The 113,031-nt window shown below is 60.0% G+C and carries 110 protein-coding genes, 1 tRNA gene and 1 pseudogene (2 of these 112 only partly in view); 54 read left to right on the top strand and 58 right to left on the bottom strand.

The window, feature by feature from the left end:
• Positions 1–528 carry the 3' portion of a tryptophan 2,3-dioxygenase gene (gene kynA, locus OEG84_RS06770; protein ID WP_267653026.1) on the top strand. Its footprint begins 315 nt before the window's first position, so the window shows 528 of its 843 coding nt (coding positions 316–843); its start codon lies off the left edge, out of view; it ends in the stop codon at positions 526–528.
• A 7-nt stretch (positions 529–535) separates the two neighbouring features.
• Here the strand turns inward: kynA and OEG84_RS06765 are convergent, their stop codons facing one another.
• Positions 536–820: a hypothetical protein gene (locus tag OEG84_RS06765; protein ID WP_267653025.1), complete on the bottom strand. Its 285-nt coding sequence runs from the start codon at positions 818–820 to the stop codon at positions 536–538.
• A 21-nt stretch (positions 821–841) separates the two neighbouring features.
• On the opposite strand from OEG84_RS06765, the gene OEG84_RS06760 reads away from it, so the two are divergent.
• The 6 genes from OEG84_RS06760 to OEG84_RS06735 all read left to right on the top strand — a co-directional run bounded on the left by OEG84_RS06760 (position 842) and on the right by OEG84_RS06735 (position 6,662).
• Complete coding sequence (locus OEG84_RS06760) at positions 842–1,927, top strand: cupin domain-containing protein (protein ID WP_267653024.1); 1,086 nt, start codon at positions 842–844, stop codon at positions 1,925–1,927.
• Between the two features lie 71 nt (positions 1,928–1,998).
• A complete protein-coding gene (locus OEG84_RS06755; RefSeq protein ID WP_267653023.1) occupies positions 1,999–3,204 on the top strand; it encodes an ABC transporter substrate-binding protein in 1,206 nt (401 codons plus the stop codon).
• A gap of 137 nt (positions 3,205–3,341) precedes the next feature.
• Positions 3,342–4,115, top strand: a complete 774-nt coding sequence (locus OEG84_RS06750) for an ABC transporter ATP-binding protein (protein WP_267653022.1) — start codon at positions 3,342–3,344, stop codon at positions 4,113–4,115.
• On the top strand, positions 4,112–4,831 hold the full coding sequence (locus OEG84_RS06745; RefSeq protein ID WP_267653021.1) for an ABC transporter ATP-binding protein: 720 nt from the start codon (positions 4,112–4,114) through the stop codon (positions 4,829–4,831). Before OEG84_RS06750 ends, OEG84_RS06745 begins: the two co-directional genes overlap by 4 nt.
• Positions 4,828–5,718 carry a branched-chain amino acid ABC transporter permease gene (locus tag OEG84_RS06740; protein WP_267653020.1) on the top strand — a complete coding sequence of 297 codons (891 nt, stop codon included), beginning with the start codon at positions 4,828–4,830 and terminating at the stop codon, positions 5,716–5,718. The genes OEG84_RS06745 and OEG84_RS06740 overlap by 4 nt, the downstream gene beginning before the upstream one ends.
• The gene (locus tag OEG84_RS06735; RefSeq protein WP_267653018.1) at positions 5,718–6,662 is read left to right on the top strand and encodes a branched-chain amino acid ABC transporter permease; all 945 of its coding nucleotides are present in this window, start codon (positions 5,718–5,720) and stop codon (positions 6,660–6,662) included. Before OEG84_RS06740 ends, OEG84_RS06735 begins: the two co-directional genes overlap by 1 nt.
• Before the next feature lie 38 nt (positions 6,663–6,700).
• On the opposite strand, the gene OEG84_RS06730 is transcribed toward OEG84_RS06735, so the two are convergent.
• From OEG84_RS06730 to OEG84_RS06720, 3 genes are all read right to left on the bottom strand, one after another.
• Entirely contained in the window at positions 6,701–7,126 is a 426-nt protein-coding gene (locus OEG84_RS06730) for an acyl-CoA thioesterase (protein ID WP_267653017.1), read from the bottom strand.
• Between the two features lie 215 nt (positions 7,127–7,341).
• Complete coding sequence (locus tag OEG84_RS06725) at positions 7,342–7,752, bottom strand: host attachment family protein (RefSeq protein WP_267653016.1); 411 nt, start codon at positions 7,750–7,752, stop codon at positions 7,342–7,344.
• A 98-nt stretch (positions 7,753–7,850) separates the two neighbouring features.
• The gene (locus OEG84_RS06720; protein WP_267653015.1) at positions 7,851–8,411 is read right to left on the bottom strand and encodes a type 1 glutamine amidotransferase domain-containing protein; all 561 of its coding nucleotides are present in this window, start codon (positions 8,409–8,411) and stop codon (positions 7,851–7,853) included.
• Between the two features lie 245 nt (positions 8,412–8,656).
• Here OEG84_RS06720 and dusA point away from each other — a divergent pair, with 245 nt between their 5' ends.
• The 4 genes from dusA to OEG84_RS06700 all read left to right on the top strand — a co-directional run bounded on the left by dusA (position 8,657) and on the right by OEG84_RS06700 (position 12,027).
• Complete coding sequence (gene dusA / locus OEG84_RS06715) at positions 8,657–9,664, top strand: tRNA dihydrouridine(20/20a) synthase DusA (protein ID WP_267656108.1); 1,008 nt, start codon at positions 8,657–8,659, stop codon at positions 9,662–9,664.
• A 189-nt stretch (positions 9,665–9,853) separates the two neighbouring features.
• A complete protein-coding gene (locus tag OEG84_RS06710; RefSeq protein ID WP_267653014.1) occupies positions 9,854–10,615 on the top strand; it encodes an amino acid ABC transporter substrate-binding protein in 762 nt (253 codons plus the stop codon).
• 9 nt (positions 10,616–10,624) lie between these two features.
• The gene (locus OEG84_RS06705; protein WP_267653013.1) at positions 10,625–11,299 is read left to right on the top strand and encodes an amino acid ABC transporter permease; all 675 of its coding nucleotides are present in this window, start codon (positions 10,625–10,627) and stop codon (positions 11,297–11,299) included.
• Positions 11,296–12,027: an amino acid ABC transporter ATP-binding protein gene (locus OEG84_RS06700; protein WP_267653012.1), complete on the top strand. Its 732-nt coding sequence runs from the start codon at positions 11,296–11,298 to the stop codon at positions 12,025–12,027. Before OEG84_RS06705 ends, OEG84_RS06700 begins: the two co-directional genes overlap by 4 nt.
• 188 nt (positions 12,028–12,215) lie before the next feature.
• Here OEG84_RS06700 and OEG84_RS06695 read toward each other — a convergent pair whose 3' ends face one another.
• Positions 12,216–12,647, bottom strand: coding sequence for a hypothetical protein (locus OEG84_RS06695; RefSeq protein ID WP_267653011.1), 432 nt, complete (start codon positions 12,645–12,647; stop codon positions 12,216–12,218).
• A 217-nt stretch (positions 12,648–12,864) separates the two neighbouring features.
• On the opposite strand from OEG84_RS06695, the gene OEG84_RS06690 reads away from it, so the two are divergent.
• Positions 12,865–13,497 (top strand): MarC family protein, encoded by a 633-nt coding sequence (locus OEG84_RS06690; RefSeq protein WP_267653010.1) that lies wholly within the window; start codon positions 12,865–12,867, stop codon positions 13,495–13,497.
• 207 nt (positions 13,498–13,704) lie between these two features.
• Here the strand turns inward: OEG84_RS06690 and OEG84_RS06685 are convergent, their stop codons facing one another.
• The 3 genes from OEG84_RS06685 to OEG84_RS06675 form a co-directional block, all read right to left on the bottom strand.
• Positions 13,705–13,971, bottom strand: a complete 267-nt coding sequence (locus OEG84_RS06685) for a DUF7218 family protein (protein ID WP_267653009.1) — start codon at positions 13,969–13,971, stop codon at positions 13,705–13,707.
• Between the two features lie 49 nt (positions 13,972–14,020).
• Complete coding sequence (locus tag OEG84_RS06680) at positions 14,021–14,281, bottom strand: hypothetical protein (protein WP_267653008.1); 261 nt, start codon at positions 14,279–14,281, stop codon at positions 14,021–14,023.
• A gap of 135 nt (positions 14,282–14,416) precedes the next feature.
• Entirely contained in the window at positions 14,417–14,794 is a 378-nt protein-coding gene (locus OEG84_RS06675) for an acyl-CoA thioesterase (protein ID WP_267653007.1), read from the bottom strand.
• A 190-nt stretch (positions 14,795–14,984) separates the two neighbouring features.
• Between OEG84_RS06675 and OEG84_RS06670 the strand changes: the two genes are divergently transcribed.
• Positions 14,985–16,064, top strand: a complete 1,080-nt coding sequence (locus tag OEG84_RS06670) for an extensin-like domain-containing protein (RefSeq protein WP_267653006.1) — start codon at positions 14,985–14,987, stop codon at positions 16,062–16,064.
• Positions 16,065–16,218: 154 nt separating this feature from the next.
• Positions 16,219–17,037, top strand: coding sequence for a sulfite exporter TauE/SafE family protein (locus OEG84_RS06665; RefSeq protein ID WP_267653005.1), 819 nt, complete (start codon positions 16,219–16,221; stop codon positions 17,035–17,037).
• A gap of 138 nt (positions 17,038–17,175) precedes the next feature.
• Here the strand turns inward: OEG84_RS06665 and OEG84_RS06660 are convergent, their stop codons facing one another.
• The 4 genes from OEG84_RS06660 to OEG84_RS06645 all read right to left on the bottom strand — a co-directional run bounded on the left by OEG84_RS06660 (position 17,176) and on the right by OEG84_RS06645 (position 21,366).
• Positions 17,176–19,485 (bottom strand): DUF1217 domain-containing protein, encoded by a 2,310-nt coding sequence (locus OEG84_RS06660; protein ID WP_267653004.1) that lies wholly within the window; start codon positions 19,483–19,485, stop codon positions 17,176–17,178.
• Between the two features lie 125 nt (positions 19,486–19,610).
• Positions 19,611–20,300, bottom strand: coding sequence for a TIGR02281 family clan AA aspartic protease (locus OEG84_RS06655; protein ID WP_267653003.1), 690 nt, complete (start codon positions 20,298–20,300; stop codon positions 19,611–19,613).
• 5 nt (positions 20,301–20,305) lie between these two features.
• Positions 20,306–20,527, bottom strand: coding sequence for a DUF1289 domain-containing protein (locus tag OEG84_RS06650; protein WP_267656107.1), 222 nt, complete (start codon positions 20,525–20,527; stop codon positions 20,306–20,308).
• A 56-nt stretch (positions 20,528–20,583) separates the two neighbouring features.
• Complete coding sequence (locus OEG84_RS06645) at positions 20,584–21,366, bottom strand: adenosylcobinamide-GDP ribazoletransferase (RefSeq protein WP_267653002.1); 783 nt, start codon at positions 21,364–21,366, stop codon at positions 20,584–20,586.
• Positions 21,367–21,489: 123 nt separating this feature from the next.
• Here OEG84_RS06645 and cobT point away from each other — a divergent pair, with 123 nt between their 5' ends.
• Complete coding sequence (gene cobT / locus OEG84_RS06640) at positions 21,490–22,506, top strand: nicotinate-nucleotide--dimethylbenzimidazole phosphoribosyltransferase (protein WP_267653001.1); 1,017 nt, start codon at positions 21,490–21,492, stop codon at positions 22,504–22,506.
• A 48-nt stretch (positions 22,507–22,554) separates the two neighbouring features.
• Here the strand turns inward: cobT and OEG84_RS06635 are convergent, their stop codons facing one another.
• Positions 22,555–24,072, bottom strand: a complete 1,518-nt coding sequence (locus OEG84_RS06635) for a sensor histidine kinase (protein WP_267653000.1) — start codon at positions 24,070–24,072, stop codon at positions 22,555–22,557.
• A gap of 146 nt (positions 24,073–24,218) precedes the next feature.
• Here OEG84_RS06635 and OEG84_RS06630 point away from each other — a divergent pair, with 146 nt between their 5' ends.
• The 5 genes from OEG84_RS06630 to OEG84_RS06610 all read left to right on the top strand — a co-directional run bounded on the left by OEG84_RS06630 (position 24,219) and on the right by OEG84_RS06610 (position 27,255).
• A complete protein-coding gene (locus OEG84_RS06630; RefSeq protein WP_267652999.1) occupies positions 24,219–24,815 on the top strand; it encodes a thermonuclease family protein in 597 nt (198 codons plus the stop codon).
• A 30-nt stretch (positions 24,816–24,845) separates the two neighbouring features.
• Entirely contained in the window at positions 24,846–25,457 is a 612-nt protein-coding gene (locus OEG84_RS06625; protein WP_267652998.1) for a glutathione S-transferase, read from the top strand.
• A complete protein-coding gene (locus OEG84_RS06620) occupies positions 25,454–26,119 on the top strand; it encodes a uracil-DNA glycosylase family protein (protein ID WP_267652997.1) in 666 nt (221 codons plus the stop codon). The genes OEG84_RS06625 and OEG84_RS06620 overlap by 4 nt, the downstream gene beginning before the upstream one ends.
• Before the next feature lie 101 nt (positions 26,120–26,220).
• Positions 26,221–26,700, top strand: coding sequence for an Lrp/AsnC family transcriptional regulator (locus OEG84_RS06615; protein WP_267652996.1), 480 nt, complete (start codon positions 26,221–26,223; stop codon positions 26,698–26,700).
• Between the two features lie 99 nt (positions 26,701–26,799).
• Entirely contained in the window at positions 26,800–27,255 is a 456-nt protein-coding gene (locus tag OEG84_RS06610; protein WP_267652995.1) for a DUF302 domain-containing protein, read from the top strand.
• Between the two features lie 41 nt (positions 27,256–27,296).
• On the opposite strand, the pseudogene OEG84_RS06605 reads toward OEG84_RS06610, so the two are convergent.
• Positions 27,297–28,018 (bottom strand): annotated as a pseudogene (locus tag OEG84_RS06605) (DNA alkylation repair protein).
• Between the two features lies 1 nt (position 28,019).
• Positions 28,020–28,889 carry an NAD(P)-dependent oxidoreductase gene (locus tag OEG84_RS06600; protein ID WP_267652994.1) on the bottom strand — a complete coding sequence of 290 codons (870 nt, stop codon included), beginning with the start codon at positions 28,887–28,889 and terminating at the stop codon, positions 28,020–28,022.
• Positions 28,890–28,984: 95 nt separating this feature from the next.
• Here OEG84_RS06600 and OEG84_RS06595 point away from each other — a divergent pair, with 95 nt between their 5' ends.
• Both OEG84_RS06595 and OEG84_RS06590 read left to right on the top strand, forming a co-directional pair.
• A complete protein-coding gene (locus OEG84_RS06595; protein ID WP_267652993.1) occupies positions 28,985–31,447 on the top strand; it encodes a penicillin acylase family protein in 2,463 nt (820 codons plus the stop codon).
• 183 nt (positions 31,448–31,630) lie between these two features.
• Positions 31,631–32,452: an aldo/keto reductase gene (locus OEG84_RS06590; protein ID WP_345781582.1), complete on the top strand. Its 822-nt coding sequence runs from the start codon at positions 31,631–31,633 to the stop codon at positions 32,450–32,452.
• Positions 32,453–32,562: 110 nt separating this feature from the next.
• Here the strand turns inward: OEG84_RS06590 and OEG84_RS06585 are convergent, their stop codons facing one another.
• From OEG84_RS06585 to OEG84_RS06555, 7 genes are all read right to left on the bottom strand, one after another.
• A complete protein-coding gene (locus OEG84_RS06585; protein WP_267652991.1) occupies positions 32,563–33,693 on the bottom strand; it encodes a TauD/TfdA family dioxygenase in 1,131 nt (376 codons plus the stop codon).
• A 208-nt stretch (positions 33,694–33,901) separates the two neighbouring features.
• Positions 33,902–34,714 (bottom strand): class I SAM-dependent DNA methyltransferase, encoded by an 813-nt coding sequence (locus OEG84_RS06580; RefSeq protein ID WP_267652990.1) that lies wholly within the window; start codon positions 34,712–34,714, stop codon positions 33,902–33,904.
• A gap of 96 nt (positions 34,715–34,810) precedes the next feature.
• Positions 34,811–35,641 (bottom strand): ABC transporter permease, encoded by an 831-nt coding sequence (locus tag OEG84_RS06575; RefSeq protein ID WP_267652989.1) that lies wholly within the window; start codon positions 35,639–35,641, stop codon positions 34,811–34,813.
• Entirely contained in the window at positions 35,638–36,438 is an 801-nt protein-coding gene (locus OEG84_RS06570; RefSeq protein ID WP_267652988.1) for an ABC transporter permease, read from the bottom strand. The genes OEG84_RS06575 and OEG84_RS06570 overlap by 4 nt, the downstream gene beginning before the upstream one ends.
• Positions 36,439–36,543: 105 nt before the next feature.
• A complete protein-coding gene (locus OEG84_RS06565) occupies positions 36,544–37,338 on the bottom strand; it encodes an ABC transporter substrate-binding protein (RefSeq protein WP_267652987.1) in 795 nt (264 codons plus the stop codon).
• Positions 37,339–37,498: 160 nt separating this feature from the next.
• Entirely contained in the window at positions 37,499–37,705 is a 207-nt protein-coding gene (locus OEG84_RS06560) for a hypothetical protein (RefSeq protein WP_267652986.1), read from the bottom strand.
• 18 nt (positions 37,706–37,723) lie between these two features.
• Positions 37,724–38,956: a multidrug effflux MFS transporter gene (locus tag OEG84_RS06555; protein ID WP_267652985.1), complete on the bottom strand. Its 1,233-nt coding sequence runs from the start codon at positions 38,954–38,956 to the stop codon at positions 37,724–37,726.
• A 210-nt stretch (positions 38,957–39,166) separates the two neighbouring features.
• Here OEG84_RS06555 and OEG84_RS06550 point away from each other — a divergent pair, with 210 nt between their 5' ends.
• The gene (locus OEG84_RS06550; RefSeq protein ID WP_267652984.1) at positions 39,167–39,376 is read left to right on the top strand and encodes a hypothetical protein; all 210 of its coding nucleotides are present in this window, start codon (positions 39,167–39,169) and stop codon (positions 39,374–39,376) included.
• Positions 39,377–39,405: 29 nt separating this feature from the next.
• Here the strand turns inward: OEG84_RS06550 and OEG84_RS06545 are convergent, their stop codons facing one another.
• The 3 genes from OEG84_RS06545 to moaA all read right to left on the bottom strand — a co-directional run bounded on the left by OEG84_RS06545 (position 39,406) and on the right by moaA (position 42,563).
• A complete protein-coding gene (locus tag OEG84_RS06545; protein ID WP_267652983.1) occupies positions 39,406–40,317 on the bottom strand; it encodes a DMT family transporter in 912 nt (303 codons plus the stop codon).
• Positions 40,318–40,426: 109 nt separating this feature from the next.
• Positions 40,427–41,524: an NAD(P)/FAD-dependent oxidoreductase gene (locus OEG84_RS06540; protein ID WP_267652981.1), complete on the bottom strand. Its 1,098-nt coding sequence runs from the start codon at positions 41,522–41,524 to the stop codon at positions 40,427–40,429.
• A gap of 19 nt (positions 41,525–41,543) precedes the next feature.
• A complete protein-coding gene (gene moaA, locus OEG84_RS06535; protein ID WP_267652980.1) occupies positions 41,544–42,563 on the bottom strand; it encodes a GTP 3',8-cyclase MoaA in 1,020 nt (339 codons plus the stop codon).
• A gap of 160 nt (positions 42,564–42,723) precedes the next feature.
• On the opposite strand from moaA, the gene OEG84_RS06530 reads away from it, so the two are divergent.
• Positions 42,724–43,092 carry a gamma-butyrobetaine hydroxylase family protein gene (locus tag OEG84_RS06530; RefSeq protein ID WP_267652979.1) on the top strand — a complete coding sequence of 123 codons (369 nt, stop codon included), beginning with the start codon at positions 42,724–42,726 and terminating at the stop codon, positions 43,090–43,092.
• Positions 43,093–43,106: 14 nt separating this feature from the next.
• Here the strand turns inward: OEG84_RS06530 and OEG84_RS06525 are convergent, their stop codons facing one another.
• A complete protein-coding gene (locus OEG84_RS06525; protein WP_267652978.1) occupies positions 43,107–43,631 on the bottom strand; it encodes a MarR family winged helix-turn-helix transcriptional regulator in 525 nt (174 codons plus the stop codon).
• A 45-nt stretch (positions 43,632–43,676) separates the two neighbouring features.
• On the opposite strand from OEG84_RS06525, the gene OEG84_RS06520 reads away from it, so the two are divergent.
• A complete protein-coding gene (locus tag OEG84_RS06520) occupies positions 43,677–44,663 on the top strand; it encodes an alpha/beta hydrolase (RefSeq protein WP_267652977.1) in 987 nt (328 codons plus the stop codon).
• A gap of 117 nt (positions 44,664–44,780) precedes the next feature.
• Here the strand turns inward: OEG84_RS06520 and OEG84_RS06515 are convergent, their stop codons facing one another.
• From OEG84_RS06515 to OEG84_RS06505, 3 genes are all read right to left on the bottom strand, one after another.
• Positions 44,781–45,401 (bottom strand): L,D-transpeptidase, encoded by a 621-nt coding sequence (locus OEG84_RS06515; RefSeq protein WP_267652976.1) that lies wholly within the window; start codon positions 45,399–45,401, stop codon positions 44,781–44,783.
• 207 nt (positions 45,402–45,608) lie between these two features.
• A complete protein-coding gene (locus tag OEG84_RS06510) occupies positions 45,609–46,679 on the bottom strand; it encodes a GGDEF domain-containing protein (RefSeq protein WP_425602827.1) in 1,071 nt (356 codons plus the stop codon).
• 154 nt (positions 46,680–46,833) lie between these two features.
• The gene (locus OEG84_RS06505; protein ID WP_267652974.1) at positions 46,834–48,441 is read right to left on the bottom strand and encodes a fumarate hydratase; all 1,608 of its coding nucleotides are present in this window, start codon (positions 48,439–48,441) and stop codon (positions 46,834–46,836) included.
• 67 nt (positions 48,442–48,508) lie between these two features.
• On the opposite strand from OEG84_RS06505, the gene OEG84_RS06500 reads away from it, so the two are divergent.
• Together OEG84_RS06500 and OEG84_RS06495 are read left to right on the top strand one after the other, a co-directional pair.
• Positions 48,509–48,751: a hypothetical protein gene (locus OEG84_RS06500; RefSeq protein WP_267652973.1), complete on the top strand. Its 243-nt coding sequence runs from the start codon at positions 48,509–48,511 to the stop codon at positions 48,749–48,751.
• On the top strand, positions 48,748–50,628 hold the full coding sequence (locus tag OEG84_RS06495) for a L,D-transpeptidase family protein (protein ID WP_267652972.1): 1,881 nt from the start codon (positions 48,748–48,750) through the stop codon (positions 50,626–50,628). The genes OEG84_RS06500 and OEG84_RS06495 overlap by 4 nt, the downstream gene beginning before the upstream one ends.
• 69 nt (positions 50,629–50,697) lie before the next feature.
• Here the strand turns inward: OEG84_RS06495 and OEG84_RS06490 are convergent, their stop codons facing one another.
• Positions 50,698–51,441, bottom strand: coding sequence for a helix-turn-helix domain-containing protein (locus tag OEG84_RS06490; protein ID WP_267652971.1), 744 nt, complete (start codon positions 51,439–51,441; stop codon positions 50,698–50,700).
• Positions 51,442–51,722: 281 nt separating this feature from the next.
• On the opposite strand from OEG84_RS06490, the gene OEG84_RS06485 reads away from it, so the two are divergent.
• The 8 genes from OEG84_RS06485 to OEG84_RS06450 all read left to right on the top strand — a co-directional run bounded on the left by OEG84_RS06485 (position 51,723) and on the right by OEG84_RS06450 (position 63,573).
• Complete coding sequence (locus OEG84_RS06485) at positions 51,723–54,446, top strand: nitrate/nitrite transporter (protein WP_267652970.1); 2,724 nt, start codon at positions 51,723–51,725, stop codon at positions 54,444–54,446.
• 19 nt (positions 54,447–54,465) lie between these two features.
• Entirely contained in the window at positions 54,466–58,212 is a 3,747-nt protein-coding gene (locus OEG84_RS06480; protein WP_267652969.1) for a nitrate reductase subunit alpha, read from the top strand.
• Positions 58,209–59,732 carry a nitrate reductase subunit beta gene (narH, locus tag OEG84_RS06475; RefSeq protein WP_267652968.1) on the top strand — a complete coding sequence of 508 codons (1,524 nt, stop codon included), beginning with the start codon at positions 58,209–58,211 and terminating at the stop codon, positions 59,730–59,732. The genes OEG84_RS06480 and narH overlap by 4 nt, the downstream gene beginning before the upstream one ends.
• Entirely contained in the window at positions 59,729–60,421 is a 693-nt protein-coding gene (narJ, locus tag OEG84_RS06470; protein ID WP_267652967.1) for a nitrate reductase molybdenum cofactor assembly chaperone, read from the top strand. Before narH ends, narJ begins: the two co-directional genes overlap by 4 nt.
• An 18-nt stretch (positions 60,422–60,439) precedes the next feature.
• Positions 60,440–61,141: a respiratory nitrate reductase subunit gamma gene (gene narI, locus OEG84_RS06465; RefSeq protein WP_267652966.1), complete on the top strand. Its 702-nt coding sequence runs from the start codon at positions 60,440–60,442 to the stop codon at positions 61,139–61,141.
• Positions 61,138–61,932, top strand: coding sequence for a peptidylprolyl isomerase (locus OEG84_RS06460; protein WP_267652965.1), 795 nt, complete (start codon positions 61,138–61,140; stop codon positions 61,930–61,932). Before narI ends, OEG84_RS06460 begins: the two co-directional genes overlap by 4 nt.
• A gap of 79 nt (positions 61,933–62,011) precedes the next feature.
• Positions 62,012–62,530 carry a DUF2478 domain-containing protein gene (locus OEG84_RS06455; protein ID WP_267652964.1) on the top strand — a complete coding sequence of 173 codons (519 nt, stop codon included), beginning with the start codon at positions 62,012–62,014 and terminating at the stop codon, positions 62,528–62,530.
• Positions 62,531–62,640: 110 nt separating this feature from the next.
• A complete protein-coding gene (locus OEG84_RS06450; RefSeq protein WP_267652963.1) occupies positions 62,641–63,573 on the top strand; it encodes an L-lactate dehydrogenase in 933 nt (310 codons plus the stop codon).
• 7 nt (positions 63,574–63,580) lie between these two features.
• On the opposite strand, the gene OEG84_RS06445 is transcribed toward OEG84_RS06450, so the two are convergent.
• The 10 genes from OEG84_RS06445 to OEG84_RS06400 all read right to left on the bottom strand — a co-directional run bounded on the left by OEG84_RS06445 (position 63,581) and on the right by OEG84_RS06400 (position 74,755).
• The gene (locus tag OEG84_RS06445) at positions 63,581–64,528 is read right to left on the bottom strand and encodes a 1-phosphofructokinase family hexose kinase (RefSeq protein WP_267652962.1); all 948 of its coding nucleotides are present in this window, start codon (positions 64,526–64,528) and stop codon (positions 63,581–63,583) included.
• Between the two features lie 10 nt (positions 64,529–64,538).
• Complete coding sequence (gene ppsA / locus OEG84_RS06440) at positions 64,539–66,977, bottom strand: phosphoenolpyruvate synthase (protein WP_267652961.1); 2,439 nt, start codon at positions 66,975–66,977, stop codon at positions 64,539–64,541.
• Between the two features lie 181 nt (positions 66,978–67,158).
• On the bottom strand, positions 67,159–68,082 hold the full coding sequence (locus tag OEG84_RS06435) for an HAD-IIA family hydrolase (RefSeq protein WP_267652960.1): 924 nt from the start codon (positions 68,080–68,082) through the stop codon (positions 67,159–67,161).
• A complete protein-coding gene (gene phnE, locus OEG84_RS06430) occupies positions 68,079–68,897 on the bottom strand; it encodes a phosphonate ABC transporter, permease protein PhnE (RefSeq protein WP_267652959.1) in 819 nt (272 codons plus the stop codon). Before phnE (OEG84_RS06430) ends, OEG84_RS06435 begins: the two co-directional genes overlap by 4 nt.
• Positions 68,897–69,712, bottom strand: a complete 816-nt coding sequence (gene phnE / locus OEG84_RS06425; protein WP_267652958.1) for a phosphonate ABC transporter, permease protein PhnE — start codon at positions 69,710–69,712, stop codon at positions 68,897–68,899. The genes phnE (OEG84_RS06430) and phnE (OEG84_RS06425) overlap by 1 nt, the downstream gene beginning before the upstream one ends.
• Positions 69,709–70,509 carry a phosphonate ABC transporter ATP-binding protein gene (gene phnC, locus OEG84_RS06420; protein WP_267652957.1) on the bottom strand — a complete coding sequence of 267 codons (801 nt, stop codon included), beginning with the start codon at positions 70,507–70,509 and terminating at the stop codon, positions 69,709–69,711. Before phnC ends, phnE (OEG84_RS06425) begins: the two co-directional genes overlap by 4 nt.
• A 64-nt stretch (positions 70,510–70,573) precedes the next feature.
• Positions 70,574–71,551 carry a phosphate/phosphite/phosphonate ABC transporter substrate-binding protein gene (gene phnD, locus OEG84_RS06415; protein ID WP_267652956.1) on the bottom strand — a complete coding sequence of 326 codons (978 nt, stop codon included), beginning with the start codon at positions 71,549–71,551 and terminating at the stop codon, positions 70,574–70,576.
• A gap of 267 nt (positions 71,552–71,818) precedes the next feature.
• Positions 71,819–72,577, bottom strand: a complete 759-nt coding sequence (locus OEG84_RS06410) for an ATP-binding cassette domain-containing protein (protein WP_425602899.1) — start codon at positions 72,575–72,577, stop codon at positions 71,819–71,821.
• A 31-nt stretch (positions 72,578–72,608) separates the two neighbouring features.
• Complete coding sequence (locus OEG84_RS06405) at positions 72,609–73,730, bottom strand: ABC transporter permease (RefSeq protein WP_267652954.1); 1,122 nt, start codon at positions 73,728–73,730, stop codon at positions 72,609–72,611.
• A 77-nt stretch (positions 73,731–73,807) separates the two neighbouring features.
• A complete protein-coding gene (locus tag OEG84_RS06400; protein WP_267656106.1) occupies positions 73,808–74,755 on the bottom strand; it encodes a sugar ABC transporter substrate-binding protein in 948 nt (315 codons plus the stop codon).
• A gap of 202 nt (positions 74,756–74,957) precedes the next feature.
• On the opposite strand from OEG84_RS06400, the gene OEG84_RS06395 reads away from it, so the two are divergent.
• Positions 74,958–75,956 carry a LacI family DNA-binding transcriptional regulator gene (locus OEG84_RS06395; RefSeq protein WP_267652953.1) on the top strand — a complete coding sequence of 333 codons (999 nt, stop codon included), beginning with the start codon at positions 74,958–74,960 and terminating at the stop codon, positions 75,954–75,956.
• A 44-nt stretch (positions 75,957–76,000) separates the two neighbouring features.
• Here the strand turns inward: OEG84_RS06395 and OEG84_RS06390 are convergent, their stop codons facing one another.
• Positions 76,001–76,756 (bottom strand): globin domain-containing protein, encoded by a 756-nt coding sequence (locus OEG84_RS06390; protein ID WP_267652952.1) that lies wholly within the window; start codon positions 76,754–76,756, stop codon positions 76,001–76,003.
• Positions 76,757–76,956: 200 nt separating this feature from the next.
• On the opposite strand from OEG84_RS06390, the gene OEG84_RS06385 reads away from it, so the two are divergent.
• From OEG84_RS06385 to OEG84_RS06375, 3 genes are all read left to right on the top strand, one after another.
• Positions 76,957–77,940 carry a cation diffusion facilitator family transporter gene (locus tag OEG84_RS06385; protein ID WP_267652951.1) on the top strand — a complete coding sequence of 328 codons (984 nt, stop codon included), beginning with the start codon at positions 76,957–76,959 and terminating at the stop codon, positions 77,938–77,940.
• 190 nt (positions 77,941–78,130) lie between these two features.
• A complete protein-coding gene (locus tag OEG84_RS06380) occupies positions 78,131–79,030 on the top strand; it encodes an MBL fold metallo-hydrolase (RefSeq protein ID WP_267652950.1) in 900 nt (299 codons plus the stop codon).
• 12 nt (positions 79,031–79,042) lie between these two features.
• A complete protein-coding gene (locus OEG84_RS06375; RefSeq protein WP_267652949.1) occupies positions 79,043–79,426 on the top strand; it encodes a rhodanese-like domain-containing protein in 384 nt (127 codons plus the stop codon).
• 65 nt (positions 79,427–79,491) lie between these two features.
• Here OEG84_RS06375 and OEG84_RS06370 read toward each other — a convergent pair whose 3' ends face one another.
• Positions 79,492–80,301, bottom strand: coding sequence for a DUF2182 domain-containing protein (locus OEG84_RS06370; protein ID WP_267652948.1), 810 nt, complete (start codon positions 80,299–80,301; stop codon positions 79,492–79,494).
• Positions 80,298–80,900 carry a DUF1326 domain-containing protein gene (locus OEG84_RS06365; protein WP_267652947.1) on the bottom strand — a complete coding sequence of 201 codons (603 nt, stop codon included), beginning with the start codon at positions 80,898–80,900 and terminating at the stop codon, positions 80,298–80,300. Before OEG84_RS06365 ends, OEG84_RS06370 begins: the two co-directional genes overlap by 4 nt.
• A 200-nt stretch (positions 80,901–81,100) precedes the next feature.
• Here OEG84_RS06365 and OEG84_RS06360 point away from each other — a divergent pair, with 200 nt between their 5' ends.
• On the top strand, positions 81,101–82,651 hold the full coding sequence (locus tag OEG84_RS06360; RefSeq protein ID WP_267656105.1) for a winged helix-turn-helix domain-containing tetratricopeptide repeat protein: 1,551 nt from the start codon (positions 81,101–81,103) through the stop codon (positions 82,649–82,651).
• Positions 82,652–82,839: 188 nt separating this feature from the next.
• Here OEG84_RS06360 and OEG84_RS06355 read toward each other — a convergent pair whose 3' ends face one another.
• The gene (locus tag OEG84_RS06355; RefSeq protein WP_324288253.1) at positions 82,840–82,941 is read right to left on the bottom strand and encodes a BA14K family protein; all 102 of its coding nucleotides are present in this window, start codon (positions 82,939–82,941) and stop codon (positions 82,840–82,842) included.
• On the opposite strand from OEG84_RS06355, the gene OEG84_RS06350 reads away from it, so the two are divergent.
• A complete protein-coding gene (locus OEG84_RS06350) occupies positions 82,942–83,250 on the top strand; it encodes a hypothetical protein (protein ID WP_267656310.1) in 309 nt (102 codons plus the stop codon).
• Between the two features lie 369 nt (positions 83,251–83,619).
• Here the strand turns inward: OEG84_RS06350 and OEG84_RS06345 are convergent, their stop codons facing one another.
• From OEG84_RS06345 to OEG84_RS06335, 3 genes are all read right to left on the bottom strand, one after another.
• Complete coding sequence (locus OEG84_RS06345) at positions 83,620–84,777, bottom strand: Gfo/Idh/MocA family protein (RefSeq protein WP_267652946.1); 1,158 nt, start codon at positions 84,775–84,777, stop codon at positions 83,620–83,622.
• A gap of 10 nt (positions 84,778–84,787) precedes the next feature.
• Positions 84,788–85,678: a TIM barrel protein gene (locus OEG84_RS06340; protein WP_267652945.1), complete on the bottom strand. Its 891-nt coding sequence runs from the start codon at positions 85,676–85,678 to the stop codon at positions 84,788–84,790.
• Positions 85,679–85,759: 81 nt separating this feature from the next.
• Complete coding sequence (locus OEG84_RS06335) at positions 85,760–86,872, bottom strand: Gfo/Idh/MocA family protein (RefSeq protein WP_267652943.1); 1,113 nt, start codon at positions 86,870–86,872, stop codon at positions 85,760–85,762.
• Positions 86,873–87,009: 137 nt separating this feature from the next.
• Here OEG84_RS06335 and iolD point away from each other — a divergent pair, with 137 nt between their 5' ends.
• Genes iolD through iolG form a run of 6 tightly spaced genes read left to right on the top strand, consistent with a single transcriptional unit; the run spans position 87,010 to position 93,397 of the window.
• Entirely contained in the window at positions 87,010–88,875 is a 1,866-nt protein-coding gene (gene iolD, locus OEG84_RS06330) for a 3D-(3,5/4)-trihydroxycyclohexane-1,2-dione acylhydrolase (decyclizing) (protein WP_267652942.1), read from the top strand.
• Position 88,876: 1 nt separating this feature from the next.
• Positions 88,877–89,716 carry a phytanoyl-CoA dioxygenase family protein gene (locus tag OEG84_RS06325; RefSeq protein ID WP_267652941.1) on the top strand — a complete coding sequence of 280 codons (840 nt, stop codon included), beginning with the start codon at positions 88,877–88,879 and terminating at the stop codon, positions 89,714–89,716.
• A complete protein-coding gene (gene iolC / locus OEG84_RS06320; RefSeq protein ID WP_267652939.1) occupies positions 89,713–90,693 on the top strand; it encodes a 5-dehydro-2-deoxygluconokinase in 981 nt (326 codons plus the stop codon). Before OEG84_RS06325 ends, iolC begins: the two co-directional genes overlap by 4 nt.
• Before the next feature lie 28 nt (positions 90,694–90,721).
• Positions 90,722–91,564: a 5-deoxy-glucuronate isomerase gene (locus OEG84_RS06315; RefSeq protein ID WP_267652937.1), complete on the top strand. Its 843-nt coding sequence runs from the start codon at positions 90,722–90,724 to the stop codon at positions 91,562–91,564.
• Entirely contained in the window at positions 91,561–92,403 is an 843-nt protein-coding gene (locus OEG84_RS06310; protein ID WP_267652936.1) for a class II fructose-bisphosphate aldolase, read from the top strand. The genes OEG84_RS06315 and OEG84_RS06310 overlap by 4 nt, the downstream gene beginning before the upstream one ends.
• Positions 92,404–92,407: 4 nt before the next feature.
• Positions 92,408–93,397, top strand: coding sequence for an inositol 2-dehydrogenase (gene iolG / locus OEG84_RS06305; protein WP_267652935.1), 990 nt, complete (start codon positions 92,408–92,410; stop codon positions 93,395–93,397).
• A 101-nt stretch (positions 93,398–93,498) separates the two neighbouring features.
• Here iolG and OEG84_RS06300 read toward each other — a convergent pair whose 3' ends face one another.
• The 7 genes from OEG84_RS06300 to OEG84_RS06270 form a co-directional block, all read right to left on the bottom strand.
• The gene (locus tag OEG84_RS06300; protein ID WP_267652934.1) at positions 93,499–94,059 is read right to left on the bottom strand and encodes a hypothetical protein; all 561 of its coding nucleotides are present in this window, start codon (positions 94,057–94,059) and stop codon (positions 93,499–93,501) included.
• 320 nt (positions 94,060–94,379) lie between these two features.
• Positions 94,380–96,014: an MFS transporter gene (locus OEG84_RS06295; RefSeq protein WP_267652933.1), complete on the bottom strand. Its 1,635-nt coding sequence runs from the start codon at positions 96,012–96,014 to the stop codon at positions 94,380–94,382.
• Between the two features lie 277 nt (positions 96,015–96,291).
• Positions 96,292–96,504: a hypothetical protein gene (locus OEG84_RS06290; protein ID WP_267652932.1), complete on the bottom strand. Its 213-nt coding sequence runs from the start codon at positions 96,502–96,504 to the stop codon at positions 96,292–96,294.
• The gene (locus OEG84_RS06285) at positions 96,501–97,166 is read right to left on the bottom strand and encodes an acyl-homoserine-lactone synthase (protein WP_267652931.1); all 666 of its coding nucleotides are present in this window, start codon (positions 97,164–97,166) and stop codon (positions 96,501–96,503) included. Before OEG84_RS06285 ends, OEG84_RS06290 begins: the two co-directional genes overlap by 4 nt.
• Positions 97,167–97,216: 50 nt before the next feature.
• Positions 97,217–97,972, bottom strand: coding sequence for a LuxR family transcriptional regulator (locus tag OEG84_RS06280; protein ID WP_267652930.1), 756 nt, complete (start codon positions 97,970–97,972; stop codon positions 97,217–97,219).
• Between the two features lie 457 nt (positions 97,973–98,429).
• Positions 98,430–101,552: an efflux RND transporter permease subunit gene (locus OEG84_RS06275; protein ID WP_267652929.1), complete on the bottom strand. Its 3,123-nt coding sequence runs from the start codon at positions 101,550–101,552 to the stop codon at positions 98,430–98,432.
• Between the two features lie 16 nt (positions 101,553–101,568).
• Complete coding sequence (locus OEG84_RS06270) at positions 101,569–102,699, bottom strand: efflux RND transporter periplasmic adaptor subunit (protein ID WP_267652928.1); 1,131 nt, start codon at positions 102,697–102,699, stop codon at positions 101,569–101,571.
• Between the two features lie 150 nt (positions 102,700–102,849).
• Here OEG84_RS06270 and OEG84_RS06265 point away from each other — a divergent pair, with 150 nt between their 5' ends.
• Complete coding sequence (locus OEG84_RS06265; protein WP_267652926.1) at positions 102,850–103,500, top strand: TetR/AcrR family transcriptional regulator; 651 nt, start codon at positions 102,850–102,852, stop codon at positions 103,498–103,500.
• 303 nt (positions 103,501–103,803) lie between these two features.
• Here OEG84_RS06265 and OEG84_RS06260 read toward each other — a convergent pair whose 3' ends face one another.
• Positions 103,804–104,265, bottom strand: a complete 462-nt coding sequence (locus OEG84_RS06260; RefSeq protein ID WP_267652925.1) for a hypothetical protein — start codon at positions 104,263–104,265, stop codon at positions 103,804–103,806.
• 212 nt (positions 104,266–104,477) lie between these two features.
• Positions 104,478–104,552 (bottom strand) — tRNA-Val (locus OEG84_RS06255).
• 440 nt (positions 104,553–104,992) lie between these two features.
• Here OEG84_RS06255 and OEG84_RS06250 point away from each other — a divergent pair.
• Together OEG84_RS06250 and OEG84_RS06245 are read left to right on the top strand one after the other, a co-directional pair.
• On the top strand, positions 104,993–105,766 hold the full coding sequence (locus OEG84_RS06250) for a substrate-binding domain-containing protein (RefSeq protein ID WP_267652924.1): 774 nt from the start codon (positions 104,993–104,995) through the stop codon (positions 105,764–105,766).
• A gap of 26 nt (positions 105,767–105,792) precedes the next feature.
• On the top strand, positions 105,793–108,039 hold the full coding sequence (locus OEG84_RS06245) for a putative bifunctional diguanylate cyclase/phosphodiesterase (RefSeq protein ID WP_267652923.1): 2,247 nt from the start codon (positions 105,793–105,795) through the stop codon (positions 108,037–108,039).
• Positions 108,040–108,096: 57 nt separating this feature from the next.
• Here OEG84_RS06245 and OEG84_RS06240 read toward each other — a convergent pair whose 3' ends face one another.
• Positions 108,097–108,786, bottom strand: a complete 690-nt coding sequence (locus tag OEG84_RS06240; protein WP_267652922.1) for an HAD family hydrolase — start codon at positions 108,784–108,786, stop codon at positions 108,097–108,099.
• 361 nt (positions 108,787–109,147) lie between these two features.
• Here OEG84_RS06240 and rpiA point away from each other — a divergent pair, with 361 nt between their 5' ends.
• The 4 genes from rpiA (at position 109,148) to OEG84_RS06220 (ending at position 112,789) form a co-directional block, all read left to right on the top strand.
• The gene (gene rpiA, locus OEG84_RS06235; protein ID WP_267652921.1) at positions 109,148–109,846 is read left to right on the top strand and encodes a ribose-5-phosphate isomerase RpiA; all 699 of its coding nucleotides are present in this window, start codon (positions 109,148–109,150) and stop codon (positions 109,844–109,846) included.
• Positions 109,847–109,864: 18 nt separating this feature from the next.
• Positions 109,865–110,395, top strand: a complete 531-nt coding sequence (locus OEG84_RS06230) for a DUF2059 domain-containing protein (protein ID WP_267652920.1) — start codon at positions 109,865–109,867, stop codon at positions 110,393–110,395.
• Between the two features lie 226 nt (positions 110,396–110,621).
• Entirely contained in the window at positions 110,622–112,010 is a 1,389-nt protein-coding gene (gor, locus tag OEG84_RS06225; RefSeq protein ID WP_267652919.1) for a glutathione-disulfide reductase, read from the top strand.
• Between the two features lie 17 nt (positions 112,011–112,027).
• On the top strand, positions 112,028–112,789 hold the full coding sequence (locus OEG84_RS06220; RefSeq protein ID WP_267652917.1) for a hypothetical protein: 762 nt from the start codon (positions 112,028–112,030) through the stop codon (positions 112,787–112,789).
• A gap of 64 nt (positions 112,790–112,853) precedes the next feature.
• On the opposite strand, the gene trxC is transcribed toward OEG84_RS06220, so the two are convergent.
• Positions 112,854–113,031, bottom strand: the final stretch of a protein-coding gene (trxC, locus tag OEG84_RS06215; protein ID WP_267652916.1) for a thioredoxin TrxC. 263 nt of this gene lie beyond the right edge of the window; 178 of the gene's 441 nt are visible here — the last part of the coding sequence; its start codon lies off the right edge, out of view; its stop codon occupies positions 112,854–112,856.

Below are 113,031 nucleotides of genomic sequence, written 5' to 3'. Positions count from 1 at the left end.
ATGACGCCGAGCGACTATACCCATTTTCGCAGCAAGCTGGGTCAGTCCTCGGGGTTTCAGTCCTGGCAGTATCGGGTGATTGAATATGCGCTCGGCAACCGTAACCACGCGATGATGAAGCCGCATGCTCATGTCCCGGGGACACTGGCCAAGCTGGAAGCCGAACTCAATCAGCCGAGCCTTTACGACGAGGCGATACGGCTTGCCAAGCGTCACGGCATCGACATGCCGGAAGAGGTGTTGGGTCGCGATGTGCGCCATACCCACCAGCTTCATGATGGCGTGACTGCCGGCTGGAAGGTTGTCTACGAGGCCCCGGAGCAATATTGGGCGCTCTACGAGGTGGCCGAGAAGCTGGTCGATCTGGAGGACTATTTTCGCCGCTGGCGGTTCAATCATGTGACCACGGTGGAACGGGTGATCGGGCTCAAGCGCGGCACCGGTGGCACCGGCGGCACCAGCTATCTCAGGCGCATGCTCGATGTCGAGCTGTTTCCGGAATTGTGGCGGGTGCGCACAGAGTTGTAGGATGGCGTCAGCGACGCTTCGGGTTGCGGATTGAGGCCGTTGGAAAGGTGTGTCCTGGCACCGGTTCAATACCAGGTAAAAAGTTACGAAGCATCGCGAGGGATCGATGTTTTAGCCTTGAAATATATAGCCGGATCGATAATCTCGCCGCCTTGAGCCGGACGGGTGTTGTCGCAAACAGCAACTCTGCAAGGCAGGAAACATTGGCCTCTTCGATATCGGCGCCCCGAGTTTTTCTGCTCTGCTCGGGGAAATGCTGGGTTGGTTCGGCGAGACGCGAATGGTTGGACAAGCACGATCGGGAGAGATGCCAGTGGATGTACGCGCCGAAATCAGGTTACCCACCAACGAGCTGCGGGATGATCTTCCTTTCTATACCAAGACGCTGAAAATGCGTCTGGACATGATCTATCCGGCCGATGACCCGGAAGTAGCCGTGCTGTCGGGGCACGGGCTGCGCCTGCGGATCCAGAAGGGCGCGTCCGAAGCACCGGGTACGCTGCGCATCCTGACCGATGATCCGGACGGATTTGCCGAGGGAAAACGCGAACTGGTCGCGCCCAACGGCACCCGCATCGAAATTGACGAGCTCAACCCGCCCGTGGTCATGCCCGAAACCAAGCACGCCTTCGTGGTGCGGCGGTTGGCTGACCAAGCGCCGTGGGTGATCGGTCGTGCCGGAATGGAGTATCGCGACCTGGTGCCATCACGGCTGGGCGGCGCGATGATCGCCTCGCATATCCGCGTGCCTGACGGGCCGGTGCCTGACATGGTGCATTTCCACAAGGTCGGGTTCCAGCTGATTTTCTGCATCAGCGGCTGGGTCGATGTGCTTTATGAGGACCAGGGCGGAACCCGCCGACTGCGTGCCGGCGATTGCTTCATTCAGCCGCCAACCATCCGACACAAGGTGCTGCACGCCGCCGACGGCATCGAGGTGATCGAAATCGGCGTACCCGCAGACCATGTCACCGAGATCGATCATGATATGGAGCTGCCGACGCAGGTCGAACGACCTGATCGGGAGTGGGACGGGCAGCGGTTCGTCCACAGTCTCGCCAAGGAAGGCGTCTTCAAGCCGTTTCGGGTCCCGGGCTTCGAGGCGCGTGACACCACGATCAACGAGAACACCAAAGGTGTGGCTTCGGTGATGGTGGCGCGGCCGGTCGGGCAGGGTGATCCGGTCTGGACACGACATGATTGCGACATCCTATTCAATTTCGTGATGAGCGGCTCGATGCTGCTTGAGGGCGAGGGCAAGGAGCCCTATCGGCTTGAAAAAGGCGACGCATTTGTCGTTCCGCCGAAGATGGCGACGCGCTACACTGATCCAAGTGCTGATCTCCAGTTGCTGGAAGTCACGCTGCCCGGACCGTTCAAGACCGAGGTGGTGAAATAGTTCTGAGCGTTTTACAAACTGCCCGCACGCGCTCACTCAGCTTTGGGCATAACAATAAGATGGGAGCAATAATGATGAAAAAAACAACTTATTCACTGGCCGTCGCGGCACTGCTGGCGTCGAGCGCATCAAGCCTCGCCGCAGATACCAAGATTGGCCTCTTGATGGACATCACCGGTCCGATCGCAAGCTTCATTCCGCCGTTGCAGAACGCAGCCAATCTCGCAGTCAAGCATGTCAACGAGGGTGGTGGACTGCTCGACGGTCAGGCTGTTCCGGTCTTTGGCGACACCACGGGATCATCGCAGGGCGCGGTTGACGCCGCCGGCAAGCTGATCAACATTGAGAACGTGCCGATCATCATGGGCGCGCTGATGTCAGGCACAACTATTGCCGCCGCTGAAGCCGCTGCCATTCCGGCTGGCGTTGTCCAGCTCTCGCCGACTGCCACATCACCGGCGATGACCGATATCAAGGACAACGACCTGCTCTTCCGGATCGTTCCGTCCGACAACTTCCAGGGCAAGGTGTTGGCCAAGATGGTGCTCGATGAAGGCATCAAGAAAGTTGCCGTCACCTTCGTCAACAATGATTACGGGGTTGGCATTGGCCAGACCTTCGTTGACGCTTATAAGGCAGCCGGTGGCGAAGTCGTGGCCGAGGTCAAGCACGAGGAGAAGAAGAACTCCTACCGTTCGGAACTCGCAACCCTTTCAAAGGCTGGCGGTGATGCGCTGGTGGTGGTCGCCTATGCCGGCGATTCCGGCGGCAAAATCGTCAAGCAGGCGATCGAAGGCGGCCTGTTCACCAAGTTCATTGGCACTGACGGTCTGCGCGATGAAGCGCTGATCGCCGATATCGGCGCCGAAGCGCTTGCCACCTCATTCTTCTCGGCACCGACCTCGCCGGAGGACAACCCGAACCAGTCCAAGCTGCATGAACTCTACACCGCAGAGTACAGCGAACCGGCTGACAAGCCATTTGTCGACCAGACCTATGACGCCACCTTCATGACCATGCTTGCCGTCGAGCAGGCTGGGTCGGCCGATCGCACCAAGATGGCCGAAGCACTGCGTGCCATCGCCTCGGCTCCAGGCGAAAAAGTTGGTCCTGGTGACTGGGCCAAGGCCAAGGCACTGATCAAGGAAGGCAAGGACATCGATTATGATGGTGCCGGCGGAAACTATGATTTTGACGAGAACGGCGACGTTGCCGGGTTCATCGGCAAGTTCGTGGTGGATGGCACGGTCTACAAGCAGATCGCGGTTGTCGAGTGATCTGACCAAAGCCTGACAAGCCCGGCTCCTCCCTGTTTTGACGGGGAGGAGCTGCAAACTGGCGCGATCCACCTGGCCAAACGTTTGGCGGGGAAGGCATCGGCAGCGGACCGAAAAGGCCGCGATATGGGGACTTCATGATATCAGTCGAACATGTGAAGGTGAGCTACGGCGGCCCCAATGTCGTCGATGACGTCAGTTTTGATATTCCGGCCGGGCGGATCACCGGATTGATCGGCCCCAATGGTGCGGGCAAGACCACCATGTTCAATGCGATTGCCGGTCACGTACCGCTCGCAGGTGGACGGATCAAGCTCGAGGGCAAGGACATTACCTCGCTGAAGCCGCATCAGCGCGCTGCACGCGGGCTGGCGCGCACCTTTCAGATCCCGCACGAGTTCTCGCAGCTTACGGTCATCGAGAATTTCATGGCCGCGGCAGCAACGCCGATTGGCGAGAACGTGTTCAACGTCATTTTCCGGCGCGGCCGTTTTGCCGAGGAAGAGGAAAAGACCTACCGCGCGGCGCGCGACATGGTGGCTTTTCTCGAGATCGATCAGGTCAAGGACGAGAAGGCCGGCAATCTCTCGGGCGGCCAGAAGAAGCTTCTGGAACTCGGTCGGGCGCTGATGCAAAAACCCAAGATCATTCTTCTCGATGAGATCGGCGCCGGCATCAACCGGACGCTGCTGGCCAAGATCTCCGACAAGATCCTGCTGCTCAACAAGGAGCAAGGACTGACCTTCTGCCTGATCGAGCACGATCTCGATTATGTTTCCAAGCTTTGTGACGAAGTTATCGTGATGGCGCAGGGCACGCTTCTGATGCGGGGCGCAGTGGATGAAGTGCGTCAGGATGCGCGCGTCATCGAAGCCTATTTCGGCGGCGGAAAATATGAGGCCCGGCCATGAGTGCGTTGTTATCGGTCCAGAGCCTGGTTGCAGGCTATGGCGGCGTGGCGATTATCGAGGATATCAACCTTGACGTTGCGGAAAACGAGATCTCCGTCATCATCGGGCCCAATGGCGCCGGCAAATCGACCTTGTTGAAAACCATCTTCGCGCTGACCGCCCGTTCTGAAGGGACGATCTCATTTGCCGGGAAGGACATTTCGGGTCTCAAGACCTCCCAGCTCGTGCCGCTCGGGATTTCAATGGTGCCGCAGAGCCGCAATGTGTTTCCGACGCTTACCGTTGATGAAAATCTCGATGTCGGCACCTATGCCGCGCCGCCCAAAGACAAGGAAGCGGTGCGCGAGAATGTGCTGTCGCTGTTTCCCGATTTGAGAGACAAGCTTGGCCAGGCAGCGGGCGAATTGTCCGGTGGACAACGGCAGATGGTGGCAATGGGCCGGGCGCTGATGAGTGAGCCGAAACTGTTGCTGCTGGATGAACCTACAGCCGGATTGTCGCCCGCCTATCTCGAGATCATTTTCGATCTGCTGCTTGATATCCGCAAGCACGGCGTCACCATCCTGATGGTCGAGCAGAACGCCAAGCAGGCCTTGCGGATCGCCGACAACGGCCATGTGCTGGTCAGCGGCAGGAATTTCATATCTGGGTCGGGGGAATCGCTGCTCAATGACGATGCGGTGCGGCGATCTTTCCTCGGAGGTGCTGCGGCATGATTGACTTCATCAATCTCTATCTGGTTCCGGGACTGACCATCGGCAGCATTTATGCACTGGGCGCGGTGGGTATCTCCATGGTCTTCGGTATCCTGCGGTTTGCGCATTTTGCCCATGGCGACCTGATGACCATTGGCGGCTACGGTGTGCTGACGGCGGTCTGGTTCATTCCGGTAAACCCGCTGCTGCTGCTGCCGTTCGGCATTGCATTGGCGATTGTGGCGGCGCTCGCGGTGGACCAGTTCTTCTACAAACCACTGCGCAAGCTTCCGACCATTTATACCGTGATCGCCTCGTTCGGGGTGGCGTTGATATTCCGGTCGCTGGCGCAATTGTTCTGGAGTTCTGGCAACCAGGTGTTTGTCTCGGGTGTCCGCATGCCGGTGGTTCTGTTTGATACGTTCCGTATTTCCGAACTGCATATGCAAGTCATCTCTCTGACCCTGATCATCGCTATTGCGCTGCATTTCTTTCTGACCCGTTCAAAACTTGGCCGGGCCATGCGCGCGGTCTCCGACGAGCCGGAATTGGCGGCTGTGGCCGGGCTTGATACCGAGAGGGTTGTGCGCTGGACCTGGGTGATCGGCGCCTCGCTGGCCGCCACCGCCGGGGTGTTTGCCGGCATGGATACCAGCATGCACCCCAACCTGGGCTGGAACCTGTTGCTGGCGATGTTTGCTGCCGCTGTTCTGGGTGGCATCGGCAAGCCGATGGGCGCCATTGTCGGCGGTCTGATCATCGGCGTTGCCGAGGAGGTTGCTACGTTTCCCTGGCTCACTGATGAGCCGTTGATCTCACCGTCGTACAAATCCGCCGTCGCCTTCTTCATCATGGTGGCATTGCTTCTGTTCCGGCCGCAGGGCCTGTTCAAGGGGAGGTTGCTGTAATGGAAATGACCGGTCTGTTGTTCTATCTGGTTAGCGTGCTGATTGCCGGCGGTATCTATGCCGTGCTCTGTCTCGCCTTGAATGTGCAATGGGGCATGGGCGGGCTGTTTAATGCCGGCATCGCCGGGTTCTTCGCCGTCGGGGCCTACGCCTCGGCGATTGCCACCACCGCTGTGTCGGCCAAGCATCTGGGCGGCTTCGGGCTGCCGATCCCGTTCGGGCTTGCCGCAGCGATGGTCGTGGCAGGGATCACCGGCTGGGCGGTGGCCAAGATCTGTGTCGGGCTGAAAAGCGATTATCTGGCGATGGCCTCGGTCGGCATCGCCGAAATCCTGCGGCTGGTAATTGTCAATGAATCCTGGCTGACCAATGGCAGCCTCGGCATTTCCGGGGTGCCGCGCCCGTTTGGCGATCTGGTGCATGGCCGGTCGGCGGACATTCTTTATCTGGCTGTTGTCTGGACCTGTGTGCTCGGCGTCTACGTCCTGTGCCAGCGGCTTTATGTCAGCCCCTGGGGACGGACCTTGCGGGCAATCCGCGATAATGAGGATTCGGCGCGCGCCGCAGGCAAGGATGTCGACAAGTTCCGCCTGCAAACCTTCGTCATCGGCTGCGCCATCATGGGGCTGGCCGGAGGGCTTTCGGCGCATTACTTCAAGTTCCTGTCGCCCTCGGCTACGGAGCCGCTGCTGGTGACATTTCTGGTCTGGGTGATGCTGATGGCCGGCGGGTCCGGTAACAACAAGGGCGCGATAGCCGGTGCGCTGGTGATATGGTTCCTGTGGTCGGCAACCGAGATTTTCACCAGCCGCCTGCCACCGGAATGGATCACCCGGTCATCCTATATCCGCATGTTGCTGGTCGGACTGATCCTGCAATTCGTGCTGCAGAAATTCCGTTCCGGTCTGGTGCCGGAAAAATCGCCGAAAATCCGATCTGACTGACAAAGTCAGATCGGTTTCATGGCCAATTTCCGTTGGGCTTATTCCGCAGGTTCTTGCGGCAGGAACGAGGTGAGCTTGGCGCGCACATCGTCGGGCCAGGGCATCGAGGTGTGCTTGTCGAGCCAGCTTGCCGCCAGCACCTGTTTGCCCGACCAGCGCTGTTCGTCGCCGCACAGCACCACATGCTCGACCGTCATCGATGACTTGCCTACCCTGGTGACGGTCAGCTCAAAGGTCAGCTTTTCGCCGAAGAGCGACGGTTTGGAAAAATCGCAGGTCAGGTGCACGGTTGGCGTGCCCCAACGCTCTTTCCAGATGATCTCGTGCCAGGGATAGCCGATCGCCGACCAGAACTCCTCGATCACCCCGTTGAGCAAGTTGAGGTAGGCCGGATAGTAGGCCGTTCCTGAAATATCGCAGTCGCCGAAATGAAGCATGCGGTTGGTGGTGTAGCTGACAGTCATGATCCCCCCGAAAGTGAAAGCTTGCAGGACGAGGTTTCGCATGAGGGGCGAAAAGTGGCAACTGCGGGTGGTCGCAAGTCATTGGCTGGATAGCCCGGCCTGGAAAGGCGAGGGTTCAATCTGTCGGTCACACAGGGATTTTACCGAGGGGCATTGCTGTCGGGCCGATCATAAGGATCGGCCCGAAGCTGCATCCGGTAAAATGGTTTCCCGTTCTAAAGGCTCGCCAATATCGACTTTTCGATCTGGTCCGTGGGACTGTTGACCAGGGTCTTGGGCAGTTCCAGCATGATCTTGTCGCGCACGCTGACATGCAGGCTGGGACGAATTTCGCCAAGGCTGTCGGGATCAAGCACCAGCACCAGATGTTCGAATTTGTGCGCCTGGACCAAATCATAGAGATGGTTGGCAAGAATTTTGGCAAACGTCGCTTCCATAGATTCCTTGGCGGAGGTATCCGGCGGCTGTTTTCCGGCAGGGCCCTGGTCGGCCAGATTGCCCGGTTCGAGGTCTCCGGCGTGAGCGAGCTTGAGCTCGCCGCCCTTGGCGGAATTGCGGTAGAAATTGGCGCCTTCGCCAGTACCCACCACGATCAGCGTGTTGTGCGGAATAGATTTATTGGTCATCGGATTCTCCTCGAGAAGTCGTGCGGCAGGGCTTAAGCGTCTGGCGGCCTGAGAGCGGGGGCGGGGTAGCCGCCAAGGCAGACGCCCCCGCCACCTTATCATGCGGCGTCGCGGTGATGTTCGCCTTCGCGCACTTCCTCGATGATCTTGGCGACAAAGGCTTCAAGGTCCTTGGGCGAGCGGCTGGTGATGATGCCGTTGTCGATGGCGATCTCGCGGTCGACCCAGTTGGCGCCGGCATTTTCAAGATCGGTGCGGATCGACGGATAGGAGGTGGCTTCACGGCCTTTGATCACCCCAGCCTCGATCAACAGCCAGGGGGCGTGACAGATGGCAGCGACGATCTTGTCGCCGCTGATAAAATCGCGCACCAGATTGACCGCGTCTGGCTCGACCCGCAGCAGGTCGGGGTTGATCTGGCCGCCCGGCAGGACCAGCGCGATGTAGTCATCAACCTTGACGTCGGAGATCTTCAGATCGGCGTCGACGCTGTTGCCCCAATCGGCACCGTCCCATCCCTTGACCGGTTTGCCGTCAAGGCTTGCCACATGAACGGTGGCGCCTGCGGCCCTGAGGTGTTCGAGGGGGTATTCGAGTTCGGACTGTTCGAAACCATCGGTCGACATGATCAGGATCTTGGCGTTTTCCAACTTTGGCATCGGGTTCTCCTTTGCATTTGAAACTTACCGTCGACAACGCATGGATGCGGCCAGGGTTCCGTGACGTTTCCAGACGGGGTCTATCGCCTGGCCTCAAATGGTCAGAATGCTGAACGATGGTGGCCCGAACCGATGACATGCTATCAATCGGTCAGAATTCCGTGCACCGGGAGACCAAGTGAGGTACAAGCCTGGACACTTTGGCTCAACTTGGAGCAATCATTCCCCGGACGGATCTGCTTGTGATGTATCGTGACGCACTGAAAAATAGCGAAAAAATCCTCTCCGTCGCACCGATGATGGACTGGACGGACCGCCATTGCCGGTTTTTGCACCGGCAATTGTCTCAGCACGCGCTGCTTTACACAGAGATGGTGGTGGCGGATGCGGTGCTGCACGGCGACCGCGAGAGGCTGCTTGGCTATGACCAAACCGAGCGCCCGGTGGCGCTGCAACTGGGCGGATCGGAACCTTGCAAGCTTGCCGAGGCGGTGCGGATCGCCAGCGACTTCGGTTATGACGAAATTAATCTCAATGTCGGCTGTCCGTCCGACAGGGTGCAGTCGGGCACGTTTGGCGCCTGCCTGATGCGCGAGCCCGATCTGGTGGCGCGCTGCGTGGCAGCGATGAAGGCGGTTTCGGACGTGCCGGTGACGGTCAAGTGCCGTATTGGCGTCGACGATCAAGATCCAACAATTGCGTTGCCGGCTCTGACTGAAGCGGTGATCGATGCCGGGGTGGATGCGCTCTGGGTGCATGCCCGCAAGGCCTGGCTGCAGGGCCTGTCGCCGAAACAGAACCGCGACGTGCCGCCGTTGGACTATGACAGGGTTTACCGGCTCAAGCAGCAATACCCACATGTTTTCATCGGTATAAACGGTGGAATTGCCAATCTAAATCAAGCGGCGGAGCATCTTGAGTACGTTGACGGGGTAATGCTTGGCCGTGCCGCCTATCACAACGCGCAGCTGCTGGGCGAAGTCGACCAGCGGATCTACGGTGTGCCGGCAGTTGCGGTTGATTGGGACGCCGTCTGTTCGGCGATGATGCGTCATGCTGAGATCCATCTGCAATCAGGCGGGCGGCTTGGCCAGATCACACGGCACATGGTCGGACTTTTTCTGGGTGTGCGCGGCGCGCGACGGTTCCGGCAGATCCTGTCGACCGACGCGGTGCGCGATGGGGCAGGGCCCGAAGTGATTGCCGCGGCTTTTGCCGAGATCGATTTTACGGATCTGGCGACGGCTGCCTGAGACACGGCGTCGCGGGCAGGGGCGCAGCCGTTGCGTTTGCAGTGTTCACGCTCGATCACGGAAACACACATATGAAAAGCTGCGTTTGACAAGATGGAACCAACGCCCAAATAAGCCGTTGGGTTGGGATCGCCTGACCCTTGCCGGTCTCAGGGCCGGCGCTGTATTTGGACATTCAAGGAAAATATCATGCTTAGAGCATTCGCCATCGCCGCTGTTGCTGCGGTTAGCCTTGATACCATGGCCCAGGCCCAGGACACTGCCACTCTGAAAGTTGGCATGTCGGGCGGCTATTTCCCCTTCACCTTTGTCAAGCAGGACAAGCTGCAGGGTTTCGAAGTGGATGTGATGAATGCGGTCGGTGCGGAGACCGGGCTCAAGGTCGAGTATGTGACAATGTCGTTTTCCGGTCTTGTTGGCGCACTGAGTTCGGGGCGGATTGATACCATCGCCAACCAAATTACCATCACGCCCGAGCGCGAAGCGGCCTTCGCCTTCACCCAGCCCTACGTTTATGACGGTGCGCAGGTGGTGGTGAAGAAGGGCAACGAGACCACGATCACTGGCCCGGAAGATCTCAAGGGACGCACAGTGGCGGTCAATTTGGGTTCGAATTTCGAGCAATTGCTGCGCGAGTTGCCCTATGCCGACGAGATCAACATCAAGACCTATGAATCCAATATCGAGCAGGATACCGCGCTTGGTCGGGTCGATGCTTTCGTGATGGACCGCGTGTCTTCGGCTCAGGTGATCCAGAAAAGTCCGTTGCCGCTGGCGCTCGCCGGCCAGCCTTTCTCGGAAATCCACAACGCGCTGCCGTTCCGTGACGATGAAGCCGGCCGCGCGCTGCGCGATCAGGTTGACGCTGCGCTGACCAAGCTGAAGGCCGACGGCACGCTTGCCAAAATATCGCAGACGTGGTTCGCCTCGGATATCACGTCGGCTAAATAGGGCAGGTCCATGCAAACGCTCGATGTCAACTACATGCTGGGCCTGATCCCGGTGCTCATCGGCTATGTGCCGTTGACGCTTGGCATGGCGTTGGCCTCGATGGCGTTTGCGCTGGTTCTTTCCTCGTTGCTGGCGGTCGAGCGGGTGCTGCGGATCCCGGTGCTCGACCAGGCGGTGATGCTGTTCATCAGCTTTTTCCGCGGCACGCCGCTCTTGGTGCAACTGTTCCTGTTCTATTATGGCTTGCCGCAACTGGTGTCGTTCCTGGCCCAGATCAACGGCGTCACAGCGGCCATCATGGGGCTGACGCTGCATTTCTCGGCCTATATGGCCGAGAGCATCCGGGCGGCCATCATCGGGGTTGACCGCAGCCAGTGGGAAGCTTCGATGGCCGTGGGCATGACCCGCGGCCAGATGCTCCGTCGGATCGTACTGCCGCAGGCTTCGCGGGTAGCGGCACCGACGCTCGTCAATTATTTCATCGACATGATCAAGAGCACCTCGCTGGCCTTCACGCTTGGCGTTACTGAACTGATGGGCGCCACCCAGAAGGAGGCGGCAGGCAGCTTCCTTTATTTCGAAAGTTTCATCGTGGTTGCTGTTATCTACTGGGTGATGGTCGAAGCCCTTTCCTATGGCCAACGCCTGCTCGAGCAGCGCATGGAAAAGGCCTACGCCCGATGACCGGCGTGCGCGGACTGGACAAGCGTTTTGGTGACAATGTGGTGCTCGACGGCATCGATCTCGACATCGCCGATGGCGAACGTGTGGTGATCATCGGCCCATCGGGAACCGGCAAGTCGACCTTGTTGCGCTCGATCAATTTTCTCGATCACCCGGATGCCGGCACCATCACTATTGGCGATCTCAGCGTTGACGCCGCCCGCGCCAGTCGTGCCGACATTCTTGCGCTGAGGCGCTGCACGGCCTTCGTGTTTCAGAACTATGCGCTGTTTGCCAACAAGACCGCGCGTAAGAACATCACCGAAGCCCTGATCACCGTGCAGAAGCTCTCGCGGGGCGAAGCGGAAGCTCGGGCCGATGCGGTGCTCAAGGAAACCGGTTTGTCAGACAAGGCCGACGCCTATCCTGCAGCCTTGTCGGGCGGGCAGCAGCAACGCGTCGGCATCGGCCGGGCGATGGCACTTGGCGCCAAGCTGATGCTGTTTGACGAGCCAACCTCGGCGCTCGATCCAGAATGGGTCGGCGAAGTGCTGGATCTGATGCGCCGTGTCGCCGAGCAGCGCCAGACCATGCTGATCGTCACGCACGAAATGCAGTTTGCCCGCGAAATCGCCGACCGGATCGTGTTCATGGAAGGCGGGCGAATTGTCGAGCAGGGGCCGCCGAGCCAGATTTTTGACGATCCGCACGATCCACGCACCCGCGACTTCTTGCGTCGGGTCGGATAGGCATCGGCACCAACAGCGGCCAACAAATTGGCGCAAGGTGGACGAAACACCACCACCTATGTATTTTTCAGGCGTGGTGGAATTCACCGCCGGCGGTTTCAGCCCGCGAGCTGGGGGCTGCCGGGGGCAAATTTAGTCGGTTCTGAGTGCTGTGATCAGCCAGTTGTGTCGAAGGAACCGCCAGTCTCTCATTTCGAAAGTTCCATCAGTTTCTTTTCATATCCAGATGCGTCCATGCTTTTTTCCGCACAGGCGATATCCTTGTCCATCATGTCCGCCTTTTTGAATTCTTCCGCTGCTTTTTTGTTCTTGAGGATGATTCCGTCGCCATTCTCATTCAGTGCTTTACTGTAGGCTTCAATCGTACCCTCAGAGAGGTTCTTGAACGCCGCCGTAACCGTGCAGTCGCATCGTTGTTTCATCGCTTCAAAACTGTAGGGGTCAAGCTGCTTTAGCTGGGACGTAGTGAAGTGCTTCAGGGTGCTATTCTCACGGTCTTTCCATTTTATGTTGTGATATTCGATGCAGGCCGCGTACAAATCGCCCCTGTTGACGGGCTGGGCTTTAGCGGCAGATGTCGCGACCAGACATAAAAACAATGCGGATATTGTGTTTTTCATTCTGACATATGTCCTTTATTTATCAAATTGATAGAACCCACATTTTAATAGGGAGGGCAAGTCACCCGATTGCATGATCGCTGCACCCGTGGGCCGGACCGGGTGTGCTTCACGCGAAGGGTGTGAGTTGCCAGCCAAAAAAATTGGCGAGGTCCTGTCTGCTGCGAACGCCAAACCCGAGTCAGGGTCAAACGATATTATGGGTCAAGGAGCCGACATGGACCACGCTGAATTAACGAAAGCCTTTGGGGCATTCTTTGCAATCATGAACCCGTTTGTGAACCTGCCGATGTTTCTGGCGCTGACGGCAGGGTTCACCGTGGCTCAACAGCGCATTCTGGCGACGAAAATCACAATTTTCTCTGCCATCATGTGCGCGGTGATCCTTCTGGCGGGCCAGCAGATCATTGATTTTTTCGGCATTACTGTCGATCAGTTTCGCATCGCAGGTGGCGTGGTGCTGGCGCATATCGCCTGGTCGATGTTGAACGGCAACAGCATTGCCTCGCATCACGGCACTGAAAAGGAACAGGACCACATGCAGGAACTGTCCGGCCTTGCCTTCTACCCGATTACTTTTCCAATGATCGTCGGTCCGGGAACCATCGCAACGCTCATCATCTACACCGGGCACGCCAAGGGAATAGAGGATCTGATCGGCGTCGGCGGGATCGTTGGCGTAATTCTGGCCATGCTGTTTGTGGTGTTCTTCTTTGCGGCCTTTTTCGGCAAAGTTTTAAGCGACACGATGCGGGTGATCATGTCACGTCTGATGGGTATGATCCTACTGGTCATAGCTCTGGAGATGATTGTTGTCGGGACAAAGGCCGTTTTCCCGGGTCTCGCCTGAGGGCCGAAACGCTGGTCGTCGACACGAGATTGGGCAACTACGCGGTAAGCGTTCAGCACAGGAGAGTAGGGATCTGGCTTGAACCCGACCGGCTTCCCCTCAGCAACGTAATTCGCAAGAGTACACACCACTCAGTCGTCAGGCTTGGCTTAGTACCTCGCGGGACTGAGGTGCAGCGGCCGTCTACCGTGTTGGCCTTTAATGGCTTCAGCTGTTGCGCAAGGCGCTGATCAGATCGTCCTTTGACATTGTCGAACGGCCTTCGATGTCAAGTTCCTGCGCGCGCTCATACAGCTCATCCTTGGTCCATTCCTCGTAGGGCGGAGCCTTGCCACCTTTTTGGGATGGATGCTGGCTGTCATTGGCCTGCGCATTGGCGATGCGGGCGGCTTTCTGTTTCGAAGCTCCGTCTTCGCGCAATGCCTCATAGGTATCGCTGTCCTTGATTGATGGTCCGTGGTCCTTGTTGGGCATGCCATTGCCTCGCTTTTGGATGTGGGGTTTGGCGGTTCTGGCGAGTGCTTCAGAGCCGCTGCGACAATTGTTCGATGGCCGCGTCGAGTTCATCTATCAGCGGTCTCATCTCGCCGCCACGATCGATGTGGGCGCGGGCTTCCAGTTCGCCGCGCATTGCCTTGAGCGTTTCAAGCCGTTGGTCAATCGGCTGCGATGACAGCAGCACCGCGTTGATGTCGTCTGCGGTGATGGTTTGAGCGATGCCATCAAGGTCCGCATCACCGCCTACCTGGGCATCGACGGGATCGATCATCGTTCCGTTTTTCATGATGGGTATGGGGTCTCTCCACTTGTTGCAGGTCACCAACGCCTATCAGGCGAGCTTGGTTCCTTGCGAGCTATGGAGACCAGTCTCGACAGGGCCGTTGAGTGGTTTAGTAGTGTAGACTTTGCCTGTCAGACCTCAGGCCGGGGGCAGCGGTGTCGGCTTGTTGTTGGCATCCAGCGCAACCATGACAAACAGGGCGTTTGTCACCTTGTCCATTTGCGGCGACAGGTAGCGCTGTGCCCAGGCTTCCACCAGCAGGGTCATCGAGGTGCGGCCGACCTTGACGATGTCGGTATAGATGCACAGCGTATCGCCGATCTTGACCGGCATGGCGAAGGACATCTCGTTGACCGCGGCAGTGACCACGCGGCCACGGGCGCGCTCGGCGGCGCGGATGCCGCAGGCCAGATCCATCTGCGCCATCACCCAGCCCCCGAAAATGTCGGCGGCGGCGTTGGCGTCAGCAGGCATGGCCAATGTGCGCAGCGTCAGTTCACCTTTGGGTTTGGCCATGGTTTTCTTCCTGTCTGAGTATTCAGTCCTGAAAATATGTGTAGCCGCGTAGGCGCGCGATTTGAAGCCACGAAATTCGAGACAACTGGCGCTGCCCCGAAAATGCCGCAGGTGTTAACGGCCGACGTCAGGCTTCCTTTACCCTTGTATGAAAAACTCATCATTGCCTTTGCCTCATACGGAGCAACCGATGTTGTCTTGCGTTCCCGGTTCGCGCCGCGCCCGGTTCCCCTCTAAAAGTCTTTTCCTGACTGTCAGCCTGCTTGCCGCAGGCTGTTCGGGCGAGGGCGGACTTGTGCCGCCGGGCGAAGTGCTGTCGATGCAACAGGCTGCGCCGGTGATCCGCCCCGAGCCGGCCGCACCATCGATTATCAGCGCCGCGGAGACTGCCTTCATCCCCAGCGCTCCCGACATGCCGGCACAAAACGTGCTGGCCTATCCGGTGGCGGACGGCGTTGACATGACCCAGATGACCTCGGCGTTGCCCGAAGGCAATGTCAGCCAGCCGGTGGTGACTGGCATTGGCACCGACACGCTGCGGCTTGCTTCGGCCCCGGCCATGGAAGATTACAAGCCGTCGAGTGCCGATATCGGTGCGGCGCAACCATCAGTCAGTGACCAGCCTCCGGTGACGGTTGAGAAAAAACGAGGTCTGCTGGCCGGGCTCATGCCCCGATTCAGCAATCCTCTGTCCAAACCGCAATGGGCTGGCGGCATGCCGGCTTCAGAAAAAGCTTGTCGCAAACGGCTCAAGCGGCTGGGCGTGACCTACCGTGATCTGCCCGCCATCAGCAGTGGATCGGGATGTTCGATCCCTTATCCGGTGGAAGTGACGCAATTGTCGGGTGGTATCGAAATCAAGCCTGCGGCCAAGCTCAATTGCCAGATCACCGACGCCTTTGCGCAATGGGTGAAAAAGGAACTGGCGCCGGCAGCCCGGCTTCGTTACGTCTCGGGCGTCAAGTCGATCAACCAGCTGTCGTCCTATTCCTGCCGCACCATGAATTCCAAGCGCGGTGCGCCGATGTCCGAACATGCCAAGGGCAACGCCATTGATGTTGGCAAGGTGACACTCAATAACGGAACCTCGATCTCTGTGCGCAAGCCCGGGTTCTTCGCTTTCCGGGAAAAGAGCCTGCTCAACAATATCCGCGCCGACAGCTGCAAGTATTTCAACACAGTGTTGGGGCCGGGCAGTGATGTCCACCACAAGGATCATTTCCATTTTGATCTCAGGGCCCGCAAATCGAACTATCGCCACTGCGATTGAGCCATGGATTGGCGAATGCGCGGGACTGCCTACCTCCTGAATCGAAACAGCACTTGAAAACCAACGCGGATTGGTGACCTTGGCGGGTGCGGTCGATAGGCCAGCATCTGCCCACTTCGGCTTCGCAGTGAAGACCGCAAAGGAAATCAACCGCATGCCACCCGTCGGAGAATTGGTCTTGTTTGCCTTGGCGCTGTCCGGGGCGGCTGTTGTTGCGGGCGTGCTTGCGGGCCTGTTCGGCATCGGTGGCGGGGCGATCCTCGTGCCGGTGTTCTACCAGGTGTTCGGGTTGATCGGCATCGACGATGCGGTTCGCATGCATCTGTCGGTGGGCACGTCGCTTGCCATCATCGCGCCGACGTCGGTGCGCTCGTTCATGGCGCACAAGGCGCGGGGCACTGTTGATCTCGACTTGCTCAGAAGCTGGATCCTGCCGGTGCCGTGCGGCGTTATTGCGGCTTCGCTGATAGCCGCCTCGGTGTCGAGTAGCGCTTTGCGCGGCATTTTCGCAGGCATCGCTCTTCTTCTTGGAATTCGGATGCTGCTCAACAAGCAGGGCTGGCGGCTGGGCGCTGACCTGCCGCCGAACCCGGTTCGTGCCATGGTAGGGGCGTTGATAGGACTGCTGTCAGGGTTGATGGGCATCGGAGGCGGGGTGCTCAACAATACCTTCATGACGCTGTTCGGGCGCCCGGTCCATCAGGCGGTGTCGACCTCGTCCGGGGTTGGCGTGCTGATCGCGATTCCAGGGCTGTTCGGCTATATCTGGGCGGGTTGGGGCGCGGCTGGCCTGCCGCCGTTTTCAACAGGCTATATCAATTGGGTGATGATGGCAGTGGTCATTCCGATCACGCTTATCGTGGCGCCGCTCGGTGTGCGGCTGGCGCATGCGCTGGACAAGCGGCAGATTGAAATCGGCTTCGGGCTGTTCATGCTGCTGGTTGCGGCGCGGTTCATCTTCAGCCTGATCTGACAGGTTCGTGCTGCAGTACGCGTAGCATCCGACTGGATATGGGCAATGCGCATTTGCCCAATATCTTTGCATCTGGCGCAAGATCGCCAAACACTTTCGAGCGCCATTGATTAGCTTTTGACCTGTGCGGGCGCTTCTTTAGTAGAGTGAACTGCGCAGTTGCGACAGTGCGGCTACTGTTTCGAAGCTGATGGATGCGTCATTGTTGAAAACCGAGAGCACAGGGTCCACAGCGCCGTTCTCAACATCATAAAGCGCAAGGAACCGTTGGACCATGGTATCGACCTTCTCCGGGTCCAGCAGGTCATCGATATCGAAATACCGCTCAAACATGGCCTTCTGGACATCGATGTCGCTGGCTGCGGTTTCTTCCGAAATTGAGAAAGAAGTGCGGAAAAATTGCGCCAGGGCTTCATCGGCGAGAATTTCGTAGGTGCTGGTCAGCGTCGGCGCCATCCGTTCAAAGTACAATGCCAGGCGCGCTCCGACACTGTCTTCCCCGGCTTCCTCTTCAATCGCCTGCGTCAGGTAAAGCCGTTGGGTTTCGACCAGTCCACGATCATTCTGAATGCTATTGGTTTCATTGGTCGTGATGACTCCGTCTGCTCCAAAGTTGAACGAACCGGCTATTTTCTGGAAGCTGATGTTCGTCTGCAAATTGGCGAAGCTCTCCGGATCACCGAGGTCCGAGGTCAAGACCGCCCTTAATGTTTCGGTCGTGACGTCTTTCGGCTTGAGCCCTTCGGCCACCAACAGCACATTCGTCAGGCGTGGGTCTGCCAAGAGCTGATCAACGGTTTCCAGGTTCTGCAATTTGGACCGATAATAGGAAGCCTCGGCTTCGGCTGCTGCCTTGCCAGTATCACTGCTGTCGAGTCTCGTATAGGCCGTATAATAGGCTTTGGTGATCCGAGTGATCTCGTTTTCCGATTGGGCGTAGCGTGGTGCGCCGATGCTGCCATCTGCGGTGAAGTTGAAGGCTTTGGCCAGTTGAACGAACCGGTCATCCTTCATCTTGTTCACATAGCTGGTCGGGTCATAGGGATCGCTTGTAAATACCTGCTTCAGTTTGAAAGTGGAGACCTCGTCGGGCGATATGTTGAATGCTTTCAGTGCGAATTCCCGTATCGTAACCGCAGCCGCTTGGTTCGACAGAAAGTCATCCAGATTGGCTGTGAGCCCGATATAGAGCTTGTATTTTGCAATCGCGGCCGCGTCTTTCTCATCGTCCGCATCGTCATAATTGGCAATATAGTTGGACGTGGTGGTGTACAGCTGAGCTTCATCCTGGATGTCCTTTCCAGGTGTTATGCTGCCATCACTCTCGAAATTGAATGCCTTGGCCAGCGCGATCAATTCCGGGCTTTTGGTATAGATCTCGCCATTGAGGTCGGATGTGTCTTGCTTCAAGGCCCACTCGACATCGCTACGGCTGGTGCTCAAGGGAACGCCATAGGCCGTCAGCATCATGATGCTGAGGCGAGAATTGCCAAGAAGATCGTCCAGCGAGGTGAGGCCGGAAATTGTCTCTTCGTAATATTGCTTGTTGATTAGTGCGCCAGTGGTGGTCAGCCGTGGCTGGGAAAACACGTAACGTTCGGTTACCAGTTTCTGCTGCGCATCATTCATCGGCTCGACACCGGCATCCAGACTGCCGTCAGCGTTGAAATTGAACGACGCCGCCAGTTCGTAATAATTGCCGACTGTTTCTATGGACTTGGTGTATTGGGAAAGCAGATAGTCGATCTTGCTGATCTGCGCGGCTGAATTGGAACCGTCTGACCGCTGTATCCTGAGGTCATTAATGAGCGTATTCCACTCGGCAACTTTCGGCGCCAGTACCGCATTTACGTAGCTGTCGGGGTCGGCAATGTCGCTGGTGATGACGTTCCTGAGGGTCTCGTAGTCGAAAGTCTTCGAATTGATGCCGAAGGTGGTGAAAACATAGTCCCGCGCTGCTGTGTCCTTGAACAAATCATCAACATTGGTGAAGTTTTTTGAAACCGCAGTGAAATAGGCGGTTTCCTGCCGCAGGACGGCGTCGTTGTTCTTGATGGTTTGCTCATAGGTGCCGATCAGGTCGTCAATCTGGCCGGTGGTCTGGACAATCTCGCTGGTTACCGTGTTGCCGAAGTCATAGGCGGCGGCCAGGGTTTTGTATTTGACGTCGGTGAGCCGATTGGCGAAGCTGTCCGTGTCGGTCAGGTCGCTTTCCAGAACCTTGCGGATGAAGGCTTTTGCATATGCCATTTCCTCCAGCCCGTAAGCTTTCATCGCATAGGCGTAGACGCGGTCATCGGCCAGGAACTCATCGACGCTTGTGATCGATCCTATCGTATTGCGGTAGTATTCCGCCTCCCTGTTTACAATCGGGTCAGCCGCCGCGCGGGCAAGGGTTTCGTTGAAATCATTGGTATAAAAAATATAGGACTGATAGCTGGATATCATGGCGCGACCGGAGGTTGTGTTTCCGAATAGCATTCTCGGAAAAGAAATTGCACATGGTTTTCCGGCTCAATCTAGAATCTGCTGCTTGCCCGAAGCTGTCGGTGCGTGGCCCGATATTGGGTCCTTCAATCGCGCAGAATGACTTCGTCACGTCGCATCTCGAATGCGGTCAGCGAGGAGATGAAGTTCATGCCGAGCAGGCTCTGGTCGAGCTTGCCGGGCTCGGCAACGGTAGCGCGCAGATCGAACCGGCTGATTGATCCGATGGTCACCCGGTCGAGCCGTACAGGGGCGGCGCGGGCCTGGCCATTGGCGGTGTTGATGCTCAGGCTGAAGCTGAGATCTGAATCGGAGAAGCCAATCCGCATGGCATCTGCATGCGACAGCGCGATGGTGGTGGCGCCAGTGTCGATGAGAAAGTTCACCGGTTTGCCGTTGATCGAACCCGCGGCTTCGAAATGGCTGTTGAGTGACTTGCGGATCGAGACGGCAAGGCCGTTTTCGTCGGTCAGCATCATCGGCTGCCCCGGCACCAGCCCTGCGAACACGCGCATGGCCACCTCTTTCGCCTGATCCTGGTAAAGCCAACCGGTGGCCAGGCCAAGAATGATGACCACCCAGGTCATCAGGTTTTTCAACAAATCGCCCATGTTGCGTTGCGAGCCGACGATGCCGGCGCCAAGCACTGCGACGATCAGGCCGAGATAGGCGAGGTTGGCGAAATCATCGTTGGGCAGCCCGAACGTAACCCCGCTGTCGTGATTGAATATCAGTATGGCGAGGGCGGCGCCGAGCAGCGCTAGAATGATCACCATTCCGCTCAGTCACCCTGCCGTTCGTGCGCCATCCTGCGCCGTTTGGTTTCGCGCCGCGGTTTGCGCACGACCGTTTCCAGCCGCGCCGGCAAACCATCCATGATCTCACGCCGCAGTTCCGGCGTGTAGCTGGTCCAACTGGCGATCTCGTCGCCGGTGCGACCGCATCCAAAGCAATATTTTGTCTGTGGATCGATCACGCAGACGAGGATGCAGGGCGATTCAATAGTCATGGCTTCTTTCGTACGGCGTCGGGAAACAATGCCCGTTTTATATCGTCCGTTCAGAGCGAAAGGGCAAGGGCGGCAAGGCTGACGGTCTCTGTGATTTGCTGGGTGGCGCCGATGGTGTCGCCGGTATGACCATCAAGGCGCTGGCGCACGATCGTGGTCCATTGCGAAACCGCCAGGGCGATGGCACCGAGACCGAGGAGCGCAGGAACCAGCCCGATTGAAACCAGCACCAGCAGCACAAACAGCCCGCCGCCAAGTCCGAGCGCCCGTTTGACGGCTTGTGTGTCGGGTGCGCCGACGGCCACGGCAACGCCATCATGGCGGGCTGGCGGCAGTTCGTTCCAGTGCCAGGCCATGGCGGTGCGCGAGGCTGCGGCCACAGCCAGCAGGATCAGAAACGTGCTCCAGCCGCCGGCGACCGAGAGAATGATGGTCAGCGCCACCGCGCGCAGTGAAAAGCTGGCCATCAGCGCCAGCACGCCATAAGCGCCGATGCGGCTGTCCTTCATGATCGACAGCATCTGGTCGCGTCCGCCGCGTGCGCCAAAGGCATCGACGGAATCCGCCAGCCCATCCTCATGCAGTGCGCCGGTGACGGCAATCAGCACAATCAGCGCGATCAACGCCGTAAGGGCTGTGTTGGCGCCGAGCCAGGACAGCGCCAGCACCACCAGACCGGGGCACAGCGCAATCACCATTCCGGCTATGGGAAACATGCCCGCCGCCCGCGACAGCGAGCCGTCATGGCCGTCGAAATACCGCGCCGGCATCGGCAGCCGGCTCAGAAATCCGGTGGCGCGGGCGATGTCGTCGAGATGATCATTGAACTGCATTGAACCGCGCCTCCTGCAGACTGCGACACTGGGTGTCGCGAAAAATATTGTCCTTGGCTGATTCGACAATTACACAGGCACGGGTCACACGTCATGCGGCCAGTTCGGCCCCGGGAGATAAAAATGAGTGCCAGCGGTTTGCCTTTCGATGATTTTCGCGAACTCCTGAGCAATTTGCCGGGGCCCGATACCAAGGCGCTGGCTGATGCGCGGGAACGCGACGCGCAATTGACCAAGCCCGCCGGGGCGCTCGGCAGGCTCGAGGAAATCGCCTTCTGGCTTGCGGCATGGACCGGCCGCAAGCCGGCCGTCACCCGGCCACTGGTTGCAATCTTTGCCGGAAACCATGGCGTCACCGCGAAAGGCGTATCGCCGTTTCCTTCCTCGGTGACCGCGCAGATGGTGGAGAACTTCGCTGCCGGTGGTGCGGCAATCAACCAGATTTGTGTCACCCATGACCTGGGCCTGAAGATTTTCGACCTGGCTCTGGATCTGCCAACCGGCGACATATCCGAGGAAGCGGCGATGGATGAACGCACCTGTGCGGCCACCATGGCGTTCGGCATGGAAGCGCTGGCCGGCGGTACCGACCTGTTGTGCATCGGTGAAATGGGCATCGGCAACACCACCATTGCGGCAGCCATTTTTTACGGACTGTACGGTGGATCCGCCGCCGACTGGGTTGGGCCCGGCACCGGGTCAGAAGGTGAAGTGCTGGCACGCAAGATTGCTGCGGTGGAAGCCGCCGTCGCGCTTCACAAGCCACATCTGAATGACCCGATGGAAGTCTTGCGCCGTCTCGGCGGTCGCGAGATCGCGGCCATGGCCGGCGCCATTCTGGCGGCGCGGATGGAGCGCATTCCCGTACTTATCGACGGCTACGTGGCGACGGCGGCAGCGGCAGTGTTGCATGCGGCCAACCCGCAGGCGCTCGATCATTGCCTGATTGCTCATGTCTCGGCCGAGCCGGGCCACATGGCGGCGATCGAAAGGCTTGGCAAGACGCCGCTGCTGGCGCTGGGCATGCGGCTGGGTGAGGGCACCGGTGCGGCGCTTGCTGCGGGTATCGTCAAGGCTGCGGCGCAATGCCATTCGGGCATGGCGACTTTTGCCCAGGCCGGCGTGTCGGCCAAGGACTGAGGTTCTGTGATCAAAAAGGCCTCTGGTAAAGGAGAGTAATCGCGCGTCTTAGCGAAAGGCGCGCTTTTTCTTCTGGGCCGCGCCCGGCAGGCCCTCGACCGGGGCCATGCTTTCAAGCACGCGTTCGCGCGGCAGGATGGCGATGCCTTCGGTGCCTTCGCGCAGTTTCGATTTGAACACGAACTCTCCGCCGTGCTTGGCCAAAATCGCCTGGACGATCGGCAGCCCCAGGCCGGTGCCTTGCTCGGCGCTCTTGATGGCGATCGAGCCCTGACCGAAGGCCGATAGCACCACCGGGATTTCCTCCTCGGCAATGCCGGGTCCGTTGTCCTTGATGGCAAGATATTGGCCGCCGCCGGCGGTCCAGCCGAGCTTGACACGGATCTCGCCACCGGGTGGGGTGAATTTGACCGCGTTTGACAACAGGTTGAGGATTACCTGGCGCATTGCCTTTTCATCCGCCCAGACCATCGGCAGGTTTTTTTCAAAGGCCTCGACGATGCGGATGTTCTTGCTGCGCGCCTTGAGCTGGACCAGACCGATGCAATCCTCGGCAATATCGGAGAGTGCCAGCGCATTTTCGTTGAGATCGTACCGTCCCGCCTCGATGCGGGAGAGGTCGAGAATTTCGTTGATCAGGTTGAGCAAGTGCTGACCTGAGCGATGTATGTCGCCGACATATTCCTTGTAGCTGTCGTTGGCGATCGGACCCAGGACCTCACCGGCCATCACCTCGGAAAAGCCGAGGATGGCGTTGAGCGGTGTTCTAAGCTCGTGGCTCATCGAGGCCAGGAAGCGCGATTTGGCGAGATTGGATTCCTCGGCGCGGCGACGAGCTTCGTCGGAGACTGACTTGGCTACTTCCAGTTCGGCAATCAGATCGTCCTTTTCGGTCTGAAATCCGAGCATCTTGACATTGGTCGTGTAGAGCCGCTGCGCCATGAACAGGAAGAAAAGTGCTGCCGCAGCGATCATCGCCAGCACCGAAATATCGGCGGCATCGCGGCTGATGCCGGCGCGCAGAGCCAGCGCTAGCACCGGAGGGATAACAGCGAAATACAAGGCAAACCGCAGGGCGAAGGTGGTCATGGTGGTGGCCGCCAGCGCGATCAGCAGAACCGCTGATTTGTAGAATATGAAGGTGTCAGCCTGGCAGGTGGTGCAGCTCTGGTAGGCAAACAGCGCCCAGCACAGGCCAATGGCCGCATAAATGGCAAGAAAGCGCCGCCGCCAGCGAATTATGACTTCCTCATCTGAATGACTGCGCGAGGCCCGCCGTGCCATCAACACCAGTCCGGCATAGACGAACAGGGTCAACAATGCCCAGGCCAGCAGCCAGATGGCTTCATCGAACCAAAGGCCGCCAACGGCTGCGAAGATCACCAGAATCGGCGCGGCCGCAGCACCCTGGAGCACGGCGTTGATGTGCAGCCGGATTAACTCGAAATCGAAAGCAGGCGGAATTTCACGACCATGCTGCAACCGTTCGCGGGTAGCGCGCACGGTTTTGACCATCGCCGCGTTCTTGTGAATGCGCGAGCGATCGACAATATTCTTGTCGGTCATGGTCTGGGAGCTCAACGGTAGGCTTTCCGAATGGTTTGAACTGATGCCTGAATCTAAAGATCAAAGTTTAAGAACTTGTTTGCATTTGGCGGTTCAGGCACGCCTGCCGGCTTGAGCCTTGGCCGCGAATAGGGTCATTTGCGCAGATGGCTTTTGGACGACGGATCAGGCGGCGGTCGCGGCCGCTTCGGCGCAAGATCGGCGATGCGGTTGTGGTGGTGGCAATATTGGCCGGCGCGACCCTGCTCGCCGCACGCCTCGAACGTTATTCCCAGCCCGAAATTTCCGGCGTGGCACGAGTGGTTGACGGCGATAGTCTGGCTATCGGCAAAAGACGGCTGCGGCTTATGGGAATTGATGCGCCTGAAATTGCGCAAAATTGCAGGCGCGACGGGCGCGATTATGATTGCGGGGTCGAGGCTGCGACCTATTTGCGCGGGCTCGTGGGCGCTAACCCGGTTGACTGCCGAGCTGAGGGGGTTGACCGTTATGGTCGTGATCTGGTGCGCTGCATTGCTGGTGGAAAGGATCTCAACGAGGCGATGGTCCGCGCCGGCCATGCAGTGGCGTTCGGCGACTATAGGGTCGCCGAGGCGGCGGCGCGCAAATCCCGTTCAGGCGTGTGGGCGGGCGAATTCGACCCGCCGAAACAGTGGCGGGCAGTGCATGGCGGGCTGGATGAGGATTGGCACGTGGGATTTGGCCCAGTTCTGGCTTTCCTGCGGCATTTGTTTGGTGTCTGATCGGTTCAGGATAACGGGAGAATATTGAAGATGAAATTATATGATGGTGGCCGTGCGCCCAACCCGCGCCGGGTATCGGTGTTCTTGGCGGAAAAGGGCATCGAGGTGGAGAGGGTGCCTGTGGATATGGGCCAGATGGGGCACAAATCCGCTGAGGTGACCAGCCTCAACCCTCTGCAGCGCTTGCCTGTGTTGGTCCTCGATGATGGCACAGTGCTGACTGAATCGGTGGCGATCTGCCGCTATTTCGAGGAATTGCATCCGCAGCCGCCGCTGATGGGCCTTGATGCCCGCGACAAGGCCATTGTCGAGATGTGGAGCCGGCGGATGGAGCTGCACTATCTCGCATCGGTGGCGGCGGCCTTCCGCCACACCCATCCGGCGATGAAAGAGTGGGAGATGCCGCAGCTTCCCGAATGGGGTGAGGTCAATCGGCCCAAGGCGCTCGCGTTTCTCGAACTGCTCGATACCGAACTGGCGGACCGTAAATTCATTGCCGGCAACCGCTACACGATTGCCGACATTACCGGCATGATCGCTTTTGATTTCATGAAGCCGGCCCGCATCGATCGGCCTGAACACCTCAAGAACGTCATGCGTTGGTACAGCGAGGTTTCTTCGCGGCCGAGCGCCAAGGCATGAGCCAGCCCTTTGAAGATCGCCATGAGCCGGATGCCAGACTTGCTGCCCTGCTGGCCGAGATCGCGGCTTGTCGGATTTGCCGCGACACGCCGCTGGGCGGGCCAGAAAAGGCGTTACCCCACGAACCGCGGCCGGTCTGCACTGCGTCTTCGCGCGCCTCGGTGCTGATTGCCGGTCAGGCGCCCGGCACCCGGGTTCACGCCAGTGGGCGGCCGTTTACCGACCCCTCAGGCGACCGTCTCAGGGATTGGTTGGGGGTGAGTGAAGCGCAATTTTATGATCCGGACAATTTCGCCGTCGTGCCAATGGGGTTCTGTTTTCCCGGTCTTGATGCCAAGGGCAGCGATCTGCCGCCACGCCGCGAATGTGCCCCTGCCTGGCGCGACAGGCTGATGGCGGCGATGCCGCAGATCAAGCTGATCCTGGTCATCGGCCAGTACGCGCATGCCTGGCATCTGGGGCCGTTGCGGCGCAAGACCCTGACCGAGACGGTGCAGGAGTGGCGCTCTATCCTCAGCGCCAGCGAAGCCGATTGCCCGGTCATGCCGCTGCCGCACCCTTCCTGGCGCAACAGCGGCTGGATCCGCAAGAATCCCTGGTTCGAAGCGGAGCTCTTACCGGAACTCAAGCGTCGGATATCTGTGCTGGTTTCGTCGCAATAGGGAATTGTATCCTACGTAGTTGGCGTCTCGAAGAAAAAATTCTTTGTGGTGACGTCGCCGGAGCTATATCAGGGGTTCTATTCCTGATGTCGGAGACCGCCATGGACCGCCTTGACCGAAAAATACTTCGCCTTCTGCAAGAAGACGCCACCCTGGCCGTGGCCGAGATCGCCAAAAAAGTCGGGCTGTCGACCACGCCCTGCTGGCGCCGTATCCAGAAGCTCGAAGAAGACGGGGTGATCAAGCGGCGGGTGGCGCTGCTCAATCCGGTGGCCGTCAACGCCAAGGTGACCGTGTTCGTATCGATCCGCACCAATTCTCATTCCAACGAGTGGCTCAAGCGCTTTTCCGAAGTGATCAGCGACTTCACCGAGGTGGTCGAGTTTTACCGGATGAGCGGCGATGTCGATTACCTGCTGCGCGTGGTCGTGCCCGATATTGCGGCCTACGATGCTTTCTACAAGCGGTTGATCGCCAAGATCGAAATTCGTGACGTGTCATCTTCCTTCGCCATGGAGCAGATCAAATACACCACCGAACTGCCGCTCGATTACCTGGTGCTTGCCAAGGATAATGGCTGAGCCCGAAGACTCCGGTCGCCTGATCACCGGCGAATTCCGCGGGTTGATGTCATATGCGGTGATTATGATGTATGCTGGAACATAACCGGAGGAATCGACATGAAAAAGCTGCTCGCCGCCACCGCCGCGATCGTCTGCCTGGCAGGACCTGCTACCGCTGCGGGTGATGACGTGAAGACCCATGTAAGCGACGCCAGTTTTGCCGATGTCATGGGCGGTATCGAAAACGCCATCGTCAACCGCGGCTACACCATCGATTATCACGGGTTTATCGGTGAAATGCTCAAGCGCACCGCCGCCGATGTCGATGCCGAAAAGCCGCTTTACAAGGAGGCGGAATTTGTCAGCTTCTGTTCGGCGGTGATGTCACGCAAGGTGATGGAGGCCGATATCAGCGATATCGCTTATTGTCCCTACGTGGTGTTCGCCTATGAGGCGGAGAGCGACCCCGGCAAGGTCGTGGTGGGCTACCGGACGCTGCCAAGTGGTGGCCCGCGCGATGACGTCAACGCGTTGCTTGGCGAGATCATCAAGGACGCAGCCGAGGGATTCTGAACCTCCGGGCTGGTCTGAGAGCGGGAAATTTGACGAAATGCTTATGCCGGGCGCTGTTTGTTTTTCAGCCGCGCCCGCACCTTGTCGCTCGACAATTCTCGAAATGCATCCTTGCCGATCCAGCGTGCGTTTCTGTCGTCTGAGGCAGTCAGCGTTCGGGCACAGTCCAGCGCCGGGTCATGAAGGGGAATCGAGCGCTTGCCGATCTGTCTCAGCGCCCAATTGACTGCTTTCCTGACGAAATTCCGCGGATCGGTGGCGTGCCGCTCAATCAACGGCAGGAAGCCAAGAAAAACGGCGTCGTCGCGCTGTTTGAGATGCACCGCACCCCAGGCGATCATGGCGAAAGCTGTGCGGCGGACGAATTCACGCTCGTCGGTGGCGAATTCCTGCACAAGCACATCAAGATGACCCGCCTCGACGAAGAGATCGGACGCCTGATCAACGATTTCCCAGCTGTTGAAATCGGCAGCCATGGCGCGGGCGCGGGGCAGGTCGAGTCTATCGGGTTCGTCGGTAAACATTGCCAGCAACCGAGCCTCGCGCCAGTCGCTATCCCACAGTTCCAAGGCGCGGGCGTGGTTGCGGCCCAGGGTTTTCGCAAAGGGCCGCAGTTCTGCGTTGCTGATGCCGAACGCCTTGTCTGTTTGATGCCGAAACGGGCCATGCCGGCGCGGTTTTCCGCCGAGGCGCGGGCGTCGAGCCACGCCAGAACCTCGGCGACCGTGAAAGCGGCATTGGCCGGGGGACGGCGTGGCGCCATGTTATTTTTCCAGGCGTGCCAGCAGCGCCGAGGTATCCCAGCGGTTGCCACCCATCGCCTGAACTTCGGCGTAGAACTGATCAACCAGCGCGGTAACCGGAAGCGTGGCGCCGTTACGGCGAGCCTCACTCAGCACGATGTCGAGATCCTTGCGCATCCAGTCAATGGCAAAGCCGTGCTCATACTCACCGGCATTCATCGTCTTGTGGCGGTTTTCCATCTGCCAGGAGCCGGCGGCGCCCTTGGAAATCACCTCGATCACCTTGTTGATGTCGAGCCCGGCCTTCTTGCCGAAATGGATACCTTCGGAAAGTCCCTGAACCAAGCCGGCGATGCAGATCTGGTTGATCATCTTGGTAAGCTGGCCGCTGCCGACCGGCCCCATCAGGCCAACCATGCGGGCATAGGTGTCGATCACCGGCCGGGCCTTGTTAAAAGTTGCCTCGTCGCCGCCGACCATGACCGTCAATACGCCGTTTTCAGCGCCTGCCTGGCCACCTGAGACCGGGGCATCAAGAAAGCCGCATTCCTTGTCGGCGCAGGCGTCGGCGAGTTGTCGCGCCACTTCTGCCGATGCGGTGGTGTTGTCGACCAGGGTGGCGCCTTGCTTCATGCCGTGCAGTGCGCCGCCAGAAGCCAGGGTGACGGCGCGCAGATCGTCGTCATTGCCGACGCAGGTGAAGACGAAATCGGCACCTTTGGCGGCGTCGGCGGGAAGGTCGCAAGCGGTGCCGCCGAACTCCTCGGCCCATTTGTGGGCTTTTGCGGCGGTGCGGTTGTAAACCCGCAGCTCATGGCCGCCCTTGTTCTTCAGGTGTCCCGCCATGGGGTAGCCCATAACGCCAAGACCGATGAATGCCACTGTTGCCATTTCGCCTATCCTTTTGTCACAAATACACTTTACGCCTGACCTGATTGCACGTTACGTAAATTGGGTCGGGAGCCTGTCAGGAGGGACATAAACCAATGATGCGGATCGTCAAAGGGCTTATCAAGCTCATAATTGTCGCAACGCCGCTCGTGGTGATTGCAGTGGGCGTGGCCATGTTGTGGCTGTCGCGGTCGCAGGCACCGGTAAATGGCACGCTGGCGATCGCCGAAATTGGCGGCGAGGTAACGATCACGCGGGATAAAAATGGGGTACCGCACATCAAGGCACCGACCCGCGCCGATGTTGCCGCAGGCCTGGGGTTCGTGCATGCGCAAGAGCGGCTGTGGCAGATGGAAGTCAGCCGCATGGCGGGCAAGGGGCGGCTGTCGGAAATGTTCGGCGACGCCACGGTTGGAACTGACATCTGGCTCAGAACGATGGCGATCGATGAGGCGGCGGAGGCGTCGTTGGGCGTCATGGACCCCGAGACCATGGCGATGCTGGAAGGCTATGCGCGCGGTGTCAACGCCTGGATGGCGCGCGAACCGCGGGCGTTTTCATCGCGGTTGCCACCGGAATATCTGATCCTGGGGTATGAACCCGAACCTTGGGCGCCGGTTGATACGCTGATTGCGGTGAAAATGATGTCGATTTCGCTCGCCGCCAATCTTGGCGAGGAGGCGATGCGGCTTGGCTTTGCACGGCTTGGCTTTGACGAGGCCGAAATGGCAGACCTGCTGCCCTATCTTGACGTTGACAACCCGCCTGCGATGCCGGACCTGACTGAGTTGCTGGGGTTGGAGAAGGGCGAGATCGGGGCCGATCTCACCACAGCCGACGCGTCGGCATCATTTGCTGAAATTGACGGCATGCTTGGCACCGGCGCCTCCAACAACTGGGTGATTTCCGGTGAGCGCACTGCATCGGGCAAGCCGATACTCGCCAATGATCCGCATCTGGGGCTGATGGCGCCATCGATCTGGTATCTGGCGCATCTCGAGGTAGTGGAAGAGTATGACGAGCCGCGTCACCTGATCGGGGTGACGCTGCCGGGCACGCCGGTTGTCCTTCTCGGGCGTGGTAATGACATTGCCTGGGGCTTCACCAATACCGCCACAGACGCTCAGGACGTGTTCATCGAGCGCGTCAATCCGGACAACCCGGAGGAATATCTGACCCCCACCGGCTGGACCCCATTCGGCCAACAAGAGGAAACCATCAAGGTGCGTGGCGGCGAAGCGCAAAGCTTCACCCGGCGCTGGACCCGGCATGGTCCGGTGTTTCCCGCGAGCTACAAGAATTTTGACAAGTTGTTGCCCGACAACATGGTGGCGGCGCTGCAATGGGTGGCGCTGGCCCATGACGACACCACGGCGTCGATTGCCCCACGGCTGTTTGACATGCGCAGTGTCGAGGACTTCCAGGAAGGTTTCGATGTGTTCGTGACGCCGATGCAGTCGATGGTGGTGGCCGATGCCGCCGGCACTATTGGCTTGGTGGCGGCGGGCAGGGTACCACAGCGCGATCCCGCCAACCGGCTGATGGGCAGGGCGCCGGCGCCGGGTTGGAACGCGATCTACGACTGGCGCGGCTACGCGCCCTACCGGGCAGTTCCACGGCAAACCAATCCGGAAAGCGGGCTGATTGCCACCGCCAACACCAAGATTGTCGGTCCGGACTATCCGCTGCACCTGACGTTTGACTGGGATGAACCCTACCGGCAGCAGCGGATCGAGACGCTGATCAATGACGCGGTTGCGCTGCAGACGCAGGAAATGTCGCGTGACGTGCAGGCCGACATCTTCTCGCCGGCCTTTGCCGAGCTGAAGCCGCGGATGCTGAAAATGCTGGAAGGCAAGGCGCTGAGCGACAGCGAACGGCAGATGGCTGACAAACTCGCCGGCTGGGACAGCACGATGGCCCGAGACCAGGCCGAACCGCTGATTTTTACTGCCTGGTTGCGACAGGCGATGATCAGGACCTTCGAGGACGATCTGGGCATCACCTTCAGGGACTGGTTCAAGGCGCGCGGCAAGGTGATGGTGCGGCTGCTCGATGACGAGGCGGCGCGCAACTGGTGCGACGTCAAGGGCACGGACGAAGAGGAAACCTGCGACCAGATCATGGCCGAGGCGTTTTCCGCAGCCATCGCCGAACTGTCGGAACGTTATGGCGAGGACGCGTCGTCGTGGCGCTGGGGGACTGCGCATTATGCCAAGGGCGCGCACCGTCCGTTCAGCGAAGTAGGCCTGCTCAGGCGCTTCTTCAATGTCGAGGTGGAAAGCGGTGGCGGGCCGTTCACGCTTGATCGCGGCCGCACCCAGCTGCAGGATGACGCCGATCCCTATGCCAACACCAATGCGGCGAGCTATCGCGGTATTTTCGATCTGTCAGATCTCGACAATTCGACCTACATCCAGACCACCGGCCAGTCGGGCAATGTGTTTTCACGCCATTACAGCGATTTTGCACAGACATGGGCCGATGTGCAATCGATCGAGATTCCGGCCACGGATGTGGCGGAGCCGGAAGGGGTGTGGACGCTCAGCCCGGAGTGAGGTGTGAATTCGGACGGACGTTGTACCAAGCGGACCTGGTTGATATAAACCGATTAGATATCTGAATTGGTGCCGTCGCATGCTGGGCATGCACCCAATTACATTACAGGCCCGCGGACCTTTCTCATTCGGCATCTTGTTCCAGGTCCGTGGGCAGGCAGAAGCGAGATTGTTATGAGCAACATGACCCCAATCCCTTTTCATGACGGACACTCCATCCCGCAGCTTGGCTTCGGCATCTGGCAAGTCCCGCAAGAAAAAGCCGCCGTCGCTGTGGAAAGCGCGCTTCGCACCGGATACCGGTTGATCGACGGCGCCTACATCTATGGCAATGAAGTCGGGCTGGGCGAGGGGCTCAAGCGGTCGGGCGTTCCCCGTGAAGAAGTCTTTATCACCACCAAGGTCTGGAACGCAGATCACGGTCGCGACAAGGCCCGCGCCTCGGTTGAACGAAGCCTGAAGAATATCGGCGTGGATCAACTTGACCTGATGCTGATCCACTGGCCGGTGCCGAGTCAGGATCTCTATGTCGAGACCTGGAAGGCGTTGATCGAGATGCGCAATGAAGGGCTTACGCGTTCCGTCGGCGTGTCGAATTTCAACGCCGATCATCTGGCCCGGATCATTGAAGCGACCGGCGAGGCACCGGTGCTCAACCAGATCGAGATCAATCCGCAGTTGCAGCAACCGGAATTGCGGGCCGTGTGCGAAGCCCACAAGATCGTGCCGCAAGCCTGGACTCCATTGGGTGGTGGGCACTCCTTCGATGCCAAGCAAATTCAGGCGGCGGCGCAGCGAACCGGCAAGAGCCCGGCGCAAATCATCCTGCGCTGGCACATCCAGCTTGGACATGCGGTGATCACGCGCTCGGTCAATCCCGGCCGTCAGGCGGAAAATCTCGATGTGTTTGATTTCACTCTCACCGACGACGAGATGAGCGCGATTTCAACGCTCGACGTGGGCCTGCGCTGCGGCCCCGATCCCTCGGTGTTCAAAATGACGTAAGCCGCGCTTTATCTCGCGCGCTCTTGAGGCAATAGACAGAGGCCGGTCAACGGCCGGCACGGTAGGACGCGGGCAATGAACGTTGCCCGCATCCTGTTCGTTCCAGAGGACTACGCGGCGTCAGCGGCGTCCATCCGGCGCGCCAGCAGACGCATGCGCGAGAAGAATTCGCCGCGGTCGACATAGCAGCCGTGCAGGTGCCGATAGCCGGTCGACGGATCAAACGCATCGCGGCCGTGAAGCACCCGGCGATTTTCAAACACCACCATCTCGCCCGCTTTCAGCTTCAGCGTCAGGCGGTATTTCGGATCCCGTGTTCTGGCCATGAAAGCGCGGTAGGCGCGGTAGTAGCCTGGCATGATGTCGGGGCTCATGTCGAATATTCCAGCCAGATGGGCGTTGTAGCGGATTTCGATGATCTCTCCTGCGGTATCAAGCGTGATTACCGGCTCATGCACCTGGATATCGACCTCATCGTCATGAAAGCGGAAGGGAATGGGCACCTCGCTGAGCAGGCGGAAGGCGTCCGGATCTTCGCTGCGAAGATCCTCAGCCATGGCAAACCCGTCGGCAAAGATAGATCCTCCGCCTGTGGCCTCATTGGCGAGGCAATGCAGAAACTGGTAGCCGGGCGGCACCTCCTGGTTGGGTAGATCCGTGTGCAGCGGCAGGGCGACAGAGGTATAGGCCAGATTGTTCGGATCGGGCTTATTGATCACTTCGAACGTGGTGCCGAAATTGGTCTGGCGCAAAAAGCCGATCCGCTCGGCCAGATCCACGCCGGCGCCAACCCGATCTTCCAGATGCTCGACTATGGAAAGGCCCAGGGTGGCGGTGTCGTGCATCCAGGAATTGAGCGCATTGTCATCCACGGCGATCTGCGCCGCCTTGTGCCGCGGAATGCCGGACGCACCGAGGTTGCTTCGCCACAGTCTTGGCGAAAGCGCACCGGGATCAGCTTCCTGCTGGCCGGGGCGATGGGCATTCAAAAGCAACACCGGCATGTGGCTGACATGACCGTCAGCATAGGTGAGTTTAGCCGTGTCAGCGTCAAGACGCGCCGAGGTGAGGACCGGGGCTTCATCAAGCGTGAGCAGATCCAGTATCCGTTCATGGGTTTGCGGGTGCTGCCCGGAAGGGCAATTGTCGCGCAGCCAGATGGTTGGGTACTCAGTCGAGGCGCCGTCCGTCCAGGTCACGACAAGCGTGTCTGCACGGACCGTAAGGTCTGTTAACATCATAGAAATTCCAGATTGTTTCAGGTGGCAGGTTCGGTCACCAGCTTTGATAAGCAGGGATCGATCACAAGGACGCTCAACGGCCGGGGGGAGGCCACCAGCCTTGAGTCTTGCCATAGACCGCGCCGATGGCGCGGCCGCCGAGTGAAACATCTGAATTCATGCCGCGATGCTACGCGGCCAACCATCGGCGGGCAAGCGGCGTGTTGTTCTATTTCTTCCGGGCGATGAACAGGTGCCCGGCGATCGGCGCTCCCTGTTCGTGGCGGACGATGATATCGCCGGCCTCGATCAGTTCAAACCCGGCCGTATCAAGAGCCACGCGTACATAATCAAGCTGGTGTGCGAAGCGCTGAAAAGCGCCGACGGTGTAGGGGCGGCCGTCGAACTCGATCTCGGGCAGGGTCTCGCTGGAAAAACAGAACAGGGCGCCGGGTGCCGCGTTTTTCGCTGCAGCGGCGAACAAGGGTTCGAGCGCACCGAGATAGGGCAGCACATCGGTGGCGGCGATCAGGTCGAACGGCTCGTCGTCATTGTCGTCGAGATAGTCGACTGCATCGGCGACATAGAGCGTGTCGTAGAGGCCCTTTTCATGGGCGATCTCGACCATGTTTTCGGCCAGATCGATGCCGGTGGCGTCGTCGACCATGTCTTCGAGCGCGTCACCTGTGAGCCCTGTGCCGCAGCCAAGATCGAGCATCCGCTCGAAGCTGGTGTGGCCGAGTTCGCTCAACCGCTGCCTGAGCAGCATCGGCACGTGATAGCCCAGATCTTCAACCAGTACCTTGTCGAACACTTCCGCATGCTGGTCGAACAGGGTGGCGACATAGGCTTCGGGCGCGCGTTCGGGCACGTCACCGCGCTTCATCGAGGCCAGCCGCACCGCAGCGCCGCCGTGATCTTCGGGATCGAGGATGAGAACTTCGGCGTAAGCCTTTGCAGCGGAATCGAAATCGCCGGCCTTCTCGAGCTTGAGTGCGCGGTTGTAGGCCTCGGCAAGGGCGTCGTCTTCGGTCTTGGCCATCGGGGCCTCCTGTGGGATTTGCGGCTGGTATCGGCCAAAGGCGCGCGCGCCGCAAGTCTGAAATCACACGGTCAGGCGATCAGCCACTACGGACAGTTACCGTTTGAGGTGACGGGTCAGGCGCTGTTCGAGCAGTTGCCAGACGTTGCGCAACGCTTCGACGATGATGAGATAGAGTACTGCCGCCCAGATATAAGTCTGGAAATCGAAGGTGCGGGAATAGGCCCGTCGGGTTTCGCCCATCAGGTCGAACACGGTGACGATGGCGGCGATCGCCGATCCCTTGATCATCAGGATGATCTCGTTGCCGTAAGGCCTGAGCGCGACGATCATGGCCTGGGGCATGATGATCAGGCGGAAGGTCTGGAATTTGGTGAGACCAAGGGCTTCTGCGCCCTCGTGCTGGCCGCGCGAAACACTTTCGATGGCGCCACGCAGGATCTCTGCCTGATAAGCGGCGGTATTGAGCGTGAAGGCGAACAGCGCGCAGTTCCAGGCGTCGCGGAAGAAGCCCCAGAGGCCGACCGCTTCGAATTGTTCGCGGAAGCTGCCGAAACCGTAATAGATCAAGAACAGTTGCGCGATCAGCGGAGTGCCGCGGAAGAAATAGACATAGCCATAGGCGAGCGAAGAGACAATTTTGTTCGATGACATCCGCCCGAACGCGATAGGCACCGACAGGAATGCGCCCAGCGTGATAGAAATCCCCACCAGAGTGAGTGTCGTGCCCAGCCCGGCGATGAATTTCGGGCCATAGGTGGTGATCTTGTCGATGTCCCAGGCGTCGATCAGCCACAGCACCAGGGCGATGCCGCCGATGATCCACAGGCCCAGCAGCGAGGCGCCGAAAATCTGCATCCGGGACCAGCGAAAGGCGCTGGCGGGAGGCGCAGGCTGCGGTGGAATCAGGGTCTCGACGGCGCTCATTGGCTTACTCCGGAACGGCGAACGCGGGTCTCGATCTTGGAGAATGCCACGGAAGAGACCATTGCCAGCGCCAGGTAGAGCAGGCAGGCTATGCCATAGAAGAAAAAGGCTTCCTTGGTGACCTTGGCGGCGACACCGGACCAGCGCAGCGTGTCGCCGAGCCCGATGACCGAGATCAGGGCGGTGTCCTTGAGCAAGATCATCCACAGATTACCAAGCCCGGGCAGGGCGATGCGGACCAGCTGCGGCAGTACGATCAGCCGCATGGTCTTGCCGTTGTGCAGGCCAAGCGCGTTGCCGGCCTCATACTGCCCCTTGGGGATCGCCTTGAATGCCGATGACAACACTTCCGAGGCATAAGCTGAAAACACCAGCGACAGTGCGACCGTGCCGGCGACAAAGGAATTGATGTCAAAGCCGCGTTCGTAGCCAAGCGCCAGCGCAACTTCGCGGACGGCAATCTGCAAGCCGAAATAGATCATGAAAATGGTTAAAAGCTCGGGCAGACCGCGAAAGATGGTGGTGTAGATATTGGCGGCTATCTTGAGCGAGCGCACCGCGCTTTGCTGCGCCAGCGAGAGAAACAGGCCGATCATCAGCCCGATCGGCAATGTGCATAGCGAGAGCGTCAGAGTGACGAAGAACCCTCTGGCCACCTCGTCGCCCCAGCCTGTGTCACCGCACGACAGAAGCGAACTTTCGGGAAGCAGGTTGAGAAAACCCACCGGTCCGCAAAATGGATCAAGCAGCGATACCAGCGCGTACAGTTGTTCTCCCAGCGATGCCGTCGATTCCATGCCATCCCCTGTTCATGCCGCGTTGATCGCGGTCTTGAAGCGAAAACGGCGGACGAAATTCGCCCGCCGTTCCGTCAGTTGATCATATCAGCGGATCAGATCCGGTCATTCGCCGTAGACATCAACGTCAAAATACTTGTCGTTGATGGTCTTGTAGGTGCCGTTTTCGCGGATCGCGACAATTGCGGCGTTGAACATGTCACGCAGTTCGGTTTCGCCCTTGCGGATGGCAATACCGGCGCCTTCGCCATTAATCACCAGATCCGGGGTCAGCGTGCCGAGCAGCTTGCAGCAGGCGCCGTCGTCCGTTTTCAGCCATTCGCCAAGCACGATGACGTCGTCGATGACGGCGTCGATGCGGCCCGAGCCGATGTCCAGCTTGTACTCGTCAGGCGTCGGATAGAGCTTGAGTTCGGCGGAGGGCAGCTTTTCCTCGGCATAGTTGGAGTGCGTGGTCGATGACTGCGCGCCCAGCATCTTGCCCGCGAGTGCCGCGTCGGTAGCCTCAGTGATCGTGCTGTCCTTCGGCACGGCGATGGCCGGCGGAGTGTTGTAGTACTTGTTGGTGAAGTCGACCTTTTCCTTGCGCTCTTCGGTGATCGACATCGAGGCGATGATAGCGTCGAACTTGCCGGCCAGGAGAGCCGGAATGATGCCGTCCCAGTCCTGAGTGACGAATTCGCATTCGACCTTCATTTCGTCACACAGCGCCTTGGCGATATCGATGTCGAAACCGACCAGACTGCCATCGGATTCAAGATTGTTGAACGGCGGGTAAGCGCCTTCGGTGCCGATGATGACCTTTTTCATTTCGCTGTGGCTGGCGGCGTGTGCCGCGCCCATGGAAACTGCCAATGCGACAGCCGAAACTGCCAGGGCGATACGTCTGGAAATATGCATAAGAGTCCTCTCCGTTTACGGGCTTGCGGATTATTGTTCCGCATTCCGCTTGTTCGCGGGTGTTGTATTCCGCGCTGGGGGGATACTCCCACTGTTTTATCGGCGATTGCAATAGGAAATGGAGGCTTACCAAACGTCAGGGCAGGTAAGCCTGTTGATATCATCCCGCCAGCTGCTCAAACGCGGGGATTTGCGCGGCGGCGCGGGCACGGATGGCGAGCGAAATGATGTTGACGAATGGGGCGAGATCCGCTGTTTTCCCTAAAGTCGACGTCTGTATTTTTCGCCCATTCGACAAAAGCGCCATGCTCCGATTGCCGCTATCGGAAAGATGGGCACCGAGGCCCGCGGGAGAGCGCTGCGGCAAGGATGCCGCCGGCAATCCTTATGCGGTTGGTTCGATTGCGTGGGCGGTCGCAGCAATACTGCGTTCCACCTTGAGCACGTAAAGGGCTGCGAGTACGCCAAGAATTGATGATGCCAGCATCGCCAGGATGAGTGGGTAAGGGCCGGTTTCCACTGACAGGATTGCGCCGACCAGCGAGGCCATCGCCGCACCACCGCCAATGATCATGGCGCCGCCCATTCCCGAGGCGGATCCGGCGAGCTGTGGCCGGACACTGACGATACCGGCATTGGCGCTTGGCAGGGTGACGCCATTGCCGAGGCCGATCAGCAGGATCGGACCGAAGAATGAAATCGGATGCCATAGGCCCGCCAGAAACATCAGCAATGAGATTGCCATCCCGGCAGTGGCAATCAAGCCGCCGCTGATCATCATCCGGTTGATACCGATGCGACTGGCATAGCGGCCGGAAATGAAGTTGCCGACCATGTAGCCGATTGCCACGAATACCAGATAGAAGCCCAGTTCGCTTGGGGTCATGCCGAGAATTTCGGTGGCAACAAACGGGCCGCCACCGAGAAAGGAAAAGAACGCCCCTGAGGCAAAGGTGGCAGTCAGCGTGTAGCCCCAGAACCGGCGCGAACGGGCTAGTTCTGGATAGGCGCCGAACTGCCTGAGCATACTTTTAGAGCGGTGCTGATTGGTCTCGCCCAGATCGGCGGCGGCAAGCGCCAGCACGGCGAGACCGACCAGAAACAGCACCACGAAGGTCGACTGCCAGCCGAACAGTTCGTCCAGCACGCCGCCAAGCGCTGGGCCGATCATCGGTGCAATTGTCATTCCCATCGTCACATAGCCGATCATCGACGCTGCCTGGTCCGTGTCGACCACGTCGCGGATGATCGCCCGCGAAAGCACCAGGCCGGAAACCACGCTGGCCTGGAGCATGCGGATGACGAGAAAGCTCTCGACTGTCGGTGCAAGCGGAATCAGAGCCGTAGCGACAAGAAAAATCACCAGGCTGACCAACATCACCGGGCGACGGCCATAGCGGTCAGACAGCGGCCCGATCAGCAGTTGCAAGATGGCGGTGAACCCGAGATAGCCGGAGACCGCCAGCTGTACCAGCGCGTAATCCGCGTGGTAGTGGGTGGCGATTCCGGGCAGGGACGGCAAGAACAGGTTCATGTTCAATGCACTCAAACCCGATATTACCACCAGGGTGACGATATGCGGTGGCGTCGTGCGATCGAGGAATTTGGAATTGTTCATGGGAATCGTCTTGTGTCCTCATGCACCGCGTTGCAAATGTAATCAGGAATGTCGAGATCGCCAATTCTTCGGGTCCGTGTGGCCTATGCGATGATATTGGTTCGAGCTTGACTTGGGCATTACTTGTCTTGTTGCAGCTTGGATTTAGTATTGTCAAAATTTACATGTAATTTCTAATATGATACGTTTTTACCGCTAGCGGAGGAACTTATGCCGGGCGATGAGATCATCGATCAATGCCCATTCTGCAATGCCCCATGGGGTGTATGCGGTCATGCGTTGCTGCTTGCCGAGTGGGAAGCCGACGCGCTTGCCCGCGAATTGCAAGCCTCTGGCGAACAAAATCGCGCGCGCGCGGCCGGGGATAGCGACAAGAGGCTCAAGCCGACGAATGCCAGTGGCACCGGGCAAGCCCGCTAGCGGCCCGAATCTGCCTTCGACTCCCGAATTCACGGCGAATGGCGCGGCGGGGCGCGGCTTGCCGGTTTGTCGCTGCTCTTTTTGACGTGTTCGCGGTAGAGCGTGTAGAGCCCGGACCCAATGACGATGACTCCGCCGATTGCCATGTAGATATCAGGAACTTCGCCAAACACCAGATATCCCAGCAACACCGCCCAGATCAGGCCGGTATAGCGGAACGGAGCGATGAAGGAGATGTCGCCCTCGCGCATTGCCATGATGATGCACTGGTAGCCGACCAGCACCAGGCAGGCGGCAATCGAGATCAGTCCCAGTTGCAGCGCGTCGACCGGCTGCCAGCCACCCATCGGCCAGACCAACACCAGTCCGGCGAGGCACACGGCCCCAGCCGTTACCGTTGACAGGAACAGCGATGGAATCGCCGGATCCACCTTGCGGGTGGCGATGTCGCGCGCCGAGGCGAAGATCACGGTTCCGACGATCATCAGCGAATAGGGCGAAAACCCTTCGACGCCGGGGCGGACGATAATCAACACACCGGTAAAACCAACCAGAATGGCGCCCCACCGACGCCAGCCAACCGGCTCGGACAGGAACATCGCCGCACCCATGGTGACGGCGAGCGGCAACGCCTGCAGGATCGCCGATGCATTGGCGAGTGGTACATTGGCCAGCCCGATGAGAAATGTCACGGTGCCGCCCAGTTCTCCAACCACCCGCAGCGCGATCCAGGGATTGAGCAGCAGCCGCAGCGGGCGAAGCGCGCGCTTGTGGCGGGCGAAGAGATAGATCAGCAAGGTGGCGATGACACCACGCAGGAACATCACCTGGGCGACGCTTAAATCGCTGGTCAGCAGTTTGACGATCGAATCGTTGCAGGTGAACCCTGCCATTGACAGGGTCATCAATACGGAGCCGCGAATATTCTGAGACAAGGCCATGTGATATCCGAAAATGGTCTGCGCGGAATCGCGTACTAAAAATTGACCCTATCATTGCTAGGGAATTGCACCCATTCAAACAACGTGGGCGATTGATCACGTATATTGATCAGTCGCGCGCCTCGATCCAGCGATAGAGCGCAGGATCATCGCCATCAAGCAGGCTTCTGGCAACGCGCCGGCCGACGGCGGCACCGAACTTGTAGCCATGTCCGGAGCAGGCGGAGACAATCGTGGATTTGCCGATACGACGGGTCAGGAAATGCTCGTCGCGGGTAAAGGTATAGGCGCAGGACACCACATCGGTGACACGGTATTCATCGAGCCGGGCAAATGTCGGGGCGAAATGGTTGAGGATCTGCCGGGCCTCATCGGGCGCCACGTCACGGTTTTGATCCGGTGGACTTTTGATCTTGTGCCGGCCGGTGCCGAATTTCAGGCCTGCACCGCGCGCCGGCGGCAGCACATAGCCGTCCGACTCGCCGCCGGTTTCCAGAATTACCGGGGAATTGGCCCAGCTCTCGGCGAGATCCGCCGGCGGGTCGAGATAGGCCACGGCCGTGCGCCACGGTGTGAGCTCTGATCCGAGCGCGGGAACAAGGTCGAGCACCCAGGCGCCGGCGGCAATAACAATGCGGTCGAACTGGTGAATTTCGCCGTCACAGGTCCTGACTTCGCCGGTTTCATGATCGACGGAGCCGATCTGAGTATGGTCGCGGACGTTGCAGCCGTGATCGGTCAACCACTTTGCCAGATCCGTGGCAATGTGCCTGCACATCAGTGCGCCGCCCTCGGGGCTGAAGGTGACAGCGCGCACATTGTTGGCATCGAGATAGGGATAACGCCTGACGGCTTCGGCGCCGGGCATGGTTTCATGCGGATCGTTCTGATCGGCAAGCCCCTGACGCATCTGGTCGCTCATGTCGCCTTCATAAAGCGAAACCAGCAGGAAGCCGCTGGCCAGAAGGTGGCTGCGCCCGAGATCGTTCCACATCTCATCCCAGGCCGCATAGGCCTCGGTGATCCGGCGCTGATAGCCACCCTGGCTGCCATAGGCGCGGCGGATGATGCGGTGATGATCGCCAGACGCGCCCAGTGGATTGGGAATGGCGCCGCGTTCGAACAGGGTCGTTTCGATACCTGCCTTGGTCAACGACCAGGCGGTGGAGAGACCGGTGATCCCGCCACCAATTACGGCAACACGCATGCAAACTGCTCCGGTATGATCAGCCGCCGGTGACGCTCATGTGGCGCGCGACAGCGGGTTGCCTGGTGGTGCGGTCGATGATGAAATCGTGACCCTTGGGCTTGCGACCGATGGCCTCATCAATGGCGTCCGACAGCAGCTCATTGCCTTCCGAGGCGCGCAGCGGCGCGCGCAGGTCGGCGGCGTCATTCTGGCCCAGGCACATGTACAGCGTGCCGGTGCACGTGAGCCGGACGCGGTTGCAGCTTTCGCAGAAATTATGCGTCATCGGGGTGATGAAGCCGAGCTTGCCTCCGGTCTCGGCCACCTTCACATAGCGAGCCGGTCCGCCGGTATTGAAAGGGATGTCCTCAAGCGTGAACTGGCGTTCGAGGTTGGCGCGAAGCAGCGACAGCGGCAGATACTGGTCGGTGCGGTCCTCGTCGATCTCGCCCATCGGCATGGTCTCGATCACGGTCATGTCCATGCCCTGGCCGTGGGCCCATTTGAGCATTTCAGGTATCTCGGTATCGTTGAAGCCCTTGAGCGCCACCGCGTTGATCTTGATGCCGAGGCCCGCCTGCTGGGCCGCCTTGACGCCCTCCAGCACCTTGCCGAGTTCGCCCCAGCGGGTAATCTTGCGGAATTTGTCGGGGTCAAGCGTGTCGATCGAGACATTGATGCGGCGCACGCCACACTCATACAATTCGGATGCAAAGCGGGTGAGCTGCGACCCGTTGGTGGTCAGCGTCAATTCATCCATGCGACCGGCATCAATGTGTCGTCCGATCTGGCGGACCAGTTGCATGATGTTCTTGCGCACAAGCGGCTCTCCACCGGTCAGCCGGATCTTGCGCACCCCCTTGTCGACAAAGGCTGTGCACATGCGGTCGAGCTCTTCCAGCGTCAGAAGATCCTTCTTGGGCAGGAAGGTCATATTTTCCGCCATGCAATAGGTGCAGCGGAAATCGCACCGGTCGGTTACCGAGACCCGCAAATAATTCACCGTCCGGCCAAACGGGTCGATCATGGTCGGGGCTGCGGCTGAGGCGTCAGACATTCGCATTGATCCTTTGCAATGTTGCCATCACTGTCGTCATCCATTGGGCTTACGTCAAGTGATAGCGCTTGCGTCGGGCAGGGCATTTCGCCGCCCCGGCTTGTGCCGCCCGCTGATCCCTTCTAGATCAGGCGGGAATAGCAAGCGAAGGTGCCGAAATATGAGCGAACATGACAAGGCCTGGCCGAAGGAACTGCGGGTTTCGCCTGACCGCAAATCGCTTACCATCAGCTTTACCGATGGCCGGTCCCATACAATCGAAGCCGAATTGCTCAGGGTACGCTCGCCATCTGCGGAAGTGCAGGGGCATTCGCCGGCGCAACGGGTCACGGTTGGCGGCAAATCGGAGGTGACGATTACCAAGGTGCACCCGGTCGGCAACTACGCTGTGCGGCTGGCGTTTGACGATAGCCATGACACCGGCATTTTCACCTGGAGTTTCCTGTCCGAGCTTGGCGAAGCCAAGGACGAGCGTTGGGCTGAATACATCGCCGAACTGGCTGACAAGGGCATGTCTCGAATTTTCTGAATGGCGCAGCCGCGTTAGTTCTTGCTGCCAGCGTCGATCTCGTCAGGCTCCTCGTCGTTCTTGTCTATGGCGACCAGCCCGGCCTCTTCCGGCGAGGTCAGTTCATTGATCATCCGGGTCATGACGCCGCCGATCAGATGACATTCCTCGGCCGTTGCGGTTTTCATGGTGCGGTCGATCAGCGCCGATTGAATGGCAATCGCCTTTTTTGTCAGCTCTTCCCCTTCTTCGGTGAGTTCAAGCCGCAGCACCCGCCGGTCCTGCGGGTCGCCACGACGCACCAGCAGCCCTCGCTTTTGCATTTGCGGCAGCAGCATCGACAGGTTCGAGCGTCCTACCAACAGCTTGTCGGCGAGGTCCTGCTGGGAAATCCCGGGGGTCCGGAACAGGTTGATCAGGATATCGAGATGCGGCGGCTTGATATCAAGCGGTTGCAGTTCGCGCGCCAGAGTCTGCCCCATCACGTGGCAGGCGCGGGCAACGGCCACCCAGTTACGAAACCGCGGATTTTCCCAGGGGTAGGCTTGCTTTTTGTTCATGGTTGTACAATTCTGTTCATGGATGAACTAAACGAGGTTCTCACTATGGCATCTCTTCTTGAAAAGGTCACCCGCATCGGATTCCGGGTGCTGGCGGCGCAATCGCCTGAAAAGGCGGGGGAACTGGCGTTCTGGTTGTTCTGCCGAACGCCGCCGGTCAATCCCAAAAGCAACAAGGAACGCGCGGCAATTGCCAAGGCGCGAGACCGTATGGCCGAGTCGGAAATGGTCCGGTTGACCGTTTCCAGCGGTGCAGTTGCCACCCATGTGTTCCGTCCCGCAACTGACCGCGCCGATGGCGAGCGGGTTCTGATCGTCCACGGTTACGGATCTCGGACCGATCACATGGTGGCGATGGCAGATGCGCTGGTGGCGACCGGCAAGACAGCGGTATGTCTCGACCTGCCCGGACATGGAGCATCGTCGGGGCGCAAGCTTCACCTGGGCACGGCAGTGGAGGCAATCGACGCTGCCTGGCGCCAGCACGGCCCGTTTACAGCCTTTGTCGGCCATTCATTCGGCGGGCCATCGGTGATGGCGGCAGCAGCCGGTGCCATTCTGCATGTGCCGGCGCGGGTACCTGACCGGATTGTTACCATCGCCGCACCATCGGACATGGGTGATGTGTTCATCTGGCTTGGCAAGCGGCTGGGGCTTGGCGTTGCCGCGCAGCGGGCCTTTGAGCGGCAGGTGTTCCGGGTTTCGGGGCGTCCATTGTCGGAGTTCCGGGTCGACCGGATGCTGCATGATGTGCGACTGCCGATGCTGGCGATCCATGCCGAGGACGACAAGGAGGTGGCCTTTTCCAACGCTGAGGCGATTGCCGCAATGGGGCCGCATGTGCAACTCGTCAAGGCCAACGGATTTGGACACCGGCGCATTGTATCGGCCGGACCGGTAACCGAGGCGGTGGCGGCATTCGTCAGTTCGCGGCGCCTGGGCGCGGAGATTGTCGATTTACCGCTTGGCAGCGGGCAGGGTGACAATCCTGTGCGCCTCACGGACAATTCGGGCAAAAGGAAACAGGCATGAAGGCCGTCACCGTCGTCTGATGGGATATGGCAATGTCGGCCGCCCGTGCGCCGGCGAGAGAGCTGACAAAAAAACCGGCCAGTGGCCGGCTTTTTCAAATGTCGAGTTGCCGTACGCTCAGTTGCGAACGATTACGCGGGTGCCGACCTTGACCTGATCGTAAAGATGCGTGACGTCGTCATTGGCCATGCGGATGCAGCCTGATGACATTGCCTTGCCGATGGTCCAGGGCTGGTTGGTGCCGTGAATGCGGTAGATAGTCGAGCCGATATACATGGCGCGGGCGCCAAGCGGATTGTCCGGGCCACCCTTCATGTAGGCTGGCAGCACGCGGCCTTCCTGGCGCTTGACGCGATCACGCATGACCTGCGGCGGAGTCCAGCCCGGCCATTCAGCCTTGCGGGTGACACGATTCTTGCCCTGCCAGGTGAAGCCGTCGCGGCCAACACCGATCCCGTAGGACATGGCCTTGCCCTTGCCGACCACGTGGTAGAGGCGGCGGTCCGAGGTGTCGATGATGATGGTGCCTTCAGGGTGGTTTTCCTTGAAGGAAATCACCTTGCGCTTGATCGGCGACTTATCCGAGCGGCGATACTTGTTGTAATTCTTGGAGGGTGGAAACAGGATCTGCAGCAGTGACTTCGATTCCGTGGTCGTCTGGCTTGCAGGTTGAGCTTGCACCGTAGCGGGCACCATAAGGCAAAAGGCGAGGAATGCGGAGGAAATCAGGCGTTTCATGTCGAGATCCGGGGGGCTGGTGTTGAAGAAATTGACTGCGGTGTCACACCAGCCTGTAAACCGGTAATCCGACCGTCTGCGACAATCGGTAGCTGCTTCGCGACCGGTTGTCCAGCATGATGGCGAGATTGTGGCGTGAGAATCGGGTGGTGGTACGGCAGCATGGGGTGCGAACGGTACTGGTGAGGCCTGCGCGTCAGGCTCCGGTCAGCTCTTGTAGAGCATCCAGTTCTTTTCGAATTCCTGGTTCAGTTCGGGTCTGTAGACCTGGAAGCAGTTGCGGCCGGAATTCTTGGCGGCGTAAAGCGCGACGTCGGCCTTGTTGTAAAGCTCCTCGGCGCTTTCGGCGTCGCTGGCCATGCAGATTCCCAGCGACAGGGTGACAGGGCCGTAATCGACGCCGGTTTTCTGGTTCTTGAGCGGCGTCGCCTTGACCGCGCGGCGAATGCGCTCGGCGATCTCCGTGGTTACATCGAGGCTGGTATCGTGCAGCACCACGGCAAATTCCTCGCCGCCGGTGCGAGAGATGAACACGTCTTTGCGTAGTGTGCTCTTCATCACCGCGGCAACGACACCGAGAACCCGGTCGCCGACCGGATGACCGAACGTGTCGTTGAATTTCTTGAAATGGTCGATGTCGGCGACGATCAGGGAGTGATATATGGCGCCGCGCGAATCGTCATAGATCCGTGACAGCATCTCATCAAATGCTCGGCGGTTGGCCAGGCGGGTGAGGGGATCGGTGTTGGCGATGCGCTTGTATTCGTCGAGCTCAAGCTTGACCTGCTCCATTTCCCGGGCGCGCTCGACCATGTGCTCGACCACGACCTTCCCTTTTTCCATGGTGTCGCCGGTGGCGTTGCTGAGCATGCCGACGACATTGGTAAGGATGTCGGTGCTCGATGCACTCTTGGCGGAAATGCGATGGTAGGTTTCACCCAGCAGCTTGGAATAGCTTTCCAGCGATGACTGCTCCTGCTTGAGCAGGCGCAGCATGCCTGCGAGTTCGCTCGAGATCTTGGTGTGGGCGCCTTCGACAACATTTGCGCGGTGGTGATGCGGGAAGTGCTTCTTGCCAAGTGCATCAAGTTGATCCTGACCGGGTGCCCGGCCCAGTAAATCGAATTCCCTGCTCAGAGATGCGTTTGAAGCATTGAGCGCTTCATAGACGAGTTCGTAATTTCGAGGCAAACCGGAGATCCCGCGCCTTCGCATGGTCGCGAGGACCATTGTTGCTGTGTCCAGAGACTGGACATTCTTCGCAGCGGTTGCAGACATGTTTGATCCCCAAGTAATGCTTTCTAGCACTTCATGGATTATTATTACGGGACAAATGTTCGTGAATTGTTAATCGCAATCCGCCAGACACCCGCTCCACGCTGGCCCTACGCCGGATCGCCTGGGCACGCGTAATAGTGATAATCGACGCTGATTACCCCAGGTTGAGCTCCTTGAAGAAGTCGTTGCCCTTGTTGTCGATGACGATAAAGGCGGGGAAATCCTCAACCTCGATGCGCCAGATCGCCTCCATGCCCAGTTCCTCGTATTCGACGACTTCGACACTCTTGATGCAGTCCTTGGCGAGGCGGGCGGCCGGTCCGCCGATCGATCCCAGGTAGAAGCCGCCATGCCGGGCGCAGGCTTCGCGCACCGAGCGCGAGCGATTGCCCTTGGCCAGCATGATCATCGAGCCGCCGAATGACTGGAACTGGTCGACATAGGAATCCATGCGACCCGCTGTGGTCGGTCCGAAGGAGCCAGAGGCATAACCGTCAGGCGTCTTGGCGGGGCCGGCGTAATAGACCGGATGGTTCTTGAAATAGTCGGGCATCGGCTCGCCAGCTTCCAGCCGCTCCCTGATCTTGGCGTGGGCGAGGTCGCGGGCAACGATGATGGTGCCGCTGAGCGACAGCTGTGTCTTTATAGGATGTTGCGACAGGTCGGCCAGAACGTCGGCCATCGGCCGGTTGAGATCGATCTTGACCACATGGGCTGAAAGCTTGGCTTCGTCGATCTCGGGCAGATACTTCGACGGATCGGCTTCCAGCTGTTCGATGAAGACGCCGTCTCGGGTGATCTTGCCCTTGGCCTGGCGGTCGGCTGAACAGGACACGCCAAGGCCTATCTGCAGCGAAGCACCATGGCGGGGCAGGCGCACAACCCTGACGTCATGGCAGAAATACTTGCCGCCGAACTGGGCGCCAACTCCCATTTGCTGAGTCAGCTTGTGAATCTCGGCCTCCATCTCCAGATCGCGGAACGCGTGGCCTGCGTCCGAGCCCTGGGTCGGCAGCGCATCGAGATACTTGGTCGAGGCGAGCTTGACGGTTTTCAGGTTCATTTCGGCGGAGGTGCCGCCGATCACGATCGCCAGATGATAGGGCGGGCAGGCGGCCGTACCGAGTGTAAGGATTTTCTCGCGCAGGAACTCGATCATCCGGTCATGGGTGAGCAGCGACGGGGTGCCCTGATAGAGAAAGGTCTTGTTGGCCGATCCGCCACCCTTGGCGACGAACAGGAATTCGTAGCTGTCGGAGCCTTCCTCATAGATATCGATCTGGGCCGGCAGATTGGTGCCGGTGTTCTTCTCTTCAAACATCGACACAGGAGCAAGCTGGGAATATCGCAGGTTCTTGCGCTCATAGGCATCTCTGATGCCGGCCGCCATTGCTTCGTAATCGCCACCCTCTGTCCATACCCGGCGGCCCTTCTTGGCCATGATGATCGCCGTGCCGGTGTCCTGGCACATGGGCAGCACGCCACCGGCGGCAATATTGGCGTTCTTGAGCAGGTCGAGGGCGACAAAACGGTCGTTCTCGGTGGCTTCGGGATCTTCGAGGATCTTTGCCAGTTGCTCAAGGTGGGCGGGGCGCAGCAGATGGTTGATGTCGCCGAAGGCCTGTTCGGCCAGCATTCGCAATGCTTCCGGCTCGACGGTCAGGATGTCCTGACCGCGAAATTTCTCAACGCCGACATGCCCATCGGATAGCTGGCGCCATTGTGTTGTGTCGGGTCCAAGGGGGTAAAGATCGTTTGCCACGAGATGCCTTTCGGGTCGTCCTGCTGTCGCCGGGTAGGGTTTGGGTCTTAAGGTCTAGGCGGCCCGAATGCAATTACTGCAGGGGGCAAAATGGCTGCTGCACCTTCATTTGCAGCCTGTCAGCACGGAGCAAGCGGCAGCTTTGACCGGCCGGTGGAGGCTTCTGCCTGGTGATGTGGAGGCAGCGAAATTTGCCTTGATTGATGCGCCCTTGCATTCTTTCTTTCGTAACCATGATTTGGTAGGTTCGCCACGACTTGTTTTGAACGTCCGGGCTCTTGCCTGGCACAGGGATTTGGGTTGGGCATGATTTTCAGGATGCGTGCGGGCGTGGCGATGATCGCCGTTGCGGTTACTTTCACAGGCGTTGTGGCGCCGACACCGCCGGTCCAGGCGCAAGGACTGTTCGATGTCCTGTTCAAGAGCCCGGCCCAGCGCCAGCGCGAAAAACTGGCGCGGCAACAAGCCAAGCAAAAGGCCGTTGCACCGGTAGCGGTCAAGCCTGTCGCCAAAATCAGCGGTCCGAGCTATCGCACCTATCGCGCTGACAAGATCGTTCAGGTGGATTTCAGCAAGATGGCCGATCCGGTGGTTACCGGTGCAATTGGCGATATGATGCTCTCGCCATTGGGGCTGGATCCGTTTGCCGAAGGTCGCACGGCTCTTGCAGATCTGTCGATCAAGGCTTTGCCCGAGGCTGCCGAGGCGGTAGTGGCGCATTATTCCGATCACCCCGCCTATATGTGGGTGTCAGGTACCGCGGTAACAGATAACGCCCGTGCCGTCGTCGCGGTGCTCAATAATGCCGAAGCGGTCGGCTTGTCGGCGGCGGACTACAAGGTGGAACTGCTCGATGATGCGTTCGATGTCGCCTTGGGCGCGGAACGCCAGCGCCAGTTGATGGCTTTCGAAATGGAACTGTCGACGGCAGTCGCCAATTACATTCTCGATGCCACCCGTGGCCGCGTCGACCCCAACCGAATTTCCGGATATCACGATTTCAAGCGCAAGAGTCCGGATCTGACGACCCGGCTCGAGGCCCTGTCCAAGGCCGCTGATCCCGCCGAGGCGCTGCTGGCGCACAATCCGCAAGGCGCTCATTTTGAGGCGCTGAAAGCCGAGCTGAAACGGTTGCACGACCTTGATGAGGGAGATCGTATCGAGATTTCCGAGGATCTGCTGCTCAAGCCGGGTCAATCAAATCCGGAACTTGCCAATGTAATGGCGGCGATCGCCAACAAGGCCAGCGACGCGCTCAAGGTCGACCACGCGCTGGTGCTGGCAAGCTATGCCGGCAAGCCCGGCTACGACAACGAGATCGTTGACCTGGTCAAAGGCTTCCAGAAACAGGCCGGCCTCAAGCCTGATGGCGTGGTCGGTCCGGCAACGCGTCGGGCACTGGTGGGAATCTCCAATGCCGACAAGATCGAAAAGGTTCGGCTGGCGATGGAGCGGGCGCGGTGGCTGCCAGGCGTGCTGGCCTCGCGCCGGGTGTTCATCAACCAGCCGGCCTATACCGCGACCTATTACAATGGTGGCAAGAGTGAACTTTCGATGCGGGTGGTGGTCGGCAAGAAGTCGAACCAGACCAACTTTTTCGATGACGAGATCGAGCTTGTCGAATTCAACCCCTATTGGGGTGTGCCGCAGTCGATCATCATCAACGAGATGCTGCCGAAGCTGCGACGTGATGCGTCCTATCTCGACCGTCTCGGTTATGAGGTGACAGTGGGTGGCCGGGCGGTGTCGTCCAGTGCGATCAACTGGAACGGCGTGGGCCGCGGCAGCGGTATCGGGGTACGCCAGCCGCCGAGCAATGCCAACGCGCTGGGGCAGTTGAAGATCCTGTTTCCCAACAGCCATGCCATCTACATGCATGATACGCCGAGCAAGTCGCTGTTTGACCGCGACACCCGCGCATTCTCCCATGGCTGCATCCGGCTGCAGGATCCGCGCGCCATGGCCGCCAAGGTGCTCGGCACCTCAATCGATCAGGTTGGCAGCTATATTGCCGCGGGCCAGAACAAGCAGGTTCAGGTGCCTGAAAAGTTCCCGGTGCATGTGGCCTATTTCACGGCCTGGCCGGATGATGCGGGGACGGTGCATTATTATGCCGATGTCTACGGCCGCGACGGCTATCTGCGCAAGGCGATCGATGCCACCGAAAAGGTGCGCACCGGCGTCTAAGGAAATCAGCTTTTGGCCGACGACAACGCAAGCGCCAAGGGTGGTGCTGCGTGGGCGGGGCTTTGGGCTCTATTCCGGTTTTGTGCCTGAAGGCTCGGTGATGCCAGCCGCGGATGTGTTGTCTGGGCCGTCCATCAGGATGTCAGGGCCGGCAACTGATTCTAGTTTGGCGCGGTTGGTGATGATTACCCGCATGCCGTCGATGGTGACACCATCGCCCTGCAGTGACTTGATGGCACGCGAAAAGCTCTCGGGTGTCATGCCGAGATAGGATGCCAGAAGCCGTTTCTCCACCGGAAGTACAAAGCTCGCCGCATTTCCTGCCGCCCGTATCTGACGGGCGATATAGGCTGCGACCCGTTCACGTGAACTGCGCAACTTGATGCCCTTTGCATGGCGCACGACGGAGCGGTAGCAATTGGCCAGCTCGTTGATGATTGCCAGCGCGAATTCGGGATCCTGTCGGAACGCAGCACGCAGGTCTTCCGCCGGAACCAGGATGATGCTGGATTTGTCCACTGTTCGCGCCGACATCAGATAGGGAGCATCCTTGATGCAGGCAGCCAGGATGAAGGTTGAAACCGGCCGGACTACCGCCATCGTGGTTTCATGGCCCTGCCACCGCGCATAAAGCTCGACGGTTCCATCCATGACGATATGCAGAAAATCGGCAGATTCGCCCTGCTGAATGAGATCAAGCTGCGCCGGGAAAGCCTGCGCATAGGCGGCCTGCATCAGTGTGTCGAAATGCGGCTGGGCCATCGTCCGGAACAGCGCAAGCTTGCGAATCTCTGGTTTGTCTTGATCGCGCATAGGCCGTTTTCTCGTGTCACGCGGTTGCCGGAATTGAGGTCGGGTTCACTCAGTTATGCACAGTAGGCTTGATATTTGTCAGGTGCGCAACTGATATTATCGTCCTCCAATTTCGGTAAAATACAATTCGGGGTCGATTGTGCAGCGCGCCAATGGGGCGATTGATCTGCATCAAATGCGTGCAGTGATTGCCGTGGATTTTATCCGTCAACAGGCCTCTGGGCCGTTGTCGGAAACAATCCTGCGCAGGGGTCTCCTGCGCTGCCACGCGGAGACAATCAATGCTGGACAAGGTGAATGTATCGGACACGGAGCGCACACGGGCGCTCGGATTGAGCACGGTCGCCTTTACCGCCTGTTTTGCGGTGTGGACGATCTTCTCGATCATCGGCATCGAGATAAAGGCAGAGCTTGGGCTCAGCGAGTTCCAGTTCGGTTTGCTGGTCGCAACGCCAATTCTCACCGGATCGTTGACCCGTCTGATCCTCGGGGTCTGGACCGAACAATATGGCGGGCGCATCGTCTTTACGGCACAGATGCTGCTGACAGCGGCGGCGACCTGGATGCTCACCTGGGCCTCGTCCTACACGATGTATCTCATCGCAGCGCTGGGCATCGGTCTGGCCGGTGGTTCCTTCATCATCGGCGTGGCCTACGTGTCGCGCTGGTATGATGCGGGAAAGCAAGGCACCGCGCTTGGCATCTTCGGCGCCGGCAATGTCGGCGCGGCGGTAACCAAATTCGTCGCCCCGTTCGTCATGGTTGCCTATGGCTGGCAGGGTGTTGCCCATGTCTGGGCCGCGGCGCTGGCGCTGATGGCAGTGGTGTTTTACGTCTTTGCCAAGGATGATCCGGCGCTGGTGGCGCAACGCATATCCGGTCGCAAGTCACCCTCGCTGGCTGAGCAGTTCGCGCCGCTTAAAAACCTTCAGGTGTGGCGTTTCTCGCTCTACTACTTCTTCGTTTTCGGTGCCTTCGTGGCACTGGCGTTGTGGATGCCGCATTACCTTGTTGACGTCTATCATCTTGACATCCGCACCGCGGGCATGTCGGCGGCGGCGTTCTCGCTGTCGGCATCCCTGTTCCGGGCCTATGGCGGGCACCTGTCCGACCGGTTCGGCGCGCGCTCGGTGATGTACTGGACCTTCGGCTTCTCGCTGGTGCTGCTGTTCATGCTGTCCTACCCGCCAACCGACTACGTGATCCAGGGCAAGGACGGCCCGATTGCCTTCTCGACGCAGATGGGGCAGTGGCCGTTTGTCATCACCTTGTTTGTGCTCGGCTTCTTCATGAGCCTCGGCAAGGCGGCGGTGTTCAAGCACATTCCTGTCTACTACCCCAACCATGTCGGCGCCGTGGGCGGACTGGTCGGCATGATCGGCGGTCTTGGCGGTTTCGTCTTGCCGATCAGCTTCGGCGCGTTGCTCGACCTGTCGGGTATCTACACCAGCTGCTTTGCGCTGTTGTTCATCATTGTCGCCATCTCGCTGGCCTGGATGCATCTGACGGTGCGGGCCATGGAGCGCGCGGCGCAGGGGACGGCACTCGACCGGCTGCCACAATTGCCGGAAATGCAGGACATCCATGATCCCGAGGCGCAGGCGCAGACGCGCGTGCTGCAGGAATGGAAGCCCGAGGATCCGGATTTCTGGGAGCAGAAGGGTCGTCGCATCGCGCGGCGCAACCTGTGGATCTCGATCCCGGCGCTGCTGTTGGCGTTCTCGGTCTGGATGGTCTGGTCGGTCGTGGTGGCACGACTGCCGGCAATCGGCTTTAACTTCACGCAAGGCCAACTGTTCTGGCTGGCTGCGCTGCCGGGCCTGTCGGGCGCGACCCTGCGGATCTTCTACAGCTTCATGGTGCCGATCTTCGGTGGCAGACTGTGGACGACGTTGTCGACCGCATCGCTTTTGTTGCCGGCCATGGGCATCGGCTACGCCGTGCAAAATCCTGAAACACCCTATCTGATCTTCCTGGTTCTGGCGCTGCTGTGCGGCTTTGGTGGCGGCAACTTCGCCTCGTCGATGGCCAATATCGCCTTCTTCTACCCGAAGGCTGAAAAGGGCAATGCGCTGGCGCTCAATGCGGGGCTCGGTAATCTCGGCGTCTCGGTGATGCAGTTCGCGGTGCCGATCGCCATTACCGCAAGCGTCTTCGGTGCGCTCGGCGGCCAGCCGCAAACCATGTCGGATGGCGGCCAATTGTGGATGCAGAACGCCGGCTTCATCTGGGTGCCGCTGATCATCGCCGCCACTATCGCTGCCTGGATCGGCATGAACGACATTGCCGACGCGCGGGCTTCCATCAAGGAACAGTCGATCATCTTCAGCCGCAAGCACAACTGGATCATGTGCGTGCTCTACACCGGTACCTTCGGCAGCTTCATAGGTTATTCTGCGGGCTTCCCGCTGCTGACCAAGCTGCAGTTTCCTGAAGTCAACGCGCTGCAGCTGGTCTTCCTCGGGCCGCTTGTGGGTGCCTTGTCGCGCGCCGGCACCGGCTGGATCTCCGACAAGTTCGGCGGCGGGCGGGTCACTTTCTGGACCTTCCTGGCGATGATTGTGGCTGTGTTCGGGGTGATCTTCTTCATCGGCATCAAGGAACAGCCAGGCGCGTTCTGGGGCTTCTTCGCCTCGTTCATGGCGCTGTTCTTCCTCACCGGTGTCGGCAATGCGTCGACCTTCCAGATGATCCCGGTGATCATGGCGCGCGAAGTGCCGCGCCTGATGAAGGGGCTGTCGAAAGACGAGGTGCTCAAGCAGGCCGGACGGGAAAGTGCGGCAATCATCGCCTTTACCTCGGCGATTGCCGCCTATGGCGCCTTCTTCATCCCCAAGGCTTACGGCACCTCGATTGCGTTGACCGGCGGACCGGCCGCGGCGCTCTGGGGATTCCTCGCTTTCTACGTGATCTGTGCGGTGCTGACCTGGGCCTACTACACCCGGCGCGGCGGTCTTCTGTTCGAAGTCGAGCGCAATGTTTCAGCCGCACCCCTAGCAGCCTGACCTGAAAGGAACCCGCAAGATGAGCCATCTTCTTGATCGCCTCAACTTCTTCGCCAGCAAGCGTGTCGACACATTTTCCGACCGTCATGGTGAGACCACCAACGAAAGCCGCGATTGGGAAGACACCTATCGCGACCGCTGGCGGCACGACAAGATCGTCCGCTCCACCCACGGGGTGAACTGCACCGGGTCCTGTTCCTGGAAGATCTATGTCAAATCCGGCATCGTCACGTGGGAAACACAACAGACCGATTATCCGCGTACCCGGCCGGAGCTGCCCAACCACGAACCGCGCGGCTGCGCCCGCGGCGCCAGCTACAGCTGGTATCTGTACTCGGCCAACCGGGTGAAGACCCCGCTGGTTCGCGCCCGGCTGATGAAGATCTGGCGCAAGCTTCGCGAGACCCAGTCGCCAATCCAGGCCTGGACGACGATCCAGTCGGACCCGGCATTGCGCGCCGAGTATGTCACCAAGCGCGGCAAGGGCGGGTTCGTGCGCGCCACTTGGGATGAGGCCACGGAAATCACCGCCGCAGCCAACGCCTATACAGTCAAGAAGCACGGCCCGGACCGGGTGTTCGGGTTTTCGCCGATCCCGGCGATGTCGATGGTCTCCTATGCAGCAGGCACCCGCTATCTGAGCCTGCTCGGTGGCACCTGCATGTCGTTTTACGACTGGTATTGCGATCTGCCGCCGGCCTCACCGCAGACCTGGGGCGAGCAGACAGACGTGCCTGAATCGGCTGACTGGTACAATTCCGGGTTCCTGATCCTGTGGGGCTCGAACGTGCCGCAGACGCGCACACCAGATGCTCATTTTTACACCGAAGCGCGTTATCGCGGCACCAAGTCGGCGGTCATCTGCCCAGACTATTCGGAAGCTGCAAAATTCTCCGACATCTGGCTCAACGCCAAGCAGGGCACCGATGCGGCGATGGGCATGGCCTTCGGTCACGTCATCCTGCGCGAGTTCCACCTTGACCGGCAGGCCGAGTATTTCGAGGATTATTGCCGCAAATATTCCGACATGCCGATGCTGGTTCAGCTCGACAAGCGTGGCGGTTCCTACATTCCCGGCCGGCAATTGCGCGCGTCGGACTTTGCCAAGAAACTTGGCCAGAACAACAATCCCGAATGGAAGACCGTTGGCATTGATGACACCACCGGTGATGTTGTGGTTCCCAATGGCTCGATCGGCTTCCGCTGGGGCGAAGAGGGCAAATGGAACCTTGAGGAAAAGGCCGGTGACGCTGCGATCAAGCTGCGCATGAGCCAGATCCTCGACAGCGACCATGACGACGTGGTCGGCGTCGAATTTCCTTATTTCGGCGGGGCTGCAACCAACGGCTTCGCGGTCTGTGATCATCCCGATGTGCTGACCCGCAACGTGCCGGTCAAGAAGATCAAGCTGGCCAACGGCAAGACAGCCATGGTCGCAACCGTGTTTGACCTGTTGTGCGCCAATTACAGCCTCGACCGCGGTCTGGGCGGTGCCAATGTCGCCAAGTCCTACGACGAGGATGTGCCGTTCACCCCGGCCTGGGCCGAGAAGATCACCGGCGTTCGCCGTGACAAGATCATCCAGGTGGCGCGCGAATTTGCCGACAATGCCGAGAAGACCAATGGCAAGTCGATGGTCATCATCGGGGCAGGGACCAACCACTGGTACCACATGGACATGACCTACCGTGCGGTCATCAACATGCTGGTGCTGTGCGGCTGTGTTGGCCAGTCCGGCGGTGGCTGGGCGCATTATGTCGGCCAGGAAAAGCTGCGCCCGCAGACCGGTTGGACACCGCTGGCGTTTGCGCTCGACTGGGCACGTCCGCCGCGGCACATGAACGCGACCTCGGCCTGGTACGCGCATACCGACCAGTGGCGCTACGAGACGGTGACCGCGGCCGAAATTCTCTCGCCAACGGCACCGGAGGGTGACTGGAAGACGCTGAGCCTGATTGACTACAATATCCGTGCCGAACGAATGGGCTGGCTGCCCTCGGCGCCACAGCTGAAAACCAACCCGCTGGAAGTTGCCAAAGCGGCCAAGGCAGTGGGCAAGGACGTCTCGACCTATGTTGCCGAGCAGCTCAAATCAGGCGGGCTGGAGATGTCCTGCGAAGACCCGGATGCCCCGGAAAACTGGCCGCGCAACCTGTTCGTCTGGCGTTCAAACCTGCTTGGTTCGTCGGGCAAGGGGCACGAGTATTTCCTCAAGCATCTGCTTGGCACCGATCACGGCGTGCAGGGCAAGGATCTTGGCGTTGAGGGCCGGCAGAAGCCGACCGAGGTGAAGTGGCACGATGAGGCGCCGGAAGGCAAACTCGATCTGCTGGTGACCATCGACTTCCGCATGTCGACCACATGCGTCTATTCCGACATCGTGCTGCCGACGGCCAGTTGGTACGAAAAGGACGACATGAACACGTCCGACATGCACCCGTTCATCCACCCGCTGCAGGCGGCGGTGGACCCGGCCTATGAAAGCAAGACGGACTGGGAAATCTTCAAGGCGATCGCCAAGAAGTTCTCCGAGATCGCGCCGGAAATCCTCGATGTTGAAACCGATGTTGTACAGCTCGCGCTGCACCACGACACGCCATCGGAACTGGCACAGCCTTCGGTGCTCGACTGGAAGCAGGGTCAATGCGACCTCATTCCGGGCAAGACGGCGCCGGCTTATGTCACCGTCGAGCGGGATTACCCCAATATCTACAAGCGCTATACCGCGCTTGGCCCGCTGATGGACAAGGTCGGCAATGGCGGCAAGGGGATTACCTGGGACACCAAGACCGAGGTTCATCACCTCAAGGAGCTCAACGGCACAGTCACGGAGGAGGGCGTCACCAAGGGGCTTGCGAAAATCGACACCGCGATCGACGCCTGTGAAGTGATCCTGATGCTGGCGCCGGAGACCAATGGCGAGGTGGCGGTCAAGGCCTGGGATGCGCTTGGCAAGCACACCGGCATCAGCCATCGGCACCTGGCCGAGGCCAAGGAAGACGAGAAGATCCGCTTCCGCGATATTGCCGCCCAACCGCGCAAGATCATCTCGTCACCGACCTGGTCGGGGATCGAAAGCGAGGAGGTCTGCTACAATGCCGGCTACACCAACGTCCATGAGCTGATCCCCTGGCGCACGGTGACCGGTCGTCAACAGATCTATCAGGACCACGAATGGATGCGCGCCTTTGGCGAGGCGTTCGTGACCTGGCGGCCGCCGGTGGACACCAAGTCGACCGGAGCGGATATCAACATCTCCGGTCGTGACAGCGAGCCGCATGTGGTGCTCAACTTCATCACCCCGCACCAGAAATGGGGCATTCACTCGACCTATTCCGACAACCTGCTGATGCTGACGCTCAACCGCGGCGGCCCGGTGGTGTGGATTTCCGAGGTGGACGCCCGCAAGGCGGGCCTGGTCGATAATGACTGGGTCGAGGTCTACAACTCGAACGGCGTTCTCACGGCGCGTGCGGTGGTCAGCCAGCGCATCAAGGAAGGCACGCTGTTCATGTATCACGCGCAGGAAAAAATCGTGAACACGCCGGGATCACAGATCACCGGCAAGCGCGGCGGCATCCACAATTCGGTGACCCGCACCACGCTCAAGCCGACCCACATGATCGGCGGTTACGCGCAGCTCTCCTACGGCTTCAACTACTACGGAACCGTGGGCTCCAATCGCGATGAATTCGTCATCGTTCGCAAAATGACAAAGGTCGACTGGCTGGATCGCCCGGCCGCCAAGGTGGAGGCAGCAGAATGAAAGTCCGCGCACAAATCGGCATGGTACTCAATCTCGACAAGTGTATCGGCTGTCACACCTGTTCGGTCACCTGCAAGAATGTCTGGACCAGCCGCGAAGGCGTCGAATACGCCTGGTTCAACAATGTCGAAACCAAGCCCGGCATCGGCTATCCCAAAGACTGGGAAAACCAGAAGCGCTGGAATGGCGGATGGACCCGGACCAAGGGCGGCAAGCTGCATCCCAAGCAGGGCGGCAAATGGCGGATCCTGGCCAACATCTTCGCCAACCCGGATCTGCCCGAAATCGACGATTTCTACGAACCGTTCGATTTTGATTACGACCACTTGAAATCGGCGCCAGAAATGGAGGCGTTTCCGACCGCACGTCCGCGCTCGAAAATCTCCGGCGAGCGGATGGAAAAGATCGAATGGGGCCCGAACTGGGAAGAAATCCTGGGCGGCGAATTCGCCAAGCGCAGCCAGGACTACAATTTCGAGGGCATCCAGAAGGAAATCTACGGCGAGTATGAAAACACCTTCATGATGTACCTGCCGCGGCTGTGCGAGCATTGCCTCAACCCGTCTTGCGTGGCCTCGTGCCCATCCGGCGCGATCTACAAGCGCGAAGATGACGGCGTGGTGCTGATCGACCAGGAAAAATGCCGCGGCTGGCGCATGTGCGTCTCGGGATGTCCCTACAAGAAGATCTACTACAACTGGGAAAGCGGCAAATCGGAGAAATGCACCCTGTGCTATCCGCGGCTGGAATCGGGCCTGCCGACGGTCTGTTCGGAAACCTGCGTTGGCCGCATCCGCTATCTCGGCGTGATGCTTTATGACGCAGACAAGATCGCTGAAGCCGCTGCCACCGAGAACGAGAAGGATCTCTATGACGCCCAGCTCGGCGTCTTCCTTGATCCCAACGATCCCGAGGTGATCAAGGCAGCGCGGGCCGAGGGTGTGCCTGAAGACTGGATCAAGGGCGCTCAGAATTCGCCGATCTGGAAGATGGCGATGGAATGGAAGATCGCCTTCCCGCTGCATCCCGAATACCGCACCCTGCCAATGGTCTGGTACGTGCCGCCGCTGTCGCCGATCCAGAACGCGGCGGAAGCCGGCGCGATTGGCTCGATCGACAACATGCCGGATGTGCGTTCGCTCCGGATCCCGGTGCGCTACCTCGCCAACATGCTGACGGCGGGTGACGAGGAGCCGGTGATTGCAGCACTTGAGCGGATGATGGCGATGCGCGCCTACATGCGCTCCAAGACGGTCGATGGCGTCGTCAATCTCGGCGTTGCCAAGCGGGTCGGACTGACGCCACAGCAGATCGACGAGATGTACCAGTTGATGGCAATTGCCAACTACGAAGACCGTTTCGTCATTCCCACCACGCATCGGGAAATGGTCGAGGACGCCTATGACCTGAAGGGCGGCTGCGGCTTTACCGACGGCAATGGCTGCTCCACCGGCACTTCGACCGGCAAGCTTTTCGGCGGCGGAAAAACCTTCCGCTCACCCACGGAGTTCATCGCATGACCCGCACATTCAAAGCCCTGTCAGCGCTGCTGACCTATCCATCGACCGAATTGCAGGAAGCAATCCCTGCCATTCGCGAGGTGTTCGCATCCGAACCGATCCTGACAGCCGACGCGGTGGCGGCAATCGAACCGCTGCTGGCCGAGTTCGAGAGTCGCGACATCTACGATCTGCAGGAGCGCTATGTGTTGCTGTTTGACCGGTCGCGGACGCTGTCGCTCAACCTGTTCGAGCACATCCATGGAGAGGGTCGCGATCGCGGCGGCGCCATGGTCGACCTGCTCGAGACCTACCGGGCCGAAGGCTTCGATCTGGTCGGTACCGAGTTGCCGGACCACCTGCCGGTGCTGCTCGAATTCGCTTCGACCCTGCCGCTGCCGGCGGCGCGCGAAATCCTCGCCGACGCCGGCCACATCATTGCGGTGCTGGCCGAACGGCTGACGCGGCGGGAAACGCCTTATGCTGCGGTTCTGACCGGTCTGTCGCAGGTGGCGCAGGCCTCCACCGAGACCGAAGTAGCGCAGGCGCTGTTGTCCGAGCAGGACGATGATCCGGAGGATCTGGAAGCGCTCGACGCGGTCTATGAGGAGGCGATGGTCACCTTCGGCCCCGATCCCAACGCCGGCTGCCCGATCACCCGTGACATTCTTGCCCGTATGGACGTGCCCGCGCGGCCCGCCAACGCTTGAGGCGAAAGGACGAACATCATGAACTACTTTCTTTTCGGAGTTCTTCCCTATCTGGCGCTCACCGTGCTGATCATCGGCTCGATTGCGCGCTACGAGCGTGATCCGTTTACCTGGAAGTCATCGTCGAGCCAGCTGTTGCGGCGCAAGCAACTGGTATGGGGCTCGGTGCTGTTTCATGTCGGCGTGCTGATCGTGTTCTTCGGCCATCTGGTCGGCATGCTGACCCCGGTGGAAATCTTCCATCTTCTCGGCATGAGCTATGGCTTCAAGCAGGTGCTGGCAATCGTCGTCGGCGGCGTTGCCGGCGTTATGGCGCTGGTGGGCGGCGCAATGCTGTTGCACCGGCGGCTGTTCGATCCGCGCATCCGGGCCAATTCATCCTTCGCCGACACCGGCATTCTGGTGCTGCTGGTGGCTCAGCTGGTGCTCGGCATGGGCACCATTCTGGCGTCGATCCAGCATCTTGATGGCAGCGAGATGGTCAAGTTCATGATGTGGGCGCAGGGCATCTTCACCTTCCGTGCCGGCGCCTGGGAACTGGTGGCCGAGGTCAGCTGGATCTACAAGCTGCATATCCTTCTCGGGCTGACAATCTTCATCCTGTTTCCGTTCACCCGGCTGGTGCACATGTTCTCGGTGCCGGTGCGCTACGTGCTCAGGCCCGGCTACCAGATTGTCCGCACCCGCAAGTACAAGACACAGATGGGACCCAAGGCATGAAACAGACATTTACCGATATCAGCGTCAATGGCGAGCCCATCTCTCCGGAGCTGATCGCCACCGAGGCGCAGAACCATCCGGCGCCTAAGGGCAAGCCGGGCAGGGCCTGGATGGCGGCGGCGCGGGCGCTGGCGGTCAAGACCATGATCCTGCAGGAAGCCCGCCGTCGCGAAATCGTCGCCGAGCCGCTGGAACTGGCACCGGGGCAATGGGAAACCGATGACGAAGCGCTGGTGCGGCAGTTGCTGGAGGTCGCGGTGGTGCCCGAGGTGCCAACCGAAGCGGCACTGCGCGCCGTCTACGAAGCCAACCCGGAACGGCACCGCGCCCCCTCGCTCTATGAAGCGGCGCACATCCTGTTTTCGGCACGGCCCGAAGATGTGGTGGCGCGCAAGATTGCAAAGGACAAGGCAACCGCGGTTCTGGCCGATATCCTTGCCAATCCGAAAAGCTTCGACGGTCTGGCGCGCGACCATTCGGCGTGTTCGTCGAAAGCCAATGGTGGCCGCCTCGGCCAGATCGCAGCCGGCGATACCGTGGCCGAGTTCGAAGCGGCGCTGAAGCTGCTGTCGGAAGGCGAGATCGCGCGTGAGCCGGTGGAAAGCCGCTACGGCTTCCACATCATCCGGCTTGATGCTAAGGCCGAGGGTAAGGTGCTGCCGTTTGAGGCGGTGGAACCGGCGCTGAGGACTGCGGCCGAGAAAGCGGCCTGGGTGCGGGCCAGCCGCGCTCTTGTCGAAAGCCTTGCCGCGCGGGCCGAGGTGACCGGGATAAATCTCAGGGCGGCGTAAACGTCGCGCTGGGTATCGGTAGGTATAACGGGTGCGGGGTGAACCCCGCGCCGCCGCCCGTCCGGGCGCGCAAGGAGATATGACGATGGTGATTGGCTTTGTCCGAACTCCTGATCGTGGTCTGGCTGACCAGTTGCTGCACACATTTGCCGACCGGCTGCTGGCCGATGGCCTCAAGCTGGCCGGCGTGGTGCAAACCAACTCTGAACGGCCTTGTTCGCATCTCTGCGACATGGATGTGCGGGTGCTGCCCGACGGACCGGTGTTCCGCATCAGTCAGGTGCTGGGCGAGGAATCTCGCGGCTGCCGGCTCGACCCGGCAGCGCTTGAAGAGGCGGTGGTACGGGTCGAGGCAGGGCTTGAACTTTCGCCGGATCTTCTGATCCTCAACAAGTTCGGCAGGCACGAGGCCGAAGGCAAGGGATTTCGGCCGCTGATCGCCGAAGCGCTGGCGCGCGACATCCCGGTGCTTCTTGGCGTCAACGGGCTAAATCTTGAGGCTTTCGAGGCCTTTGCCGGTGATTATGCCGAGGAGGTTGCAGCCGACGCCGCTAGCCTGGCGACCTGGTTTGACCAGTTGCAACGCCGCGCTGCCTGAAGGGGGTCCCGCGCCGGTTTGATGTCTGTCACAGTAAAGGCTGATGTTCTCTGCTAGAAATATCGGGGTCGCCGGGCCGGCGGTCGGATAAATCGCGGAGCAACACCAAGATGAAAATCGGAATCGTCGGAACCGGAATGGTCGGCAGTGCTGCGGGCTACACCATGGCTTTGCTGGGCGTTGGCACCGAAATCGTGCTGGTTGACGCCAATCCCGCCTTGGCCCGCGCCCAGGCGCAGGACATTGCCCACGCTACGCCGTTTGCCACCACGGTGGCGGTGCGCGCCGGTGAATATGCCGACCTCAATAATGCCGCGGTGGTAATCATTGCCGCCGGCGTCAGCCAGAAACCCGGCGAAAGCCGATTGGCGCTGCTCGAGCGCAATGTCGCGGTGTTCCGCTCGGTTATTTCAGGCGTCATGCAGGCAGCCCCCGAGGCGATCCTGCTGATTGCCACCAATCCGCTCGACGTGATGACCTTTGCCGCCCAGCGTATCTCTGGCCTGCCGCTGGAACGGGTGATCGGCTCAGGCACCATTCTCGACACCGCCCGGCTCAGAAGCCTGCTTGGCGATCATCTGGGCATCGCGCCCAATTCGGTGCACGCCTATGTGCTCGGCGAGCATGGAGACAGTGAAGTGCCGGTGTGGTCGAGCGCGATGGCCGGCAGTGTGCCGATCGCCTCGTTTGCCCGGCAAATCGGCCGGCCGCTCGATGAGGTTGCGCGCACCCGGATCGCTGATCAGGTACGCGGCGCCGCCTACACCATCATCGAGGGCAAGGGGGCTACCTGGTACGGCATCGGCGCGGGGCTCGCCCGCATTGTCCGCTCGATAACAGATAACGAACGCACGGTCTTGAGCGTCTCGCAGGTGAGTGATGAGATCGAAGGCGTCAGGGACATCGCCCTGTCGCTGCCGCGCATCATTGGCCGCCAGGGCGTGCTGGCAACGCTGATGCCGGAGCTCGACGAGGCCGAACGTGCAGCGCTGAAACGCAGCGCTGAGGTAATTTCGGGGTTTACGTCGAAGCTTGAGTTTTGACGTGGGGTCAGATCTCGCTCGTCACAACCTTCTCCAAAAATGCGGCCGCAGTTTCTTTCGAGCACAGTTCCGTGGCTGGCGTCAGCACGGCCGATCCTGCGGCGGCGACGCCGTGGCGGACGGCGTCGCGGAAGCTGCCGCCGCGCGACAGTTCAAGCGCGATGGCCGCGACCATGCTGTCGCCGGCGCCTATGGCGCTCAGCGTTTCGATCTTCGGTGGCTGGCAGAAGAAGCGCTCGTTGGCCGATACGCCGACGGTGCCTTTCGAGCCCATCGACATGACCAGACGTTCGGCAACACCGGCGCGCACCAGTTCAAGACCGTAACCGGCCAGATCCGCAGGTGTCGCGAAAGTGCGGCCCGACACGTCGGTGGCTTCCGCGCCGTCCATCCTCAGCAGTGCGAAAGGTGGGCCGGAATTGACGGCGGCGGCTTCAAGCGCTGCGCCGGAGGTGTCGAGGATCAATTGCGCGCCATTTGTCGCTGCGATGCGGTTGATGGTCGAGGCGATGTCGGCGGGTACGCTTGGAGGAATGCTGCCGGACAGAACGATGACGCCGTGTGCAGTTAGATGTGATCCGATTTGCGCGAGGAGGGCAGTTGTCTGCTCGGCCGGCCAGGGCGGGCTGGGGAGCTGGAAGCGATACTGTTTCCGGCTGGTTTCCTCAAGCACGGCGAAGGACTGGCGGGTGTTGCCGGCCACGGCAAAGGCCACCACGTCAATTTCTTCCGCTTCCAGCATCGCCTTGAATGTGCTGCCGGTGTCACCACCAAGCGCCACAAAGGCTTTCGACTGGCCGCCGAGCCGCGAGATGGCGCGGCTGACATTGACGCCGCCGCCACCGGGATCGTAGCGCGGCGGCTCGCAGCGCAATTTCGGACCGGGGACCACATGGTCGACCGAGGTCGACACATCGAGGGCCGGGTTGAGCGTGATGGTGAGGATGTCGGTCATGTTCGGACCATCACATGGAGGGCGGGATGTGTTCAATCCCGACGATGGCGGGCCGGCAATTATTGCCCGGTTTTTCCGCCTCCGCCACGTTTTCCTTGACCGCGACAAAACTGTCGGGTGAGACCGAAATGCTGTCGATGCCGGCCTGCACCAGCAGCTTGGCAAAGGCGGGGTTGTTGGACGGCGCCTGACCGCACAACCCGACCTTTGCGCCGGCCTCATGGGCACGCGCAATCAGCGTTTCGATCATCCAGATCACCGCTGGATCGCTTTCGCTGAACAGATCGGCCAGTTCGCCGGAATCGCGATCGACGCCAAGTGTGAGCTGGGTCAGGTCGTTGGAGCCGATGGAGAAACCATCGAAGCTTTCGGCGAATTCGGCGGCGCGGATGACGTTGGCCGGGATCTCGCCCATGACATAGACTTCAAGCCCGTTTTCGCCGCGCTTGAGGCCATTCTCGGCCATCACGGCGAGCACCTTGCTGGCCTCGTCGGGCGAGCGGCAGAACGGGATCATGACCACGACATTGTCAAAGCCCATCTCCTCGCGCAGCATCTTGATGGCTTTGCATTCGAGCGCGAAGCCCGCCCGGTAGCGCTCGTTGTAATAGCGCGAGGCGCCGCGAAAGCCGATCATCGGGTTTTCTTCGTTGGGTTCGAAGGCGCGGCCGCCCAACAGCTCGGCATATTCATTGGTCTTGAAATCGCTCATTCGCACGATCGCCGGCTTGGGGTAAGCGACGGCGGCGATGCGCGACAAGCCGCGCGCGAGCGTCTCGACAAAATAGTCGCTCTTGTTTTCGTAGCGCCGGGTCAGCTCGGCGATTTTTGCCTTGGCGTCCTCATCCTTGAGCGTGTCGTAATGCACCAGCGCCATCGGGTGGACCTGAACGGCGGAGTTGACCACGAACTCCATCCGCGCCAACCCAACACCATCGGCGGGCAGACGCCACCAGCGAAACGCTGCTGACGGATCGGCGAGATTGAGCATGATACGGGTCTTGGTGGCTGGCACATGATCGAGGCGCACATCCTCGACTTCATACTCGGCGATGCCCTCATAGACCACGCCATCCTCCCCACCGGCGCAGGAAATGGTGACTTCCTGCTGGTCGTGCAGGATCTGGGTGGCATTGCCGGTGCCGACGATCGCGGGAAGGCCGAGTTCGCGGCTGACGATGGCTGCATGCGAGGTTCGTCCGCCGTGGTCGGTGACGATCGCCGCCGCGCGTTTCATGATCGGCACCCAGTCCGGGTCGGTGGTCGATGTCACCAGGATCGAGCCGTCGACAAACTTGTCGATGTCCTTGACGTTCTCGATCAGGCAGACCCGGCCGGCCTTGACCGCAGCACCGACGCTGAGGCCGGTAATCAGGGTCTTTCCGGTCTTCTTGATGGTGTATGATTTGAGCGCCGTGACATCGGCGCGCGATTGCACGGTCTCCGGCCGCGCCTGAACGATATAGAGCTTGCCGGTGTCGCCATCCTTGGCCCATTCCATGTCCATCGGCTGGCCGTAATGTTTTTCGATGGTCGTCGCCTGACGGGCGAGTTCGAGAATTTCCTCGTCCGAGAGCACATAGGCGCCGCGTTCAGCCTTCGAGGTTGGCACATTCTTGGTTTCGCCGCCCTCGGTGCCGGCGTAGATCATCTTGATCTCCTTGGCGCCGCAGGTCTTCTCGACAATCGGCTTGAGGCCGGGCTGGTCGAGAAGCGGCTTGAACACCTCGTACTCATCAGGCGTCACGGCACCTTGCACGACGTTCTCGCCCAGACCCCAGGCAGCGTTGATCAATACCACTTTATCGAAACCGGATTCTGTGTCGATGGAGAACATCACACCTGAGCCGCCGATGTCGGAGCGGACCATTAGCTGCACGCCGATCGACAGTGCCACCTGATTGTGGTCGAAACCCTGGATCTTGCGGTAGGTGATTGCCCGGTCGGTAAACAGCGAGGCATAGCAGCGCCGGCAAGTGGACAGCAGCGCCGTTTCACCACGGACATTGAGAAAGGTTTCCTGCTGGCCGGCGAAACTGGCGTCGGGCAGATCCTCGGCAGTGGCGCTGGAGCGGACAGCGACGGAAAGCTCGGCCTTGCCGGTGCGCTCGCCCAGTTCGCGGTAGGCCGAGAGGATCGCGTCGCGGATGTCGTCGGGAAAGTCACCCTCGGCAATTGCCGCGCGAACGGCCTTGCCGGTTTCGGCCAGCGTACGCTTGCCGCTTTCGAGCTTCTCCATCGCCTCGGCGATCACATCATTGAGATTGTTGGCCTTGATGAAGGCGCGGAAGGCATCCGACGTGGTGGCGAAGCCGGGTGGCACGTCAATGCCTTTGCTGCCCAGTTGTTGCACCATTTCGCCCAGCGAGGAGTTCTTGCCCCCCACCAGAGCGACATCGCCGCGTGAGAGATCTTCGAACCAGATGACGTGTCTGTTGGCTTTCGACATGAGACGCTCCCGCAAGATTTCTGGACAAGACTGAACCAGACCTTCTTGTAGGCAAGCGTAAGGCTTCCCGCGTTGACGTGGGTCAATTGATTGAAAATCGGATGAGGGACATGCTCCGAACCGGGAAATTTCCAGCTGTGGAAAACCGGTTGCATCCGGCCGATTGCAGACGACCGATTGCTCAAGGCCGTTCGAGAATGAAATCCGGAATGATGCCGGACCGGGCGATAAAATCTGCCGGATCATGGCCGTCGAAAAAACCATACCCCTGGATCAGCGCGGTGCGGAAACCTGCGGCCTGGCCACCGAGGATGTCGGTGTGCAGCGTGTCGCCGACCATCACCACGCGTTCGTCAGGCGTGCCTGGACGGATGCGCTCGCGGGCCAGGTCGAAGATCGCCGGGAACGGCTTGCCGTAAAATACCGGTTCCGCGCCGGTGGCGTCGGCCAGGCGGTGGGCGTAATGGCCGGGCTCGCGCGACAGCCCGTTTTCCACCGGGGCAACAATGTCAGGATTGCCGACCAGAATCTGGCGCGGATGATCCTTCATCGCCTGTTCAAACAGCGTCTGCCGGGCCTCGCTCCAGGCCGAGGCACCGAGCATCAGAAAGCCTTCGGCCTGGGCGTAGGCGAGGGCGTCGTCCTCGAGAAAATGCGCGCCTTCGGGGAGCTCTTCGGGGCCGAATTTCGGGGCGGCCACCATTCCCCATTTATGGGCGGGATGAGCGCCGAGGCCCGCGAGCAACGCCATCCGGCTCGACACCACGTCGGCCTCATCGAAAGTGTAGCCCAGGCGTTTGTAGCGGGCATGAAGCACGCTTGAGGGATAGCCGGCGGCGTTGGTGACCACCATCACCTGCTTGCCGCGCTGGCGCAGGCCTGCAACGCGCTCGACGACGCCGGGGATGGCGGTTTCGCCGATATTGAGCACGCCGAAGGCATCGAGCAGGAACACGTCGAACTGATCGGCGATGGCGTCGAGATCGGCTGCACGCTCGGATGAAGCGGGCGGACGGGTTGAGGGCAGCCGGTGGCGCACCGCTTCATATTCGCGGAACGCCAGATCGGGGCCCTGGTCGCGGATGACGTTGGCGCCGGTGCTCAAATGATGGCTCCACGTACTTTTGCCGAGATCCATTCGCCGATCACCACGGCACCCAGGATCACCAGCAGGATCAGCGTTACCTGCGGCCAGGCCAGCGTATTGAGCGAGGACTGCAATTGCAGTCCGATGCCGCCGGCGCCGACGAGGCCCAGCACGGTGGATTCACGGATGTTGATATCCCACCGGAACACGCTGATGCCGGCAAAGGCGGGCATGACCTGCGGCACGATACCGTAAGCCATCACTTGCCAGCGGCTGGCGCCCGTGGCGGTGATCGCCTCGACCTGTTTTTCGTCGATTTCCTCGATCGCCTCATACAGAAGCTTGGCGCAAAAACCGATTGAGCGGAAGGCAATCGCCATCAGACCGGCAAATACCCCGGGTCCGATCACGGCGACCAGCAGCAGCGCCCAGATCAGCGAGTTGATCGAGCGGGTGGCGACAATGATGAACAGCGCCACCGGCCTGATGAACAGCGCGCTTGGCGTGGTGTTGCGCGCCGCCAGGAAAGCCACCGGCACCGCCATCACCAGCGCCAGCATGGTGCCAAGCGTGGCCATGTTGAGCGTGTCCCACAGCGGGCCCCACAATTTGTCCATGTAGGACCAGCGCGGCGGCATGGCGCGGCCACCGATATCGGCGGCAATGCGCGGCGCATCCCAGACGAAGAACCAGGTGGTGGCCTCGGAAATCCGCTGCCAGCACCACATGAAGATGGCGACGGCGGCGAGATAGGCAGCCCAACGGGAAATCGTCTGGTTGCGATTGCGCAATTGCCAGACCTTGGCGCCCTTTGCGTCAGTTGATACCGGCATTATTGCACCTTTGCCCGGATGACGCCGGAAAGGTATTCCAGCACCATCACCGTCACGATGATGATCAGCAGGATAGCCGCGGCGGTATCGAATTCATAACGGTCGAAAGCGGTGTTCAGCGTTGCGCCGATGCCGCCGGCGCCGACCAGGCCCAGCACCGCGGATTCGCGGAAATTGATGTCGAGCCGGTACATCGACAGGCCGATCAGCCGCGGCATTACCTGTGGCTGGACGCCATAATTGATCCATTGCAGCCAGGATGAGCCGGTGGCGCGGATTGCTTCACCCTGCACCTTGTCCATTTCCTCGATGTCTTCAGCCAGCAATTTCGACAGGAAGCCGATGGTGGCAAACGACAGCGTGAGGAAGCCCGCCAGCGGGCCGAAGCCGAAGATCGCCACCAGCAGGATGGCGACAATGATCTCGTTGAGTGCGCGCGACAGCGCAACGATCCCGCGGCAGACCAGATAGACCGGCAACGGCGCGATATTGCGCGCCGCACCAAGCCCGATCGGGATCGAAATGGCGATGCCGACCACGGTCGAGGTGATGGTAATGATGATGCTTTCGAGGATGCCGTCCCAGATGTCGCCGCCGCGGGAAACGAAATCGGGATTGAAGAACGCTGTGACGAAGGCCCAGCCGCGGCTCATGCCTTCGGCAACGCGCGACCAGTTGACATCGATGGAGCTGACCGCCAGCACGATATAGATCAGCGCGCCAATCAATAGGCCCCAGCGCAGGACCGGGTTGGGGATCAGCGGCGGCTTGGTCCAGCCGGTGCCGAGCCGTTCGTCCAGCGTCACCGTCGTCATAGCACCGGTTCCACGGGGTCGGCGTCCTCGTCATCGACGTTGCGGATGGTCGCGTGCCAGTCCTCTTCGCCATAGATGCTGGTGAGTACGTCTTCGGTCATGTCGGTGGGCTTGCCGTCAAACGCCAGTTCACCGGCCTTGAGCCCGACAATGCGCTCGACGAACATCTGTGCCAGCGCCACGTCGTGAATGTTGATGACGGCGGCAAGGTCGCGCTCGGCGCACAATTCGCAGATCAGCCTCATGATTTGCCGCGAGGTCTTGGGATCGAGCGAAGCGGTTGGTTCGTCAACCAGCAGAAGCCGCGGATCCTGGATCAAGGCACGGGCGATGCCGACGCGCTGGCGCTGGCCGCCGGAAAGCTCATCAGCGCGTTTGTCGGCCATCGCCAGCAACCCGACGCGGTCGAGCAGGCGAAACGCCTCGTCGATGTCTGATTGCGGGTATTTACGCAGAAACGAGCGCCAGAAGCCGACATAACCAAGCCGGCCCGACAACACGTTCTCCATCACCGTCAGCCGCTCTACCAGCGCGTATTCCTGGAAGATCATGCCCATCTTGCGGCGCATCTTGCGCAAGCCGGTCGATCCCAGCGCGGTCACATCGACACCGTCGAGGATGACGCTGCCGGAAGTTGGCGGCACCAAGCGGTTGATGCAGCGAATGAGGGTCGACTTGCCGGCGCCGGATGGGCCGATCAACGCCAGCACCTGACCCTTGGGAATGGTCAGGTCAACCTCGTGGAGGGCCTTGTCGCCGGTGCGATAGGTCTTGGTCAGTTTCTTGAGTTCGAGCATGAGGCCCCGTCATATCAGGTAAAAAGACGCCGCGCCGGGGGTGGCGCGGCGTCGAGGGCAGGGATCAACCGCAGGTGTATTGTACACCATTGGCGGTATCGATCTTGCGGACCACGTTCCAGAAATCCTTGTAGTTCATTTCCAGGAACTGGCCTTCGTTGGACTTTTCGAATTCCTTCTGCAGCGACGAACCTTCCCAGGGGAAGGTGAAGAAGGCTTCCTTGATCTTTTCCTGCAGTTCCGGCTTGAGATTGTAGACAACGCCGAAACCGGTGGTCGGGAAGGTTTCCGACTTGTAGATGGTCTTGACCTCGTCAGCCTTGATCACATCACGCTCGATCATCCGGCTCATCACCGAGTTGGCAATGGCTGCGGCCGGGTAATCCTTGTTGGCGACGCCGAGGATCGAATTGTCGTGCTTGCCCGAAAACGCCGGTTCGAAATCGCGGCCCGATTCCATGCCATATTCGGCCTTGAGCAGTGCGGACGGCGCCTTGAAGCCCGAATTCGATGTTTCGGCGGTAAAGGCCATGGTCTTGCCCTTGATGTCCTCGACCTTTTCGATGCCCGAACCGGGATAGGTGATGATCTCCATCTCGTAGCCGAAATTGCCGTCAAGCGAGGCCATGATGGTGAAAGGGTGGAAGCCGGCGCAGTTGACGGCGAGCGGATTGGAGCCGGTGTTGAAGCCGGCTATGTGCAGACGACCCGAGCGCATGGCTTCGATCTGGGCAGCGTTGGACTGCACCGGGAAGAACACCGTCTTCTTGCCGGTGACCGTTTCCATATGGACCAGGAAATCCGACCAGGCTTCCTTGTAGACGGCGGGGTCTTCCACCGGCGTATAGGCAAAAATCAGCGTATCGGGATCGATCAGTTCGGCCGGATCGGTCGGGGTGTCGGCGACCAGATCGCCATCGACATCGCAATAGCGCACATCCAGCGTGCCGCGCTCGCAATCCTGTGCGGATGCAGCCAGCGGTGCGGCGATGGTAAAGGCCAGGCCGGCGATGGTGCTCAGCAATACAGATTTAAGGTTCATGATCTTCCTCCGGTTTCGCGTCGAGTTTCGTTTTGTTTCGTTCCCACACAGACTATTCTGTGTGATGTCACAAATGGCAAGAGCAGATGTCACGCATGTGACGCGCGGTGGCTCGTTTCCGTGGAAAAAAACGGTGACAAGCAGCTTTGAAACGCGATGCCACGACCAAATGGTACGATTTGCAGAAAAAACAGGCTCAGATTTGCAAAAATGAAAGCGCGTCTGACGACGCGCCTCTGAATCAGCGGTGGTGCTGGAAAGCGGAAATCAGACGGTGCCGCCGAGTGAGCCTTCCAGCGCTACCATTTCCTGACCACCAGCCATCAGGTCCTGCAATTCATCGGGCGTGATCTGGCCGCGCTGGGCGGTGCCGAGCGTCTTGCCGCGGTTGAGCACGGTGAACCGGTCGCCCACGGCCATGGCATGGCGCACATTGTGGGTGATGAAAACCACGGCGATGCCCTGTTTGCGCACCTTGTCGATGGTGGCCAGCACATTGGCCGTCTGGCGTACACCGAGCGCCGAGGTCGGCTCATCGAGAATCAGCACCTTGGCGCCGAAATGCACCGCACGGGCAATTGCCACGGTCTGGCGTTCGCCGCCCGAGAGCGTGCCGACGGCTTGGTCGGGGCCGCGCAAATTAATGCCCATCTTGCCCATTTCTTCCATGGTGATGCGGTTGGCATACTCATGGTCGAACAGCTTGAGCGGGCCCAAACGATTTTCCGGCTCGTTGCCCATGAAGAAATTGCGGCTGACTGACATCAGCGGAATCATCGCCAGATCCTGGTAGACAGTGGCGATTCCCGCCGAGATCGCGTCGCGCGGATCTTCAAAATGCATCGGCTTGCCTTCAAACAGGATATCGCCCTTGGTCGGTTTGTGGACGCCGGACATGGTCTTGATGAAGGTCGACTTGCCGGCACCGTTGTCGCCGAGCAGGCAATGGCATTCGCCGGGAAAGATATCGAGCGAGACGCCGGCGAGTGCGATCACCGAGCCGAAATGCTTCTCGATGTTCTTCATCTCGATGAGGGGAGCGTGGTCTGTGGTCATGTCATCTCTCCCCTGTGATCATGCGGCGGATATAGGTGTTGAGCACCACGGCAAACAGCAGGATTACGCCGAGGAACACCCGGAACAGCGAGCTTTCGACATTGGCGAAGAACAGACCTTGCTGAACCACTCCAAAGATCAGTGCGCCAAGCGCTGCGCCGATCACCGAGCCGTAGCCGCCGGTCAGCAATGCGCCGCCGATGACCACCGCGATGATTGCCTCGAATTCCTTGAGCAGTCCGCGGTCGGCGCCGGCGGAGCCGAATTCCATCACCTGGCAGGTGGCAAACACGCAGGCGCAGAAGGCAGTGAACATGAACATCAGGATTTTGACGCGGTTGACCGGCACGCCGACATAGCGCGCGGCCTGGGCGTCGCCGCCTGATGCAAAGATCCAGTTGCCGAATTTGGTGCGGGTGAGCACGAAATGGCCGAACGCCACCAGCGCCAGAGCCCAGATGATCAACATCGGAATGCCGTCGACCACCGGCTGACCGGCGCGGTTACCGCGTTCGAACACGGCGATGATGCCGGAATCACCTAGCCATGTGAACAGGCTCGAGAGGATTTTGCCGCCAAACACCGGCGCCAGCCAGTCGCCCACGGCCGCCTTGTCGATGCCGCCGATGATGGTTTTGCGCTCGATCAATTGCGGCAGGTAGATGGTGAAGCCGCGCAGGATGAACAAAAACGCCAGCGTGACGATGAAGCTCGGCAGGCCGGTGCGCACGACAATGAAGCCGTTGAGTGCGCCAATGGCGATGCACAGCGCGAAGGTGACGACGATGGCCTGCCAGACAGGCCAGTCCAGGGTGATCGTGAATATCGCGATCATCATCCCGGCAAAGCCGATCATCGAGCCGACCGAGAGGTCGAATTCGCCGGCAATCATCAACAGGCAGGCGCCTACGGCGATGATCATGAACTGGGCGGAGACGACCGACCAGTTGAGAATACCCTGAGAATTGAACATGCCGCTGTCGCCGGCAAAAATGGCGAACAACACAAAAACGATCACCGTACCGCAGATGCCACCCAATTCGGGGCGGATCAGCGCCTTGCGCCAGGCCGGGGTCTGTTTGATGCGTTCGTCTGCTGCAGGTACTTCAGCCGTATCGGACATGAGACCTCACATGGTTTGGACGAATGGAAGGTGGGCAGCGGCGTCAGAGTGAGCGCCACCGCCCCCGGGAGGAAAACCTAGCGGTATTCGCCCGCGTATTTTTCAACCATTTCAAGACCATCGGCGGTGACAAAGCCGGGGCCGGAGTTGATGTTATTGCCCGGCAGCACGCCGTAACGGTGATAATTGGTCATCACCACGATCGGCAGGTAGGCCTGCAGGAACGGCTGTTGGTCGATGCCCCATTTGATGGTGCCGGCCTTGATGCCTTCGACGATGTTGGCGCCGAGATCGAAGGTGCCGAAGTAAATGTCGCCGGCCATGCCGTTTTCTTCCAGCGCCAGCAGCGTCGGGTCGGCGCTGGTCGGGCCGAGGGTCAGCACCGCGTCGGTGTCGGGATTGGCGTTGAGATAGGCCATCACGCGGCTCTTGATTTCGGCCGGGTCTTGACCGGCGTCGATCATCTGATTGCCGAGTTCGATGCCGAGACCATCGGCGAAGCCCTTGCAGCGTTCGGTCGAGGACGGCGATGAGATATAGTGGTTGACGCACAGGAAGCTACCGACGCCATCGCCCTTGGCGCGCAGGCCGGCGGCGTAGCCAGCATCATATTCGGGCTGGCCGACATACATCAGCGCGCCCAGTTCACGGGCCTGCTCCGGCGTGCCGGAATTGATGATGATGACATCGATACCGCCATCAACCGCGGCCTTGATCGGGCCGGAGAGCACGTCGAAGTCAGCCAGGGTGGTGATGATGCCGGTCGGTCCGGATGCCGCGGCCTGATCGATGATGCGGGCCATGTCGGCAAGGTCGCCGGTCGGCGGGTTGCGGTACTCGACTTCCACATCCATCTGCTTGCCGGCAAGGGCCAGGCCATTCTTGATGGTGTTCCACCAGCTGTCGCTGTCAGGCGCATGGCTGACGAGTACGTAGCGCTCGCCCTCCGCCGATGCGGTGGTGGCGGCCAGAACCGGCGCCGCGAGCACCGCAACAGCCAATGCGAGCTTCTTTGTCAATGACATCATGATCTCCTCCCAGAGTTTCAAAATTGGCAGAAAGGCCGGCCTCCTGCCGTCTCTCGATGATCAGGAAACCACGAATCAATGATTTTTGCAACCGGTTGCAAAATGAAATCTGAAATTCTTGCTTTCGTGCGTTTTTTTGCGCAGTAATGCGGGGTAATGCCGGGTGCCACCGACCAGGTCAGAGTAAAAAGAGGTATCAATGCCGCCAACGCTCAAGGATGTAGCCGAACGCGCCGGCGTGTCGCGCGCCGCGGTTTCCCGCACCTTCACCGATGGTGCGTCGGTGTCGCTGAAGATGCGCAAAAAGGTCGAAAAGGCCGCCAAAGAGCTGGGTTACAGCCCGAATGCGCTGGCTTCGAGCCTGACAACGGGCCGCACAAAGCTGATCGGCCTGGTCTCGAACAATTTTCACAACCCGATCTTTCTCGAGGTATTCGACCTGTTTACCCGCGGGCTGCAGGACCGGGGATTGCGGCCGCTGCTGGTCAACCTGTCGGATGAAACCGATCCCGCAAATTCGGTACGGATGCTCAGGCAATACTCCGTTGACGGGGTGGTGGTGGCGTCCTCGACGTTGCCGCCGGGCTTTGCCAAGGCGTTCCGTGACGCCGGCGTTCCGGTGGTTCACAGTTTCGGTCGCCACGCCAGTTCACCCGAAGTCCATGTGGTCGGCATCGACAATGTCGAATGCGGACGGATGGCAGCGCGCGAACTGGCGCGGCGCGGTTATACCGACGTGGCGTTTCTGGGCGGCCCGGAGGCTGCCACATCGACACAGGACCGGTTAAAGGGCTTTGCCGAGGAGTTGTCCCGCCATTCCGAGATCACCCTGCGGCATTCGTTTGCCGAGGCCTATTCCTTCGAGGCAGGGCGGGCGGAGATGCTCAGGCGGCTCAAGAACAAGCCGGCGCAGGCTTATTTCTGCGGCGATGATGTGCTCTCCATCGGCGCGCTCAGCGCGATCACCGGTTCGGGGCTCGTCGTGCCCGACGACATCGGCCTGATCGGGCTCAACGACATGGAGATGGCCGGTTGGGAAAACATCAACCTGACCACCATCCGCCAGCCAATCAAGCAGATCATCGATTCCTCGATCGAACTGATCGTCTCAATGCTGGTGGCGCCGGACCGCTACCCCGAGGCCCGGCTGTTTCCTTGCCGGGTGATCGAACGAGGGACCTTGAAACCGGTTGCCTGAATCCGGTTAGCTGGCGCTGGTTGGTTGACGCCGGCCGGGTCGCCTCACAGCATCTGCGCCTTGTTCACCAGATCCTGCTTGGCGGGATATTGCGAGTCGTCGACGCCTTGCTCGGCGAGTGCCTCCCGCAATTCTTCTTCCGTCAGCGCCTCGATCGCTTCGGTGGTCATTTTCATGAAATTGAGCTTGCGCTTGATCGGCGGATTGGTGTCTCCGAAGAAACTTTTGTTTTCAAAATCAAATTCCTGGGCGTATTTTCCCATAAAGTGAGTCAGGAAGGTGTTGACGGCGGTGCGCGCGCGCGGATCGCCGGTCATGTGGTGGGCGCACGCATCCAGGGTCTGCAACATCAGTTTGGTCCACAGGGCCGCGCCCTTGTCGTTCATTACCTGAATGGCGTTGTGGGTATGGTGGAAGTTCAGCCGGAAATCGCCGCGATGATAGGCGGGACCGCCGCCCATGACGTCGATCCACATCGCTGACTGTGTGTTGATGTGGTGTTCGATGCCGCCGATGCGGGCAAACGCCGATGCAAACCAGTCCTCGTCGGCAAACACGCGGGTGTAAAAATCGCTCACAATGGCAACGATCCGCTCCGGGCCCAGCACGGAATACAACTGCCAGAACTGGATCGGTTTGGTTCTGTCGTTGGAGGCTTCAAGCGAGATGATCTGCGCCATCCGATGCGCATCGACCGGAAGCACTTTCTTCTCGATTGCGGCGAAAATGTAAGCACGCTGGATCTGTTCGGTCATGTAGCCATGCCGCGTCGGGTAGGTGGGATAGTTGAACTTGGTCACACGTTGGGTCCTTCACCCGCACAGGGTTTTGCAATTCGGCTCCAACGGCATATCTAGGAACCGGGCATGCGCTCCGCAATTGCGGTACGGTGGACGGTCTTTCCACAAAAGAGAGAGATGATCTTATTTCTTGAATCTCTAGCCACTGGAGAGATTAAGCCTATGAGTCACTGAAATCAGCCCACAGGCGGGACAGCAGCATGGCAGGCCATCATCATCACGTAGACCCTAATGCCGGCGACGCGCGGGTTTTCTGGGCGGTGGTCGTCAACCTTGGGCTGACGGTGGCACAGATCATCGGCGGCATCCTGTCGGGCAGCCTGGCGATGATCGCCGACGCGATCCACAATCTTTCCGATGCGCTGTCGCTGGTGATCGCGTTTCTGGCCCGCAAGATTGCGCGGCGACCGGCGGATTCGACCATGACGTTCGGCTATGGCCGTGCCGAAGTAGTTGCCGCGCTTATCAATTACACCACGCTGATCGTCATCGGGCTCTACCTGATCTACGAGGCGGTGATGCGGTTCATCGAACCGGAAGGTGTCGATGGCTGGCTGGTGGTGATCATCGCCGGCATCGCCCTCATCGTCGATGCGGCGACAGCGCTGCTGACCTATTCGCTGTCGAAGGAAAGCGTCAATATCCGGGCTGCATTTGTGCACAATGTCGCCGATGCGCTTGGTTCGATCGCGGTGATTGTCGCAGGCACGCTGATCATTCTGTACGACTGGCGCTGGATCGATCCGCTCGTCACGCTGCTGATCGCCGGTTATATTTTATGGATGTCGTTTTCCGAGATCGGCGATGTCATCCGCATCCTGATGCTGGGAAGTCCGGTCGACCTGAAGACCGAGAAAGTGCTGGATGCGATGCAGCGGATGGACGGGGTCACCGGCGTGCATCATTTCCATCTGTGGCAAATGCAGGAACACGACAATGCGGTGCAGGCGCATCTGGTTGTCGCCGCCGGGCGCTGGAACGATGCCGACGCGATCAAGGCGGAGGTCAAATGTGTTCTCAAGGATGAATTCAGCATTGCCCATTCGACCTTGGAACTGGAATGCTCCGCCCATGCCTGTATCGATCCCGAACAGATCGGCGATGAACGACAGCCGCAGCCAGGATCTGGGCATGTGCACGATCACGGGGAGGGAGAGGAGCAAGAGCATAAGGGCAAGCACTGACTCGCTCGCGCGGTTTCCGGGTGGCCATTGTCGCTGAAATTTTCGCCCAAGCCGGGTGCGTACCGGCAAGCGCCGCGGATTTCATGGAGGAAATCGTGAAGTGCGCGACATCACATGGAACTATTCGGTGGTTGATACATTAAGAAATTAACATATGTTCAGTCCTGTTCGGAATACCCAAGGAGGCACCATGGCCTTGTCACGCACCAGCCCGTCGCACGGACCAAGATCGGCGGATGTCACCGGTTTTTATGATGCTGACAGCGGCAGCATCCAGTATTTGGTCGTCGACCCGAACACCAAAAAGGGCGCGCTGATTGACGTTGTGATGGGGTTTGATCCGGCCAGCGCCTCCCTCAATCCCGCAGGCGTCGAGGAAATCCTTCGCTTTATCAGCTCCGAACACGTCGAGATCGAGTGGGTGCTCGACACCCATCCGCATGCTGATCATTTGATGGCCTCGTATTTTCTCGGTCAGCGACTGGGCGCCCCCAACGCCATTGGCACCAAGATTAAAGAGATCGCCGAGCTCTGGCGCGGACTTTATCACTTGCCCCATGGGTTTGATCCAGATCGCGATTTTGCGCGGCTGTTTGCCGACGGCGACCGTTTCAGTATCGGATCGCTGCCGGTGCGGGTGATGCTGTCGCCCGGGCACACGCTGGGATCGATCACCTATGTGGTGGGCGAAGATGCGGCCTTTGTCCATGACACCTTCATGCAGCCCGATGTCGGCACCGCGCGGGCGGATTTTCCGGGCGGTTCGGCAGCCGAATTGTACCAGTCGTTGCAGGCGATCCTGGCGCTGCCGGAGCAGACCCGGTTGTTTGTCGGCCATGACTATGGCACCGATTACCGCAAACAGCCCGCCTGGGAATCCACCGTCATTGAGCAACGCCGGCACAATGCCCATATTGGTGGTGGCGTCGGCCAGGATGCCTATGTGGATCGGCGAGAGGCGCGCGACAAGTCGTTGAGCCTGCCTGACAGGATGCTGCATGTGCTGCAGATGAACCTGCGTGCAGGCCGTGCCCCTGACCCCGAGGCCGACGGGGAAAGCTATCTCAAGATTCCGCTTAACAAGTTCTGAAAAGGAGCCATCATGAAAACTGAATCCGCCCACAACGGCACGCTGGAAACCTGGACGCCACAGGAGGTCGCCGAGGCATTCGACCGTGACGAAATTGTGCTGATCGACGTGCGCACGCCACAGGAATACAGTTTCGAGCGCATCAATGGTGCGCTGCTGGCGCCGATGCAGGCGTTTGATCCGGGACACATGCCGGGGCAGGCCGAAAAACGGATCGTGTTTCACTGCGGCTCGGGTGTGCGATCAAAGATGGTGGCCGAAAAATGCCTGGCTGCGGGGACCGAGCGTATCGCCCATATGGAGGGCGGCTTCGGCGCCTGGAAGGAAGCCGGATTTGGATATACCGGCACCGACATGGCCACCGGCGCGCCGAAGCTGATGAAGAAATCCGGCTGATCAACCAGACGCCTGACCGCCATTGACCCGCGCCATGATCGGGCGCGGGCTGTGCGGAGCGTCGTTCAACCGACTAACACCCACAGGCCGGTTGCCGTCAACGCCAAGCCGGCAAGCCGCGAGAATGCCTTGCCACCCGGCACGGTCTTTTCCATCAGCACATAGAGCGTGATGGCGAGGATCCAGGCGGTGTTCATGACGCCGGTGACAAACAGCAGCGCCATCAACGCCCAGCAACAGCCGATGCAGAACAGGCCGTGGCGCCAGCCCATTGTGAGCGCACCCAGATTTCCGTCGCGCCATTCGGTCATCAAAAAATGCAGCGGCGTGCGGCACAGGCTGAGGCAGGCCTGCTTGAGCGGAGTGAACTGGTAGAGCCCTGCGGCAATCAGGATGGTGCCTGCAAGCGGCCCCGATCCGGCCTTCATCGTCATCGGCGACATCAAGGCGAGATGCGTGAGACCCGCCTGCAACAGTGCGGCGATGAGGCTGAAGCTGGCCCAGGCCACGACATAACCGCCTGAAAACATCCACACCGGCTGCCAGCCGGCGCCGCGTGCCCGGTCCAGCGCCTGCATGCGCGCATAGGCCATGATCATCGGCGCGGCTGTCGGCAGCATCATCGCCGCCATCATTACCGCCCACATCAGGAACAGCCCTGCCAGCGGTGCCGGGGTGAACATCATCCCGGGCATCATCATCGCCTTCATGCCGGGGATGATCGACATGTCGCCGATCATCATGCCGAGGTAGATCCAGCTTGCCAGCGCGAGCACGGTCGGGCCGCCGAGCAGGATCGCAAGCCGCGCCGGGGTGAGGCGTGCTGCCCCAGCGCCCATTCCGGCGCCGGGGGTGATGCCTTGCGGGGCTGTCATTGTTCGCTCTGATAGGCAAACGGCGAGAACACCCCGGTCTTTCCGGTCAGACCCCATTCCATGCCGTGATCCTGGTAGACGTTCTTGCTGGCTCGCGCCACGGTTCCGTCAAAGCCCGGGGCGATGCACAGCGGGTGGCCGGAGATGGTCACCGGGCCGTCGCCCTGGCCGGTGATCGCCTCGATTTCGACATCGGCGATCCTGGGGATCGTGAGCCCGTATTTGCCGTTGCTGGCAGTAAACTCGATCGGCACCGAGCGGACACCGAGGATCTTGCCGATATGGCTGGCGAGCCGCGCCGGGTGGCCGCCGCCCTGGCCGCCAAAGATCTTCATCAGGCTGCCGTTCTGGGCCTCGTCGGCGCGTGCGTCGACATAGACGGCGACATTCCACTGGGTGGTGGCCATCGGTCCGGGCGAATGCACGGCGAGTGCGACATTGAGACCCGACAACGACACACCCTCGTCGGTGCCCTCATCGATATGCCAGCCGACCAGCGCCGTGCAATCGTCCTCGGTAGGCGGGCTCAAAAACATACAAGGGCAGGCGGTTTCGCAATTGCAGCTTTCGAAATAGGTGCCTTTGAGTGACCAGGTCATGCGAATTTCCTTCCAGGTTCAAGTGCTTCAGATGAGCCTAGAGAAAATTGCTGTTGTTGCTTGACGAAGGGATTGAGTTTACATTTGGAAACCTGCGATTTTCCGTCAGGAATAGATTGGACATCAATGATTTACCGGTTTGGCGCCTTTGCCATCGATCCGTCGATCTTTGAGCTGCGCCAGCACGGCAAGCCGGTTCGATCGAGCCGCAGGTGTTCAACGTCCTGCTGCACCTGATACAAAATCGCGACCATGTCGTCAGCCGCGACGAACTGATCGCCGCGGTCTGGGATGGCCGCGCGGTTTCCGACACGACGCTGTCGAGCCGTATCTTTGCGGCGCGGCGCGCGGTCGGCGACAGCGGCGAGGCGCAGCAGGTTATCCGCACCATTTCGCGCCGCGGGTTCCGTTTTGTGGCCCAACTCAGTTGCGACGGCGAGGATAGTGAAGATGCCGGAGTTACTTCTGAAACCGAGGCCGGGCAGGGTGGTGCCGCCGACCCGCACGCCGATCCTGGTCCCGCGCGCGTCTTGATCGCCGATATGCCGCCACCGGCTGCGGCAACCGATACGCACCAGGCCGCTGTGATGCCGGTGCTGGCGGTGTTGCCGCTCAAGATCGCCAGCGCCGGTCTGGACGAATATTTCTGCGACGGACTGACCGAAGACATCATCTCCAACCTCACGCATTTCCGCGAACTCCGGGTGATTGCCAGCGGCTCCTCGTTTCACTTCAAGAGCCGCGACGCGCCGCTGCCGGAAATTGCCGCCCGGCTTGGTGCCGATTATATCGTTGATGGCAGCGTGCGCCGCGAGGGCGAACGGCTGAGGGTGGCGGTGCAACTGATCGAGGCGGCTACCGGCGTGTCGCTCTGGGCCGATCGCTACGACCGGCCGATGGGCGACATTTTTGTTGTCCAGGACGCGGTCACGCAGATGATCGCCGCATCGCTCGGCGTCAGGATGCAGGACACGGCGCTCACCCGGGCGCTGAGAAAAAGCCCGGCCGAACTCGACGCCTATGATTGCCTGCTGCACGCCCGGCGTTATACCGCGACGCTCAACGAGGCGATGCATGCCGAGGCGCGCGATCTCTTGGAAAAGGCGATCGCGCTCGATCCGAATTACGCCGAGGCGCATGCGTTACTTGCCAATGTCTATCTCGCCGAGCACCGGTTTGCCGCCAATCCGCGGCCCGAGCCGATTGAACGGGCGCTCGAGATGGCGCTGAAGGCAGTGCAGCTTGATCCGCACAGCGCCTATGCCCATTGCTGGCTCGCGATAGTGCATTATTTCCGCAAGGACATCGGCAAGTTCGAGGCCGAGGCTGCGCGCGCGCTCGACCTCAACCCGACCGACCCGGAAATTCTCGCCGAAGTCGGCCACTACCTCTCCTTCATGGGCGCTTTCGACCGCGGCGTGCCGCTGTCGCGGCGGGCGCAGGCGCTCAATCCGCTGCATCCGGGCTGGTATCATTTCAGCTTCGCGCGGCTGCATTACCGCGAGCGTGATTACGAGGAAACGCTGATCGACATGCAGCGCATCTCGATGCCGGATTTCTTCTGGACCCACCTGATCAGCGCCGCGGCGCTGGGCCAGCTTGGCCGCACCGAAGCGCCCGATGCGCTGGCACGTATGCACGAGGTTCGCCCCGGCGTCTCGGCGGCAGCCGAAATGGACAAATGGAACGTACCCGCGGAGGACCGGATCCACATCCTCGAAGGCCTGCGCAAGGCCGGGCTCGAGGGGTGAAGGGGGAAGGTTGGGCCAATGCTGCAGTTGAAGATGAACTCGCCTGACGGTATCTGCGTCTTCAACCGGATATGACACAGGCATTTACGATCAGGTGTTGAACCGTTGAGCTGGTCTCATGCCTGCAAACCACAAAAAAGAGACCCGAAAACAGTTTTCGGGCCTCTCGACATCTTTGCAGTCAACTATCAATAGTATGGCGAATTGCACTGTCTGCGGCCACCTTCGTATGGCTGATAAGTATTATCTCTTTCCCGATAAGACCTGTAACGGTCATAACACCAATCCACATGGCTATCAGCGCTTATATGGCGGCGATCACGGCGATCGCGGCGGTTGTTGGCCTCATTGGCAATTATCGCCCCACCAATGATGGCTCCAAGAATTCCAACGGCCGCTTCTGCGCCGTGGTTTCTTCCTCGATGGCCTCTCCGTCGATTGTGCCTTTTGCGATTCCTGACCTGTATAACTGTTGCCTCGTTGTCGGCATCCGCACCTGTCACTGCACCTTGAATCAAGGGGGCATGACCTGGGAATTGCGCGTTTGCTCCAGTAGAAGCCAATGTTGCTACTCCAAAACTGAGCAACGCAACGGCTGAAATCATTCGTAAATTTCGCATATCAATCGTCCCTGTTTTAATTTACGGATGAAATTAATGCACGGATTGAGCGTTATATCAAATTTTGTAGTGAATACTCTTTAATGGTGTAAGTAAAACGGCCTGAATCGGAGAAGACATGAATCCCGCCGACGTGTGACTCATCATGGCCAGTAGGGAATGCAGGACTGATTTCGTAGGACCTTGAACGACGGAAAAGTCCGGCATCACAGACCTCGGTGGGCATCGCTGCGAAGGGATGCTTCCCGCCACCCGTCATGTTGCTCCTGCCACCGGAATACAGGTGCGCCAATGACCGGAGTTCGGCACTGAGCCTAGACAAAACCATTCTGGTTGGCCGGTTTATCCCTACCTGAACATCGGCGGGCGGGCGTCGACCCATTCCCCATCCGCCTTGCCCGACTCGGCTACCGCGAACACGGCGGCCATCGAGCGCAGGCCGTCTTCGGCGCGGGGATAGAGATTGGCGGCGGGATCGATGGCGCGATCCTCCTTGGTGGCCCGGATCGCTTCGCTGAGGTCGTGATAGATATTGGCAAAGGCCAGCGGCATGCCTTCGGCGTGGCCGATGGTGACGCGAGAGGTGCGATCGGCCTCGGGCGAAAGGTTCGCCTCGCCTCGCTCGATGGTCTGCAACCGTTCGCCGAGCGGCATCCAGTAAAGCTGGTTGGGCTGTTCCTGAGCCCAGCGTAGCCCGCCTTTTTCACCAAATACCTGCAGCGTCAGCCCGTGCTGGCGGCCGATGGCGATGGACGAGGTCCAGAGCCGTCCGACCGTGCCGCCGTCCATGCGGAAATTGACCATGGCGTCGTCTTCGAGCACCCGGCTTTGAATGCAGGAGACAGTGTCGGCGGAAAGTTTTGTCACTTCCTGGCCGGTGACGAAGCTCACCATGTGCAGCGCGTGAATGCCGCAATCGGCAAATTGTGCCGAGACGCCCGCCTGGGCCGGATCATAACGCCAGCGCACCCGCGGATTGTTTGCATCTGCCGCATCGGCATGATGGCCATGGGCGAACTCGGCCTTGACCAGCCGGATCTTGCCGAGATCGCCGCGCGCCACCATCGCCTTCATGTGGCGGACCAGCGAATAGCCGGAATAGCCGTAATTGACGGCGCAGATCTTTCCGGTTGCCTTGGCAGTGCGGACAATGTCCTCGCCTTGCTCAATCGTCATGGTCATCGGCTTTTCACAGAGCACGTGAAAACCGGCCTCGAGATAGGCCTTGGTGATTTCGTAATGGGTGGCGTTAGGCGTGGCGACAGTGACCAGATCGACGCGATCGGAGCGGTTTCGTTCGCCCTCCAGCATCTCGCGCCAGTCGCCATAGGCGCGGTCGGGCGCAAGCCCCAGCCGCTGGCCATAGTCTCGACCGGCCTCGGGGCGGTGATCAAGTGCGCCGGCTGAAAATTCGAATTCGCCGTCAAGGCCGGCGCCAAGCCGGTGTGCCGGGCCGATCTGGCTGCCTTCGCCGCCGCCGATCATGCCCCATTTGAGCTTTGTCATGGCCGTATCCTCAAAATCCGATGGATTGCAGATAGTCGCGGTTGGCTTTGGCATCACCGACCGGATCGGGGTCGAGCAGCGGATCGCAATCCTGTTCGACCGTGCACCAGCCTTCAAAGCCATGATCGAGAAGGATCTGCCGCACGGAAGCGAAATCGACATCGCCGTCGCCGAGATTGCAGAAAATGCCCTGGCCGCAGGCGTCGTAGAAACCGGTGCCGTGTTCGAGCACGCTGGCTTTGACAACCGGATCGATGTCCTTGAAATGCATGTAGGAAATGCGGTCGATATGGCGCTTCATGAAGCTCACCGGATCAAACCCCGCATAGGAATGGTGGCCGGTGTCAAAGCAGATCTTCAGGATCTTCTCGTCAACTTCGTCGAGCAACCGCTCGAGTTCGGGCTCGAAATCCATGAAGCCCGCGGCGTGGGCGTGGATGCCGACGGTGAGGCCATATTCCTCCGCGCCGAGTTTTGCCACGGTGGCGATGCGCTCGCGGAACGCCGTCCATTCAGCGTTGTCCATCTGCTCGGCCTGATCGGCGCGGCCGGCGGTCGGTGCGCGGCGTGGCGAGATCGAGTCGATCAGCACCAGATGCTGCGCGCCATGGGCGGTGAGCGCCTTGCAGGTGCGCACGGCGCCATCCATCACGTCGTCCCACTGGTCTGCGTCGTGAAAGGCGCGGAACACCACGCCGCCGATCAGTTCCTGCGCGTTTTCATCAAGCGCTTCGGCAAGCACTGCCGGGTCCTCCGGCATGAAGCCGACCGGGCCGAGTTCGATGCCAGTATAGCCGGCCTCGGCGCATTGGCTTAACACCGTGCGCCAGGCCGGATTGCGCGGGTCGCTTGCGAATTCCACACCCCAGGAGCAGGGTGCATTGCCAATTCTGATAGTCATCGAGGATGTCCTTCCTGCTCGTATTTCTGGCCTGCCCGAATTCTGGGGCTGCCTGTGTTTTCGGCCTATGTGCACAGGGGCCTAGGCGTCGAGTGTCTGCCATGATCTGGATTTGGATGAAGCCATCGCCGCGGCGACAATTTCGTTGACCGCAAGCCCGTCGCGAAAGGTCGGCCACACCGGCTTGCCGGTTTCGATGGCGTGAAGAAAATCTTTTGCCTCGATAATGATCTGGTCCTGGTAGCCGGTGCCATGGCCGGGGCCCTGGCAGAACGGCAGGTAATCTGGATGCGCCGGGCCGGTGAGGATCTTGCGAAAACCGCGCGTCGCTTCCGGCTCGTCCATCGAATAAAGCCAGAGCGCGTTCTGGTCTTCCTGATCGAAGCGGATCGCGCCTTTGGTGCCGGTGATTTCGTAGGCGTAGCCCATCTTGCGGCCGGTGGCGATGCGGCTGAAATGCATCTGTCCCATTGCCCCGCTACCCGCTCCGTTGACAAAACGGCACATCATCTGCCCCTGGTCGTCATTGCTGACAGTGCCGCCGGGGCGGGTGGAGTGAACGGTTTCGACCTCGGCAATCAGCGAGCGGATCGGCCCGACAAGCGCAAGGGCGGCGTTGATCATGTGCGGGGCGAGGTCGCCCATCGTGCCGTTGGCGTCACCCGTCGTGCGCCAGTTGGCGGGTGTTTCGGGGTCGGCCAGGAAATCTTCGGTGTGCTCGCCGCGAAACCAGGTGATTTCGCCAATCGCACCCTCGGCGATCAGTTGCCGGGCGAACTGGCTCGCCGGGGTGCGGATATAGTTGAAGCCGACCATATTGGCCGCGCCGCTTTTCTCCGCTGCCGCCACCATGGCGCGGCTGTCTTCCAGCGACGCGCCCATCGGCTTTTCGCACAGTACAGGTTTGTTGAGCGCAAAGGCTGCTTCGGCAATGGCGCGGTGGGTTGATTGCGGCGAGGCGATGACGATGGCTTCGACCTTCGGGTCGGCAATCAGTTCCTGCCAGTCGCCCGCGGCGCGGTTGAACCCGTAGACAGCCCGATAGCGCTCGGCGCTCTCTGCAGAGCCGGCCGAGACCATTTCCAGCCGGGGGCGCAGCGCCGTGTCAAATACCGCGCCGACGCTCGCCATGGCCACCGCATGGGCCTTGCCCATGTAGCCGCCGCCTATGATGCCAATGCCGATTTCGCTCATAACAGGGCCCGTCTCGAGATTCAGTTTGCAACCGGTTGCAAATTTTGTATCCTTGGACTCGAAGTTTCGCAAGCGGCATTTTCGCGCCCGGGGAAAACCGGCCCGGGATGCCCGGCATGAGGGAGGTCTCGTTGCCCATGACCCAGGACACCATCCGCCTGACCACGGCGCAGGCAATCATTGGCTATCTTGCCAACCAGTTCATCGAGATCGATGGCGAGGAGATGCGGCTGTGCGGCGGCGGCTTTGGCATTTTCGGCCATGGCAATGTCACTTGCTTGGGTGAGGCGCTTTATGACCATCGCGATGTGCTGCCGCTTTATCGTGGCCAGAACGAGCAGAGCATGGGCTTTGCCGCTGCTGCCTATTCCAAGCAATGGTTGAGGCAGCGCTTCATGTTCTGCACCGCCTCTGCGGGACCGGGCACTGCCAACCTACTCACTTCCGCAGCACTGGCGCATGCCAACCGGTTGCCGATGCTGATGCTGTGCGGCGATATCTTCATCACCCGTCTGCCCGATCCGGTGCTGCAGCAGCTCGAGCATTACGGCAATCCGACGCTCGGCGTGAACGACGCCTTCAAGGCAGTCACCCGCTTCTGGGACCGCATCACCCATCCCGCGCAGATCATCCAGTCGCTGCCGGCGGCCATTGCCACCATGCTCGATCCGGCCGATTGCGGGCCTGCTTTTCTGGGCCTGCCGCAGGATGTGCAGGGCTGGGCCTATGATTACCCGGTGGAGATGTTTGCCAAAAAGATCCACCGGATCCGCCGTCAGGCACCGGATGTGGTGGAGATCGCCGAGGCGGCCGCCATTCTCAAATCCGCCGAACGGCCTGTTATCATTGCCGGCGGCGGGGTGCAGTATTCGCGCGCCACGGCTGAACTGGCGGCCTTTGCCGAAGCCCACCAGATCCCGGTGATCGAAACCATTGCCGGACGCGCCAACCTTCTCAACGATCATCCGCTCAATATCGGCCCGGTCGGCGTCACCGGCTCCGACAGCGCCAATGCGGTTGCCGAAAAAGCCGATGTGGTCCTGGCCATTGGCACCCGCATGCAGGATTTCACCACCGGTTCCTGGACCGCGTTCGACAAATCCGCCAGCATCATCTCGCTCAATGCCGCCCGCCACGATGCCGCCAAGCACCTGTCGTTGCCAGTCGTGGGCGACGCGAAGCTCGGCATTACGGCGCTCGCCACGGCGCTCGAAGGTTACAGCGCACCAGCCAACTGGAGCGGTTTTGCGCAAGACCAGCGCAAGGTCTGGAACGATTACGTGGCCGACAATGTCGCCTATGGCAATGGTCCCAATTCCTATGCCCAGGCTATCGGCGTGGTCAATGCGCTGTGCGACCCGCGCGACCGGGTGGTGACCGCCTCGGGCGGGCTGCCGGCCGAAGTCACCGCCAACTGGCGGACGCTGTCATTGGGCACCGTCGATGTCGAATTCGGCTTTTCCTGCATGGGCTACGAAATTGCCGGCGGCTGGGGCGCGCGCATTGCGCAATGCGAACGCGAGCCCGATAACGATACCATCGTGCTGGTTGGCGACGGCGCCTATCTGTTGATGAATTCCGATATCTATTCCTCGGTGCTGACGGGCAAGAAGCTGATCATCCTGATGCTCGACAATGGCGGTTTCGCCGTCATCAACAAGCTGCAGAATAACACCGGCAATGAGAGCTTTAACAATCTGATTGCCGATTGCCCAACGGTTGCCGAGCCTTTCGCCGTCGATTTCGAAGCCCATGCCGCTTCGATGGGAGCGATTGCCGAAACCGTCGACAGCCCGGCTGATCTGGGCGAAGCATTCAAGCGCGCCAAGGCTAGCGAGCGCACCTACGTGATCTGCATGAAGGTCGCATCCCATGATGCCTGGACTGATCAGGGCCACACCTGGTGGGAGGTCGGTACCCCGCATGTCACCGATAATCCCAAGGTCCGGGCCGCCCATGAAGAACAGGAATCCACCCGCGCCAAACAGCGCAAGGGTGTTTGAGATGAAACGCTTTACTGCCGAAAACGCCGACCCCGAGACCATCATCGAAGAACTGCTGCATGGCGGCGGTGCGGTGGCCATTTCCGGGCTGTTCACGCCCGAGGAAATTGCCGAGGCCCGCGCCATCGTCATGGCGCATTCGGAAAATGAAACCGAGAAGGTCACGCATTTCCAGGGTGCAGCGGCGGAAGCGGGCAAGATCAACCTGCAGCGCCGGGTCTGGAACCTGTTGGCCAAGGGCGAGGTTTTCTCGCGCATGGCGGCGCATCCGGTGCTGATGGATATCCTGCGCAAGTTTTTGGGCAGCGAATTCATCATGGGTTCGATCGCCGCCAACCGGATCTTGCCGGGCGGGCCGGGGCAGGAGCCGCATGTCGATTATCCCTATTGGGACTTCCACAAACCCGAAACCCACCCGATTGGCCTGAACGGCTCGTTTCCGATGAACGCCCAGGTGTCGGTGATCCTCGATCCGTTTACCGAGGAGAGCGGCGCCACCGCCTATCTGCCGGGCAGCCAGAAAGAACTGCGCTATCCCACCGAAGCTGACCGGTTTCACGAGCGCAGCGAGCGGATGCTGGGCGAGCCGGGCGACGTGGCGCTGTTTTATGGCGTGACCTGGCACTGCGCCATGCCCAACAGGTCCGATCACGACCGCAGTGCGATTCTGATCCAGTACCTGCCCAAATGGGTCAAGCCGATGGAAGACATGCCGGCCGCCCTGCCGCAATCCTTCATCGATGCCGCCAGCGCCGACATGCGGCAATTGCTGGGGCTGAATTGTCCCTATCCGGAAGTGCTGGACGCAGCCCGGGCCGGCAATGCGGAAGGTCGCGCATGACCGTGCTCGATGGCATCAAGACGCGCAATTTCCTGGTCATCGGCCGGGTCGGCATGGACCTGTCGCCAGATCCCGCCGGCACCCGTACCCGCGACGCGCAATCGATGATGGTGGCGATGGGCGGCTCGAGCGCCAATATCGCTGCCGGTTTGGTCAAACTCGGCTGCAAGGCGGCGCTGGTCACCTGCGTGTCAGACGACGCAGTCGGCTGGTATTGTCTCAATCAGCTCGATCACTACGGCGTTGACCGCAGCCATGTGAAGGCGATCAGCGGTGAATCCCGCACTTCGCTGGCAGTCTATGAGACCCGCGTCGACGAGCACCAGAGCGTGATCTACCGCAACAATGCCGCCGATTTCCAGATGAGCGTCGCCGATGTCGAGGCGGTTGACTACAGCGGCTATGGCGCGCTGATCACCGCAGGCACAGTATTTGCCGCCGAACCCTCGCGCTCGGCCACATTCCGGGCGTTCGAGCTGGCCCGCACCGCAGGCCTGCCGATCATTTTCGACATCGATTACCGACCCTATTCCTGGCCGTCTGCCGAAGTGGCTGCCGATGTGCTCTCACGCGCCGGCGCCATGGCCGATGTGATTGTCGGCAATGACGAGGAATTCGGTTTCATGGCCGGCGGTATCGACAAGGGACTCGAAAAGGCCCGCGAACTGGCTGGCTCAAGCGCCGCCATCGTTGTCTACAAGAAAGGCCCTGAAGGCGCCGTCACCTTTGCCGATAACGAGGAACTGCGCACCGGGATTTATCCGGTCGAGGCGCTCAAGCCGACCGGCGCCGGCGACAGTTTCATGGCCGGCCTGCTGGCTTCCCTCTCGGAAGGCCGCGACATCAGGGATGCAGTGCTGCGCGGCTCAGCCTGCGCCTCCATCGTCGTCTCCAAGCCCGGCTGCGCTCCGGCGATGCCCACAGCAATTCGGCTCCAGGCGTTTCTCGATTCCCATCCCGGCCCGACGCCCGTCTGAGCCCACCTCTTCTGAAAGGACCAGAACTATGCATATCGCGCCCTACGACAACCACAACAAGCCGATCGCCGATGTCGACAGCGCCTGCGTTCCGCTGAACTATTTCAACATCGTCAAATTGAAGAAGGGCGAGGCGTTCGAATATCAGGTGCCCGGCTACGAGACCTGCATCGTTCCCGCCACTGGCACCGTTGATGTCGATGTCGAGGGTATCTCCTATGCCAAGCTCGGCAATCGCGGCGTCGATGTCTGGGATGGAGAACCTGAGGGCGTCTATGTGCCGGTCGGTGCCAAAGTGACGATGGTCTGTGTTTCCGATCACGCCGAAGTGTTTGTTGCAGGTGCCAAATACGACAAGGTGCTCGAGCCGTTCGACGTGCGGGCTGACGGGCTTGATCTGGTGCAGTACGGCTCCGACGACACCAAGACCCACCGCAAGATCAAGCACATTCTTGGCCAGAAACATCATGGCAAGGTCGGCAGGCTGCTGGTCAGCGAACTGTTCACCGTCGGGCAGGGCGGCTGGTCTGGGTTTCCGAGTCACAAGCATGATACTGACCGGCTGCCGGACGAGACCCGTCACGACGAGACCTACAATTTCCGCTTCCGCCCGAATTATGGCTCCGGTGTTCAGATGCTGCAGCGCGAGGACAACAAGCCCGGCGACGCCTACCACATCGTCGATGGTTCGACGATCTGTCTCGACAAGGGCTACCATCCCTGCGCAGTACTGCCGGGCTACGAGATGTATTATTTCACCATTCTCGGCGGCCTGAGCCAGCGCTCACTGGTGCAGTATTTCCAGCCGACGCACGCCTACCAGATCGAAACCATCCCGGGGATCAAGGACATGGTGGCTAAGTTCAAATGAGTATCGCAACGCTCGCCGAAGTGCTTCAGCCGGCGCTCAAGGATGGCTATGCGGTCGCTGGGCTGGTGACGCTCGGCTGGGAAGATATGCGCGCCTATGTCGCCGCAGCGGAGGCCGAAGGCGCGCCGGTGATCCTGCAGGCGGGGCCGTCGTGCCGGGCGCACACGCCGTTGCCGATCCTGGGCAAGATGTTTCGCTACCTGGCCGAGAACGCCAGCGTGCCGGTGGTCGCCCATCTCGATCACGGCTACACGTTTGAAGAATGCCGCGAAGCGCTCGACAGCGGCTTCACCTCGCTGATGTATGACGGTTCGCGGAAGTCGATTGACCAGAACATTGATGAGACCGCCGCGATTGCTGAAATGGCGCACAAGGCTGGCATTTCCTGCGAGGGCGAGATCGGCTTTGTCGGCTATTCCGGCGGCGAGAACTCAGCCGGAACCGATCCCGAGGATGCGGCACGGTTTGCCCGCGAAACGCAAGTTGACGCGATGGCAATTTCGGTCGGCAATGTGCATCTGCAAGAAGACAAGCAGGGCGGTCTCGACGAGCCGCGGATCCGCGCCATCGAGGCGGTAACAACTGTGCCGCTGGTCATTCACGGTGGTTCCGGGGTTCCGCTCAAGCAGCGCATGGCACTCGCCACCGGCTCGAAGATCTGCAAGTTCAACATCGGCACCGAATTACGCATGGCTTTTGGCGCGGCGCTGCGCGAGGCAGTCAACCGTGATCCGGAGCGGTTTGACCGGGTGACGATCCTGAAGGAAACCCACGACCCGGTGATGGCCGCGGCCTGCACTGTCATCCGCGCATTTGGCGCGCCAGCAAGGAAAGTCTGAAGCCATGATCTCTATCGGAATTCTCGGCTGCGGCCGTATCGGTCAGGTTCATGCGGCAAGCCTGCAAAGGCTTGAAAACGCCCGGGTGGCAGCCGTCGCCGACGCCTTTCCTGAAGCAGCCGAGAAGCTTGCGGCAAAGACCGGCGCGCAGGTGCGCTCGGCCGACGAGGTCATCGCCAGCCCCGATATCGACGCGGTGGTGATCGGCACACCGACGGACACGCATTTCGACCTGATCGAAAAAAGTGCCAAGGCCGGAAAGGCGATTTTCTGCGAAAAGCCCGTCGACATGTCGGCCGACCGGATTCGCGATCTCATCAAGATCGTCGATGCGGCGGGCGTTCCGTTCCTGACCGGCTTCAATCGGCGTTTTGATTCGGGGTTCGCGACCATTCGGGAACGCATCGCCTCAGGCGAGATCGGCGACGTCGAACTGGTCACCATTCTATCGCGCGACCCGTCACCGCCGCCGGTCGCCTATATCAAAAGTTCAGGCGGACTGTTTCGTGACATGATGATTCATGATTTCGACATGGCGCGGTTTCTGCTTGGCGAAGAGATTGTCCGGGTCTTTGCCACCGGTTCGGCGCTGGTTGATCCGGCCATCGGCGAAGCTGGCGATGTCGATACTGCCGTGGCTGTGCTGACCACCGCCTCGGGCCGGATCTGCCAGATCTCCAATTCCCGCCGCGCCACCTACGGCTACGACCAGCGCGCCGAGGTGCACGGCTCGCGCGGCCTCCTCAAGGCCAACAATGTGCCTGAAAACAATGTCGAAATCGCCAGCGGCGCAGGGTTTTGCGCAGCGCCTGCGCAGCACTTCTTTCTCGAGCGGTATGCCGGGGCCTATCTCGCTGAAATGGCGCATTTCATCGCCTGCCTGCAATCGGGGCAGGCGCCGTCTCCCGGCATTCGAGATGGCCTTGCCGCACAGGTCATTGCCGACGCGGCCGCGACTTCGCTTGTCACCGGGGTGCCTGTGGATCTGGGGTGATCCGTCGGCAAGGCCGTGCCCAAAACAAAACCGCCCCCGAAAAGACAAGCTTGTCGGAGGCGGGCAGGGTGCTGAAAACACCGTGACGTGGAGAGGTCGGTTCAGGCCGCCTTCATCGGTTGCACCTGCTGGCCGCCCATGGACTTGCCAACGGCGTCGAAGGCCCATTTCTTGATCTGGGCTTCAAGCTCTTCATTACGCAGGCGCAGGGCTTCGATTTCGCTGTCGACCTTGTCGCGCTCAACCTGATGGATCTCGTCAAGTTCAGCCTGAAGTTCCGCATTGCGAGCCTTGAGCGTCTCGTTGTCCTGGCTGCTGAGTGAATCGAGCTGGTCCTGCAGGGTGATGATCTGCGAGGTGATCTTGGAGCGGAACTCGGTCAGCGTCGCAATCTGTTCGGCCTGTGCGGTTGTATCAGCGCCTGATCCTGAACCCATGAACACGGCGGCTAACGCCAGCATGGCAAACAGCGGTACCAGCACGATGGCAAACCCCTGCAGCGACTGCATCAGCCCGATATGGCCGAGATCGAAGGCTGCGGCGAAAAATGCCGCGCCAAGCAAAACGGCGAAAGCGGAGCACATCTTCGAGATCATGCCTGCCATGCCGCTGCCGGATTTCTTGCTCTGGGCCTTGCCCTTGTCTGATTTCTGGCCTGCCACGACGAACTCCTTACGCGAAAACAAATCGAGCGCTGATGAGGGCGGGCCGGGCTGATCCCATTGCTGCAAATGGGTAGAATCGGGCGGTGCCGCGCACATCTGAACTGAAAACATGCCGCGATCGGACTGGCCGGGCCGGCTGGGCGAGAGTGCATCATGCGTTCCCGGTCGGGAATCTCGCTATGCCAAACCTATCCAAACGGTTTTAAGGAAAGGTGAAAACCGGCAGGGCAATTGATGTGATCATGATGGCAACCGGCGGCCGCGGCAGCGCGCCGGCCTGACCCGGGAAATTACACGTTGCCGGGAGTGGGACGGGGTTAATCACAAACCCTGTCAGCTTCACTTTTTGGCGGGGTGTCGTCTCGAAGCGAGATTGCCTGCCGCTCGATCATCCGATGTACCTTGGGCCGTTCTTGGCCTCGATGCAGCTTCAGAAGGCGCTCGTTGGAAGCTGCATCGGCCTGGGTGCGGCGTTCCTGGTGGCGAACATATTCAACCCAGGTGGGGACGTGATAGGTCTCGGTCCAGAAATCCGGGTTTTCAAGGTCCCGCAACAATGTCCATTGCTGCGCCCCGTCGCGGATTCGGATCCGTCGCCTCTCGCTCATCGCGGCCAGAAATTGGGTAACGTCCTCCTGCGCAATTTCATAATCAATCATGATCATGATAGGCCCGCTGCGCTGTTTGAGGTCGAGCCGGAGATAAGGCTCGGTGAAGGCGTTGAGCGGGCTGAGATCGAAATCGGCGGAATCGGGCAGTGGCACCCTTTGGCCTGCCAAAGCCCCGACAATCAGCAGCACCGCTGCCGCAATCATGGCATGGTCCGCACCGAAATTTTCGGCTATCGCCCCCCAGGCCCAACTGCCTGCGGCCATGCCGCCAAACACACCGGTCTGATAGAGGGCTAGAGCTCTGCCGACCACCCAACGCGGTGTCGACAACTGAATCGTGACATTGAACAGGGACAGGGCAATGACCCAACTGGCGCCAGCAAGCAGCAGTGCGGCGCCACTGAATAGGTAATGACGGCTTAGAGCCAGCGTGATGCAACTGATGGCAAAGGCAAGGAACGCCGCCTGGGTAATACGCTCGTTATGGAAGTTTGCCCGCAGGCGGGCATTGAGCAGCGCTGCGCACACCGCGCCCATGCCGAAACAGCCCAGCAATACCCCGTAGACAAAGGCGCCGCCCTGCAGCAGGTCCCGGACCACCAGTGGCAGGAGCGCCAGAACCGCTATGGCAGACAGGCCAAACAATGAGCCGCGAAAGATCACTTTCATCAGGTTGGGCGACATCGCGACATAGCGCACGCCCGCCGAAAACGCACGGCCCATTCGTTCCCGCGGCAAGCGCGGCCGCGGCGTGGACGGTCGCCAGAACCACAGCGCGGCGATGATGCCAACATAACTGAAGGCGTTGACGGTAAACGCGGCGGCAGCACCGGCAATGGCCACGATCGCGCCACCCGCAGCAGGTCCGACGCTGCGCATCAGATTGAACCCCATGCTGTTCAATGAAACTGCCGCGGACAATTCGTCTCGCGAAACGATATCGCCCATCGATGCCTGCCAGGAGGGATTGTGCAATGCCGTGCCACAGCCGATCAGGAATGTGAATCCCAGGAGTAACCACGGTGACAGCAGTCCCTTGAAGGCCATGATCGCAAGCATGATCGACACCAGCAGCATAAAGGATTGAGCGATCAGCATCACTTTACGGCGGTCGAAATTGTCGGCGAACACCCCTGCCAACAAAGAGAAGATCATGATCGGCAGGGTCACCGAGGACTGGACGAGCGCCACCATGCTTTGGGATTGTGTCAGCGATGTCATCATCCAGGCTGCCCCAACGGCTTGGACAAGTCCCCCGAAATTCGAGGCAAGGGCTGCAATCCAGAGCATCCGGAAAGTCTGGTTTTTAAAGAGCGTCAGTGTGGATGTGCTTTGCGGCATACAACGCGCCCTTCCTTGACCAGACTCTGCGGTGATTGATACCGCCACCGCATGGACCGGGCAAGCTGATGATCGATATCACCTGGGCTGAAAATGGTTTGAGCCTGCACCTGCAGAACGGTTCTATTTTTTCAATGATGCTCGACCAGCCCGGCGCGTCAGGGGTCCGCACCTGGCATCGGCATGGTCGTCACGTTTGGACTTTCGGAAAATCAGCCTACCGCAAGCGAACGACATCACGGCCCGCGCTTCGTCGGCCTGAAATTGATGGACCGGCTCAGTGCTGGCCCATGTCGTCATTGTCCTCGGCGCAATCGTCGATCTCGGAACGCGGGTCGAAGGGCGAATTCGCTTCCATCCGCGCCATCTTGATGAGGTAGGACAGCAGATCGTGGTTGGTGTGGCGCGAAATGTCGTAGGCGGCGGCCAGCAATCCCTGAATCTTGAGGAGAGCCACGGCCTGTTCGGTTGTCAGGGTCTTGTTGTTCATTGTGTTGCCACCAGCGATGCAGGGGATTGGGAGGGATTGATGAATGGCAGTTGAGCACCCCTGCGAACCACCAGTGGGCGGTTGACGGCGGCGCGCGCGCGGCCGGCGCGCAGCGCCTTTTCGCCAACTTCGACATAAGCCAGCAGACACCAGTCACCAGACAGAATGCGCGGCAGCCCGGCGGGGATTACCTTCCAGCCCAGATCAAGCCAGCGCTTGAGCACAAATTGCTGCAGCATGCCGCCAGTGTGGGAGATTCCCTCATCAAGGCAATACTCCATCACCGCACAGAACATCTGGCTCGGAATGCCGGTGACACCGGCTTCGCGATATTCGGGCAATACATCGGTCCGTGTCCATGCAGCCCAGTCCGCCCGGCAAGGCAGATCCATATTCTCGCACATGTCGGCCAATTCCCCGGCCACCGGATTGGCAATGGTGGTCGGCACCAACCGCGCCGAGGTGACCACCCGGTCTTCGAGCATGCCGAGCAGATAGATGGCCTGAGGCGTATCGAACGGATCGCTTTCCAGGCCGTTGTTATTGACAGGCTTGCGGCGATGGGTAAGCGCGCAACAGTCGTGGTGACGGCGGCGGAACTGCTCGAACGCGTGGGCGTAGAGATGTTTGTTTTCTGCGTTTACGACATGAGCTTCGATCATCACTCGTCCCCTTGCCATTGGCGCCAAGAGGAAGACGATAGATTGCTGTGCTAGTGGGTGTCGCCTAGCGATTCCGACAGTTGACCGAGACTGATTTCACCTTGCTGCAGCGCCCGCACCACCGCATGGGTGGTGTTGTTGGCGTTCAGCTTGTGGCGGATCTGGGCGGTGTGATAGCGCACCGTCTGTTCGCTGATGCCCAGGATGACGGAAACATCCCAGCAGGATTTTCCCGCCGAGGTCCATAGCAGCACTTCGCGCTCGCGATCGCTCAGCCGCTTGGGCGATGGCCGTCGGCGTTGATGCCGTTCGATTGCCGAGGAGGCGTAGATCGCCATCAGGTTGATCGCGCCGCGTTCGCGGTTGTCGAGTTCCAGCCGGTTCGGCCCGCCAAATGAGATGGCCGAAAGCCATTCGTCCTGGGAAAAGACCGGGACGATATAGCCATCGACCAAGCCGTGCTCATGGGCTTCGCCGACGACCTGGGCGGCGCCTTCGATATTGGCGAACTGTTCACCGGCCTCGTGCCACAGGAAAGGCCTGACGGTGGAAAAAACCTGCTGGCACACCGGATCGGCCGCGCTGTAATCGTTTTCGACGTAACGTTGCCACCAGTCTTGCGGAAGCCGGTTGGATTTTACCAGCGGTTCGATCTTGTTGTTGCCGACCGGCAACCCCGTATAGATCATGTGCTGGAATCCGTAGGCACCGGCCACCTGCAACAGATCATCGAGCAGGTCATCGATTTCGGCATGCGTGTCCGCCCGCTCGATGAATTCAAAAACCGCCGTGTCCTGCGCACTCATATTACCGCCTGATCGGACCAAACCCATGGTCCTGCCAATTTCGGGAGCCACGGATCTCAATTCTATCCGACCTGATCACGTGGCACGTAACAGGTGGAACCGTTCTCCGGCCATTGCCACCCAGGACGTACAAGGTAACCACACCCTTATTTGTGGTGACGTGACACGGATTGAAACCGGGACATATGTGGCAACATGCCGCCGTTCGATCGCGAGGTCAACTTCCGGGATCGCCCTGTTGGTCGAACGATGCTTCGGGCCGGGATCATTCCCGTTCGTCCAGAATTAGTGTGTCATATAAGCTGGACAACCTCAGCTTGCCGCAACAGCCGGCGCGGGAAAACGCGATGTCAGCTTTGCGCCGATACTTGCCGAAATTCGCAGCCAAGCCCGCGGCCGGGCTTGGGCAATATTGGTGAGGGCTGTTTCGTCAGCTCCATGGCTTGCAGGTCTGAACTCACGTTTCAGCGGGCGCCTTGACGTCTTGCTGCTTTGTCTTGCGGCGACGCGTGACCAGCACGAAGAACAGCGGGACGAACAAGATGCCGAGAATGGTGCCAGAGATGGTTCCACCAAGCACGCTGGTGCCGATGGCGTTGCGGCCACCGGAACCGGCGCCGGTGGAGATAACCAGCGGCAATACGCCGAGCGAGAACGCCATCGAGGTCATGATGATCGGACGGAAACGCTGTCTCGCAGCCTCGCGGATCGCCTCGAACAAGGGTTCTCCGGCTTCATATCGTTCCCGGGCGAATTCGACGATCAGGATGGCGTTCTTGCCGGTCAGACCGACCACGGTGAGCAACCCCACCTGGAAGAACACGCCGTTCTGATAGCCGCCTAACAGGGTCCACAACAGCGCGCCGAGAACGCCGACCGGCATGACCAGCATGACGGCGAACGGGATCGACCAGCTTTCATACAAAGCAGCCAGACAGAGGAACACGGCTGCAAGCGACAGGGCATAAAGCAGCGGCGCCTGGTTGCCCGATTCGCGCTCTTCCAATGACAGGCCGGTCCAGGACACGCCGTAGCCGGACAGTTGTTCGGACAGCCGCTCGATTTCGGTCATTGCTTCGCCGGTGGTCACGCCCGGCGCCGGAGATCCCTGGATCTGCATGGCGCTGACCGCGTTGTAGCGGTTGATGCCTTGTGGACCGAAAGTCCAGCTGCCCTCGGCGAAGTTGGTAAAGGGAACCAGCCCGCCGGAGGAATTGCGCACCTTCCATTTTGAAATATCCGACGGCAGGGCGCGGGCATCGGCTTCACCCTGAATGTAGACGCGCTTGATCCGGTCGCGGTCGATGAAGTCATTGACATAGGTGCCGGCCCAGGCGACCTGCAGCAATTGCGCCACGTTGGAGGCGGAGATGCCCATCGCGCCGGCGGCACGCCAGTCGATGTCGAGATGATACTGGGCAGCATCTTCAAGGCCCGAAGGACGGGCAGAGGCGATCAGCGGGCTTTGCGCGGCCATACCGAGCAACTGGTTGCGGGCGGCAAGCAGTGCTTCGTGCGACTGGCCATCCCGGGCTTCGAGATAGAAGTCGAAACCGCTCATGATACCGAGCTCGGGAACCGAGGGCGGCACGATCGGGAATACCATGGCGTCCTTGATGGCCATGAAGGCGGGGAAGGCGCGACCGGCGACCGCCTGGGCACTCTGTCCCGGCGATTGCCGCTCCGACCAGTCCTTCAGACGAATGAAGGCGAGCCCCATGTTCTGACCCTGACCGGAGAAGGAGAAACCGACAACGCCGAACATGCTGTCGACTGTGTCCTTCTCGTTTTCCAGGAAGTGGTTTTCCACCTGCTCCAGAACCTTCTGGGTGCGTTCGGCGGTGGCACCTGTCGGCGCCTGGATCAGCGCCAGAAGAATGCCCTGGTCTTCGTCGGGCAGGAAGCCGGTCGGGGTCTGCACAAAACTCCAGGCTACAAGACCCACGAGCGCCAGATAGATGACGCCGATGCGTAGCGGGCGGCGAACCATCCAGCCGACGGTGCTGCCATAGCCGTTGCTGATGCGGTCGAAAGTGCGGTTGAACCAGCCGGCCGGACCGCGTTTGGCGTGGTGGGCAGCCTTGGAGGTGAGCAGCGTGGCGCAGAGTGCGGGCGTGAGCGTCAGCGCCACCAGCACGGAAAGGCCCATGGCCGAGACGATGGTGACCGCAAACTGCTGGTAGATAACCCCGGTCGAGCCGCCGAAGAAGGCCATCGGAACGAACACGGCTGAGAGCACCAACGCGATGCCGATCAGGGCGTTGGTGATCTGCCCCATCGATTTGCGCGTGGCCTCAACCGGACTGAGCCCTTCTTCCTCCATGATGCGCTCGACGTTTTCCACCACAACGATGGCGTCGTCGACCAGAAGGCCGATGGCGAGCACCATGGCGAGCATGGTCAGCGTGTTGATGGAGAAGCCGGCTGCGGCAAGAATGCCGAAGGTTCCGAGCAGAACCACCGGTACCGCAAGCGTTGGAATGAGCGTGGCGCGAAAATTCTGCAGGAACACCAGCATCACGAGGAAGACGAGCACGATGGCTTCAATGAGCGTCTTGACCACTTCCTCGATCGAAATTTCGACGAAGGGCGTGGTGTCGTAGGGAATGACGTAGCTGACGCCCTCTGGGAAGAAAGCAGAGGCTTCCTCGATCTTGGCTTTGACAAGTTCCGCCGTTGACAGCGCGTTTGCGCCAGCAGCCAGACGGATCGCCATGCCGGTTGACGGTTTGCCGTTGTAGCGGGCGATAGTGGAATAGTTCTCCGCACCGATTTCGACCCGGGCCACGTCGTTGAGCAGCACCAGGCCGCCATCGGTCGCGGCGCGGATGACGATCCCCTCGAAGTCTTCGGGCGTGGTCAGCAGCGATTGCGCCGTGATGGTGGCGTTGAGTTGCTGACCTTCAACTGAGGGCAAGGTGCCGAACGCGCCGGCTGATATCTGGGCGTTCTCGGTAGAAACAGCCGCCACAACATCGCTGGGAGCGAGGCCATAGGCGGCAAGCTTGACCGGGTCAAGCCAGATGCGCATGGCATATTTGGCGCCGAATACCTGCACTTCGCCGACACCTTCGAGACGGCTGAATTCATCGACAAGGCTGGTGTTGAGGTAGTCGGAAAGGTCAGTCTGGTCGAGCTTGCCGTCATCGGAGATCAGGCCGATGACCATCAGGAAGCTGGCTGACGATTTCTGAACCGTCACCCCCAGCCGCTGCACCGTTTCCGGCAGCAACGAGGTAGCCTGGGAAATCTTGTTCTGCACCTGAACCTGGGCGATGTCGGGATCAACCCCGGTCTCGAACGTCAGCGTGATGGAGGCGGTGCCGGCAGAGGTTGAACTAGACGAGAAATAGCGAAGGCCATCAAGACCGGTCAGTCGCTGTTCGATGACCTGGGTCACCGTATTGGCGATGGTCTGGGCCGATGCGCCGGGATAACTCGCTGCGATCGAGACCGTCGGCGGTGCAATCTGCGGATACTGCGATATCGGCAAGGTCAGGATGGAGAGTATGCCGGCGCCCATGATGATGATCGAAATCACCCATGCAAAGATCGGCCGGTCGATAAAGAAACGTGCCATGACGGTCTCCGCAGGTTCAGTTGTTTGCCAATTGTTCGGCGCGTTCTTCGGGGGCTACGGGGGCGCCGACCGCGATCTTCTGCAGTCCTTCGACGATCACCTTGTCGCCCTCCTTGACGCCATCGGTGACGATCCAGTCCGAACCGCGGTCGCTGGCGATGGTCAGCGTGCGCTGCTCGACAACATTGTCAGCGCCGACAACCATGGCGGTGGGGTTGCCGCGACGGTCGCGCGAGACGCCTTCCTGCGGCACCAGAACCGCGTCCTCGATGACGCCCTGGGGCATCTCGACCTGAACATACATGCCGGGCAGTAGCATTTCGTCGGGGTTGGGGAATGTCAGGCGCAGGGTGACGACGCCGGTTTGCTCGTCGACATGCGGTTCGGCAGCGGTTAGTTCACCGGTGTGATCGTAAGCCGAGCGGTCGGCCAGCGTGAGCTTGACCTTGGTATCGATATTCGCGCCAGCCGCCTTGGGGCCCTTGCGCTTCCAGCGCACCAGGTCGGCGGCTGACTGGGCGACATCAACATAGACAGGGTCGAGCTTGCGGATCACGGCCAGCGGATTGGTCTGCCCGGAAATCACCAGTGCGCCCTGAGTGGTGAGCGAAAGGCCGATAGCGCCCGAGATCTGGGCGCGGATGGTGGTTCGATCAAGGTCGATATTGGCTGCCAGCAGTTGCGCATTGGCGACCTGCAAGGCGGCATCGGCAGTATCCCGGGTGGTGACGGCCGTATCCAGTGCCTGCTCGCTGGCGACATTGCTCTTGCGCAGCGTCTCCATGCGCTTGAGTTCGCGATTGGCCGAATCGAGGCCGACCTGGGCTTGATTGACAGCAGCCTCGGCTGCCACCACCTGCGCCTTGTAGGTGGCCGGATCGATGCGATAGAGCACATCGCCCTCGTTGACGGCCGAGCCTTCCTCGAATAGCCGCTCCGTGATGATGCCGTTTACCTGCGGGCGAACTTCGGCAACGCCGGATGCGACGACGCGGCCGGGAAGCGTGGAGGTGACCGTGACGGTCTCTGCCTTCACCGTGACTACGGTGACCGGGGTGGGCGGACGTTCCTGCTGTTGCGCCGAGGCAACCGTCACCGTCATCGCGGCAATCAGGAAGGGGTAGAGGGCGTAAGGCGCTAACCTCATCGAATTTCTCCGTCAATTTTGGAGTGCCCGCTTGGCGAAAACGCACACAGCGGATAATATGGAAACCAAGCGGTTTTATATTTGATTTTTTGCCGCGCGCAAGCGCATTGCAATGCACAAAACCGTGACTGAGAATTCGGGAGATCTGACTTGTTGCCAAAGTGCCGCAATTTCCAGCGTGGTCCGGGCAGGCCGCGCCAGTTCGATTCGTCGGAACGCGAGGCGATCATCATCGACGCTGCGGAACGGCTCATCCTGGCCCAGGGGCTTGCCGGGGCGTCGATGGCGGCGATTGCGCAGGAGGCCGGCATGTCCAAACGCACGCTTTACGAGGTGTTTGAAAGCCGTGCGGCGCTGTTCGCGTCGATCATCCGGCGCATGCACAACATGTTCACGCGCCCCCTGACCCGTTCTGATCTGGAAAAACCGCTCGCCCAACGCTTGCACCTGTTGTTGACGCCGGCGGGCGAGAAAATTTCCGATGCGCTGCCGCTGGCGATATTGCGGGCTGTCATCACAGAGGCCGAAAGACAACCTGATCTAGTGCATGAATTCCTGCGGGAAGGGCCGTATGCGCTCTACGCCATGATTCGCGCGGAACTCGACCGCTCGGTAGCCCGTGGCGAAATCCGTATCAGCGACACGGAAGCCGCAGCACGTCTTCTGGCCGACATGGCGCATGAGAGCGTGCTCGAACACCTCGTTATCTCTCAGCCGGCCTGCCAGCGTCAGGATGCGTATAAGCGCCGACTTGATCTCGCCATCCGCGTGTTTCTCGGCGGCATCGGCACGGCGGAATAGATCGAAGCCATAAAACTCCGTGCGTTGGGCAGCCGCAACGGCGGCAGGAAGACCCGGACCGGATCTGCCCGTCTCCGCGGATGGCGAGGGGGGAACGAAAATGCTGGGCACGGCGCGGGTTGGTCTGCAAAGGCTGCCCCAGGCAGGCCGTTCTCTCCCGCTGATTGCCGCGCCTGCAAGAGACCTTCCGCACAGCGATCCAAAATGCCGGGCATCCAGTTGAAAGCGCGCTTGGCACTGCAACATTTTGGTCTGATGCCTGCACATTGACGTTCAAATGGGTTCATTTGCGCATGTTAGGCTTTAGCTCTGGATGAGTGGCTCACCGAGCCCATTGGCGGGCTTCTCTTCAAAATAGGAAAGAAATGCATCCAGCAGATGGGCCATGAGAACGGTCATGCCAACATGGCCGACGAATGATGACTGCGTGTATGTGCCGAAGTCCATCATGAAGCTGCGCCCGATAAAAGGGGCAAGCATGCCCTGGGCAACAAACCAGAGAACCAGACCTGAGACAAAGCCGGTGAGCCAGACCCGTGCAGGCATGATCAGTCGCGTTGCGTAGACAAATAGACCAAACCCCAGTGAACCGATCAGGAAATGTATCGGGAAGGCCAAAGCCTTGGTGATCTCGATTCCGGTCAGTTTCGCGGTGATTGCGATAACCAGATTAGATGGCTGCAAGACCACGTCGAACAAGGCCGGCGATATAAGCCATGCGTATATTTCGAAGCAAACTTCTCCGATCAGGCCGGCAAGCGCCACGGCAAGGAAAGTCTGTTTTCTGATGGGGGTTACAAGGGAGGACATTGCGTTCTTTCTGTGAGGAGGGGAAGATCGCAATCGGTATCAATGCGGCAAGGCACGGACAATTAACGTTGGATCACGCCTGAGTGAACCGGCGAGTATTTCAGCTGAGCTGAAGGCAGGTTCGCGCGGGCGCTGGCGGAACGGTTTTCCAATTGATGCAGATAAAATGGTGGGCGCGACAGGGATTGAACCTGTGACCCCTGCCGTGTGAAGGCAGTGCTCTCCCGCTGAGCTACGCGCCCGTCGCTGTTCCGCAAATAGCGAAGCGAACGGCTGAGCGGCGGTATAAGCGGTGGGCCGGGGCGGCGTCAAGCGACAGATTGCCCGGTGTTGCGATTGACCACAAATGCCGGGTCGGCAAACACCTCCGGCGGAACGTGCGGGTGCCTGGTTGCTGCATAAATCCGGCAAGCCAGGGGCAGGGCGGGTTGCTGGCCTGTTTCACGTCGTTGAAATATCTCCACTCCTATGTTGTCGAAATGCTGATGCGTGGAACGGGATATTCAGTATCCGCGTTAGGCGAGCTACAGATTAGGACCAGTGAAAAGAAATAGAACTCGATTTATTGCATCTTAATTTGATTGGTTCTATTTTTAGAAATACTTTTTCTTTTTCCGAGGAACCCATGTTTCATCCAAGCGGCAAATGGGTTTCCATTTCAATTTTGACGGTCTGTGTATCCTTGTCCTCCAGTCTGACGGCCGCGCATGCCGACAACCTGCGTATGGGCGGAACCGGTGCAGCGGCTGAATTGATGAAGCTCCTGGGGGCTGCATTTGAAGCCGGTGCGGATGATGTCACGGTCGAGGTCATCGCCGGGCTTGGCAGTTCAGGCTCGATCGCCGCGACCATTGACGGCGCGCTTGATGTTGCGATTTCGGCGCGGCCGCTCAAGCCGGCGGAAGTTGAAACGGGACTGATCCAATCGGTCTTCGCGCAAACGCCCTATGGTCTCGTCAGTTCCAATCCGAAGCCCGGCGATATCGCCGCCAGCGACCTGGCCGCGTTTTACGCATCGACCACATCAACATGGCCTGACGGCACGCCGGTGCGGGTGATCCTGCGCCCGAACCGCGAGAGCGATACAGCATTGCTGGGCGGCATGTTTGCCGGCATGGGTGAGGCGATCGACACGGTGCGTTCGCGGATCGACGTTCCGGTTGCCGCCACCGATCAGGACAATCTCGAACTGGCGTCCAGCCTCGATGGATCGCTGGTCGGTACAAGCCTGGCGCAGGTCGTGACCGAACACCGGCAGCTGCAATTCATGACCATAAACGGATATGAACCGACGCTGGAAAACCTGGAGAACGGGCGCTATCCCTTCGCCAAGTCCTTCTACCTGATGGTACCAGGCACACCCACCCCACTTGCACAACGCTTTACCGCATTCCTTCAGTCGGATGACGGCAAGCGCATTCTGAGCGCGGCTGCCTGTCTCCCGGTCATCAATTGATCGGCCCAGTCAAGCTATCGTCGGCCTTGAAAAGGGCGGTTGTCGTCGGCGTATTCGTGGCCGTGGTTCCGCCAGTTGCTTATATGGCGGTTTCCCATACCCATCTGGCCAACAAGGCTGCATTTGTTGCACAATTGCAGGCAGGCAGGCTCTCCAAATACATTTATACCCACGAAGCCATGTGGCAGTATCAAAGAGTCCGGATGGCCGAGATCGTGGAGCTCGATGGCGCCCAGTCCGACGTTACCATGGAAACCGTGTTCGATCTGGACGGGGATGAGGTTCTCACCGTTGGCCGCTATCCAGGCCGTTTGCGCCTGTCGCAAAGTTCTGACCTGATTGTTGCCGGCAGGCCAATCGGCCGGGTGGAGGTGAGTATTCCACTGTTTGCGCTGGCGGTTCAGACCACGATTATCGCCATCGTCAGCCTGCTGATGGGGTTCGCCGCCTATTTTGCCCGGGCCTTGCCGCTCCGGTCGTTGCACGGCGCGGTCAGGAAACTCGAGGATTCCAGCAAGGAAATCCTGCACCGGACAGAACGATTGGCTGAAGCGCAGACCATCGGCAGGATCGGCGACTGGAGCTATGATTTTGGCACCGGCAAGGTCTGGTGGGCCGACGAAATCTATGCGCTGCTGGGCTATGATCAGAATTTCGCCATCACCTATGAGCGGGTCATGTCGCTTTACGTCGATGGCGGTGCGCAACGGTTGCTCGATGTGCAGAGAGAGTCATTCCGTAGCGGCAAGATCAGCGTTGTCGATCTCAAGGTCCGGCGTGGGGACGGAACGACCGGCTATTTCGCCATCACCACCAAGGCCAGAACCGATGCGGACGGCAAACCCACCGGTATCTACGGAACCATTCAGGACATCACAGATCGCAAGGAAGCCGAGAAACAGCTTGAAAAGCTCGCCTATCATGACCCGTTGACAGGGCTGGCAAACCGGTCGCTGTTTCATCGCCATATCGGCGAAGTGATCGGCCGTTGCCAGCGCACGGGATCGACCGGTGCGCTGCTGCTGCTTGATCTTGATCGTTTCAAGGACGTCAATGATACTCTGGGCCATGCCATCGGCGATGCCCTGTTGGTCCGGGTTGCGCATCTGCTGGCACGGACACTTGGCGCCGAACATTTCGTCGCCCGGCTTGGCGGCGATGAATTCGCAATTGTTCTTGAGGGCCTGTCCGAGCGCTTGAACTGCGAAACAATCGCTACCGATATTCTGGGCGATCTGTCAGGCACGACATTTCTTGAACGGGTCGAGGTTGCCGTCGGCACCAGTATCGGGATCGCCCGTATTGTCGAGCATGGGGCGAGTGCAACGGATCTCTTGCGCAATGCCGATCTGGCGCTGTACCGCGCCAAGGAAGAAGGTCGCGGCCGCTATGTGGTGTTCGAAGCGGGCATGGACGAAGCTGTCCAGCAAAAGGTCGCGATTGCGACCGACCTGCGCAACGCCTTGGGCGGCGATTCCGGTCTTTCAGTGCACTACCAGCCGCTGATTGATCTCGTTAGCGGGCGTGTGACCGGTTTCGAAGCGTTGCTTCGGTGGGCCCACCCCGAGCGTGGCAATATTCCGCCCACCGTCTTCATTCCGATCGCCGAGAGCTCCCATCTGATCTGCGATCTGGGCTACTGGGTCCTGCGCCAGGCCGTCATGCAGGCAAAACAATGGCTTGATGCGGGTGCGCCGCCCCGCGAAATCGCGGTCAATATCTCCGCGGCGCAGATCTGGAACACGGATCTTGTGGCCGATGTCAAAAGCGTTCTGGAGGAAACCGGATTTCCGCCGGATCTGCTGTGTCTGGAACTCACCGAATCGCTTCTGATCAACCTCGAGGAAAACCGGGTCCGCTCGGTGCTCAAGGCGCTCAAGGCACTGGGCGTTGTTCTGGCTCTTGATGATTTCGGCACCGGGTTCTCGTCGCTGGGCTATCTCACTCAGCTTCCGTTCGACAAGTTGAAGATTGACCGTGTCTTTATTGATGGCTCCACCGAATCGGTGCGCAAGGCGGAATTGCTGCGCGGGATCATCGGGCTCGGCCAGGGGCTGGGGATGATTACGGTCGCCGAAGGGGCCGAGAAACCCGAAGAGGTGGAATTGCTCCGCAAGCTCGGGTGTGACGTGGTGCAGGGCTTTATCTTCGCCAGGCCGACACCCGCCGACATCGCGCTCACTTTTGCCCTGCAACAGGATTCCGTGGCATTGATGTATGCCGCACAGACCACGCCCGATGATGCTGCCGGTGCTGTTGCAGCCGCCGGTTAAAGCCGCTCAGGCAGGCCTGATCAATTCCGCGACCGCGGGGCTGTGGCGGTCGAAATCTCAGCTTGCGTGCTCTCTGGCAGCGATCAGGCCGCGCACAAGTTGCTCTCCAAGTTCATCGAAATGCTCGATCACGATATCCGGGTTGAAGCTCGCCACCGGCTTGTCTGAATAGCCGAACGGCACCGCGATCACCGGCACGCCGGCATTCTGGGCGGCGAGGATGTCGTTGATGCTGTCGCCGATCATCACCGAATTGGCGGCGCGACAGCCGGCCTTGTCGATGGTGCAAAGGATATGATCGCCGTGCGGTTTGCGCACGTTAAACGTATCGCCGCCGGTGATGGCCGCGAACCGGTCGCTCAACTCCATGGCATCAAGCAGCTTTCGGGCCAGCGCCTCGGTCTTGTTGGTGCATACGGCCAATTGCATGCCGGCGTCGCTCAATCGGTCGAGTGCTGCGATCAGGCCCGGATAGGGGCGGGACCTGCCCGGCATTTCTGCGGCGTAACGGGCGAGAAAAATATCGAATGCGGTTTCCAGCTGTTCAGGCGAGGCCGGATGGTCGTGGATCGCCCAGGCCCTCTCGATCATCACCTTGGCGCCCTGACCAACCAGCCAGGTCATGTCCTCAAAGGCCACGTGCGGATGCCCGGTCTGATCGAGCACGTGATTGAGGCTCGCCATCAGATCAGGAGCGGTGTCGATCAGCGTTCCGTCAAGGTCGAAAACAACAAGGGGGGTGGTCATGCGAAATTCCTGTCTTGCCCGGCGGATTGTTTTGGCAGTGGCGTGCCGGGGGTGTTTGTCGGCCGATTTCAACGGTTGCGGGCCCGATTGCTGCAGAGGTGGAAGCGGCTTGCCCGGTAATGGGGGCATCCGCACCGATCAGCACCGTTGCCCGGCTGCTTTCCGGCCGGGTGCGAGCCATAACAGGCAAGCTGGCAATCGGCAATCGGAGGGATCTTGCGGCGTGCATATGCCGCTCTAGATGCCCGGTCCGGCGGGTGCGTTGCGCACCCCTGTGATGGCTGCTGCCGATGTCGGGCTTTGCCTGCCGCAGCTTACATGCTAACAGGCGAGCCGGTAGCAACAGCAATGGCAGAATGGCATGGACGCCCGACAACTCAAGATCGCAGCAGCACAGGCAGCTCTAGAGCATGTCGAGGACGGGATGCGACTGGGCATTGGCACCGGTTCAACGGCAGATGAATTCGTTCGCTTGCTGGCTGAAAAGGTCGCCGACGGGTTCAAGATCCAGGGTGTTCCGACATCCGAGCGCACGGCGCGGCTGTGCATGGAGCTCGGTGTACCGCTCTATTCGCTGGATGACCTGCCCGAACTCGACCTGACCATTGACGGCGCCGACGAAGTTGATGGCGCGTTGCGGCTGATCAAGGGTGGTGGCGGCGCGCTGTTGCGCGAAAAGATCGTCGCCTCGGCCTCATCGCGGATGATCGTCATTGCCGACGAGTCCAAGCTGGTCGATATGCTTGGCCGTTTTCCGCTGCCCATCGAGGTGGCGCAGTTCGGCGTTGCGGCGACCCGGATCGCGGTGGAACGCCTGGCTTCGCGGCTGGGTCTGAGCGGCGAGATTGCGCTGCGGCTTGAGAAAGATGGAGCCTATCTCACCGATGGCAACCATTTCATCCTCGACGCATCATTTGGCCGCATTCCGGATGCAGAAGCCCTCGCAAACGGGCTCGCTGCGATTGCCGGCGTGGTTGAACACGGATTGTTTCTCAACATGGCAAATGCCGCGATCATCGCCTCGCAAAATGGCGCGCGCACATTGCTTGCACAGAATTAAACAGGAGTGAAACCGAACATGACCATCTACACCGGTCTCAAACGTTTTGGCGCGGGCATGATCGTGGCGTCGAGCCTCGTTGTTGCAGGCCATTCGGCCTCGGCACAGGACATCACCGACGCGCATCTGGCCGCCGCCCGCTCAGCCATCACAGCGCTCGGCTCGACCGACCAGTTCGATGCCATCATCCCGGCCGCCGCCGAGCAGCTGAAAACCTCGCTGATTCGCGCCAATGCCGACCTGCAGGAAGTCATCAGCACCACGATTGACGAGGAAGCGCTGAAGATCGTGCCGCGCCGGGGCGATCTGGAACGTGAAGCCGCGCAGATCTACGCCAAGGCCTTCACCCAGGAAGAGCTGACCGCAATTGCCGATTTCTACACCTCTCCTCCCGGCAAGAAGCTGATTGACAACGGCCCGCTGGTCACCCGCGAACTGATCAAGTCGGCAGAAATCTGGTCCTCCGGGATCGCCCGCGATCTGGCTGAAAACGTCAACAAGTCGCTGCAGGCAACCATTGGCGCACGGCCGAAGGTGGAAGTCGAATAGCTTTGATCTGGCCGACCAATGGTCAAGAACAGGGCTGAATTGTCAGTCCGCGGCTTTCACAATGCCGTGTAGAGGCTCGTAATCGGAAGCCCGGGATCGTTCCCGGGCTTTTATTTTAGCCGCGCATGATTACAAGGATCGTATGTGCCGACGGTGTTGCGCATCCGATTGAATGCGCGGCGCTGTACCAGATTGCCCCAAACGAAGATGCCGGAAGGATGCCCCGATGAGCGACTTTGAATATGACCTGTTTGTCATTGGTGGCGGCTCTGGCGGCGTGCGCGCCGCGCGGCTGGCCGCAGGGCTGGGCAAGAAGGTGGCAATCGCCGAAGAATACCGTTTTGGCGGCACCTGCGTGATCCGCGGCTGCGTGCCCAAGAAACTGTTTGTTTATGCGTCGCAATATTCCGAGCATTTCGAGGATGCCCGTGGTTTTGGCTGGACGGTCGGGGCATCGAGCTTCGATTGGCCGACGCTGATTGCCAACAAGGACCGGGAAATTGACCGGTTGGAAGGGCTGTACCGCCACGGGCTGGAAAATGCCGGCGCCGAGATCATCGCCTCGCGCGCCGAACTTACCGGACCGCATTCGGTGCTGATCAAATCCACAGGCAAGACCATTACCGCGGAACATATCCTGATCGCCGTCGGCGGCACGCCCAACCCGCACGCCTCGCTGCCGGGCCATGAATTGTGCATCAGTTCCAACGAAGCCTTTCATCTCGAAACTCTGCCCGAGGCGATCGTGATCGCCGGTGGCGGCTATATCGCTGTGGAATTCGCCAATATTTTCCATGGTATGGGCGTCGACACCACGCTGATCTACCGCGGCAAGGAGATCCTCTCGCGGTTTGACCAGGACATGCGCCGCGGCCTGCATGCGGCGATGGAAGAGAAGGGCATTCGTATTCTCTGCCACGAAATATTCGAGAAGATCGAACGCGGCGCCGATGGCCGACTTCTCGCGCATACCTCGGCCGGCAAGACGCTTGTCACTGATCAGGTGATGCTGGCGCTCGGACGTGATCCCAACACAGATAGCCTCGGGCTGAAGGCAGCGGGCGTCGAGACGGGACAGAAGGGCGAGATCAAGGTCGACGAGTTCTCGCGCACCAATGTCGAGAGCATCTACGCAGTCGGCGATGTCACCGACCGGGTGCAACTCACCCCGGTGGCGATCCACGAGGCAATGTGCCTGATCGATACGCTTTACCGCGATAACCCGTCTTCACCCGATCACGACCTGATCCCGACCGCGGTATTTTCGCAGCCGGAAATCGGCACGGTCGGACTTTCGGAAGAAGCGGCAGCGAAAAAATATGACGAGCTGGAAATCTACCGCGCCGAATTCCGGCCGATGAAGGCGACGCTGTCGGGCCGCTCGGAAAAGACCATCATGAAAATGATCGTCAACGCCGCCGACCGCAAGGTGTTGGGTCTGCACATTCTCGGCCACGAGGCCGGCGAAATGGCGCAGACGCTCGGCATAGCGCTGAAGGCCGGCTGCACCAAGGATGATTTTGACCGCACCATGGCGGTCCATCCCACTGCATCGGAAGAGCTGGTGACGATGTACAAGCCGAGCTATCTGGTAAAGGCTGGCGAACGGGTCTGAGGCCCGGGGAGAGCTGATTGAACCGCCAGGCCTTTTTCACTTATCTGACCGAGACCGATCCGCGGCTGTTTGCCGGCGGCATGACGGCGGCTCAGCGGGCAGGGCTGGAGGTCAAACTCGATGTCTGGGCCAGGTGGTATGCTGCCGATCATCCCGTCACCTATCTGGCTGCCGCGCTCGGCCAGATCCATCGCGAGACCGGCGGCCGCATGGAGCCGGTGCTCGAGGCGTTTGCACCCGACCGCGCCACGTCCGCCGAACGGCTGCAGAAGGCGTTTGACGCGGGCCGGCTGAGCTGGGTCAAATCACCTTACTGGCTCACCGACGAGACCGGACGTCACCCGGTCGGCGGTGGCGACATCCAGCTCACACACCGGCGCAATTACGTCAACGCCGAGGAAAAGCTCAGACAGCGCTTTGGCGTCAGCGTCGGTCTGGCTGAGGATTACGACCTGATTCTCGATCCGGTGGTTTCCGCCCATGTGGCGTTTTCCGGCATGATCGAAGGCTGGTTCCGGCCCTGTAAACTGGGTGATTTCTGCACCGCTGATGGGCTCGATTATGCTGCGGCGCGCGATATCGTCAACGGTGACGCCGGGCTGATCGGCGCGGAAATCGCCCGCAATTGCCAGATCTTCGAGGCCGCCTTAAAAACCGCTGGCGCCGATATTGACTTTGGACCGCCGCAGGGGCCAGTCGACTGGCCGTCGCCGGAAAGGCGCACGCATTTTACACGGATAGCATTATATTTTCAAAGGCTTGCGGGCGGGCGTGGGTAGTCTGATTCATCTCGTTGATGTGTTGATTCATGCGCTCCAGCACCGTTGCCGCGCCCTGCGCGGGTCAGCCTTTCAAATTCTGTTTCACCCAGCCCACAATGCCTCTGGCGTCCATCGCGCCGGCCTGGCGGGCCACCTCCTTGCCCTTGTCGAACAGGATGATCAGCGGAATGCCGCGGATCTGGAAGCGGGCGCCGACGTTTTGATGCTGCTCGGTATCGAGCTTGGCAAAACGCACCTTT

This window comes from Hoeflea algicola (assembly GCF_026619415.1).
GTDB lineage: Bacteria > Pseudomonadota > Alphaproteobacteria > Rhizobiales > Rhizobiaceae > Hoeflea > Hoeflea algicola.
The sequence above is the reverse complement of the archived record's forward strand: the minus strand, read 5'-3'. Positions and strand labels throughout refer to the sequence as shown.

Excerpts from the sequence above, each read along its gene's own strand:
- OEG84_RS06755 (WP_267653023.1), top strand. The coding sequence starts at position 1,999 with ATGATGAAAAAAACAACTTATTCACTGGCCGTCGCGGCACTGCTGGCG.
- OEG84_RS06750 (WP_267653022.1), top strand. The coding sequence starts at position 3,342 with ATGATATCAGTCGAACATGTGAAGGTGAGCTACGGCGGCCCCAATGTC.
- OEG84_RS06745 (WP_267653021.1), top strand. The coding sequence starts at position 4,112 with ATGAGTGCGTTGTTATCGGTCCAGAGCCTGGTTGCAGGCTATGGCGGC.
- OEG84_RS06740 (WP_267653020.1), top strand. The coding sequence starts at position 4,828 with ATGATTGACTTCATCAATCTCTATCTGGTTCCGGGACTGACCATCGGC.
- OEG84_RS06735 (WP_267653018.1), top strand. The coding sequence starts at position 5,718 with ATGGAAATGACCGGTCTGTTGTTCTATCTGGTTAGCGTGCTGATTGCC.
- OEG84_RS06730 (WP_267653017.1), bottom strand. The coding sequence starts at position 7,126 with ATGACTGTCAGCTACACCACCAACCGCATGCTTCATTTCGGCGACTGC.
- OEG84_RS06725 (WP_267653016.1), bottom strand. The coding sequence starts at position 7,752 with ATGACCAATAAATCTATTCCGCACAACACGCTGATCGTGGTGGGTACT.
- OEG84_RS06720 (WP_267653015.1), bottom strand. The coding sequence starts at position 8,411 with ATGCCAAAGTTGGAAAACGCCAAGATCCTGATCATGTCGACCGATGGT.
- dusA (WP_267656108.1), top strand. The coding sequence starts at position 8,657 with ATGTATCGTGACGCACTGAAAAATAGCGAAAAAATCCTCTCCGTCGCA.
- OEG84_RS06710 (WP_267653014.1), top strand. The coding sequence starts at position 9,854 with ATGCTTAGAGCATTCGCCATCGCCGCTGTTGCTGCGGTTAGCCTTGAT.
- OEG84_RS06705 (WP_267653013.1), top strand. The coding sequence starts at position 10,625 with ATGCAAACGCTCGATGTCAACTACATGCTGGGCCTGATCCCGGTGCTC.
- OEG84_RS06700 (WP_267653012.1), top strand. The coding sequence starts at position 11,296 with ATGACCGGCGTGCGCGGACTGGACAAGCGTTTTGGTGACAATGTGGTG.
- OEG84_RS06695 (WP_267653011.1), bottom strand. The coding sequence starts at position 12,647 with ATGAAAAACACAATATCCGCATTGTTTTTATGTCTGGTCGCGACATCT.
- OEG84_RS06690 (WP_267653010.1), top strand. The coding sequence starts at position 12,865 with ATGGACCACGCTGAATTAACGAAAGCCTTTGGGGCATTCTTTGCAATC.
- OEG84_RS06685 (WP_267653009.1), bottom strand. The coding sequence starts at position 13,971 with ATGCCCAACAAGGACCACGGACCATCAATCAAGGACAGCGATACCTAT.
- OEG84_RS06680 (WP_267653008.1), bottom strand. The coding sequence starts at position 14,281 with ATGAAAAACGGAACGATGATCGATCCCGTCGATGCCCAGGTAGGCGGT.
- OEG84_RS06675 (WP_267653007.1), bottom strand. The coding sequence starts at position 14,794 with ATGGCCAAACCCAAAGGTGAACTGACGCTGCGCACATTGGCCATGCCT.
- OEG84_RS06670 (WP_267653006.1), top strand. The coding sequence starts at position 14,985 with ATGTTGTCTTGCGTTCCCGGTTCGCGCCGCGCCCGGTTCCCCTCTAAA.
- OEG84_RS06665 (WP_267653005.1), top strand. The coding sequence starts at position 16,219 with ATGCCACCCGTCGGAGAATTGGTCTTGTTTGCCTTGGCGCTGTCCGGG.
- OEG84_RS06660 (WP_267653004.1), bottom strand. The coding sequence starts at position 19,485 with ATGATATCCAGCTATCAGTCCTATATTTTTTATACCAATGATTTCAAC.
- OEG84_RS06655 (WP_267653003.1), bottom strand. The coding sequence starts at position 20,300 with ATGGTGATCATTCTAGCGCTGCTCGGCGCCGCCCTCGCCATACTGATA.
- OEG84_RS06645 (WP_267653002.1), bottom strand. The coding sequence starts at position 21,366 with ATGCAGTTCAATGATCATCTCGACGACATCGCCCGCGCCACCGGATTT.
- cobT (WP_267653001.1), top strand. The coding sequence starts at position 21,490 with ATGAGTGCCAGCGGTTTGCCTTTCGATGATTTTCGCGAACTCCTGAGC.
- OEG84_RS06635 (WP_267653000.1), bottom strand. The coding sequence starts at position 24,072 with ATGACCGACAAGAATATTGTCGATCGCTCGCGCATTCACAAGAACGCG.
- OEG84_RS06630 (WP_267652999.1), top strand. The coding sequence starts at position 24,219 with ATGGCTTTTGGACGACGGATCAGGCGGCGGTCGCGGCCGCTTCGGCGC.
- OEG84_RS06625 (WP_267652998.1), top strand. The coding sequence starts at position 24,846 with ATGAAATTATATGATGGTGGCCGTGCGCCCAACCCGCGCCGGGTATCG.
- OEG84_RS06620 (WP_267652997.1), top strand. The coding sequence starts at position 25,454 with ATGAGCCAGCCCTTTGAAGATCGCCATGAGCCGGATGCCAGACTTGCT.
- OEG84_RS06615 (WP_267652996.1), top strand. The coding sequence starts at position 26,221 with ATGGACCGCCTTGACCGAAAAATACTTCGCCTTCTGCAAGAAGACGCC.
- OEG84_RS06610 (WP_267652995.1), top strand. The coding sequence starts at position 26,800 with ATGAAAAAGCTGCTCGCCGCCACCGCCGCGATCGTCTGCCTGGCAGGA.
- OEG84_RS06600 (WP_267652994.1), bottom strand. The coding sequence starts at position 28,889 with ATGGCAACAGTGGCATTCATCGGTCTTGGCGTTATGGGCTACCCCATG.
- OEG84_RS06595 (WP_267652993.1), top strand. The coding sequence starts at position 28,985 with ATGATGCGGATCGTCAAAGGGCTTATCAAGCTCATAATTGTCGCAACG.
- OEG84_RS06590 (WP_345781582.1), top strand. The coding sequence starts at position 31,631 with ATGACCCCAATCCCTTTTCATGACGGACACTCCATCCCGCAGCTTGGC.
- OEG84_RS06585 (WP_267652991.1), bottom strand. The coding sequence starts at position 33,693 with ATGATGTTAACAGACCTTACGGTCCGTGCAGACACGCTTGTCGTGACC.
- OEG84_RS06580 (WP_267652990.1), bottom strand. The coding sequence starts at position 34,714 with ATGGCCAAGACCGAAGACGACGCCCTTGCCGAGGCCTACAACCGCGCA.
- OEG84_RS06575 (WP_267652989.1), bottom strand. The coding sequence starts at position 35,641 with ATGAGCGCCGTCGAGACCCTGATTCCACCGCAGCCTGCGCCTCCCGCC.
- OEG84_RS06570 (WP_267652988.1), bottom strand. The coding sequence starts at position 36,438 with ATGGAATCGACGGCATCGCTGGGAGAACAACTGTACGCGCTGGTATCG.
- OEG84_RS06565 (WP_267652987.1), bottom strand. The coding sequence starts at position 37,338 with ATGCATATTTCCAGACGTATCGCCCTGGCAGTTTCGGCTGTCGCATTG.
- OEG84_RS06555 (WP_267652985.1), bottom strand. The coding sequence starts at position 38,956 with ATGAACAATTCCAAATTCCTCGATCGCACGACGCCACCGCATATCGTC.
- OEG84_RS06550 (WP_267652984.1), top strand. The coding sequence starts at position 39,167 with ATGCCGGGCGATGAGATCATCGATCAATGCCCATTCTGCAATGCCCCA.
- OEG84_RS06545 (WP_267652983.1), bottom strand. The coding sequence starts at position 40,317 with ATGGCCTTGTCTCAGAATATTCGCGGCTCCGTATTGATGACCCTGTCA.
- OEG84_RS06540 (WP_267652981.1), bottom strand. The coding sequence starts at position 41,524 with ATGCGTGTTGCCGTAATTGGTGGCGGGATCACCGGTCTCTCCACCGCC.
- moaA (WP_267652980.1), bottom strand. The coding sequence starts at position 42,563 with ATGTCTGACGCCTCAGCCGCAGCCCCGACCATGATCGACCCGTTTGGC.
- OEG84_RS06530 (WP_267652979.1), top strand. The coding sequence starts at position 42,724 with ATGAGCGAACATGACAAGGCCTGGCCGAAGGAACTGCGGGTTTCGCCT.
- OEG84_RS06525 (WP_267652978.1), bottom strand. The coding sequence starts at position 43,631 with ATGAACAAAAAGCAAGCCTACCCCTGGGAAAATCCGCGGTTTCGTAAC.
- OEG84_RS06520 (WP_267652977.1), top strand. The coding sequence starts at position 43,677 with ATGGCATCTCTTCTTGAAAAGGTCACCCGCATCGGATTCCGGGTGCTG.
- OEG84_RS06515 (WP_267652976.1), bottom strand. The coding sequence starts at position 45,401 with ATGAAACGCCTGATTTCCTCCGCATTCCTCGCCTTTTGCCTTATGGTG.
- OEG84_RS06510 (WP_425602827.1), bottom strand. The coding sequence starts at position 46,679 with ATGTCTGCAACCGCTGCGAAGAATGTCCAGTCTCTGGACACAGCAACA.
- OEG84_RS06500 (WP_267652973.1), top strand. The coding sequence starts at position 48,509 with ATGCAATTACTGCAGGGGGCAAAATGGCTGCTGCACCTTCATTTGCAG.
- OEG84_RS06495 (WP_267652972.1), top strand. The coding sequence starts at position 48,748 with ATGATTTTCAGGATGCGTGCGGGCGTGGCGATGATCGCCGTTGCGGTT.
- OEG84_RS06490 (WP_267652971.1), bottom strand. The coding sequence starts at position 51,441 with ATGCGCGATCAAGACAAACCAGAGATTCGCAAGCTTGCGCTGTTCCGG.
- OEG84_RS06485 (WP_267652970.1), top strand. The coding sequence starts at position 51,723 with ATGCTGGACAAGGTGAATGTATCGGACACGGAGCGCACACGGGCGCTC.
- OEG84_RS06480 (WP_267652969.1), top strand. The coding sequence starts at position 54,466 with ATGAGCCATCTTCTTGATCGCCTCAACTTCTTCGCCAGCAAGCGTGTC.
- narH (WP_267652968.1), top strand. The coding sequence starts at position 58,209 with ATGAAAGTCCGCGCACAAATCGGCATGGTACTCAATCTCGACAAGTGT.
- narJ (WP_267652967.1), top strand. The coding sequence starts at position 59,729 with ATGACCCGCACATTCAAAGCCCTGTCAGCGCTGCTGACCTATCCATCG.
- narI (WP_267652966.1), top strand. The coding sequence starts at position 60,440 with ATGAACTACTTTCTTTTCGGAGTTCTTCCCTATCTGGCGCTCACCGTG.
- OEG84_RS06460 (WP_267652965.1), top strand. The coding sequence starts at position 61,138 with ATGAAACAGACATTTACCGATATCAGCGTCAATGGCGAGCCCATCTCT.
- OEG84_RS06455 (WP_267652964.1), top strand. The coding sequence starts at position 62,012 with ATGACGATGGTGATTGGCTTTGTCCGAACTCCTGATCGTGGTCTGGCT.
- OEG84_RS06450 (WP_267652963.1), top strand. The coding sequence starts at position 62,641 with ATGAAAATCGGAATCGTCGGAACCGGAATGGTCGGCAGTGCTGCGGGC.
- OEG84_RS06445 (WP_267652962.1), bottom strand. The coding sequence starts at position 64,528 with ATGACCGACATCCTCACCATCACGCTCAACCCGGCCCTCGATGTGTCG.
- ppsA (WP_267652961.1), bottom strand. The coding sequence starts at position 66,977 with ATGTCGAAAGCCAACAGACACGTCATCTGGTTCGAAGATCTCTCACGC.
- phnE (WP_267652959.1), bottom strand. The coding sequence starts at position 68,897 with ATGCCGGTATCAACTGACGCAAAGGGCGCCAAGGTCTGGCAATTGCGC.
- phnE (WP_267652958.1), bottom strand. The coding sequence starts at position 69,712 with ATGACGACGGTGACGCTGGACGAACGGCTCGGCACCGGCTGGACCAAG.
- phnC (WP_267652957.1), bottom strand. The coding sequence starts at position 70,509 with ATGCTCGAACTCAAGAAACTGACCAAGACCTATCGCACCGGCGACAAG.
- phnD (WP_267652956.1), bottom strand. The coding sequence starts at position 71,551 with ATGAACCTTAAATCTGTATTGCTGAGCACCATCGCCGGCCTGGCCTTT.
- OEG84_RS06410 (WP_425602899.1), bottom strand. The coding sequence starts at position 72,577 with ATGAAGAACATCGAGAAGCATTTCGGCTCGGTGATCGCACTCGCCGGC.
- OEG84_RS06405 (WP_267652954.1), bottom strand. The coding sequence starts at position 73,730 with ATGTCCGATACGGCTGAAGTACCTGCAGCAGACGAACGCATCAAACAG.
- OEG84_RS06400 (WP_267656106.1), bottom strand. The coding sequence starts at position 74,755 with ATGTCATTGACAAAGAAGCTCGCATTGGCTGTTGCGGTGCTCGCGGCG.
- OEG84_RS06395 (WP_267652953.1), top strand. The coding sequence starts at position 74,958 with ATGCCGCCAACGCTCAAGGATGTAGCCGAACGCGCCGGCGTGTCGCGC.
- OEG84_RS06385 (WP_267652951.1), top strand. The coding sequence starts at position 76,957 with ATGGCAGGCCATCATCATCACGTAGACCCTAATGCCGGCGACGCGCGG.
- OEG84_RS06380 (WP_267652950.1), top strand. The coding sequence starts at position 78,131 with ATGGCCTTGTCACGCACCAGCCCGTCGCACGGACCAAGATCGGCGGAT.
- OEG84_RS06375 (WP_267652949.1), top strand. The coding sequence starts at position 79,043 with ATGAAAACTGAATCCGCCCACAACGGCACGCTGGAAACCTGGACGCCA.
- OEG84_RS06370 (WP_267652948.1), bottom strand. The coding sequence starts at position 80,301 with ATGACAGCCCCGCAAGGCATCACCCCCGGCGCCGGAATGGGCGCTGGG.
- OEG84_RS06365 (WP_267652947.1), bottom strand. The coding sequence starts at position 80,900 with ATGACCTGGTCACTCAAAGGCACCTATTTCGAAAGCTGCAATTGCGAA.
- OEG84_RS06350 (WP_267656310.1), top strand. The coding sequence starts at position 82,942 with ATGGCTATCAGCGCTTATATGGCGGCGATCACGGCGATCGCGGCGGTT.
- OEG84_RS06345 (WP_267652946.1), bottom strand. The coding sequence starts at position 84,777 with ATGACAAAGCTCAAATGGGGCATGATCGGCGGCGGCGAAGGCAGCCAG.
- OEG84_RS06340 (WP_267652945.1), bottom strand. The coding sequence starts at position 85,678 with ATGACTATCAGAATTGGCAATGCACCCTGCTCCTGGGGTGTGGAATTC.
- OEG84_RS06335 (WP_267652943.1), bottom strand. The coding sequence starts at position 86,872 with ATGAGCGAAATCGGCATTGGCATCATAGGCGGCGGCTACATGGGCAAG.
- iolD (WP_267652942.1), top strand. The coding sequence starts at position 87,010 with ATGACCCAGGACACCATCCGCCTGACCACGGCGCAGGCAATCATTGGC.
- OEG84_RS06325 (WP_267652941.1), top strand. The coding sequence starts at position 88,877 with ATGAAACGCTTTACTGCCGAAAACGCCGACCCCGAGACCATCATCGAA.
- iolC (WP_267652939.1), top strand. The coding sequence starts at position 89,713 with ATGACCGTGCTCGATGGCATCAAGACGCGCAATTTCCTGGTCATCGGC.
- OEG84_RS06315 (WP_267652937.1), top strand. The coding sequence starts at position 90,722 with ATGCATATCGCGCCCTACGACAACCACAACAAGCCGATCGCCGATGTC.
- OEG84_RS06310 (WP_267652936.1), top strand. The coding sequence starts at position 91,561 with ATGAGTATCGCAACGCTCGCCGAAGTGCTTCAGCCGGCGCTCAAGGAT.
- iolG (WP_267652935.1), top strand. The coding sequence starts at position 92,408 with ATGATCTCTATCGGAATTCTCGGCTGCGGCCGTATCGGTCAGGTTCAT.
- OEG84_RS06295 (WP_267652933.1), bottom strand. The coding sequence starts at position 96,014 with ATGCCGCAAAGCACATCCACACTGACGCTCTTTAAAAACCAGACTTTC.
- OEG84_RS06290 (WP_267652932.1), bottom strand. The coding sequence starts at position 96,504 with ATGAACAACAAGACCCTGACAACCGAACAGGCCGTGGCTCTCCTCAAG.
- OEG84_RS06285 (WP_267652931.1), bottom strand. The coding sequence starts at position 97,166 with ATGATCGAAGCTCATGTCGTAAACGCAGAAAACAAACATCTCTACGCC.
- OEG84_RS06280 (WP_267652930.1), bottom strand. The coding sequence starts at position 97,972 with ATGAGTGCGCAGGACACGGCGGTTTTTGAATTCATCGAGCGGGCGGAC.
- OEG84_RS06275 (WP_267652929.1), bottom strand. The coding sequence starts at position 101,552 with ATGGCACGTTTCTTTATCGACCGGCCGATCTTTGCATGGGTGATTTCG.
- OEG84_RS06270 (WP_267652928.1), bottom strand. The coding sequence starts at position 102,699 with ATGAGGTTAGCGCCTTACGCCCTCTACCCCTTCCTGATTGCCGCGATG.
- OEG84_RS06240 (WP_267652922.1), bottom strand. The coding sequence starts at position 108,786 with ATGACCACCCCCCTTGTTGTTTTCGACCTTGACGGAACGCTGATCGAC.
- rpiA (WP_267652921.1), top strand. The coding sequence starts at position 109,148 with ATGGACGCCCGACAACTCAAGATCGCAGCAGCACAGGCAGCTCTAGAG.
- OEG84_RS06230 (WP_267652920.1), top strand. The coding sequence starts at position 109,865 with ATGACCATCTACACCGGTCTCAAACGTTTTGGCGCGGGCATGATCGTG.
- gor (WP_267652919.1), top strand. The coding sequence starts at position 110,622 with ATGAGCGACTTTGAATATGACCTGTTTGTCATTGGTGGCGGCTCTGGC.